The following is a 111,986-nucleotide window of genomic DNA, read 5'->3' as shown; positions in this document are numbered from 1 at the left end:
GCTCGATCTCCTCGACCCGCCAGAAGTCCAGCGAGTCCCCCACCCGCAGCCGTGCCGCGTCCCGGCGCCCCCGACGCAGACCGACCCCGCCGAACAGCCGGTCCAGCCGACCCCGCACCGCCCAGGCGAGCGGGAAGGAGTACCAGCCGTTCTCTTCGCCGATCCCCTCGATCACCCGCCACAGGGCGTCCCGGGAGGCGTCCACGGTCAGCTCCCGCCGGTCCGTGTACAGGCTGCCGCCTGCCCAGTCGGGGTCCGTCGGCAGTGGATCGCTCGGCGCGCCCGGAACCGACGCGGACGACCACCGGGTCGCCACCTCGGCGTCCTGGACCCGCCGTAGCGCCAGCCGGACGGCCTCGTCGAAGCCGACGGGGTGCCCGGGCGGATCGGGCACATACCGCTCGATGTCGTGTTCGTGGCATACCACTTCGTGGCGCAGCGACTCGGTCAGCGGCCGCGCGATCCCCGGAGGCACGGGGGTCACCAGCCCGACCCAGAGGCTGGAGAGGCCGGGGGTGAGGACGGGGACGGGGACGATCACGCGACGCGGCAGCCCGGCGACCGAGGCGTACCTGGTCATCATGTCCCGGTAGGTCAGGATGTCCGGCCCCCCGATGTCGAAGGCCCGGTTCACCTCGCCCGGCATGCGCGCGCTGCCGACCAGCGCCCGCAGCACGTCCCGTACGGCCACCGGCTGGATCCGGGTGCGCACCCAGCTCGGCGTCACCATCACGGGCAGCCGTTCGGTGAGGTGACGCAGCATCTCGAAGGACGCCGAGCCCGAGCCGATGACCACCGCGGCCCGCAGTACGGTCGTCGCGACGCCCGAGTCCAGCAGGACGCGGCCCACCTCGGCGCGGGAGCGCAGATGCGGCGACAACTCCCGCTCGGGCACGCCCGCCGGCGTGAGACCGCCGAGATAGACGATGCGCCGCACTCCGGCGGTCCGGGCCTGTTCGCCGAAGACGCGTGCCGCCGCCCGGTCGGTCTCCTCGAAGTCGCCGCCCGTGCCCAGCGCGTGCACCAGGTAGTAGGCGACGTCGATGTCCCGCAGAGCGTCCGCGACCGACACGGCATCGGTGACGTCACCGCGCACCACCTCCACGTCGCCCGCCCACGGATGGTCGCGCAGTTTCCCGGGGGAGCGGGCCAGACAGCGCACCCGGTGCCCCGCGGCGAGCAGTTCCGGAACGAGCCGGCCGCCGATGTACCCCGTGGCTCCTGTCACCAGACAGCGCAGCCCCGGTCCGGAGCTCGGTCCGGAGGCCGATCCGGAGTCGTCCGTGCTCATCAGGCCTCGTTCCCTCGGTTTCGCTTGCTCCCGCGATCTCTTCCACTGATCCCCCACTGATCCCCGATTCCCCCACTGATCTCTTCCACGGGACGGAGCGGATCGGATGCGGCTGTTCGAGGTGGATTCGACGGAGGTTCACCCTCCGGTTACCGAAGGCGGCACGCGGCGGCACATGACCGGGCCGTTCGCGGGCAGGAGGAACATACGAACGTTGGTACTCGAAGAGCCGAAAGGCGAGCTGGAGGTGGCTTCCGCTATGGGCGCGAAGGTGTTGGAGCGGTTTCCTGCGGGTGCTCCGCGCGGATCGTGGCCGGCGGAGGAGTACGCGGCGGCGCGCCGAGCCGAGGGTAAACCGGCCCAGGTGGTCATGGACCTGAAGTCGGACGCGTTCCTCGTGGTGGTCCCGGCGCACGACGAGGACTAGAACCGGACGAGAACCGGACCGGGACCCGTCCGGCGGAACAGGTGCGCGCCTACGGTCGCTCAACGATCGCTCGGCGGTCGCTCAGTGTCCCGCCCATCTCCCGGGCCCGGCGTACGAACACGTCGTACAGGTCCTGCGCCGCCTGTGACACCGACTCGGCCTTCCGGCGTTGCAGCATCAGCAGTACCCGGGTGGTGTCGTCCGCGATCGGCCGGTAGGTGATCGTGCCGAGCCGCTCCAGCGGATCCCCGACCACACTGAAGTCCGGCAGTACCGTCGCCCCGAGGCCCTCGGCGACCATCAGTTTCCCCATCTCGGCGCCGTCGGTGGAGTACGAGAAGGACGGGGCGCGGCCGTCCAGGAGCCGGTGGACGAAGCGGTGCATGACATAGCCCGAGCGCATCGCGATCAGAGGCTCGGCGAGCAGGTCGTCCACCGTCACCGTGGGCCGGGACGCGAGCGGGCTGTCGGGGCGCACGCACACCACCGGCCGCCCGTGGAGCAGCTGGGTCGACTCGAAGCCGGCGGGCACGTCGTCGCCGTCGAGGTGATTGACCAGACCGAGGTCGAAACCGCCCTCGGACAGCGCCCGGTGGATCTCCGTCTGCTGCGCGCCGACCACCTCGACCTGCGTGACCGGATGCACCGCACGGAAGTCGCGGACCGCCGGGACGAGCAACGGCACGGTCGCCGCGTTCACCGTGCCGACCCGAACCATCCGGCTGATGCGATGCTGCTCGCCCGCCGCCACCCGCAGCCGGTCCACCGCCTCCAGCACATGGCCGATGTACGGCAGCAGCTCCCGGCCCTCCGCGCTCATCGTCGCCCCGGACCGTTTGCGTTCCAGGAGATCGACTCCCAGCTCCCGCTCCAGGTTTCTGACGGTCTCGCTCAACGCGGGCTGCGACAGCCGCAGTTCCTCCGCGGCCCGGCGCAGTGAACCGAGCCGTGTGACCGCCGCGATGTATTCCAACTGTTCGGTGCGCACAGCAGCAGAATGCGGGGGATCCAACGGCCTGTTCAAGGGTTTCCCTGTCACACGTTCGTGAAATTCAATGGTCCGCGATACGAGACCGGTCGGGTTTACCTTGACGGCCGTCTGAGCCGACTGCCACCATCGAGGACATGAAGATGCGACTGGACCTCACGCGGCGACGCCACGTCGACCTCGCGCGCGTTTCCAGCGCCTCCTGTTGCCTCGCGGGCTGACAGCCGCCCTTTTCCGCGCCCGCACTGTCGCCCTGACCGGGACAGGGACCGGCCGCGTTCTCCCCTGACCGTCTGAATCCAGCGACCACCGCCAGTTTTCCCCTGGCCTGTCGCGCCCTTTCGATTCGACGTTCCCGAAATACCCCCGAGTTCCGCAACAGGAGTTCCGCATGCCCACAGCGCCCGTGAAATTCGCCTATTGGGTTCCCAACGTCAGCGGCGGCCTGGTCACCAGCAAGATCGAGCAGCGCACCGACTGGGGATACGACTACAACCGCGAACTCGCCGTCCTCGCCGAGAACAACGGCTTCGACTACGCGCTCAGCCAGGTCCGCTACATGGCCGGCTACGGGGCCGAGTTCCAGCACGAGTCGACCAGCTTCAGCCTCGCCCTCCTCCTCGCCACCCAGCGCCTGAAGGTCATCGCCGCCGTCCACCCCGGCCTGTGGCACCCCGGTGTCCTCGCCAAGCTCGGTGCCACCGCCGACCACCTGTCGAACGGCCGCTTCGCCGTCAACGTCGTCTCCGGCTGGTTCAAGGGCGAGTTCACCGCCCTCGGCGAGCCCTGGCTGGAACACGACGAGCTCCCCCAGTCCTCGGCTTCGCTCGAACCGGGGGGACCCCCATCCGCCGCTCCGAGGAGTTCATCCGCGCCCTGCGCCAGATCTGGACCGAGGACCACACCGAACTCGCCGGTGACTTCTACCGGTTGCGTGACTTCTCCCTCAAGCCCAAGCCGCTCAACTCCGCCGAGCGTCCGCACCCCGAGATCTTCCAGGGCGGCAACTCCAGCGCCGCCCGCGGCATGGCGGGCCGGGTCTCCGACTGGTACTTCTCCAACGGCAAGGACTTCGACGGGGTGAGTGAGCAGATCGCGGACGTTCGCCGGTCCGCCGCCGAAGTCGGCCGCCGGGCACCGAAGTTCGGCCTCAACGGCTTCCTCATCGCCCGCGACACCGAGGCGGAGGCCCGCGACATCCTCCGCGAGATCGTCGCCCAGGCCGACACCGAGGCCGTCGAGGGCTTCGGCGCTGCCGTGAAGCAGGCCGGCCAGGCCACCGCCGACGGCAAGGGCATGTGGCAGGACTCCAGCTTCGAGGACCTCGTCCAGTACAACGACGGCTTCCGTACGGGGCTGATCGGCACCCCGGAGCAGATCGCCGAACGCATCGTCGCCTACAAGAAGCTCGGCGTCGACCTCCTGCTCCTCGGCTTCCTGCACTACCACGAGGAGGTCGAGTACTTCGGCAAGCGGGTGCTGCCGCTCGTGCGCGAGCTGGAGGCCCAACTCCCGGGCGCCGAGGCGGACGAGTCGGAGTCCGTCCCCGCCCAGGCCTGACCACCACCGCGCCTCCCGCACCGCTCTGCGAAAGAGGTCACCGCACCATGAGCACCCTCACGCCCACCGACTCGCAACACAGCCTCGCCCCACAGACCTGGCGCAACGTCCGCACCCACACCCTCCACGACCACGTCGCCCACAAGCGGCCCGAGGTCGGCCGCCGGGTCCTCGAAGGCGAACTGCCAGAACCCACCCGGTACTTCTGACCACTTCCCAGGGGAGCCTCCGTTCCGCGAAGGCGCCCCTCCTGCCCGAAGGAAGCCCCATGGCCACCATCCTGTCCGTCTCCGGCAGCCCCTCCGCCTCCTCCCGCACCGGCAAGCTGCTGCGCCACCTCGACACCCGCCTCGCCGGGCAGGGCCACGAGGTGATCCCGCTGGACGTCCGCACCATCCCAGCCGAGGCGCTGCTCGGCGCCGACTTCCGGCACCCCGCGATCGTCGAGGCCACCGAGCTCTTCGAACGCGCCGACGGCGTCGTCATCGGCACCCCCGTCTACAAGGCGGCCTACTCCGGTGTCCTCAAGGCGCTCCTCGACCTGCTCCCGCAGTACGCCCTGACCGGCAAGACCGTCCTGCCGCTGGCCACCGGCGGCACCACCGCCCATGTCCTGGCCATCGACTACGCCTTGCGCCCGGTGCTCAGCTCCATGGGCGCGGCGCACATCGTGCAGGGCTGGTTCACCCTCGACAAGGACATCACCGCCCACGAGGACGGCTCCCTCACCGTCGCCCCGGCCGCGATCGAGGCTCTCACCCAGGTGCTCGACCAGTTCTCGACGGCCCTGGGCCCCGTCCCGCTGCTGGCCGCGGCGGGCTGACACCGTGACCGCGAAAGTCATCGCCGACGACGTCGAGGCCCTGACGGTGGCCAGTGCCCTCGCCGACGAGTTCCGCGCCGGCGCCTCCGAACGCGACGCCGAACGCCGTTTGCCGCGCGAGGAGTTGGACCGCCTGTCCGCGTCCGGGCTGCTCGCGGTCACCGTGCCCGCCGAGCACGGGGGAGCGGATGTACGGCAGGAGACCCTGGCCGAGATCTTCCGGCTGCTCGCCTCGGCGGACGCGAGCCTCGCCCAGATCCCGCAGAGCCACTTCGTGTACGTCAATGTGATCCACCGTCAGGGCACCCCGGAGCAGCGGGAGTTCTTCTTCGGCGAGGTGCTCGCCGGGCGCCGCTTCGGCAACGCCCAGTCGGAGGCGGGCACGAGACACGTCCAGGACATCCGCACCCGCCTGGAACCCGGCCCCGACGGCTCGTACACGCTCACCGGCGTCAAGCACTACTCCACCGGTGCGCTCTTCGCCGACTGGATCCCGGTGCTGGCCCGCACCGAGGACGACAACCTGCACGTCGCGTACGTCCCCCGGGAGGCCCCCGGGCTCACCGTGGTCGACGACTGGGACGGTCTGGGCCAGCGGACCACCGCCAGCGGCACCGTCCGCCTGGCGGGTGTGAGGGTTCCCGGCGACCGTGTGCTCCCGCACCACCTCACCTTCCACGGGCCCCAACTCCACGGCGCGGTCGCGCAGTTGCTGCACACGGCCATCGACGCGGGTATCGCCGGGGGAGCGCTGGCCGAGGCCGCCGAGTTCGTCCGCACGAAGAGCCGCCCCTGGTTCGAGAGCGGAGCCGAGACCGCCGCCGAGGATCCCCTGCTGATCCAGCGGTTCGGTGAACTCGCCATCCAGGTGCGGGCGTCGGAGGCGCTGCTGCGTGAAGCCGCCCGCGCGGTGGACCTGGCCCGCGCGGACCTGACCGACGACACGGCGGCCGAGGCGTCCATCGCGGTCGCCGCCGCGAAGGCGCACGCCGCGCAGACCGCCGTGGAGGTCGCGAGCGCCCTGTTCGAGGTGTCCGGCACCCGCTCCGCACTCAACTCCCTGAATCTGCACCGGCACTGGCGCGACGCCCGCACTCACACCCTGCACGACCCGGCCCGCTGGAAGGTCCAGCACATCGGCAGATACGTCCTCAACGGCACGCGGCCGCCCCGCCACGGCCTCCTCTAGCTGACCTTCCCCGAAACGGAGACCCCCGTGTCCCTCACCTTCCACTGGTTCCTCCCCACCAACGGCGACAGCCGGCATGTCGTCGGCGGCGGCCACGGCACGCCGGCCACCGCGTTCGGACGGGACCGGCCGCCGACGGTCGCCTACCTGAGCCAGATCGCCCGCGCCGCCGAGGACCTGGGTTTCGTGGGCGCGCTCACCCCCACGGGCGCCTGGTGCGAGGACGCGTGGCTGACCACCGCGATGGTCGCCCAGCAGAGCGAGCGCCTGAAGTTCCTGGTCGCCTTCCGGCCCGGTTTCGTCTCGCCGACGCTCGCCGCGCAGATGGCGTCCACCTTCCAGCGGCAGAGTGGCGGACGGCTCCTGCTGAACGTCGTCACCGGCGGCGAGAGCCATGAGCAGCGCGCGTACGGCGACTTCCTGGACAAGGACGACCGGTATCGCCGTACCGGTGAATTCCTGGAGATCGTACGGGGACTGTGGGAGGGCAAGACCGTCGATCTGCGCGGCGAGCACCTCCAGGTCGAGGACGCGAAGCTGGCCCGGGTGCCCGACCCGGTCCCCGAGGTGTACTTCGGGGGTTCCTCACCCATCGCCGGGGAGATCGCGGCCCAGCACGTCGACGTGTATCTCACCTGGGGCGAACCGCCCGCCCAGGTCGCCCAGAAGATCGCCTGGATCCGTGGACTGGCGGCGAAAGCGGGCCGCACCATCCGCTTCGGCATCCGGCTGCACGTCATCACCCGCGACACCTCCGAGCAGGCCTGGGCGGAGGCGGAGCGGCTGCTGGCGGGCTTCGACGCCCAGACCGTGAAGTCCGTGCAGGCGGGACTGGCGCGCAGCGAGTCCGAGGGACAGCAGCGGATGCTCGCGCTGCACGGGGGCGGCAACCGGGACGGGCTGGAGATCCACCCCAACCTGTGGGCCGGGATCGGGCTGGTGCGCGGCGGCGCGGGGACGGCGCTGGTCGGCAGCCACGAGGAGGTCGCCGAGCGGATCAAGGAGTATCACGCGCTGGGGATCGACGAGTTCGTCTTCTCCGGCTACCCGCATCTGGAGGAGGCGTACTGGTTCGGGGAAGGGGTGCTGCCGAGGCTGGCCGCGGAGGGGTTGTGGCGTCATCCGCACGGTGACCAGGCTGTGCCGTCGACGCAGGTGCCGTTCGCCGGCTGAGGGGGGTGGTTTCTCCCGTCCGGCGAGTGCGGGTTGGTTGTGGCTGGTCGCACGAGTTGCGGTTCCCCGCGCCCCCAAGGAGGTTCAGCCGGCCAGGGCTCGCAGGTGAGCCTGCCTCGACTCCGGTGTCTGGCCCTGGACCAACAGGAACAGGGACTCTCTGGCCAGGCGCTGGGCCTTGTGGGTCAAGGCCATTGCTCTGCCGCCGCCGGCCACCATCGCCGCCGTGGTGGCCGCGCGCATCAACTCGTAGGCCTCGGTACGCAGGGCCAGGCGTTCCGCCCGGTGGTCCTCCGGGGCGGGGTGGTCGGCCAGGGTGTAGGCGCGGTCGCGGACGTCGGCGAGACGGGCGCGCAGCGGAGCGGACGTGGTGTCGTCCAGCAGGGCGAGTGCCGTCTCGGCGATGCCGAAGACCGCCGGGGAGGCGTTGACGGTCTTCGCGCGGTCCGTCGCCGCCCATCGCGCGTACGGTTTCCGCAGGGCCACCGCCTCCTCGGGGAGCCGGAAGCCGTCCAGCTCCAGGGACACCGTGCGGGCCGCGGTGAGCGCCGCGAGGCGCAGCGGCTCCGACGCGCTCAGGCCCGGTTGCTCGCGGGCCTCGGTGAAGGCGAAGAGGGCCTCGTCGGTGTCCGTGACCCCGGCGAGCAGCATCACGTCGTTGAGGCCCCAGCCCGTGTACCAGGGGACAGTGCCGTCGAAGCGCCAGGCACCCTTCTCCCGGGTGACCCGGACCGGGGTCCTGGGGTACGCCCGCAGGTGGGCGTAGGCCACCCCGGACAGCAGCTCGCCGCGGGCCAGCGGGCCAAGGAGCCGCTCCCGCACGGGACCTTCGCTGTTGGCCAGGGTCATCACAGGAGTGTGGTGCTGGGTCTGCACGAACCAGGTCGAGCAGCACGCCCCGGCCAGGATCTCCGCCGTCTCCCGGGCCACGGACGCCGGCGCCGCCGTACCGCCGTACTCCCGGGGCGCGCTCACGCCGAGGAGACCCGACCGTTTGATCTCCTCGATGTGACTCGCGGGCACACCCTCCTGGTCGACGCGCTCGGCGTGGGGTGTCAGGAGGTCGTCCGCGAGGTTGCGGGCGCGGGTGACGAGCGGGTGCGGTGCGGTCATGGAGAGGATTCTTCCGGTCCGGCGGAAAAGATTCTTCCGGTGTCGCGGCACACGGTGTCGATCCAGGAGTGTGCAGTTCGTGTAGGAGGTGAGAGAACGACACGACGCCAAGGAGGACGTCATGCAGTACTACCTGCTCAGCGTGATCACACCGACCGGGGGCACGCCGCCCGGGCCCGAGGCCATGGCGGAGATCGTCCGCAACCTCGACACCTTCCACGCGGAGCTGCGCGAGGCCGGGGCATGGGTCTTCGCCGGCGGACTGCACGGCCCCGAGACGGCCACCGTGCTGCGCCCCCAGGACGGCGACGTACTGATCACCGACGGGCCGTATGCGGAGGGCAAGGAGTACCTGGGCGGCATCTGCCTGATCAAGGCCCCCGACCTGGACGCGGCCCTGGAATGGGGCAAGAAGGCGACCTGGGCCACCACCCTGCCCATCGAGGTGCGCCCGTTCATGCACCAGGCGGACGGCTGATGCCACACCCCGCCGACGCCGATGTCGACGTGGAGGCCGTGTTCCGCGCGGAGTACGGCCGCGCCGTCTCCGTCCTCGTCCGCTTCCTCGGCGACATCGACCTCGCCGAGGAAGCGGTCCAGGAGGCTTTCACCACGGCCGTGCGGCGCTGGCCGGAGACCGGGGTGCCGCCGAGCCCGGCCGGCTGGATCATCACCACCGCCCGCAACCGGGCCATCGACCGGCTGCGCCGGGAGGCGCGGCGCGACGAGCGCCACGCCGAGGCGGCCCTGCTGCACGCCGGTGACCCGCCGTCCGAGGAGGGCCCCGTGCGCGACGACCGGCTCCGTCTGATCTTCACCTGTTGCCATCCCGCGCTCGCGCCGCAGGTGCGGGTCGCCCTCACGCTGCGCCTGCTCGGCGGGCTCACCACCGGACAGATCGCCCGCGCCTTCCTGGTGCCCGAGCCGACCATGGCCCAGCGCCTCGTCCGGGCCAAGGCGAAGATCCGCGACGCCCGGATCCCGTACCGCGTGCCGCGCGACGCCGACCTCCCGGACCGCCTCAAGGGTGTCCTGGCCGTGATCTACCTGATCTTCAACGAGGGGTACGGCGGCTCGGCCGAGCTGTGCGCGGAGGCCGTCCGCCTCGGCCGCCTGCTGACCGACCTCATGCCGGACGAGCCCGAGGCCACCGGGCTGCTCGCGCTGATGCTGCTCGTCGAGTCCCGGCGGTCCGCCTGGCAGGACGCGCACGGCGAGCTCGTGCCGCTGCCCGAGCAGGACCGCGGCCTGTGGGACCGCGAACTGATCGCCGAGGGGCAGTCACTCGTCCGCCGCTGCCTGCGCCGCAACCAGCCCGGGCCCTACCAGATCCAAGCCGCCGTACAGGCCGTCCACAGCGACGCCCCGAGCCCCGACGCCACCGACTGGGAACAGATCCTTCAGCTCTACGACCAGCTCATGTCCCTCGCGCCCAGCCCGGTGGTGGCTCTGAACCGGGCGGTCGCCGTCGCCGAGACCGCCGGCCCGGGACCGGCCCTCGACCTCGTGGACACGCTGGACCTCGACGGCTACCACGTCTTCCACGCGGTCCGCGCCGAACTGCTGCGCCGCCTGGGCCGTGCCACGCAGGCCGCGCGAGCGTACGAGTCGGCCGCCCGGCTGACCGCCGACCCGGCGGAACGCGCCTACCTGGAACACCGGCGACGCGAACTCGGCCGGTCGCGACCCGAGGCGCACGGAAGGTAGTGCCCAGGCGCAGGAATGTATGCGGGCGTGTGAAAGGTTGGCATATACATCCGACTGTCGAGAGCCCTGTCGCCGACCGACAGGCCCGCGCACCCCGAGCGAGGCACCGTGAACGACCGCACCCCCGAGCAGCCCGCCGACACCGTGGCCCGGCTGCGCGCCACCTTCCGCACCGGCCGCACCAAGCCCGTCGCCTGGCGTACCGACCAGCTGAGCCGCCTGCGCGCGATGCTCACGGAGAACGGCGCCGACCTCGCCGCGGCCCTCCACGCCGACCTGGGCAAGAGCGCCACCGAGGCGTACCGCACCGAGATCGACTTCACCGTCCGCGAGATCGACCACACCCTCGACCACCTCACCGACTGGCTGCGCCCCGAGTCCGCCCCGGTCCCGGCGTACCTCGGTGACGACGCCAGTGCCTGGACGCGGTACGACCCCCTGGGTGTCGTCCTCGTCATCGCGCCCTGGAACTACCCGGTCCAGCTCCTGCTCGCCCCCGTGGTCGGCGCCCTCGCCGCGGGCAACGCCGTGGTCGCCAAGCCGAGCGAGCTGGCGCCCGCCACCTCCGCCGCGCTGGCCCGGCTGCTGCCGGCCTACCTGGACACCGACGCTGTCGCCGTCGTCGAGGGCGGCATCCCCGAGACCACGGCCCTGCTGGCCGAGCGCTTCGACCACATCTTCTACACCGGCAACGGCACCGTCGGCCGTGTCGTGATGCGCGCCGCCGCCGAGCACCTCACGCCGGTCGCCCTCGAACTGGGCGGCAAGTCCCCGGCGTTCGTCGACCGCGACACGGATCTCGACGTCGTCGCCGACCGGCTGGCCCGCGGGAAGTTCCTCAACGCCGGGCAGACCTGCGTCGCCCCCGACTACGTCCTGACCGACCCGGAGACCGCCGCCGCCCTGGAGCCGGCTCTGGTCCGCGCCGTCGAGTCCCTGTACGGGGCCGACCCGGCGGCCTCCGGCGAGTACGGCCGTATCGTCAACGAACGTCACTTCGACCGGCTGACCGGACTCCTCGACTCGGGCCGGGTCGTGGTGGGCGGCGACAGCGACCGTACGGTCAAGTACATCGCGCCCACCGTTCTCGCCGACGTCGACCCCGAGGCGCCCGTCATGCGGGAGGAGATCTTCGGCCCGATCCTGCCGATCGTCACGGTCCCCGGCCTGTCCGAGGCGATCGACTTCATCAACGACCGCGACAAGCCGCTCGCCCTGTACGTCTTCACGGAGGCCGAACAGACGCGGCGCAGGATCGCCGACGAGACCTCCTCGGGCGGCCTCGGCTACGGCCTTCCGCTGGCTCATCTCACCGTCTCCGACCTGCCGTTCGGCGGAGTGGGGGAGAGCGGCATGGGCAGCTACCACGGCCGCTACTCGATCGACACGTTCAGCCACCGCAAGGCGGTACTGGAGAAGCCGCTGAGCTGAGCCACCGGGCCACACGGACCGGCGGTGGCCGCCAGCCTCGCGCAGCGTCTCCCGCAAGCGGGCCCGCACGGACGGGGACAGCGACGCCACATAGCCGGGAGCCGGTCCCTGGCCCGCCAGGAACGGCTCCCACAGGTCGGCGAAGCCCGCGAAACGGGTCGTGACATCGATCGGGGCGACGCTCGTCCCGGTCAGCCCTGCCCCGGTCCACAGGACGCGCAGCGGGTCCGGAGCGCACAGGGGAAGCGGGCGCCCTCGTCCAGGGACCCCGCCGACGGATCCACCTCGATCGCGGCATCCCAGAAGCGGCGCAGGAACCCCATGCCGTCTGCGTAGCCCCACACGTACCCGGCGACCAGTCCGCCCGGCCGCACCGCGCGCACCGCCTCGCTCAGCGCGGTACCCGGTTCGGGCAGGAAGTTCAGGACGAGCCCGGTGACGACCACGTCGAACGCGTCCTCCGGCACGGGCAGCGCCTGCGCGTCGGCCACGGCGAAGTGCGCCGGCGCGCGGACGCGGGCCGTGGCCGCGAACCCGGGGGACCGCTCCAGTCCCAGCAGCGTCCGGGGGCGGCAGCGGGCGGCCACCGTCGAGGTCAGCGCGCCCGGGCCGCAGCCGATGTCCAGCCATCGCAGACCGGCCTCGCAGCCGAGCCACCTCACGAACCCGTCCGCGACCAGCCGGCTCCAGCGGCCCATGTACCGCTCGTAGGCATCGCCGGCGGTCCACATGTCGACGTGTCGCCCGGTCACCCCACCACCTTCCTCGACCCGGCCCCCGGAGGCCACCGAGCCCCATGATGCGCGCGCCCCGGACGAGTTGACTGGTCTACACCCTTGACTGGTACAGACCAAAGGAGTTGAGTGTGCTGCCACCACCCCCCACCACGGCCGCGCCCACGCCGTGACCGGTCCGGCCGGCACGCGCGCACAAGGCCCGGCTCCGCCCTGCCCTTGTCCGGGTGCGGCCGTGCTCCACAAAGGAGTTGATCCTGTGTCGAGACGCCGTATCTCCGCCGTGGTCACCGCTCTCGTCCTCGGCGCCGCGGTGCCGGTCCTGCTGCCGGCCCCGCCCGCGTCCGCCGCCGCGTGCTCCAGCTATCCGAACTGGGTGGCGGGACGCTCGTACGCCACCGGCGACATCGTTCGCTACACCGACGGCAAGGCCTACATCGCCGAACACGACAACCCGGGCTACGACCCGACGATCAGCACCTGGTACTGGGAGCCCTACGCCTGCGACGGCTCCGGCACCCCCGTCGGCACCTTCGTGGTGAGCGAGGCCCAGTTCAACCAGATGTTCCCGGGCCGCAACTCCTTCTACACCTACAGCGGACTCACCTCCGCCCTCAGCGCCTACCCCGGATTCACCAACACCGGCAGCGACACGGTGCGGAAACAGGAGGCCGCCGCCTTCCTCGCCAACGTCAGCCACGAGACCGGCGGCCTGGTGTACGTGGTCGAGCAGAACACCGCCAACTACCCGCACTACTGCGACTGGAGCCAACCGTACGGCTGTCCGGCCGGTCAGTCCGCGTACTACGGACGCGGTCCCATCCAGCTCAGCTGGAACTTCAACTACAAGGCCGCGGGCGACGCGCTCGGCATCGACCTGCTGGGCAACCCCTGGCTGGTCCAGAACGACGCGGCCGTCGCCTGGAAGACGGGCCTTTGGTACTGGAACACCCAGTCCGGGCCCGGCACCATGACCCCGCACAACGCCATGGTGAACAGTGCCGGATTCGGTCAGACGATCCGCAGCATCAACGGCTCCCTGGAGTGCGACGGCAAGAACCCCGCGCAGGTGCAGAGCCGGGTGACCAAGTACCAGCAGTTCTCGCAGATCCTCGGGGTGTCGACAGGTGCCAACCTGTACTGCTGAGGCGTGGCCAAGGCGTTCGTAAACGCGTACGGAGGCGGGGCGGGCGTGTGCCAGAATCCGCCGATGACCTCCGAAGCGATCACCGCGGACGCCGCGGGCACCTGGCAGCTCGGTGACCTCACCGTCAACCGCGTCGGCTTCGGCGCGATGCGGTTGACGGGTAGCGCCGCCTTCCACCTGGGGGCACCGAGCGACCGGGAGCGGTCGATCTCCGTGCTGCGCAAGGCGGTCGAACTCGGTGTGAACCACATCGACACGGCCGCCTTCTACTTCTCCGCGCTGCGCTCGGCCAACGAGATCATCAACAGCGCGCTGTCGCCGTACGCCGACGACCTGGTCGTCGTCACCAAGGTCGGCCCGTTCCGGAACTACTCGGGGGAGTGGGCCACTTCGGCCCGGCCCGACGACCTGCGCGGCCATGTCGAGGAGAACCTGCGCCAGCTCGGACGCGACCACCTGGACGTCGTCAACCTCCGCCGTATGCGGCAGGACTCCATCGCCGAGCACTTCGGCGCCCTCGCCGAACTGCGTGAGGAGGGCCTGATCCGGCACCTGGGCATCTCCGACGTCGAGCCCCGCCACCTCGCCGAGGCGCAGGCCATCGCCCCCGTGGTGTGCGTGCAGAACCAGTTCGGACTCGACTCGTACGACCCCGCCGCCGACGAACTCCTGCGGATCTGCGGCCAACAGGGCATCGCCTTCGTGCCGTTCTACGCCATAGCCGGCGACCGCGGCCCTCAGGGGGCGGCCGCCACCACCCACGACGACGCGGTCCTCGCCGTCGCGCGGGCCCATGACGCGACACCCACCCAGGTCCGGCTCGCCTGGACCCTGCGACAGGGCCCGCACGTCCTGGCCATCCCCGGCACCGGCAACCCCGACCACCTCGTGGAGAACGTGGCCGCGGGCGCCCTCCGTCTCACCGACGAGGAGGCGGGCACGCTCGACGCGCTGCACCAGAAGGGCGATTGAGGCGGGCCGCCCCTGACACGCGTATGTTCCAAGTCAGCTCAACGGAAAGGGAACCCGAGGTATGTCCGTCATCCACCGCACCACCCTCAAGCCGACCAAGCTCGAGCTGCTGACCGCCTGGTTGCCCACCCGGCCCTGGTACGCCGGTGGACCGGGCGAGCCTGAGCTGTCCAAGGCGGGCGGCTTCCGACTGGACGATCCGCAGGGCGAGGTCGGCATCGAGTTCCTGGTGGCCACCGACACCTCCGGCGCCCACCCGACCGCGTACCTCGTGCCGCTCACCTACCGAGGCGCCCCGCTCCAGGGGGCCGAGCACGCCCTCGTCGGCACGATGGAGCACGGCGTGCTGGGGCCCCGCTGGGCCTACGACGGCTGCCACGACCCGGTGCTTGTCGCCCAGTTGCTCGCCCTGGTCGAGGGCGGCGCGCAGGCCCAGGCCCAGAGCGTCAGCGACACCCCCGACCTGGACGTCACCCGCTCCTACGCGCAGGACGGTCCGCTGCCTTCCACCGCCCTCAACGCTGTCGACGACGAAGCGGGCACCGAGCTGTCCCTCCCGCAGGGGGCCACGCTCCGTCTGCACCGGGTCCCGCGGCCCGCCTCGGACGGCGAGTTCTCCCTCCCGCCGGGCGCGATCGGCCATGTCGCCGGCTCGTGGCGCACACCGGACGACGCCAAGGTCCAGTCGCTGTTCGCCGTTCTGTACCCGGGCGCTTCGGCCTAGGACCGCCTACGCGTGGCTCAGGTCGGCCGCTGCGGCGGGAAGGGCACGGTGCTCTCCCGGCGCGGGCGGCCGACTCCGCGTGACAGACCGGCCGGCCGTCGTTGAAGAAGGGCCTGCGTCATCCGCGGGGCCGTCCCGGCAGGGCCGGGACGGCCCCGCCGGGACACCCCCTGGCTCCCTGCCCCGACCGACTGGCGCCCCCGAAGTTTTACGTATAACCTCACCCGTCAAATCACCCGCTCCGAAAGGTCCTGATGCGACGCGTCGCCCTGGTCACCCTCGTCGTCGACGACTACGACGAGGCGGTCCGCTTCTACACCGAGGCTCTCGGCTTCCACCTCGTCGAGGACACCCCGCGTCCGGACGGCTCCCGCTGGGTCGTCGTACGGCCGGGCCCTCACCAGGACGCCACCGATCTGCTGCTCGCCCGCGCCAAGGACGAGAGCCAGCGGGCCCGCGTCGGGGACCAGACCGGCGGGCGGGTCGGCTTCTTCCTGCACACCGACGACTTCGCCCGCGACCACGCCCGGATGCTCGCCGCGGGCGTGACCTTCCTGGAGCAGCCGCGTCACGAGCCCTACGGCTCGGTCGCCGTCTTCCAGGACCTGTACGGAAACCGCTGGGACCTCCTCCAGCCCACCAACTGAGCCCGACCCGAGAAAGAACACCACGCACATGACCGCGTCCCGCATCGACACCGACACCCTCCGCCGGCTGCCCAAGGCCGTGCTGCACGACCACTTCGACGGCGGGCTGCGCCCCGCGACCGTGGTGGAGCTCGCGGACGCGGTCGGTCACACCCTGCCGACCACCGACCCGGACGCCCTCGCCGCCTGGTACTTCGAGGCCGCCGACTCGGGTGACCTGGTGCGTTACATAGCCACCTTCGAGCACACCCTCGCCGTGCTGCAGACCCGGGAGGGCCTGCTGCGCACGGCCGAGGAGTACGTCCTCGATCTCGCCGCGGACGGCGTCGTCTACGGGGAGGTGCGCTACGCGCCCGAGCTGATGCTGAAGGGCGGGCTGGCCCTGTCCGAGGTCGTCGAGACCGTGCAGGAGGGCCTGGCGGCGGGCATGGCGAAGGCGGCTGCCGCGGGGACGCCGGTGCGGGTCGGCACCCTGCTGTGCGGGATGCGGATGTTCGACCGCACCAGGGAGACCGCCGACCTGGCCGTGGCCTTCCGGGACGCCGGTGTCGTCGGCTTCGACATCGCGGGCGCCGAGGACGGTTTCCCGCCCGCCGACCACCTCGCCGCGTTCGAGCACCTGCGCCGCGAGAACGTCCCGTTCACCATCCACGCCGGCGAGGCGCACGGTCTGCCCAGCATCCACCAGGCGCTCCAGGTGTGCGGCGCCCAGCGCATCGGGCACGGTGTCCGGATCACCGACGACATCGTGGACGGCAAGCTCGGCCGTCTCGCGGGCTGGGTGCGCGATCGTCGTATCGCCCTGGAGATGTGCCCGACGTCGAACCTCCAGACCGGCGCGGCCACCTCGATCGCCGAGCACCCGATCACCGAGCTGAAGGCCCTCGGCTTCCGGGTCACCCTCAACACGGACAACCGTCTGGTGTCGGGCACCACCATGACCCGGGAGATGTCCCTGCTGGTCGAGGAGGCGGGCTGGACGGTCGAGGACCTGCGCACGGTCACGGTGAACGCCCTGAAGAGCGCGTTCGTTCCGTTCGACGAGCGCACGGCCCTCATCGAGGACGTCGTCCTGCCGGGCTACGAAGCCGCGCTCTGAAGCAGCCCCCTGACGTAGGCGGCCTGTCCGGCGTGCTGGAGATCGTCGGACAGGACGCTGATCAGGCGTACGCCCAGGGTGACCGGCGGATCCCAGTGCTCGTCCACGACCTGCTCGAAGTCCTTGGCGGTGAGGGTGCGCAGATACCCGAGTGTCTGTTCGTGCACGGCGTCGTAGTACCCGGTCAGCAGCTCACCGGAGTCGACCCGCACCTTGGCGACCTTGGCGGGGCTGTGCCCGTAGCCGGTGTCGTGGGGCGGGAGGTCGAGGCCGAACCGTTTCTCCCAGCCCTGCGTCAGCCAGACCTGGTCGAGACCGGAGACACCGGCCACATGGTCGTCCTGGACCCGGGTGAGGTGCCAGACGAGCCAGGAGACGGAGTTCGCGTCGGGGGCCGGACGGGCGGCGAGGTCGTCGGGGTCGAGGCCCTCGACGGCGGCGTGGACCTCTTCCTGGATGCGGCTGTACGCGTCGATGAGGATGTCCTTGGCATGCATAGGGTCCACCATCGCGCATCTTCGTCCGTCATGCGCCCTCTGTCTCCAGAAGTGTCATCAGCGCCCGCGCGGCCGGACTTGCCGCCTGCGGAGGCGGCAGCAGCGCGACCGTCTCGTACGCCGCGTCGTCGGTGCCCTTGAGCGGGAGGGCGGTGAGGCCCTCCCGCTTGTGCCGGAAGTGCCGGGGCACGACGGCGATACCGAGGTTCTCGTCCACCAGGTCGAGGAGGCTGTGCACGTCGTTCACCTCCAGCGCGACCGTCCGCCGTACGCCCGCCGCGGCGAACGCGGCGTCGGTGATCCGACGCGGCCCCCAGTCCGGATGGAAGTCCACGAAGACCTCGGCGCCGATCTCCTCCGGGGTCACCGCCGCGCCGACGGTCGCGAGCGGATGGTCGGGATGGCACAGCACGGTCATCGGCTCACTGGTCAGGGCTACGGAACGCAGCTGGTCGGAGTCGGCCCGGGTGCGTACCGCGAAGGCCAGGTCGAGACGGCCGGCGGCGACCTCCTCGGCGAGCGCGCCCGCCCCCGCCTGCCGCAGCCGGATCTCCACGTCCGGGTGATGCCGCCGGAACGCGGCCAGCAACCGTGCCACGTGTACGCCCGCGATGCACTGCTCGGTGCCCAGTGCGAGGGTGCCGCGCAGGACGCCCTGCACGGCGGCGACGGCCTCGTGCGCGGACCGCACCTGTGCGAGGATCCGTTCGGCCTCGCTCAGCAGCGCCCGCCCGGCCTCGGTGAGCGTCACCCGGCGGGTCGTCCGCACGAACAGCGGGGTCTGGAGCTCCCGCTCCAGCGCCCGGATGGAGGCCGACAGGCCGGACTGGGACACCATCAGCCGTTCGGCGGCCCGGGTGAAGTGCTGGTCCTCGGCGACCGCGACGAAGTGCTGGAGATGGCGCAGTTCCATGATTGAGAAGCCTATCCGCTGAATTCCATCGGATTCTCCTGTTGGACCACTGTCCCACGTCACGACAGAGTGGGCATCGGTTCACAGGGAACCAGGTTCACCGTGCCAACCCCTCTGGAGTCGCGTTGTACACCGCACACCCCGACCGTTACGCGGACATGCCCTACCGGCGCACCGGACGCAGCGGCCTGAAGCTTCCCGCGCTGTCGCTCGGCCTGTGGCACAACTTCGGCCCGGACCGGTCCGTCGAGACACAGCGCGCCATCCTGCGCCGTGCCTTCGACCTCGGGGTCACCCACTTCGACCTGGCCAACAACTACGGCCCGCCGCCCGGCTCCGCCGAGTCCGCCTTCGGCGAGACGCTGAAGACAGACTTCGCCTCCTACCGCGACGAACTGGTCGTCTCGACCAAGGCGGGCCACCTGATGTGGTCCGGTCCGTACGGCGAGTGGGGTTCGCGCAAGTACCTGCTGTCCTCGCTGGACCAGAGCCTGAAGCGGATGGGCCTGGACTACGTCGACATCTTCTACTCGCACCGCCCCGACCCGGAGACTCCCCTGGAGGAGACGATGGGCGCGCTGCACTCGGCCGTCCAGCAGGGCAAGGCGCTGTACGTCGGCATCTCCAACTACTCGGCCGAGCAGACCCGTGAGGCGGCCCGCATCCTGGGCGAGCTGGGCACCCCGCTGCTCATCCACCAGCCGCGCTACTCGATGCTCGACCGCCGCCCCGAGGACCAGGGAGTCCTCGACGCGCTGGACGAGCTCCAGGTCGGCTCGATCGTCTTCTCCCCGCTGGAGCAGGGCCTGCTGACCGGCCGCTATCTCGACGGCATCCCCGAGGACTCGCGGGCGGCGAGCGACAGCCCGTTCCTGAACTCGGACGCGGTCACCGAGGACCTGGTAGGGCAGCTGCGCGAGCTGAACGGCATCGCCGAGTCCCGCGGCCAGACCCTGGCCCAGCTGGCGCTGGCCTGGGTGCTGCGGGGCGGCAGGGTGACCTCCGCCCTGGTCGGCGCGAGCAGCCCGAAGCAGGTCGAGGACAGCGTCGGCGCCATCCGCAACCTGGACTTCGACGCGGAGGAGCTGGCCCGGATCGACGCGATCTTGAAGCGGTGAGCCCCATGGTGTGCGGGGCGTGACCCCAGGGCGTGCGGGTCATGATCCGCACGCCCTCGGCAGCGGCCGTGCGCCGACCTCCGGGTCGGTACCCGGCCGCGGTCAGCCGAGCCGCTCTTCCAGCCGCACGGTCACCGTGTCCCCCGCCTCCTTGCCGATGGCCCGGCGCACCTCTGCCTTCACCGGCAGCATGTGCGTGCCGTCCCCGAGGGCCATGAACGAGCTCTGGAAGGGCTGCCCGTCGATGGTGCCGCGGACCTTGACGAGTCCCCGGGTGCCGAAGAACTCCACGGAAGCGGGCCAGCGGACACAGGTCCAGCTGCCTTTCTCCGCGTTCTTGCTCAGCTCGGCGGTGAATTCCGCGTCCACTCTTCCGGTCGTGGCCATGACGCCCTCCGCTGTCAGTGGTCTCCCCAAGGGAGACTCCCCGTTCAGAAGACCACCGGCAGCGCGAAAACTCATCGCGACGACGTCCCTCACACTCCCGCGGGCACCCGGTCCAGGAAACCGAACACGGCCTTGATCCGGCCGTCCGCGTCCAGGGTGATCACGTCGGAGCCGGCCACCGGCGCCGAGCCGTCGGTCTCGCTGACCAGCTCCCAGGAGAAGCGCGCGGTGTCGTGGTGCCCGTCCACCGCGCCGGTCAGCCGGAAGGCGAAGCCCGGGAACTGCGCATGGGCGCCCGCGATCACCGCCGCGATCTGCTCGTGGCCGCCCACATCGGCGAGCGGGTCGGTGTAACTGCCGTCCGCGGTCCAGGCGGCGGCGACCGCCTTGACCCGCGCCTCGGGCTCCCGGGCATTCCAGGCCTCGAAGTAGCGGGCGACGGCAATCTCGTGACGGTCGGTGTTCGCGGGCATGGGAGATCAGCCTCCATCGAGGACGTATCCACTGGTCGGAAGCCGGATCCGGGCTCTCGCCGATCCGGTACCGCAACCCTGCCCGGATCGGCGCCGCGGGTCGATTACCCCTCAGGTAATGACGGCCTTGGCGGGCACGCGTGACATTTCGGCCATGAAAGGCTGTGAATATGCCAGGAGACTGGCCGGAAAGTTGTGGTGACAGTGTTTCAGTAGTGAACATACTCAACAGCTAGGGCACTTCACATCCAGCGAAGAGCCGGTCACGCACAGCGCATGAGCCGCACCGAAGGCGAGGCCCGGCCAGCAGGCCGGCAGAGCGACGGGGGGAGTGGATCGTGCACGACGAGTTCTTGTGCCACGTCACGGGGTACGGCACCTGTGGCGGTCGGCGCATCGGCGTACCCCTGGGGACCTACCGCGCTCCCACCCTCGCTCTCGCCCTGTGGTGGCTGCGCGACCGCGCCTCCTGGATGGCCGACCGGCTCGACCCCCGGCCGGAGGCCGAGCACTTACCGACCGGTGCGCTCGTTCCCGTCGCCGACACGGTGGCCGACGTGCCCGCCGTACTGCGCGCCTGGTGCGCGAACCCGGCCCAACAGGAGCTGGTCGCCTACGAGTTGGCCGCCGGGCGACTGGTGCGGATCGCCGCCTTCGACGACACCACCGAGTATGAACTGCTGGCGGAGTCGGTGGACGCCCTGCGGATGCAGCGCACCGCCGCGACCCTCTTCGCGCCCGTCGCCTGAGCGGCGTCCGCCCGAACTCGTCCTGGAGACCGAGACCGGCTCCACGGTGATGAGTCCGGGCCATGACTACCACGTCGGGCGCGACCCGTTGAGCGAGATCGTCATCGACGACGTCCGGGTCTCCGGGCATTACGCCGTACTGCGGCCTCAGGGCGGCCACTGGACCCTCCAGGACGACAACAGCACCAACGGCACCTACGCCGACGGCCGCCGGGTGCAGGAGTGGGGAGTGGGCCCCGGCAGCGTCATCCGCTTCGGAAACCCGTCCGACGGCCCCCGCGTGGTCCTCGCCGCCCTTCCGGAGCCCGTCCCGCGGCGCTCGTGGGCCGGGTCCATGCCCGCACGCACCGGCACTTTCCGGCAGCCCACTTCCGTGCGACGACCTGGTCGTCTCCCGTCGGCATGCCGAACTGCGTGCCCTGCCGTACGGGACGTACGAGATCGTCGACCTCGGCTGCCACAACGGTCCAGTTCCCCGCGTCGACCAGGTGCCCGTACAGCTCGATCAACTCGCGGACGGCCAGGCGGTCTTCGAGTGTAGTGTCATGCCCTGCCCTTTCGTCGACAGGTCGCACGCCCCCATACCCGGCCTCACCGGTGCCAGCCGTTCGCGGCCGCGCCACGCCGTCGCACCGGGCGCGCCAGCAGCCCGCCGAGCAAGCCGGCGACCAGACCCCACAGCGAGGCCAGTCCGAGCGCCGACCACAGCTCGGGCCTGAGGAACAACTCCCCGCCCAGGTCGCCGCCGAGATCGCCGATGCCGAGCAGGGACAGGCCGTAGTGCGAGGAGATCCGGCCGACGAGGCAGATCATGAGCACCGTGAGCGTCAGGGCCACCGCCATGTGCAGGGCGTGCTGCCAGGCGCGTGTCCGGGCCGGTGACCTGGCCGCCATCACGAAGGCGGTGGCCAGCAGCAGAACCGCGTCGACGGCCACCAGCCACCACACCCGGCTGTCGTACTCGGCCATCGTGCCGAGGTTCAGCGACGCGGTGTCCCGGCCGCGCAGCACCTCGTCGAGCACATGCGGCATGGGCAGTTCGAACGGTCCCTCCACCCTGCCGTTCCAGGTGGCGCCCAGACCGATCGTGAGCGTGAGCCAGGCCAGGTTCGGCATGCCGAGCAGGATCAACGCGCAGGTGTCCGCCGCGTGGCCCCGGGTCGCCGCGACGACGAGTCCGATGAGGACACCCAGGACCACGCACGCGAGCAGCAGCACGACCATGGCGTGCGCGGCCGGGCGCACCGACTCCTGGAAGCGCAGCAGCCCCGGCGGCAGCGGAGCCCCACGCGACACCAGCAGCGCCAGCGCCAGCACACCGGCGAGCCACAGCAGGCCGAGGACGAGGGTCAGCGGCACGTCCGTGGTGAAGCCGACCTTCGGCGCCACGCCGAACAGATCCCCGAGGTCAGTCAGCGTGTCGTCCCCGAGGGAGAGCGCGAAGGTCTGGCGCGCCGCGTAGGCCAGAGCGAGGAGCGCCGCCAGCCACAGCGCGACGATCCGGGCCGCCCAGCCGGCCAGTTCGGTGGCTCGGGCGACCGCCCGGTGCCGCAGCGGACGCAGGAAGCCCGTGCCGAGCGCCAGGACACCCACGAGCGTGACCGACAGCGGAATCACCGTCAGTACCGCCCGGGTGTCGGCGAGGTCCCCGGCGTTTCCCGACAGCTCGATCGTGCCGCCCACGGCCGTCACGACGGTGGCCGCGACCACACGGGGGAACGCGTTGTCGGGGAGGTCCGCCGCGCCGGCCGCCCACAGTCCCAGCGCGGCGGTCGCGCCCATGACGATCACCGCGCCCACCACCGTGACCGCGGCCTGCGCCCAGCCGTGGCGGGCGGCGACTGCCTGGTCGGAAGGGAATGGCGGACTCGCGGGCGGACTCACGCTGCCACGCCAAGCAGCCGCCGCGTCCCGCGCCCGCCGGGAGGGCCGTCCGCGTCGGCTTGCGGGCGACGCCGAATCCGGGCACACAATGGGGCGTTGTGGAAATAAGCGGCGCAATGGATCGAAAGCCGCTGTGTCCCGCGTGGGGAAGAGGGGCTCGTTGTCGGGCCCTTCGAGCCGCCGACCACCGAACCCTCGACCGACGAGCCACCGCCGTCGGACACCTCGCCCCCCTCGTCCTGCGAGTCTCCCCGCTCCTCCGGCGCGACCGGTACGGTGACGGCGCGCCCCTCGTGCCGAGCACGACGATCAGCTCAGGCCGGCGTAAGGGGCGTCACGAGGATGGGGGGACTGCGTTGCCCGGCTCGGGGTACGAGCACTGGTGCAGCAGCGTCCGGCCAGTCCGGCATTCGAGAGAGAAACGCATGATCGAGCACCTGGACGGGGCAGTGATACCGACTGGTTTCGACGTACCCGTGGAACCGCTACGGCGGGCGGCGCACTACACCGGTGAACCGGGATGCATAGCCGAGGCACGGGCCTTCACCGCGGGCTTCCTGGAGCAGCTCAGGACCGAGTGGTGCGCTGACGTGGACCGTCGCACGGAGGGTGACCTGCTCCTGGTGGTCAGCGAGCTGGTCACCAACGCGGACCGGCACAGCAAAGGTCCGTACATCCTGGAACTGGAAGGCACGGACGCCTCGGTGGCGGTGGTGGTCTACGACAGCAGTGTCGCCCTGCCCCGGCGCTTCCCCAAGGATCCCCAACGCATCGGCCGGCACGGACTCGAGATCGTCCACGCGCTGGCCGCCGAGATCGCTGTCGAACGGGTGCCGGTCGGCAAGCGGGTACGCGTCGTCATGGGACTGAGGCTGACCGCTGAGGCCGAGCGGGGAATGACAGCTGACCGCTGACTGAGGCCACGGAGGCCCTCGGTCAGCGATCGCGGGTGCCGCCCCCTTGCTTCCGCGTGGGGGCGGCACCCGCGATCGATGAACGGTTCGGGTGGGTCAGGCGCAGCCCAGCTCGCCCAGCATGCCCTGGCGCAGTCGGCTGATGATCCGCTTGATCAGTCGGGACACATGCATCTGCGAGCAGCCGAGGCGCTCGCCGATCTCCGCCTGGGTGGCCTCCTCCACGAACCTCAGGTGGATGATCTGCCGGTCGCGTTCGCTCAGTTCGGCCATCAGCGGGGCGAGGGACTGGAAGTCCTCCACGAGCCGCAGCCCGTCCTCCTCGACACCGAGGAAGTCGGCGAGGACGGCCTCGCCGCCCTCGGGCCCGTCACCGGTGAGCGCGGCGTCCAGCGACGAGGAGTTGTAGCCGTTCGAGGCGATCTGGGCCTCGACCACCTCTTTCTCGGCGATGTTCATCAGCGTGGCGAGCTCGGGCACGGTCGGGTCGCGGTCCAGGCGGCTGGCGAGCTCCTCCCGGGCCTTGGCCAGCTCCACGCGCAGCTCCTGCAACCGCCTCGGCACGTGCACGGCCCAGGTGGTGTCACGGAAGAACCGCTTGATCTCGCCGACGATGTAGGGCAGCGCGAACGACGTGAACTCGACCTCGCGTGCCAGTTCGAAGCGGTCGATGGCCTTGATCAGGCCGATCATCCCGGTCTGGACGATGTCCTCCATGTCGTCGCCGCGGCCGCGGAACCGGCCTGCCGCGAACCGCACGAGGGACATGTTCATCTCGATCAGCGTGTTGCGCGCGTACTGGTATTCGTACGTGCCTTCCTCAAGCTCCGTCAGGCGCTTGAAGAACTGGCGGGAAAGCGCTCGCGCGTCGCGTGGCGCGACGGTCCGCGGGTTCTCGACTCCAGGCAGCGGCGTGTCACCCGTCGTCCTGGTCCCGGCGGTCTGCCTCACGACCTGTGCCTCCGGCCGGATCACGGCGGTGTCCATTACCTCTCCCACGAAAGTCACAGCTCGACCTCTGCCTCTTCGGCCTCGGTTGTCCCGGGTCCTGCTCCAAGTTGCGGCCTGCGGGTACCCCCATCACAGGGACGTATGCCCGTCGGCCGCGAAACAACGAACAGGTTCAGGTCCTTCGGTCTGTCGCCTACCCGGGCCGTGACGGCGCATGCCCATGGAGTGGCCGCAGGCGGAAAATCGGTGGCGAGCCGCGGCCGCGAGCGCGGATGCCTGTCGGCGTGACCGATCCCGTGGGAACACCTCGGAGATGAGGCGGGCGGGCCCGGAGGCCGAGGGGCCGGCCCGCCGCGCGCTCTCGCCGTCGAGTCTCTGACTGCCGGGGCCGCTGCGCCATCTGGCTGAAAAGGAGCGGTACCGGTTCCGCGGAGCGAGGGCCGAGGAGGGCGTCCCTCGGCTCTGCCGCACCGAGCCGTGATTCCACCCAGGGCGGAATGCCCGGCCCTGCGTGGTCCAGAAAACCTAGTCTGAAGACGTGAGCAACCAAGCGCCGAACCAAGCCCGCGTGATTCCCCTGCGCCCGCCTGCCGCGCGCCCGGGGAACGCCCGCCCCGCGTCCGAACGCCCCGCCGCGTCCCCGCCCCGCCAGGCGCCGCCGGCCCCCGCTCCCCTCGAACCCCGCGCGCCGAAGGAACCCCTGTGGCGCGACCTGGTCGGTGACGTCCTGCGCCGCGAACGCCTCGCCCAGGACCGCACCCTCAAGGACGTCGCCGACGCGGCCCGGATCTCCATGCCGTACCTCTCGGAGGTCGAGCGCGGCCGCAAGGAGGCCTCCTCGGAGGTCCTCGCGGCCGCCGCCCACGCTCTCGGCCTGGGGCTCGGCGACCTGCTGTCGCTGGCCCACGGAGAGCTCAGCCGACAGCGGCACACCGGTCGCAGGGCGTCGGGCACGCCGTACAACGGGCTCTGCCTGGCCGCCTGAGCGACTGCCGGCGCCTCAGACTCCGACGAGGCGCCGGCTCACCACCTCGTCGGCCAGCCCGTATGCCACGGCTTCCTGCGCTGTGAACACCTTGTCGCGGTCCATGTCCGCGCGCAGCGTCGCGATGTCGTGGTGCGTGTGGCGGGCCAGCACCTCCTCGACCTGGGCGCGGATCCGGACCATCTCCTTGGCCTGGAGGGCGAGATCGGACACCGTGCCCTGCCGTCCGCCGCTGGCCGGCTGCCCGAGCAGCACCCGCGCGTGCTCAAGGACGAACCGCCGCCCGGGATCCCCTCCGGCCAGCAGGACGGCCGCCGTGGAGGCCGCCTGTCCGACGCAGAACGTCGAGATCGGCGCCTGGACGTACGTCATCGTGTCGTAGATCGCCATCAGTGAAGTGAACGATCCGCCGGGCGAGTTGATGTAGATCGCGATCTCGCTCTCCGGCGCCGACGACTCCAGATGGAGGAGCTGCGCGATGACGACGTTCGACACGCCGTCGTCGATCTCGGTGCCGAGGAAGATGATCCGCTCCGACAGGAGCCTGCTGAACACGTCGTACGACCGCTCGCCCTGCGGGGTCCGCTCGACGACGTTCGGAATCGTGTAGCTCCCCATGGTCACAGCCCCATCCGTCGCTTCGAGGCGGCCGGGCGGACGTCCGCGAGGGACTCCACGACCCGGTCCACCATGCCGTACTCCCGGGCCTGTTCGGCCGTGAACCAGCGGTCGCGGTCGCCGTCCCGGGAGATGGTCTCCGGGCTCTGACCGGTGTGCTCCGCGGTGATCCGCTCGATGGTCCGCTTGGTGTGCTCCAGGTTCTCCGCCTGGATCTCGATGTCCGCGGTGGTGCCGCCGATGCCCGCCGACGGCTGGTGCATCATGATCCGCGCGTTGGGGAGCGCGTAGCGCTTGCCGGGGGCGCCGACGCTGAGCAGGAACTGGCCCATGCTCGCCGCGAAGCCCATGGCGAGCGTGGAGACGTCGTTCGGGATCAGCCGCATGGTGTCGTAGATGGCCAGGCCCGCGTGCACCGAGCCGCCCGGGCTGTTGACGTACAGGCTGATGTCGGTGCGCGGGTCCTCCGCGGACAGGATCAGCAGCTGGGTGCAGACCCGGTTCGCGGAGACCTCGTCGACCTGGGTGCCCAGCAGGACGATGCGCTGCCCGAGCAGTTGGGTGGCCAGGTGGTCGTCGAAGCGGGAGGGAGGGGTGTCGCCCTCCTCGGCCCGCGGAGCGAGCGTGGCGAGTGAAGTCATCGGTTCTCCTCGTGGTGGCGGGGATGCCGTCGACTCCACTCTTGACCTCGGACGGTGCCCGCATACGGATTCTCTGCCCGCGGCAGATTCGCTGCGGGCAGAGCGGACCGCCGAGGCCCTACCGCGTCAGCCGACGCCCTTCTCACGCAGCTGCCGGAAGAACGCCCGTACGTCGCCCACCAGCAGGTCCGGCTCCTCCATCGCCGCGAAGTGCCCGCCCCGGTCGAGCTCCGTCCAGCGCACGATGTTCTCCGTCCGCTCCGCCTTGTGGCGCAGGGGGATCTGAGGGTCGCCGGGGAAGGAGGCCACCGCGGTCGGCGCGGTCGAGGGCTCGGTCGGAGCGGCGATCCGTTCCCCCTGGGCGTGGGCGCGCTCGTAGTACACGCGGGCGGACGAACCCGCCGTGCCCGTCAGCCAGTACAGCATCACGTTCGTCAGCATCAGGTCCCGGTCGACGGCCTCCTCGGGCAGCTCCTCGGAGTCCGTCCACTCCTGGAACTTCTCGACGATCCAGGCGAGTTGGCCGACCGGCGAGTCCGTGAGCGCGTACGACAGGGTCTGCGGCCGGGTGGACTGCACGTGGAAGTAGCCCGTCCCGTCCCGGAACCACTCGGCCCACCGGCCCCACGAGGTGAGCGTGCGCTCCCGTTCCTCGGGGCTCAGCGCCCGCAGTTCCTCGGGTGTCGGCTCGGTGGCGGCCTGCGCGCCGGGCAGCAGGTTGAGGTGGATGCCGATGACCCGGTCGGGGTGGACCCGGCCCAGTTCCCGGGAGATGCCCGCGCCCCAGTCGCCGCCCTGGGCGCCGAACCGCTCGTAGCCGAGGCGCGTCATCAGCTCGACCCACGCGTCGGCGATCCGGCGCGCCTCCCAGCCTGTTTCCCGGGTGGGCCCGGAGAACCCGAAGCCGGGAATGCTCGGCAGCACGAGGTGGAAGGCGTCGGCGGGGTCACCGCCGTGCGCGGCCGGGTCCGTCAGCGGGCCGACGATGTCGAGGAACTCGACGATCGACCCCGGCCAGCCGTGCGTGATGACCAGCGGGGTGGCGTCGGGCTCGGGCGAGCGGATGTGCGCGAAGTGCACCTGCGCGCCGTCGATCTCGGTGGTGAACTGCGGCCACTCGTTCAGCCGCGCCTCGGCCGCCCGCCAGTCGTACTCGTGTCGCCAGTACCGCACCAGGTCGCGCAGGTAGCCAGACGGAACGCCGTACGCCCAGCCCACCCCGGGCAGCTCGTCCGGCCACCGGTTCCGGTCGAGGCGGTCGTGCAGGTCGTCCAGTTCGCTCTGCGGAATGTCGATGCGGAAGGGCCGTATGCCGCTGTGGGCGGGCGAGAACGTCATGGTCGCGATGCTAATTGCGAACGGTGTAGCAGCCACCTGGATTAATCGCCCGCGCGACCGATGAGTTCCGGGGCCAGGATCGGTCGACACAGGTGACCGTGTTCCACACGCCCAGGAGGACCCATGACCACCGACGGATTCACCACGTGTCTCTGGTTCGACGGCCAGGCCGAGGAAGCCGCCCACTACTACGTGTCGATCTTCAAGAACTCCAGCATCGAACGCGTCGGCCGCAACGTCGAGGGAGGAGCGGGCCCGGCCGGCTCCGTGTTGGCCGTGGAGTTCACGGCCAACGGCCAGAAGTTCGTCGCGCTGAACGGCGGCCCGCAGTTCAAGTTCAACGAGTCGGTCTCCTTCCAGATCTTCTGCGCCGATCAGGAGGAGATCGACTACTACTGGACCAAGCTCACCGAGGGCGGCGGCGAGCCCGGTCCCTGCGGCTGGCTCAAGGACAAGTACGGCCTGTCCTGGCAGGTCGTCCCCGAGCACCTGATCGACATGATCAGCGACCCGGACCAGGAGAAGGCGGCCCGTACGACCAAGGCCTTCATGGCGATGGGCAAGTTCGACATCGCCACCCTGGAGAAGGTCTACGCGGGCGAGTGAGGTCCCGGTGCGGGGGAGTGGCCGCGGTGCACGGGGGGCACCGTGGCCACATGTCGTCAGCCCGCCTCGGCCAGGACCTCCCCGATCACATGCCGTGAGTTCTCCGCCACCGGCGGATTGGTGTGCCAGTAGTACGGCAGCGCGATCGCCGCGATCGACAGTGCCCAGCCCCGACCGCGCGCCCACTCGGCCTCGTCCACGTCCACCGCCTCACGGAACAGGCCGCGGGCCGTGGCCGGCAGCAGGCACCACGCGGTGATCAGATCGACGGCCGGATCACCCACACCCACGGTGCCGAAATCGATCACGCCGGTCAGCCGCCCGCCCGTGACCAGGAGATTGCCGGCCATGAGGTCGCCATGCGCCCAGACGGGCGGCCCGGCGTACTCCGGGGCGCGCAGTGCCTCCTCCCACCGGGCCGTCACCGCCGCGGTGTCCACCCTGCCCTCCAACTGGGCCAGAGCCGCACGCATCTCCTCGTCCCGGGCCGCCAGCGGGGCACCCCGATAGCCGGGCGGCCCGCCGTCGGGATCGATCCGGCGCAGGGCACCGACGAACGCTGCGAGGTCCTTGGCGAGCAGCTCCGGCTCCGTCAGGGCGCCGACGACCGGGTTGCCGCCCTCCAGCCAGCGGTACACGGACCAGGGCCACGCGAACCCCGTGCCGGGGCCGCCCAGGGCGAGCGGTTCGGGCGTGGCGAAGGGCAGCCGCGGGCCGAGCCGGGGCAGCCAGCGCTGCTCGTGCCGCACGTCCTCGACCGCGCCGGGATGCCGGGGGAGCCGTACGACCAGGTCCGCACCGAGCCGGAACATGGCGTTCTCGGTCCCCGAGGACTCCAGGCGCTCGACGGGCAGCCCCGCCCACCGCGGAAACTGTTCGGCGATCAGCCGTCGGACGAGCGGGACATCGATGTCCGCCTCGCCCTCTCGCATCTTCATGGCACACACGCGGCTCATCCCAGCGGATCGACCGCCCCTGTGTCGAAGGGATTTGCCGCCGCGCTCACGGCTCGCCGGCCCGTTCTCCGATCGCCCGGGTGATCTCGCGGGCGATGCGGAGGATGCCGGGTGAACGAACCGGACACGGCCGGGGCGTGGACGTGGTGGGCGCCAGGCAGAAGTGCAGGTAGTCCTTGTCGAGATGAAGGGCGGTGCGGTCGCGGTCGGGCTGGGTGCAGTAGTCGGGGTGGTCGTGCTCGTACTCGGTGCACGGCAGGTACTGGACCCAGGTCTGGCGGGCACCGGCGGGGCTCACCGCCCGGCCCGCGTCGACGACGAGGTCGCCCGAGGCCGCGGCCTGATGCTCGTAGAGGGTGTTCACCCGGCGGACCCGGTCGGGGGTGAGCGGGTCTGGGCCCTGCGACACCCACACGATCCGGGGCCGCTTCGCCCCGCCGGCCGCCGCGATCTGTTTCGTGAGCCGCTCGGCGTCGGCCGCGTACCGCGCGAAGTACGCGGTGCGGGAATCCGCGTACGTGATGCCGTCCATGCACCAGGTGTAGCCCCACGCGTTGCCCCAGAACTGCAGGACCACGAAGTCCGGGTGCGACGCGCGGACCAGGGCGGCCGCCTTGTCCCGGTCCGGCACCAGGGAACGCGCCCCGGTGCCCTCCAGGTAGTCGCACAACGTGGTCCCCGAATAGGGCGCGCTGGTGTATCTCGCGCCCAGGTCCCTCCGTAACTCCTGGCCGAGGACCCGCTGGTTCTCCATCGCCAGCGAGTCGCCGAGGTACAGCACGGTGGGCGTGTGCGCGGGGGCGCGGGAGGTGGGGCGCGGGGTGACGGCCGGCCGTCGGTGCTCGGTGGCCGTCGACGGCAGGTCCGGGGAGGGCGGCGGTACCTCCGGGCCGGACGCCGGGTCCGTGCACGCGCCGAGCAGCAGCCCGGTGAGCAGTACCCCCACGATCCACGCCCCGCGCATGCGACCACTCCCGTCCCGGCCGGCGAAACGGCTCCCCAGGCAAGCACAGCCGGGTCCCGGGAGGAAGAGCGCGGCGAACCGACTCGTTCGGCGCGCGGCCCGGCGGGCGGATGACTAGCGTGAGAAACCGGACCATTCACCGATCGGGAGAGGGCCGTGGTCATGGCCGTACAACCTGAGGGAACCCCCTGTTGGGCCGATGCGATGTTCAGCGACGTCGAGGGAGCGAAGAGCTTCTACGGTGACGTCCTCGGCTGGACCTTCGGCGAGGCGTCGTCGGAGTTCGGCAACTACACCCAGGCGTACGTCGACGGAAAGGCGGTCGCCGCTGTCGTACCGCCGATGCCGGGCCAGGAAGGGCAGTCGCAGTGGTGCCTGTATCTCGCGTCCCCCGACGCGACGGCCACCGCCCGCAAGATCCGTGAGAACGGCGGCGAGGTCCTGATGGAGCCGATGCAGGTGGGCGACTTCGGCACCATGTGCCTGGCCCGCGACCCCAGTGGCGTCGTCTTCGGCGTATGGCAGGCGGGGACCCACGAGGGGTTCGAGGCGCCGCCCGAGCAGCCCGGCGCGTACTGCTGGGCCGAGGTCTTCACCCGGCAGCCCGAGAAGTCGGACGCGTTCTTCCCGGCCGTCTTCCCCTACACCGCGAAGCGGATGCAGGACGACGCGGTGGACTTCCACATGTTCGAGATCGAGGGCAACACGGTCCTCGGCCGTATGAAGATGACGGAGGATTTCCCGCCGGAGGTGCCGCCGTACGTCAACGTCTACTTCAGCGTCGACAACTGCGACGACGCCGTCGCCCGCGCCACCAAGCTCGGCGGTGTCCTCCGGTTCGGCCCGATGGACACCCCGTTCGGCCGCTTCGCCGCCCTCAGCGACCCGCAGGGCGCGAGCTTCTCGGTGATCGACGTCACGACGACGGCCGGGGAGATGCCAAAGATCGCGGACGTCTCCTGACGGACGTCCGGACGCCTCGCGCGGCCATGGCATGATCGGGCGCATGCATGAACGTGTGGTGGCCGCGTGTGACGGGGCTTCGAAGGGAAACCCCGGGCCGGCGGCCTGGGCCTGGGTGGTCGCCGACGAGTCGGAGAGCCCGACCCGGTGGGAGGCGGGGCCGCTCGGCAAGGCCACCAACAACGTGGCCGAACTGACCGCTCTGGAACGGCTGTTGGCGTCGACCGACCCGGATGTGCCGCTGGAGGTCCGGATGGACTCCCAGTACGCGATGAAGGCCGTCACCACCTGGCTGCCCGGCTGGAAGCGCAACGGCTGGAAGACGTCCGCCGGTAAACCGGTCGCCAACCAGGACCTGGTGGTCCGCATCGACGAACTGCTCGACGGACGCTCCGTCGAGTTCCGTTACGTGCCCGCCCACCAGGTCGACGGGGACCGGCTCAACGACTTCGCGGACCGCGCCGCGAGCCACGCCGCGATCGTGCAGGAACCCGCGGGCAGCGGCCTCGGTTCGCCTCAGCCGCCGGCCGCACCGGACAAGCCCGCGGCCCGCGCCCCGCGGGCACGATCGGGTGGAGCCAAGGCCGGAACCACGGCGTCCGGCGGGCGCGGTGGCTCCGCACGGACCATCAACGCGAAGTTCCCCGGCCGCTGCGTCTGTGGACGCCCGTACGCGGCCGGGGAACCCATCGCCAAGAACGATCAGGGCTGGGGCCATCCGGAGTGCCGTACGGCGGCCGCCGGATAGCGCTCGGCGGTTACACCACCACGCCGCGCCACTCCCCGGTCTCCCGGCCGCGCTCCTCGATGAACTTCTTGAAGCGTTCCAGGTCTCCCTTGGTCTGACGCTTCACGAACCCGAGCTTGTCACCGACCTTCTCGGTGACGCTGTCGGGATGGAAGTCCATCTGCAGCATCACCTTGGTGTGCTGCTCGTCGAGCCGGTGGAACGTCACCGCACCCGCCTGCCGGGCCTCGCCCGCGATCGTGGTCCAGGCGACCCGCTCGTCCGGGACCTGCTCCGTGATCTCCGCGTCGAACTCCCGGTGCACCCCGTTCACGCTGGTCACCCAGTGCGTGAGTGTGTCCGTACGCTGCTCGATGCGCTCCACCCCGTCCATGAACTCGGGGAACGACTCGAACTGGGTCCACTGGTTGTAGGCCGTGTGCACGGGGACACCGACCTCGATGGATTCCTCGACCTGCGACACAGGTCATCGCCTCCTTCGTCTCGTCGGATGGTCCAGCGCGGGTACCCGTGACCTGCGGTGCAAACCAACCGGAGATCGTCCGGCGGTGATCGTCCGCGAGCCCACGTCCCGATTCTTCTCCTGCTACCCTGCGTTGCCGATCGACCGCATTGGGTAATCGAGACGAGAAGTAGGGGTGCGCGTGAAGGTCGCCTGTGTCGGTGGCGGGCCCGCCGGGCTGTATCTGTCGATCCTGCTGAAGCGGCAGGATCCCTCCCACGACATCACGGTCCACGAACGCGACCCGGAGGGATCGACCTACGGCTGGGGCGTGACCTACTGGCGCGGACTGCTCGACAAACTGCACACGCACGACCCCGAGTCGGCCCGCGCCGTCGAGGAACACTCGGTGCGCTGGAACCACGGCGTCGCCCATGTCCGGGACACCGCCACGCGACACCCGGGCGACGAGGGCTTCGGCATCGGCCGGCACCGTCTGCTGGAGATCCTCGCCGGACGAGCCCGGTCCCTCGGCGTACGGCTGGAGTTCGAGCACGAGGTGACGGACCGGAACCTTCCCGAAGCCGATCTGGTGGTGGCGGCCGACGGTGTGCGCAGCGCGCTGCGCACCGGACACGCCGACCGCTTCGGCGAGGAGATCAGGGCCGGCCGCGACCAGTACATCTGGCTCGGCACCACCAAGGTCTTCGACGCCTTCACCTTCGCCTTCGTCGAGACCGACCACGGTTGGATCTGGTGCTACGGCTACGCCTTCAGCCCCGAGCGCAGCACCTGCGTGGTGGAGTGCGCCCCCGAGACCTGGGCCGGACTCGGGCTGGACCGGGCCGACGAGGCCGACGGACTCGCCCTCCTGGAGAAGCTCTTCGCCGACGTGCTCGACGGGCACGCCCTGATCGGCCGCTCCTCGGGCCAGGGGGGCGCCCAGTGGCTGAACTTCCGTACCCTCACCAACCGGACCTGGCACCACGACAACCTCGTCCTGCTCGGCGACGCGGCCCACACCACGCACTACTCCGTCGGCGCCGGAACCACCCTCGCCCTGGAGGACGCGATCGCCCTGGCCGGAGCGCTGCACGAGCACGCCGCCCTCCCGCAGGCCCTCGCCCACTACGAGCGGGAACGCAAGCAGGCCCTCCTCCCCATCCAGAGCGCGGCCCGCTACAGCGCCCAGTGGTACGAGAACCTGCCCCGCTACATCCGGCTGCCCCCGGACCAGATGTTCGCCCTGCTCGGCCAGCGCCACTCGCCCCTGCTGCCGTACGTCGCGCCGCAGCTGTACTACCGGATGGACAGGGTCGCCGGGCAGCTGGAGACGTTGCGCCGGTTCAAGCGCTGGCTGGGGCCGAAGGTGGCGCGGACCGTGCACGCGCGGGCACTGGCCTCCCGCAAGTGACTCTCCCGGTCTCGGATGGATCTCATCGGAACAGGCGGTCCAGGAAGGCGTTGTCGAAGACACGGTGCGGGTCGAGCCGGTCCAGCGTCCCGGCCGCCTGCCCCCACACCGCCTCGCCGAACGAGGCGGGCACCGACGTACCGATCACCTCGTCGTCGTCCCACACCCCCTCGTCGGTGTACGCCCAGCCCTTGGACCACTCGACCCGGGTGAGGGCGTGCCCGCCGTCGTACGTCCGCAACAGGAACCGTTCCAGTTCGCGCAGGAACGCCTCCGCGTGCGGTGTGCCCGGCAGGGTCAGCACGTCCAGCCAGAGGGCGGTGTCCCACTCGGGATGCTCCTCGCTGGGCCGCAGCGCCGACAGCAGCGGGGCCCGGGCTCCGTCCAGCTCCGTGTCGGCCGGATCGTCCAGACCGGTCACCCGGATCTCGACCGTGCCGTTGACCGGGAAACGCCCCTGGGCCGCGTACGCCGCGAGCCGCTCCCGGTAGAAGGAGGTGAACTCGGCGACGACACGCTGCACCTGACCCCTGGTCGTGAGCACCGCGTAGCCGTTCGCGGTCACCCGCAGCGTGGTGGGTCTGACGTAGAGCAGCGTGTTCTTGGACGGCCCCCAGATGTCGGCGGACAGCGTCGCCACGAGCCCCAGCGCGGCCGCGTCGTACTGCGCGTTGCCGAGCACCGGCGCCAGATACCAGGCCCCGTCCGAGACCATCCGCCCGGCCAGCTCCGCCACCGGCGTCGGAATGGTGTCGGAGAACGGGTAGTTGTACGGCGACGTCACCCGCCGTGAGGTCAACGGCCGTGTCGGTGCCACGCTCCACACCTTCAGCCACGGGAACTCGGTGAAGGCGAACCAGATCGCCTCGATGCGCCCGGCCTCCTCCAGGTAGCGGGCGAGGGTACGGCCGTCGCTGCCGGGCGCGGCGAACAGCTCGCCGGCCGGGATGTCCGTACGGCTCACGCACCGCAGGTTGGTGTTCGCGCCCACGCGCAGCACCACCTCGGTGACCAGGGCCCGGCCGAGGTGGGTGACCAGCGCCGCGCAGTCCGCCTCGTCGCGGCGGAAGGTACGCAGGACGTACGCGTCGCTGTCCGCGTCCCACACCACGGCGGTCAGCGACAGCACGAGATTGCTGAGCGAGCCGTACGTGTGCCCGGGCGGCCGCCGTTCGCCGTGGGCCGGTACGGCGGTGCCGTGCGCGTCGATCGCCAGCGCCCCGCCCAGGGTGAGGTCCCCGGGAGCGGGCGCGGCGGTGACCCCGAGGCCGTGCTCCTCCAGATAGGTGAGCAGTGCCTCCAGCGTGACACCGGTGCCGGCGCGTACGGAGGTCCCGGACTCCAGGGACAGGCCGGTGAGATGGGAGGCGGTGTCGACCAGGAGGACGGGCGCGTCCGACGCCGTCCCCTCCGTGATCGTCAGCGGGGACCAGCCGTGCGAGGAACCCCGGGGGCGTACCGTCCAGCCGTGCCGCCAGGCCCAGTTGACGACGGCGACCGCCTGGCCCGGGCCGGTCGGCGCACAGGCCCACAGTCCGTCGGCGGTGATCTCGCCGACCCAGTTCCGGTACGCCGAGTGGTACAGGGCGACCCCGGCCGGGAAGTCCGGCAGCTCCTGGGCGGCCTGTGCCGGGTCCGCCGCCACCAGCACGGGTACGGCGGCCAGGGCGGCGGCGGACCGCAGGAAACCGCGGCGGGTCCAGGGCACGCTCATTGAACGATCAGTCACGGACTCACGCTAGGTGTCCGTTGACGCGTGCATGCCCCATGTCCAGGTGATTCACTCGTGTGGGTGAAAGGCTCAGGTGTCACCGGTCGGAGCGACCCGTTCCGTGGGCCTTCCTGACGGATGACAGACTGGCGCCATGGACGAGCGCACATTCGGTAGGTCGCAACAGCACGCATCCGTCGTCGGCCTCGGCACCTGGCAACTCGGCGCCGACTGGGGAGACGTCGACGACAAGGAAGCCGTGGCGGTGCTGGAGGCGGCGGCCGAGTCGGGGGTGACCTTCTTCGACACGGCCGACGTGTACGGCGACGGACGCAGTGAGCAGTCCATCGCCGCCTTCCTGGGCGGACGCCCCGACCTGCATGTGCTGGTCGCGACGAAGATGGGCCGCCGTGCCGACCAGATCCCGGAGAACTACGTCCTCGACAACTTCCGTGCCTGGAACGACCGTTCACGCCGCAACCTCGGCGTCGACCGTATCGACCTGGTGCAGCTGCACTGCCCGCCGACGTCCGTCTACTCCACCGACGAGGTCTTCGACGCCCTCGACACCCTGGTCGAGGAGGAGCGCGTCGCCGCGTACGGCGTCAGCGTGGAGACCTGTGCGGACGCTCTGACCGCCATCGCGCGGCCGGGTGTGGCGAGCGTGCAGATCATCCTGAACCCGTTCCGCGTGAAGCCCCTGCGCCAGGTGCTTCCCGCGGCCCGGCAGGCCGGCGTCGGCGTCATCGCCAGGGTCCCGCTGGCCTCGGGCCTGCTGTCGGGCAAGTACACCAAGGACACGGTGTTCCCCGAGAACGACCACCGCGCCTACAACCGGCACGGCGAGGCCTTCGACGTGGGGGAGACCTTCGCCGGCGTGGACTACGCGACGGGCGTCGAGGCCGCCGCAGAGTTCGCCGCGCTCGCCCCGGAGGGATACACCCCGGCCCAGCTGGCGCTGCGCTGGATCATCCAGCAGCCGGGTGTCACCAGCGTGATCCCCGGCGCCCGCTCGCCCGAGCAGGCCCGCGCCAACGCGAGGGCCGCCAAGCTGCCCGAGCTGTCCGAGGCGACGCTCACCGCGATCGGCGACCTCTACGACCGGAGGATCAAGGAGCAGGTGGAAGCCCGCTGGTAGGACGCCTGGACGGCCCCGGCGGTCCAGGGCTCAGGGCTCCAGCAGCAGCTGCCTCTCCTGCTCCTGGTCGCCCGAGGCCGACCCCTGGTCGCGCGTGGGGAAGACCTGGGCCAGTGTGCTGCTCGCCTTCTCCACGGCCTGCGGTGTGCCCTGCACGGTGACGGTCACCGGCGCGGACAGGTGATCGGCGGTGCCCGGTGCGACCGGGGCCGACCCGTCGGCCGTATCGCTGTCGAACGTGGCCGTGTGGACCGTGGCGTTCTTGTCGGCGGGCAGTTCCCGCGCGGAGCCGAAGGCGGGCTCCAGGGCCCGCACGACCGCCCGTGCGTCGGCGGTGCTGCCGCCGCTGAGTGTGACAGTGAGCTCGGTGTCGGACATGGTCAACGGGACTCCTCGGATGGTCGGCGTCGGACGGGCGGAGGCGTGCCGGCCTGAGCCGCCACGCCATCCGTCCCGCGGTCCGTGTAACCGTCCGTTGATCGCTGAAACAGTCGCCCGGCCGGCCGAGGCCCACCGCTCAGAAGCGGCCGCCGGTCAGGCGGGTGACCGGCCCCTGGGTGTGGCGCTCGGTGCGGCGGCCCGCCGCGAAGGACACGGCGCCCAGTGCGGTCAGACCGGCGCCGAGGCCCGCTGCGACGAGCTTGCGGTGGCTGAGCACCGTCCATGCCGTCTTCGCGCCCGCGGCCACCTGGCCCGAGGCCGAGACGATCGCCTGGCGCCCCACCTCCACGCTCTTGGCCGCGGTGTGCGCGGCCGTGCTGGTCGCGTCTGCCGCCCGCTGTGCGCCCGCCTTCGCGGCCGAGGCCGCCTCGTCGGTCTTGGATGCGGCTGTCCGCGCGGTCCGTGTCGCCGGGGCCGTCGCCTGGTCCGTGCTCTGCCGGGCCTTGGCGGCGGTGATGGCGGCGGTCTTCTTGGTCGTTTCCTTGTCCGATTCCGTCATGGGAACCGGTTTGCCGTTCGCCTCCGTCGCAAACACGTTCCGTCACACAGCCTTTCTGCGGCCCTCACGATCGGTCAAGAAGGTGTAACAGGTCAAGAAGGCGTAAAAGAGGGAACCCGGTGCACAAGAACGAAGCGAGGTTCGATCGAGCGGGGAGGAAAGTTGTCGGCCAGCGGGAAAGAAGTGGGCACCACCAACACGGGACGCGACGAGACGGAGGAGGAGAGAGCCGACCGCAAGTGGGGAGAGCTCATCCAGGAGGTCAGGGTCGCCCAGACGGGCGTGCAGATCCTGTTCGGCTTCCTGCTGACCGTCGTGTTCACACCGAAGTACGCGAGCCTGGCCGACCCGGACAAGGCCATCTACATCGTGACGGTCGTGCTGGGCGCCTGCGCCACCGGCGCGCTGATCGGTCCCGTGTCCCTGCACCGTCTGGTGTCCGGTCGGCGGGTCAAGCCGCAGTCGGTGGAGTGGGCTTCACGGTTGACCTTCGTCGGCCTGGTGCTGCTGCTCGCCACCATGACGTCGGCGCTGCTGCTGGTCCTTCGGGTGGCCACGCACGACGACTACGTGCCGTGGCTGGTCACCGGAGTGGTCGCCTGGTACCTGCTGTGCTGGTTCTTCGTGCCGTTGCTGGTCCGGCAGCGCCATACGACGAAGTGACTCCGAGTGCGTCGAGCCGACGGGCGTGCGGGCGGCCGGCCGGGCAGCAGTCGGTCCGGGTGGCCAGGAAGGGTCCGCCGCCTGGCCACCGATCACCACGGACGCCCCTCCGGCACGAGCAGGACGGCCATTGACCCGCGCCGCGCGTCAGCCGCCCGCGAGGACGTCCTGGAGGAAGTCGTCGATCCGGACCTGCTCCCGGCCGGGCGTCACGACCTCCCGGGTCTCCCGCAGGAAGGCCGCGATCGCCGGAGCCCACGCGAACACCACGGCGCGCTGGCGGCCGCCGTCGGGGCGGGTGTCGCCGAGGAACTCGACGCGCAGTTCCTCCCACATGCCGGTCGACGCCGGCCGCATCCGCACGTCCCCCACCCCGACCGGCTGCCGCAGGCCCTCGGTGAGCATCTCCCGGTCCAGCCGCCACCGCGCGAGCACCCGGCCGTCATGGCTGAACAGCGCGGTGACGGCGAACGGGTCCGCCGCGTCGTAGCTGAGGTGGGCGAGCACCGGGCAGCGCTCGGCGGCACCCGCCTGAAGCTGCACGACAAGCGTCTTGTGGACGAACGAGTTCACGGGAGGGCCTCCGGGGAGAACAGTCGTAGAGCCCTCTAGTACCCCCATCGCGCGCAAGATGCTCAGCCTTCCGGGTGATTCCCGCGAGCTCCGCGCAGCGAGGTGATGCAGGAGGCGATGGCCTGCTGGAGTTCCTCCAGCTGCTGGACCATGTCGTCCTCGTAGAACTCCTGGGCGTCGTCGAAGGTGAGCTCCTCGAACACCTTGGTCGCCCGCTGCAGGCTGCTGTAGAACTTCGTCCGCCGTTCCTGGACGCGCAGCTCGGGATCGGACTCCACCGCCTCGAAGACGAGCGACTTCATCGTGTCGTAGGCCTCCGTGGCCCACTCGCCGGTGTCCTCGTCCTCCTCCAGTTCGTCGAGGAGGGACAGGTGTCGTTCGGCCTCCTGGCGGACGTCGACGGGCGCGTCGATGGTCTGCCCCGCGGGGGTCTTGACCTGGCCCGACTCGGCGATCTGGCGGACGTATCCGATCCGGTCGGCGGACCTGCTCTCGGTGGCGACGGCCTTCTTCAGGTCGTCGGTGCGGACCACGTCCCGGGCCAACTCTGCCTGCAGCTCGGGGTCTTCGCGGACCCGGTCCAGCAGGGCCTGGCGGGCCGCCCGGGCGGTGGAGGGGTCGGCGAGGATCGCGGCGCGCAGCGCGGTCGGGTTCTCGGCGACCTCCAGCGCCTTGGTCGGCCGGATGCCCTCGGCCTCGGCCGCCTCCGTGATGGCGGTGCCCCGCTCGGAGGTGGCGCTGTTGCGGGAGACGTAGTAACCGAGCCACACGTCGGCGTCCGGCAGCTCCACCTCCTGGCCAGGCGTCAGCGCCTCGAACTGCGGGACGAGACCGTCGTCGGCGGCCCGGTCCCACGCCTTGTAGTAGCGCATGACACGCTCCGGCGAGCAGCCGGCCAGTTCGGCGAACTCCTTCGCCGACACCTTCGGCGTCTCGTCCGCGCCCTGGCCGCCGGGCCGCACGCTGCGCGCCACCATCAGGCCGAAGGCCCATCCTCCGGTGCGCGCGTAGACGCCGAACTCGCGCGCGTCCCGCGCCACGAGGTCGGACAGGGGCACGGGGGGCGCCTCGGACGGGACGATCGACAGTGTCACGGGTGACTCTCCTGGGCAGGCTGGTCGAACTGCGCTGGTGCGGTTCCTGGTGCGGTTCGGAAGCCTATTGCACCCAGCGGTGGCGCCCGGGCGGCCCCCGTGCCGTCAGTCCAGCGCGTCGTGCAGCGCGGGCAGCAGCGTCTTCGCCGACCAGTCCAGGTACTCGGGCTGGGACTCGCCGCCGATCTGCACCAGGGCGATCTCGGTGAACCCCGCCTCGGCGTACGGCCGTACCGCCTCGACGAAGTCCTCCGGGTCGTCGCCGCACGGGATCGAGCGGGCGACATCGTCGGGCGTGACGAACTGGGTGGCCGAGTCGAACGAATCCGGGTGCGGCAGCTCGGAGTTGACCTTCCAGCCGTTGCCGAACCAGCGGAACTGGGAGTGGGCGCGCTTGACGGCCGCGTCCCGGTCGGTGTCGTAGCACACCGGCAGCTGGCCCACCCGCGGCTTGCCCTGGCCGCCGTGCCGGTCGAAGGCGTCCAGGAGGCCCGCCTTGGGCTCGGTGGCGATCACCAGGTCGGCCAGCCGGCCCGCGAGGGAGCAGGACTGCTCGCCGGAGACGGCGATACCGATCGGCGGCGGCTGGTCCGGCAGGTCCCACAGGCGGGCCGACTCGACGTCGAAGTGTGTACCGCGACGGTTCACATGGCGGCCCTCGAAGAGCTCGCGGATGATCTCCACCGCCTCTTCGAGCATCTCGTGCCGTACGTCGACGGCCGGCCAACCGCCGCCCACCACGTGCTCGTTGAGGTTCTCCCCGGAGCCGAGCCCCAGCCGGAACCGGCCCTCGGACAGCAGCTGCATCGTCGCCGCCTTCTGCGCCACCACAGCCGGGTGGTAGCGGAAGCTCGGACACGTCACGTACGTCATCAGCGGAATGCGGGAGGTCGCCTGGGCGGCGGCTCCCAGCACACTCCACGCGTACGGCGAGTGACCCTGCGTACGCAGCCACGGGAAGTAGTGGTCCGAGGTCACCGAGAAGTCGAAACCCGCGTTCTCGGCCCCGACCACGTGGTCGACCAGGTCACGGGGGCCGGCTTGTTCAGTCATCATCGTGTATCCGATTTGCACCATAACGGCTGAGTCCCCGGTCAGCGGTGGGGGAAACGGACCGATCGCGGTCCCTTCGATCACGGCGCCGATCGGGAGAGGACGCCCGGCTGGGCGGAGCCGCGCGGCTCAGTCCGAGGTCTGCCGGAACGTTTTCAGGAAGGTGTCCAGGGCCTCCCGGTTCGCGGAGTCGTTCCAGTCCGCGGCCGGCGTGGTCCAGCGCAGCGAGAAACCCCGGCCCTCCCCGATGAGGAAGCCGCGGCCGAACGTGCGCGACCGGGTGCCGTGGGAGTCGTCGGCGAGCCACTCCATGTCGGCGGCCTCACGCCCCTGGTACGTCGTCGCGCGGATCTCACCGATCCGCTGGAAGCCGATGTCCGCCCGCTTCAGACCGGGTTCGACGTCGTCGCGCCAGACGGCGACGGGGTCCGCGCCCACGCGTTCGCTGTAGGTGACGGCGAGCGTGCGCGGGTCGTCGTCCTTTCCGAAGGTCACGCGAGACGAGAGGTCGCCCGTGCGCGAGGTGTTCAGCGCCTTCCAGCCGGCCGGGAGAGCCACGGAGAAGCCCTCCGGTGACTTGTACACACGGAATCCGGCGGGGAGCGCGTCGCCGGAAGGGGACGGTGTCGGCGTGGGTGTCGGTGTGGCGGAGGGCTTCGCGGTGGTGGGTGCCGGAGTGGGGGGTGTCGGCGTCGGCGTCCCGGGCGGGGAGGAGGCCTGTCCGTCGGTGACCGGGGTCGAGGCGCTCGGCCGGGATGCCGCACCGCTGGAGCTGGAGCTGGAGCCGGAGTCGGTACCCGGCAGTTGACGGGTCGCCGCGAGGACCGCGACGGACACCGTGACGACGGCCAGGGCGGTCCCGGCGACCATGGTCCGTCGGCTCCACACCGGGCCCGTCTGGTACAGGCCGCGCAGACGGGGCTTGGGCAGCGCCCGCAGAGCGTCCTCCGGCTCCTCGTTCAGGACCCGGGTGAGAGCCTCGCGAACCACCGGGCGGGTCAGCCGTTCCCGGGAGTTCTTGCGCAGCAGCCCCTGCACGGTCTGGGCGAGCGGCCCGGCGTGCACGGGACTGCGCAGCGGAAGCCGGTCCACCCCGCGCAAAGTGGCCTCCGGCCGGTCCCGGTCGCGGAACGGCGGCCGGCCCTCGACCATCGTGTACAGCATCGCCCCGAGCGCCCAGAGGTCGGCGGCCGGCCCGATGCGTTCGTCGCGGGCCTGCTCGGGCGAGGCGTACGACGGTGCGGTGACCCGGGGTGCCAGGGTCGCGCCGGTCAGGCCGAAGCCGGTGAGGACGACGGAGCCCTGGTTTCCCACGAACACCTGGCCGGGACTGAGCTCGCCGTGCGTGATGCCCTCGCCGTGCGCGGTCTCCAGCACGTCGAGCACCTCCAGGCCGATGCGCGCCGCCCGGACGTAACTGAACGTGCCCTGCTGGGCGAGGAGTTCCGTCAGGGGCAGGCCGTCGATCCATTCGGTGACGATCCACAGGACGCCGTGCTCCTCGACGGCGTCGAGCACCTCCGCGACCCGGCCCGGACACACCCGTCCCATGGTCTCGGCCATCCGGATGACACGGGCGGTGGCCCGGCGCGAACTCTCCCCGTCCAGGTCGGCCGGCAGCCCGATCTGGGTGAGGAGACGGGGTCGCCCGGCCCCGAGGTCCTCGCCGTACCAGCAGGTACGGTTGGTTTCGCGGTGGAGGATCTCCAGGAGCCGGTACCTTCCGGCGACCAACTCCTGTGTGGACACGTGCGCCTTGACCATGTCATCCCTCGCTGAACCCCTGGCTCTCACCTTTCCCAGAGGTACGCGGACCAGGACGGGGTGCGTTCAATGAATTCGCAACTGATGAGCACTGCTTCCCTTTTGTTCGACAGCTGTTCGACAGTTGTTCCACAGGCCGGTGGAACTGAGCGGGCCCTGCGCGGGTTGACGCGCTCCCGGCTCGGACCGGGTCGGCGGCGCCCCGCTCTCAGAGATCGCGTCGCACCAGGAAGTCCAGCAGGGACCGCAGATCGCCCCCGGCCGCCGGTTCCAGTGGCACTTCGGCCAGCAGCGCCTCCACGGCGGTGATGTGCCGCCGGGCCTCGGCCAGCGCGGCCGACCTGCCGCCCGCCTCCTCGATCAGCGCGGCGGCTCGCGCGGGCTCCGCGTCGGACTCCAGGAGTGCGGCCAGCCGGCCGGCCACGGGGGAGGGGGAGTCGAGTGCGGACAGGACGGGGAACGTCTTCTTCCGTTCCCGCAGGTCGCCGTGCACGGGCTTGCCGGTGACGGCCGGGTCGCCCCAGATGCCCAGCACGTCGTCGACGATCTGGAACGCGACCCCGAGATGCCGTCCGGCCCGGTCGAGCGCGGCGACCACGCTGGGCGGCGCGCCGCCGAGCAGGGCGCCCAGCGCGGCCGCGCAGCCCAGCAACGCACCGGTCTTGTGCTCGGCCGTCGTGCGGTACTCGACCGGCCGCACCCGGCGCGGCCCCACCCACGGGCGCGCGGCGAGCAGGAGGTCGTCGGCCTGGCCGCGCACCAGGTCGCCCAGCGCCACGGACAGCAGGCGCAGGGCCTCGGGGCCCGCCGATGAGCCGGCGAGGGTCTCGACGGCCAGCGCGAACAGCGCGTCGCCCGCGAGGACCGCCGGGCCCGTGCCGTACGCCTTCCACACGGTGGGGCGGCGTCGCCGGGCCGCGTCACCGTCCATGATGTCGTCGTGCAACAGCGAGAAGGTGTGCACCAGTTCCACCGCGACCGCCGCGGGCACCCCGGCCCGTCCGGGCGCGCCGGCGGCCTCGGCTCCGAGTACGGCCAGCGCCTGGCGCACCCCCTTGCCGCCGGTCGCCGTGGTGGGCGCGCCTCCGACCTCGCACCAGCCGAACGCGTATCCGGCCATCTCGCCCACCCACGGATGCAGGCGCCCGACCGCCTCCTGGAGCGCGGGCAGCACCAATCCGCGGCAACGGTCCAGGACTTCGGGGGCGGCGACCGCCGACGTCAACGCCGTCACCGTACGGCCTCCGTCCGCGTGTCGAACGCTTCCCGCGGCTGCCGCCGTGACGCCTGCGGCGAGTGCTCCGGTGCGTCCGCCCGGATGCCGAACTCCTCCTGGGCCCGCGCCACCATCTCCCTGGCGTGCCGCAGCCCGAGCCGGTCCAGGGTGCGGGCCAGATCGGCCAGTTCGGCGGCGGTCTCGGCGCGGTCGTCGCCCAGTCGGGCCCGGGACTTGGCCAGCCCGAGCCGCGCCAGGGCGGTGCCGCGCGGCTCGCTCATGTCACGGAACTCCGCGAGCGCCTGCTCGTAGCAGTCCCGCGCCTTCGCGTAACGCCCGGCGCGGTACAGGACGTTGCCGCGCATCTTGTGGTTGTACGCCAGCGCGCTGGACAGCTTCATCGCACGGCAGGTCTCCTCCGCCTCGGACAGCAGGACCAGCGCGCGCTCCGTGTCCCCGTCGCGCACGGAGACCACGTCGGCGAGCCCGCGCAGGGCCCAGGCGTGCCCACGCCGGTCGTCGGCGTCGGAGGCTATCTGGGCCGCCTCCTCGAACAGGGCGTACGCCGTGTCGTAGGAGCCGGTGTTGCGGTGGATCTGCGCTATACCCTCCAGCGCCCACACGGTGTGCCGCGCCTCGCCCCGCCGCCGGGCCTCGGCCAGCAGCTGCTCGTGCAGCCGGCCCACCGCCTCGTAGTCGCCCTGGATGCGTCCGGTCTCGGCGAGTCCCGCCAGCGAGTAGCCGCGGACGACGATGTCGCCGCCGCGTTCGCCGAGTTCGGCCGCCAACTCCAGCAGGCGCCGGGCCAGGGGGAACGCGCCGCGCTGCCGGGCCAGGGTGCCGCCGCTCCACAGCGCCCAGGCCATCGCCGCGATGTCCCCGGCCTCCCGGGCCGCGCGATAGCTCGCCTTCCACGCCCGGTCGGCCTCCCCGATCCGGCCCAGCCGGCGGTGTGCCTCGGCGACCGCGAGCCCGGATCGTGCGGCCTCCCCGTGCCGGCCCGCCTGTTCGGCGGCCCGCAACTGCTCGGTGCCGGCGGCCAGTACGTCGGTCAGCGAGGAGTTCACGGACAGGGTGGTGAGGGCGCCCTGGTACTCCGGGGCGAATGCCTTGTCGTACATGCCTGCCTCTCGGTCGATATACACGGCATGTCTACACGTGGTGTATACATCATGTGTATAGCGCGTCGGAAACCTGCCCCGGCCCACTGGGCCGGGGCGTCATCTGTTGGCGGTCAAGACGTCGGGACAGCCGTCGAGGTTGCCCGTGAGGCGTAGATCACGTCAGTGCTGCTGAGCCTTCTGAGGTGTCGCCTCGCTCGGCCGTACGACGGCGTAGCCCTCGCCCTGCAGCATCAACTGCACCGCCTCGCCGGAACCGCCGCGCAGCATCGACCCTATGGACTGCGAACGGTGCAACGAGGTCGCCAGGCCCGCCGTCCAGCCGACGATCGCGTCCGTGTCGACGTACACCGGGTACTGCGCGGAGACCGGGATGACCAGCGGATTGCCCTCACACGCCAGGCCCAGTCGGCCCTGCCCGGTGAAGACACTGTTGAACAGGCCGCCGCCGGCGATGCCGGCGCCCTTCACGGTCGCGATCCGGTACGCCAACGTGGCGTCGAAGCACAGGACGTTGCGGCCGTTGACGGTGAACTCGTCGCCCGGCTCGACGTCCACGACGAAGCAGTTCTGCGCCTCGTGCGCGAACCAGGCCTCGCCCTGCCCGCGTACGGCCATCAGCGGCAGGCCCTCACCGGTGACCGCGCGCTTGAGCATGCCGCCCACGCCCTGGCCCTTGCGTTCGAACTGGAGGTTGCCGCGGTAGGCGATCATCGCGCCCTGGCGGGCGAGCATCTCGCCGTTCACCGTGTAGCGGACGCACTTGGAGTTCTCGACCGTCATGCCCGCCTGTGTGGCCGGCTGGACCATGTGCTCGCTGGAAAAGAGATCGCTCTTCATGGGGGCATGGTGGCCCGGAGGGATCCCCTCCGCCAAGGTCGTGGCACCAGGCGCCGAAGAGCCGGGTGAGTGAGTCCGCGAACCGGTATGAAGTCGGCGATTCCCGCTGGGAGTTCACCCGGTCCGAACGGCCCGGGCGCAGATCTCGGACGTCGGATCCTGTTTCTTTTATTGACGGTGGAAAAGAAGACCCCTAGGTTCCCGAGCATGCTCCCGACACCCCGGGCCGAGAGGTTTCCGGTCAACACGCCTGCTGCCTCACAGATCTTCACCACCGTGCTGTCCCAAGGGCCCCTCACCCGCCTGGAGGTGGCCCGGCGTGCCGGGCTGTCCCCGGCCGCCGTCACCAAGGCGGTTCGGCCCCTGATCGAGGCGGGCTACCTGGTGGAGGACGCGGACGCGCAGGCCCAGCCCGCGCTGGGGCGGCCGGCGAACCTTGTGCGGGTCGACGGCGGACGGGCCCTGTTCGTCGGGGTCAAGGTGACCGGCGACGAGATCATCGGCGTGCTCACCGACCTGTGCTGCCGGATCCGCGTCGCTCGCCACGCGCCGCTGACCAGCCGTGACCTCACGGCGGCGCTGGCGGCCGTCGCGGACGTGGTCCAGGAACTGCGCACCGAGGCGGACGAGTCGGGGGCGCCCGTGCTCGGCGTCGGCATCGCGGTCTCCGGCGACGTGGACCGGGGCGAAGGGACCGTCCGCTACTCGCCGTTCCTGGAGTGGCGTGACGTGCCCCTCGCCGAACTCGCCGCCACGATCACGGGGTTGCCGGTCACCGTCGACAACGACGTGCGCGCCCTGACCGTCGCCGAGCAGTGGTTCGGCGCCGGGGCCGGGCTGTCCGACTTCGCCGTGGTGACCGTCGGCGCGGGTATCGGCTGCGGTCTCGTCGTGCACGGCCGGGTGGTCGCCGGCGCCCACGGGGTGGCCGGCGAGATCGGCCATGTGACCGTCGACCCGTCCGGACCGCCCTGCCACTGCGGCAACCGGGGCTGCGTCGAGGCGATCGCGGGCGACGCCGCGATCCTCCGGCGGATCCGCGAGGCCACCGGCCTCGAGGTCCCCGACACCGCCGAGGCGGTGCGCCTCGCCCACCTCGGGGTCGCCGCGGCACGGGAGGCGTACGCGCGTGCGGGCGAGGCCATCGGCCGCGGCATCGCCACCGTCGCCAACCTGCTCGGTCCCGAACGCGTGATCATCTCCGGAGAGGGCCTGGCCGCCTACGACCTGTTCGCCGAGCAGATCCGCGACGCCCTGGCCGCGGCCGCCTTCGGCTCCGCCGCCCAGTGCGACGTCCAGACCCGCCCGCTGACCTTCGAGGAATGGGCGCGCGGGGCCGCGGCCACAGCCATCCAGTCCTTCATCCGAGCCGACATCTAGCCATCCCCTACCGGCAGTTCCCCCCTACCGGCAGTTCCCCCCCAACAGGCAGTTCCCCTGCTGAGCCGACCCGGGAGGTACGACCCATGCGGTCATCCTCGTACGCCGTCCTGCCCGCACGCGCCCTGAGAGCCGCGGTGGTCCTGGCCCTCGCCGCCGGAGCCGTCACCGTCGCCCCAGCGGCCCACGCCGAGACCACCGCGCCCGCCCCGGCGGCCAAGCCCTATATGGGCTGGTCGAGTTGGAGCATGCAGTCGTCCAAGTACCCGGGCCTCAACCCGGACGGCGACTACAGCTACCTGACCGAGGCGAACGTCCTCAAACAGACCGACGCCATGGCCGCCAAGCTGAAGAAGTACGGCTACGAGTACGTCAACATCGACGCCGGCTGGTGGCGCGACAACAGCTGGAAGCCACAGTTCGACCAGTACGCACGGCAGAAGGCCGACCCCGACCGCTTCCCCAGCGGCATGAAGGCCGTCGCCGACCGCATCCACGCCAAGGGCCTCAAGGCCGGGATCTATCTGCCCGCCGGCCTGGAGAAGGAGGCGTACGGCGACGGCAAGGTCCCCGTCTGGAACGCTCAGGGCTGCACGACCGCCGACATCGTCTACGGCGACCTGCGCACCACCAACGGCTGGGACAGCTCCTACAAGCTCGACTTCTCCCGCCCCTGCACCCAGAAGTACATCGACTCGCAGGCACAACTCATCGCCGACTGGGGCTACGACTTCTTCAAACTCGACGGTGTCGGACCCGGCTCCGGCAAGAGCGGCGACCAGTACGACAACGTTGCCGACGTGGCCGCCTGGAACCAGGCCATCGCCGCCACCGGCCGCCCGATCCACTTCGAACTGTCCTGGTCCCTCGACATCGGACACGCCGCCGACTGGAAGAAGTACTCCAACGGCTGGCGCGTCGACACCGACGTCGAGTGCTACTGCAACACCCTCGTCAGCTGGGAGAACTCCGTCGACGACCGCTGGGACGACACTCCCGGCTGGACTCGGCACGCGGGCCCCGGCGGCTGGAACGACCTCGACTCCCTGGACGTCGGCAACGGCGAGATGGACGGCCTCACCAAGGCCGAACGGCAGAGCTACGCCACCCTGTGGGCCATCGCCAAGTCCCCGCTCTACACCGGCGACGACCTCACCCGCCTCGACTCCTACGGTCTGTCCCTGCTGACCAACCGCGAGGTCATCGCCCTCAACCAGGGTGCCGCCCCGCCCGCCCGACCGGTGACCGCCTCCGACCCCCAGCAGGTGTGGGCCGCGAAGAACCCGAACGGCACCTACACCGTCGCCCTGTTCAACCTCGCCGACGCGCCCGCCGCCGTCACCGCCGACTGGTCCACCCTCGGCTTCACCGGCAAGGCCGCCGTCCGCGACCTGTGGAACCACGAGAACCTCGGCACCCACAAGAACAAGATCACCGAGGCCCTGCCCGCCCACGGCTCCCGCCTGTTCACCGTCACCCCGCCCGGCGGCCGCCTCGACTGGAAGGGCTACGAGGCCGAGGCCCCGGCGAACACCCTCGGCGGCAACGCCTCCGTCGGCGACTGCGCCACCTGCTCCGGCGGCAAGAAGGTCGGCAACCTCTACCTCGGCGGCAAGATCCGCTTCAACGACGTCGTCGTCGGCAAGGCGGGCACGTACTGGGTCAAGGTCGCCTACATCAGCGGTGACGCCCGCTCCGTCGACGTGTCCGCGGGCAGCGGCGGCACCACCCGCCACAAGCTCCCGTCCACCGGCGACTGGGGAACCGTCGGGACCGTCAGTGTGCCCGTCACGTTGAAGGCCGGCACCAACACGATCACCTTCGACAGCGGCACGAGCTACGCCCCGGACATCGACCGGATCGACGTCCCCCGACTTTCCTGACCGACTCTCCGGGAGCCCGCATGGACACCGACCCCGCACCGCTGCCCAGACGAAACCTTCTCGCCCTCGCCGCGACGACCGCGGCCCTCGCCGGCCTGCCCGCGTTCACCGCCACCGCCGCGCCCGGACGGCCCGCCACCGCACCGGCGTTCACGAGCGACCCGCGCCACCGTCTGTGGTGGCAGGCCCCCGCCGACGACCGGTCGATGATCGAACAGGGCCTGCCGGTCGGCAACGGCCGTCTCGGCGCCCTCGCGAGCAACGACCCCGGCCGTGAGGTCCTGCTGATCACCGACGCCACGATGTGGACCGGCGGCCTCAACGACTCCCTCGACGCCGACGGCCAGTTCCCCTACGGCCGTGAGGACTTCGGCTCCCTCACCCTGCTCGGCCGGCTCACCGTCGACATCCCCGACCACGACCTGTCCGCCGTCTCCGGCTACCGGCGCACCCTCGACCTCGACCGGGGCGTGGTGACGACGTCGTACGTCCGCTCCCAAGTGACCTACCGGCGGGAGATCTTCGCCAGCCGTCCGGACGACGTGATCGTGCTGCACTTCACGCAGAGCGGGGGAGGCCGCTACACCGGCACCGTCACGCTGGAGGGCACGCACGGTGAGGGCGCCGGCGTGTCCTTCGGCGCCGCGTTCCCGAACGGGCTGAAGTACGGCGCCGCCGTCACCGCGTACGGCAGCGGCGGCCGCGTCACCGTCAGCGGCTCGCACATCTCCTTCTCCGGCTGCAAGGACCTCACCGTGGTGGTGAGCGGCGGCACCAATTACGCGCCGGACGCGGCCAAGGGCTACCGCGCCCCGTCGCTCGATCCGCGCAAGCTCGCCCGCACGAAGGTCCGCGACGCCGCCGCCCACTCGGCGGGCACCCTGCTGCGCACGCATGTCGCCGACTACCGTGCGCTGTTCGGGCAGTTCGGGCTCTCGCTCGGCACGTCGTCCGAGGGGCAGCGCTCCCTCGACACCTGGGAGCGGATCCAGGCGCGGGCCCGCGACGGGGAACCCGACCCCGAACTCGAAGCGGCCTATGTGCAGTTCGGCCGCTATCTGATGATCTCCGCGTCGCGCGGCAGCCTCCCGATGGGACTGCAGGGGCTGTGGCTCGACGGCAACGACCCGGACTGGATGGGCGACTACCACACCGACATCAACATCCAGATGAACTACTGGATGGCCGACCGGCTGGGCCTGTCGCAGTGCTTCGACGCCTTCACCGACTACTGCGTCGATCAGCTCCCGTCCTGGACCGACCTCACCCACCGGCTGTTCCAGGACTCCCGCAACCGCTACCGCAACTCCACGGGGAAGGTCGCCGGCTGGACCGTCGCCTTCTCCACCAACCCCTATGGCGGACTCGGCTGGTGGTGGCACCCGGCGGGCAACGCCTGGCTGTGCGCCAGCCTCTGGGAGCACTACGAGTTCACGCACTCCCGCACCCACCTGGAGAAGATCTACCCCCTCCTCAAGGGCGCCTGCCAGTTCTGGGAGGCGCGGCTGCTCACCACCACCCTCGACAACGGGAGGGAGGTGCTGATCGCGGACCATGACTGGTCGCCGGAGCATGGGCCGCAGGACGCCAAGGGCAATACCTACGCCCAGGAACTGCTGTGGACCCTCTTCGGCAACTACTGTGTCGCCTCCGCCGAGTTGAAGAAGGACAGCGGATACGCCGAGACGATCTCCGGTTTGCGCAAGCGTCTGTATCTGCCCGAGGTGAGCCCGAAGACCGGCTGGCTGGAGGAGTGGATGTCGCCCGACAACCTCGGCGAGACCACCCACCGTCACCTGTCCCCGCTCATCAACCTGTTCCCCGGCGACCGCATCCGCCCCGACGGCTCCACCCCGGCCGACATCGTGGCCGGCGCCACCGCCCTGCTCACCGCGCGCGGTATGAACAGCTTCGGCTGGGCCAACGCCTGGCGCAGCCTGTGCTGGGCTCGCCTCAAGAACGCCGAGAACGCCTACCAGCTGATCGTCAACAACCTCCGCCCGTCGACCGACGGCGGCAACGGCACCGCCCCCAACCTTTTCGACATCTACGAAGTGAGCCAGGGCAACGGCATCTTCCAGATCGAGGCCAACTTCGGTACACCTGCCGCCGTGACCGAGATGCTCCTGAACTCCCGCCCGGGCCACCTGGAACTGCTGCCCGCCCTTCCGGACGCCTGGGCCGCCTCCGGCTCCCTCGCCGGAGCGGGCGCCCGGGGCGGCTTCGTCGTCGACCTGCGCTGGCAGGACGGCAGGCCGACCTGGGCACGGATCCGCAGCGTGGGTGGCCGGACCACGACGGTGGCGTACGGCGGTAGGGTCCGGACCGTGAGTCTGCAGCCCGGAGAGTCCGTCACACTGAAGGACCTCACACGATGACGGCCCGGTTCCCCGCGAGCCTGGGCCTGGTGGCCGGGATGCTGCTGTTCGCCTGCGCCTGCCAGTCCACGTCCACGCGGACCGGAGCGATCGACGCCCCGGCCGGCGTGATCACCTGGGGCTCGAGCGCCGATCGCGTCGGGGACGCCACCGCCGACCGCGGCTACCGGCTCGTCGTGCACACCAGCGTCGCGGGCCAGGGCGCCCGGATCCGGCTCTCCAACGCCTTCGGGGACCGGCCCGTGACCTTCGACAGCGTCTACGCCGGCCTGCGCAAGAAGGGCGCCGAACTGGTCCGCGGCAGCAACCGCCGGCTGACCTTCGACGGGGCGCGCTCGGTCACCGTCCCCGCCGGGGAGACCGTACTCAGCGATCCGCTGCCCGGCAGCCTGCCGGCCGCGAGCGACCTGGCGGTCAGCATCCACACGCCCGACGCGGCCGGCCCGGTGACCGGCCACTGGATGGCCATGCAGACGTCCTACGCCGGCTCGGGCGACCACACCGCCGAGGAGAGCGGCGCCTCCTGGGCGGAGACCACCGGCTCCTGGTTCTACCTCGACGCGGTCTCCGTGCGGGCGAGCCCCGGCACCGGAGCCGTCGTGGCCCTCGGCGACTCCATCACGGACGGCTGGCAGTCGACCGCCGACATGAACCGCCGCTGGCCCGACTACCTCGCCCGCCGCCTGCAACGGGCGGACACCGGCATCAAAGGCGTCGCCAACGAGGGCATCGCGGGCAACAAGGTCGTCGCCGACGGCGCCGGTCAGAGCGCGCTGAACCGACTGGACCGCGACGTGCTCTCCCAGCCCGGCGTACGGACCGTGTTCCTCTTCGAGGGCGTCAACGACATCAAGGCCCACACCGGAGTCACCGCCGAGGACCTGATCGGTGGCTACCAGGAGCTCGTCGAGCGCGCGCACGCGGCCGGCAAGTGCGTCGTCGGAGCCACCGTCGGGCCCTTCAAGGGCTGGTCCGAATGGGACCAGGACGCCGAAGCCGTACGCCAGGAGGTCAACACCTTCATCAGGACCAGTGGCGAGTTCGACGCGGTCACCGACTTCGACCGCATCCTGCGCAGTCCCTACGACCCCGCACGGATGCTGCCCGTCTTCGACGGCGGCGACCATATTCACCCCAACGACAAGGGAATGCAGGCGATGGCCGACGCCGTCGACCTGAAGAGCCTCGACTGCGCCGGCCCGGGCCCGGGCACCGAGCCGTGACTCGAAAACGGGTCGGTGCCCCGGCCCCGTAACGGCAGGAAGCCGTGGCCCAGTGGCTCAGGACCGTCCGTGCCCGGATCCGCTCGGCTCCGGACTGACCAGCCCCTGCCGATGGGCGACCGCCACCGCCTCCGTGCGGCTCGCCGCGCCCAGCTTGGCGAGGATGTTGGAGACGTGGACGCTCGCTGTCTTGGCGCTGATGAACAGGTCCTCGCCGATCTGCCGGTTGCTGCGGCCGAGGGTGAGGAGTCGCAGTACGTCCTGTTCGCGGGCCGTGAGGATCGTGGTGCGGGCGTCGGCGGCCGGAGTCCGAGCCAGACGTCCGCGACGGATCAGGGCGTCCACCTGCTGCAGCAGAGGTGTGGCGCCCAGCCGGACGGCCGTCGCCCGGGCCTCGCGGGCCGCGACGCCCGCCTCCTCGCGCCGCTCGCCCGTCAACAGGGCCTCGGCGAACCGCACTTGGCAGCGCGCCCGCTCGTACACGTCACCGAAGTCGAACGCGGCGACCGCCCTGCCCCAGGCAGCCGCGTCGGGCCCGGACACCGCCCGCGCCCACTCCGCCTCGGCCCGGGCCAGCCACGCCTGCCCCTCCGGCCCCTGCGGTGTGCCGTTCTCGCCGTGCACGGATGAGAGCCGGGCGAGGTCGCGCAGTTCGGTCGCGGTGTCCGTCCAGCGGCGTGTCTCGGCCTCGTCGCCGGTCAAGCGCAGCGTGGCGGCCCGGTCGGCGACCGCGGACAGGGCGAGGGCGGCCAGCCGGACCGTGACGTCCGGCGGAGTGCCCGCGTCGTCGGTGAGGGCCGCCACCGAGGAGCGCATCCGCTCCACGGCGGCCTCCGGCTCACCCCGTTGTGCCGCCGCGTCGGTCAGCACGATGGCCGCGACCAGCGTGCCCATCCAGTCGAACGGACCCTCCAGGAGCGTGCGGGCCCGGTCGGCGGCCGTCAGATCACCGCGCGCCAGCGCCGCGTACAGCGCGGGCCCGACCGTGAACCCGCCGGCTGCCACAAGCACGTCGGCGTCCGCGGTCGCCGCCCGCACGCACTCCTCCCAGCGGCCCAGCGTGTACAACACCAGCAGCCGGAGGTAACGCATCTCCAACGGATACGGCGAGGACAGCAGGCCCGCGCGGCGGGCCCGGTCCAGCCCCTCGGTGAGCCACGGCAGGCACTCGTCGAGGTCACCGGACTCGAAGCAGCCGACGGCCAGATTGAACAGAGCGCGCAGTTCCACCGGCGCGTTGCCCGAGCCGCGCGCGAGATCGCGGGCCCCCCGCAGCCGCTCCCGGCCCTCCGGCGTCCGGCGGCCACCGCCTTCCAGGCTTGCCAGCGAGATCAGCAGATCGGCCCGTGCGTCGGTCACGTCCAGCCGTTCCGCGACGCTCAGAGCCTGCCGGGCGATCCGCAGCGCCGTGTCGTACTCCCCGACCTGGCGTGCCGCCAGCACATGGGTGGCCGCCGCCCACACCCAGGTCCGCGACGGGGGCTCGGCCGGGATCATGGCGAGCGCCTCGCTGCTGTACGCGAACGCCGCCGTCAGGCTGTCGACGCCGATCAGGTTCCCGGCGAGCGTGTACCGGACCCGGGCGGCCAGCTCGGAGTCCGCGTCCTGGCCGATGTCCGCGAGCGCGGCGCGGGTGAGGGAGACCGCCCGGTGCGCCTGGCCGGCGTGCGCGGCCGCCGCCGAGGCGCGCAGGGTGAGCGTCACCCGGTCGGTGCCCTCGCCCGTGGGCCGCGCGGACGGCTCCACAGCCGACCACAGGTCCAGGGCGGCTTCGAGGTGCCGCAGTTCCTCGGCGGGCGCGCCGAGCGACTGGGCGTGTCCGGCCGCCTCCAACGAGGCCGCCAGCGCCTGGGTCAGGTCATGGCTCGCCCGGAAGTGGTGGGCCCGCTCCGCCGCGCTCTCGGCAGGACGGCCCCGCCCGGTGAGCAGCCGGGCGAACGCGCCGTGCAGCCGGGCCCGTTCACCGGGGAGCAGATCGGCGTAGACCGCCTCGCGGGCCAGGGCGTGCCGGAAGGCGTACGTGTCGCTGTGGCCGGAGACCAGCAGCTGCCGCCCGATGGCCTCCCGGAGAGCCGACTCCAGCTCGTCCTCGGGGAGCCCGACCGCGTCCCGCAGCAGGTCGTGCTCGACCTTGCGCCCGGCCACCGCGGCCGTGCGCAGCACCTGCTGGGCGGTGTCGGAGAGCTGCTCGAAGCGGATCAGCAGGACGTCCGCGAGGCCGCTGGGAACGCCCCCGGCCTCGGTGTCGGTGGCCGCGAGCAGCTCCTCCGCGTAGAAGGCGTTGCCCTCGGCGCGCTCGACGATCCGCCGGACCGTGGCATCCGGCAGCGGACCGGCCCGCAACGCGCGCACCAGACGGGCCACTTCGGGATCGGTCATGGGCCGCAGCTCCAGCCGGTCCACGGCGGGCAGCCGCACCAGCTCGGCCAGCAGCGGACGCAGCGGGTGACGGCGGTGCAGGTCGTCCGCCCGGTAGGAGGCGAACAGCGCCAGCCGGTGGGTGGGCGCACCGCCCGCCGACCGCTGGAGGATGCCCCGGCTGAGCAGGAACCGCAGCAGGTCCCGGGAGGACTGGTCCGCCCAGTGCAGGTCCTCCAGGACGAGCAGCAGCGGGGCGATGTCCGAGAGGCCGGCCAGCAGTCCCGCGATGCCCTCGAACAGTCGCAGCCGGTCGCCGGTGTCCCGAGCCGTGTCCGTGCCGCCGCCCAGCAGCCGGTCCACCACCGGATGCGCGGCGAGGACGTCCGTGAACCGTTCGTCGGCCGCGAGCAGCCCCAGGACCTCAGTGAACGGCAGATACGGCAGACCCACGTCACCGAGGTCGACGCAGTGCCCGGTGAGCACCGTCGTCCCGGCCCGGGCGGCCACAGCGGCGACCTCGTCCAGCATCCGGGTCTTGCCGACGCCCGCGTCCCCGGCGATCAGCACCGCCCGGGCCTCACCGCCCCGGGCGCGCTCCAGCACACCGGCGAGGCGGGCGAGTTCGTCCTCCCGGCCGATGAGCGGTGCGGTACTTGAGATCGTCGGCACGGATCCATCCTGGCAGGCGGCACTGACAGAGCTGCTGTGGGCGGCGGCGACCGCGCGGAGCGGCGAGGGCGCGGGGCCGGGGGCTCACTGCCGCAACGTCCGGGCCCAGTCGGCCGGCACCCGTCCCGCGGGGCCCGGCGTGGGCTGGTCCGCCGGATGGCTTGCCGGCGGCGCGAGTTCCGGCCCCGACTCGTACAGCTCGTTGGTCGCGTAGTTCCAGTACCAGCCCTCGCCGGGCTCGAAGCTCTGCACCAGGGGATGCCCGGTGCTCTTGTAGTGGCCGGTCGCGTGCTGGGCGGGGGACGAGTCGCAGCAGCCGATGTGCCCACACTGCGCGCAGCGCCGGAGATGGAACCACCAGCCGCCGGCCGCGTCGCACTCCACGCATCCGGCGCCGCTCGGCGCGACGTCCGGGGCGATTCCGTCGATTCCGTTGTCGCTGGTCATACGGGCTCCTCGGAGGGTGTGTCGGGGTCCGCGGCGGTGAGCGGAAGCAGGACCTGGAAGCGGGTGTCGCCGGGTTCGGACTCGACCTGGAGGGAGCCGTGGTGCTTGTTGACGATGATCCGCCAGGAGATGTCCAGGCCCAGCCCGGTGCCGTCGCCCACCGGCTTGGTGGTGAAGAACGGGTCGAAGATGCGGCCGCGGATCTCCTTGGGCACACCGGGCCCGGTGTCGCGGAACTCCACCAGCAGCCGGTCGTTGTCCAGCGCCGTCCGCACGGTCAACGTCCCTTCTCCGCCAGCGCTGTTGATGGCGTGGACCGCGTTGTCGATCAGGTTGGTCCACACCTGGTTGAGCTCCGCCGGGTACGCCGGCACCTTCGGGACCGTACGGTCGTACTCCTTGACCAGCTTGATCCGCGGGCCGATCTTGCCCGACAGCATCAGCAGGGTGCTGTCGAGGAGTTCGTGCACGTCGGCGACCTGGTAGGGGGCCCGGTCCAGCTGCGAGTACTGCTTGGCGGCGTCGACGAGATGGGAGATGCGGTTGGTGGAGTCGTTGATCTCGTCCATCAACAGCTCGGTCTCCACGGTGTAGTTGAGCCAGCCGATCGCGTTCGGCAGGATCTCCTCGTCGACGGCGGCCGCTACCCGGTCCAGCCAGTCCGCGTCGAGACCGGCCTGTACGAAGGTGGGCGCGATCCGCCAGCCGTCCGCGATGCCGTGGTCGTCGAGCCAGTCCGTGAGGGTGTCCTCCCGGTCGGAGGCCTCCAGCGGGCTCAACGTGGGGGCCTTGGCGACGCGTTCGGCGGTGCGTTCCTGGATGTCGATGAGGTTCGACATGACCTCGGGGGAGTAGGAGCCCTGGGCGATGACGGCGAGCTTGTGCCGCATCTTGCCCACGCGTTCGCGCAGGGTCGCGGTCGCCCGTACGGCCGCCGCGGCGGGGTTGTTGAGCTCGTGCGTGAGTCCCGCGGACAACGAGCCCAGTGCCAGCAGCCGTTCGCGCTGTCCGATGGCCCGTTGGGTGCTCTTCGTCCCGAAGAACAGTCCCTCCAGCAGATGCACCGCCATCGGGAACCACTCCTGCATGAAGTCCGCGAACGCGTCCGCGGGCAGCACGAAGAACCGCGTCGGCTCGGTGACCCGCATCGAGTTGTTGTACACCTGCTGCACCCGGTCACCCAGGTACGCCTGCATGGACCCCGCGTAGACCCCGCGCTGGGAGGTCCGGGTGACCTCCACGTCGTCCGCGCCGACCCGCCGGGAGAGCACGACGGTGCCCTCGATCATCACGTAGAAGCAGGTGGCGGGCTCGCCCTCGGTGTAGACCGGGCCGGGCTCGAACCTCTCCACCCGCCCTTCGCTGCACAGCTGCCCGAGCTGCTCGGGGGACAGCTTCTCGAACAGGAACAGCGACCCGACCTCCTGCGGGCTGCATGGCATCGGCTGCCCGCTCACGACTGCTCCAGATACCGGTGGACGAGCATCACGGCCATGGCTCCCTCTCCGACGGCGGACGCGACCCGCTTCGCGGACTCGGCTCGGGCGTCGCCCGCGACGAACACGCCCGGAATGTTGGTCTCCAGGTGATACGGGGGCCGGTCCAGCTCCCAGTCGGCCGGTGGCCGCCCGTCGGGGGTCAGATCGGGACCGGCCAGGATGAACCCGTGCTCGTCGCGAAGCACCGCGCCGTCCAGCCAGTCGGTCAGTGGGGCCGCGCCGATGAACACGAACATCCACTGCGCGTCGACGAGTTCGGTCCGCCCGCTCTCCACGTCGCGCAGCGTGAGCTGCTCCAGGTGCTCGGAGCCGTGCGCGGCCTCCACGACCGTCCCGCAGCGCACCGAGATGTTCGGCGACTCCTCGATCTGCTGGATCAGGTAGTACGACATCGACGCCGACAGCGACGCCCCGCGCACCAGCAGGATCACCGACTTCGCGCCCCGCGCCAGGTACATCGCGGCCTGTCCGGCGGAGTTGGCGCCGCCCACGATGTACACGTCCTGGCCCTGGCAGGAGGCCGCCTCGGTCAGTGCCGAGCCGTAGAACACCCCGCAACCGGTCAGGTCGGAGGTGCCCGGCGCCCGCAGCTGCCGGTACGACACACCGGTCGCCAGGATCACGCTGTGCGCGGCGATGGCGGAGCCGTCCGAGAACCGTACGACCCGCGCGGCGCCGTTGATCTCCAGTCCCGTCACCTGGCGCGCGGTGAGGATCTCGGCACCGAACTTCGACGCCTGCCGCCGGGCCCGGTCGGTGAGCTGCGCCCCCGACACGCCGTCCGGGAAGCCGAGGTAGTTCTCGATGCGGGAGCTCTGCCCGGCCTGCCCGCCGGTCGCCGACCGTTCCACGAGCACCGTCCGCAGCCCTTCCGAGGCCCCGTACACGGCGGCGCCGAGCCCGGCCGGGCCGCCGCCGATGACGACCAGGTCGTAGAAGTCCGCCTCGGGTGTCGTCGCCAGACCGACCCGCGCGGCCAGCTCGGGTGCCTCCGGCTCGACCAGCGGCGTGCCGTCGGGGGTGATCACCAGCGGTAGCCGCTGCGCGTCCTGTCCGGCCGCCGCCAGCAGCCGCCGCCCCTCCGGCTCGTCCGCCGAGTACCAGCGGTAGGGCACCTGGTTGCGCGCGAGGAACTCCCGCACGGCCGACGAACGCGCCGACCAGCGGTGTCCGACCACCTTGGTGGCGGGCACCGGCCGGAAGTCGCTGGACCGCCACGCCTCCAGGAGGTCGTCCACAACCGGGTACAGCTTCTCCTCGGGCGGGTCCCAGGGCTTGAGCAGGTAGTGGTCGAGGTCGACGACGTTGATGGCGTCGATCGCCGCGTTCGTGTCCGCGTACGCGGTCAGCAGCACCCGCCGAGCCCCCGGATACACGTCCAGGGCCTGCTCAAGGAACTCGATGCCGTTCATCTGCGGCATCCGGTAGTCCGCCAGGATCACCGCCACCAGATCACCGCGCAGCTTCAGCTCGCGCAGCGCCTCCAGCGCCGACTCGCCGGACTCCGCGCGCACGATCCGGTACGACTCGCCGTAGCGTCGCCGCAGGTCGCGGGCGACGGCTCGGGAGACCCCCGGATCGTCGTCCACGGTCAAGATGACGGTCCGCGCTGTGTCCGCGGCCTGTGCCATACGCCTCCCACCCCGAGGTCGGACCGACGGCGCGGCGGTCCACGTGACCTTCGGTCACCGCGCCGACTCCATGCCATCGTATGTTCGATCGTCCCGGTGTGCTCCGGGACACCGGGACCGGTGCGCGCCGGGCACAGGGCCGGGCGCGGGGAGTCAACGGGGGATTCAGCCGTGTCGCGCGCCGAGCACGCAGAACTCGTTGCCCTCGGGGTCCAGGAGCGTCACCCACGACTGCTCGCCCTGCCCGACATCCGCGTGCCGCGCGCCGAGAGCGATCAGACGGGCCACCTCGGCCTCCTGGTCCTCGGGCCGGAAGTCGAGGTGAAGACGGTTCTTGACGGTCTTGCTCTCCGGCACCGGCACGAACAGCAGTCCCGGCACGCGGTCCTTCTCCGGTCGGATCTCGTACTCGTCGGGGTACTCGCCCACGATCACCCACCCGAGCGCCTCGGCCCACCACCGACCCAACGCCGTCGGATCGGCCGAGTCCACGATGACCTGCTCCCATTCCAGTGCCATGTCGTCAGCGTAGTGAAGAGTGGGTAGCCGGTCACATGGAATACGACGCAGGGAGGCCGACAGCATGACGTGCCCGATCACGGCAGGGGTCGACGGAACCGAGGAGAGCCTGGCCGCGCTGGCCTGGGCGGCCAGGGAGGCGGTCCGCCGCAAGCTGGCGTTGCGGGTGGTGCACGCGTGGCGGTACCAGACGCACGAGGCGCTCGAGGCGATCGAGGCGGCGGACCCCGAGGTGCAGGTCGGGTGGGCCCGGGAGGCGGTGGGCGAGGCCGCCCGGACCGTCACCGAACGGTACCCGGAGCTGGAGGTGTCCACCGACGTGCTGGAGGGCGACAGCGTGGACTCGCTGGTCGCCGCCGCGGCGGAGGCCGAGATGCTGGTCCTCGGCTCACGCGGGCACAGCCGGGTCGTCGGCTTCCTGGTCGGCTCGGTCGGCCAGCAGGTGATCGTGGAGTCGGCGCGGCCGGTCGTCCTGGTGCGTGCCGGGGACGAGGCCGCGAGCGAGGCGGCGGGCCGCGAGATCGTGGTGGGCCAGCAGGGCGAGCCGGAGGACGGCGCCGAAGCGCTGCGGTTCGCGTTCGAGACCGCCGCCGCGCGCGGTGCCACGGTGCGCGCGGTACGGGCCTGGACCCTGCCGCCGCTCTTCGCCTACAGCCCGGGCTCGCTCAAGCTCCTCGACGAGGCCGGCGGCATGGAGCCGTACGAGAGGAAGGCCCTCACGGCGGCGCTGCAGCCATGGCGGGAACGCTTCCCCGACGTTCCGGTGACCGAGCACGTGGAGATGGGCAGCGCCGGGCAGGTGCTGCTGTCGATGGCCACCGGGGCCCAGCTGATGGTCGTCGGGCGCCGCGCCCACCGTACGGCCGTGGGCGCCCGGATCGGATCGGTGGCCCATGGCGTGCTGCACCACGCGGGCTGCCCGGTGGCCGTGGTGCCGCAGGCCTGAGTCAGTCCGCGGCGGGGCTGGGCTGGAGAGTCTCCCGGGCCTTGGGGAGGATGTTCTTGATGTAGTCCGCCACGGCCGTGTCCAGCCCGAGGTCGTGCTGCGCGCGCTCGGACAGGTACCAGCGGTGTTCCAGCAGCTCGTGATAGATCTCGGCCGCGTCCATCGCGCCGCGCATTTCGAGCGGCACGGCCCGCACGGTGGGGCGGAAGACGTCCCGCACCCAGCGGTGGGCGAGCACCTCCGGACGGGCCGCGAGGGGGTCGCCCGGGGCGTAGTCGTCCTGGGTGGCCATCCAGCTCTCCAGATCGGTCAGGAGCCGGCGGGCCTGGTTCTCCTCGGCGTCCAGGCCGGTCAGCCGCAGCAGCTGGCGCTGATGGTGGCCCGCGTCCACGACCTTGGGCACGAACGTGACCGAGTCGCCGTTCGAGGAGTGCTCGATCTGCATCTCGGCCACGTCGAACCCGAGGTCGTTCAGACGGCGGATCCGGCGCTCGATGAAGTGGTACTTGCCGGCCGGATAGACGGACCTGCGGGTCAGCTCCTCCCACAGGCTGCCGTAGCGGGCGCAGATCTCCATGCCGAACTCGATCGGGTCCACGGACGGGTGCAGGGCCCCGGACGCCTCCAGGTCGAGCAGTTCGCCGCTGATGTTCACCCGGGCGAGGTCCAGGTCGTAGTCGCGCTGGCCACTGCTGAGCTGCGGGTGCAGATCGCCGGTCTCCGCGTCGACCAGGTAGGCGGCGTACGCGCCCGCGTCCCGCCTGAACAGCGTGTTGGACAGCGAGCAGTCGCCCCAGGCGAACCCGGCGAGGTGCAGCCGCACCAGAAGCACGGCCAGGGCGTCCATCAGGCGGTGCATGGTCGCGGGCCGCATGGTGGTCTCGAACATCGACCGGTACGGCATGGAGCCGCCCAGATGCCGGGTGACCAGCACCGACTCCAGCGGTACGTCGTCGGAGGCGGTGCGTCCGGTGACCACGGCCAGCGGGTCCACGGCGGGGATGCCGAGCCGGTCCAGGTCGCGCAGCAGCTCGTACTCGCGCAGCGCCGGACGTTCGGCGAGCTCCTTGACCGCGATCACCTCGTCGCCGGCGCGGGCGTAGCGCACGACGTGGCGGGAGATACCGCGCGGCAGCGGTACGAGGTACTCCTCGGGCCACTCCTCCAGGGGGAGGTGCCAGGGCAGTTCGAGCAGGAGCGCGGGATGCTCCGGGTTGGTCGCGCTGATCTGCAGGGCCATGGGTCGACTGTCCTTGCTTCGCCGGTGATCTCACCTCACCTTAGAGCGCGAGCTCCCGGGCCTGCAGTGCCGCTTCACGGACCGGACCGCGGTGCACGGGACCGTGCCCGGGCAGCACCACGTCGGCCTCCAGCGCCGCGAGCACGTCCAGCGACGCCACGGCCCGGGGCCGATCGTGGTGGAACATGGCGGGCAGCATTTGCGGGCCCTTCGCCCGGGACGTCGGGTGGCCGCTCACCAGGGCGTCGCCGGAGATCAGCACACCCCGGTCCGGGAGGTGGAAGGCGGCGTGCCCGTTCGTGTGGCCGGGCGTGTGCACGGGGACGGGCCGGCCGGGCAGGTCGAGCGCGCCCGGCGCCGGGAACGACTGGGGGGAGGCGACCGGGACATGGGCGGTGCCGCCCGAACGGATCGCGTGCACGGCCCACGGCAGGACACCGGGCCGCCAGCCGTTCCTCACCACCGTCCCGACGCTGACCTGGTGCAGGAACTCCCGCCGCGCGTGCGGTACTTCGGCCTCGTGCAGATACACGGGCATGCCGTAGCCGCCGCGCAGGTACTCGGCGGAGCCCAGGTGGTCGTTGTGGGCGTGGGTGATCAGCACGGCCTCGACGGCCTCCGGTGAACTGCCCAACTCCGCGAGAGACGCGAGGAGTTGCTCCCGGTCACCGGGGTAGCCGGTGTCGACCAGCGTCACGGCGTCCCCCTCGGTGAGGATCACCCAGTTGGTGTTGCTGCCGTGCACCAGATAGGCGCCGTCGGCTACTTGCTGCACATCTGCGCGCATCATCGTCCCGCGTGTGAGGTCCCTGCTCGACTCGGACAGCAAAGCAGACCAGGAGGCAGGCGGAGTCGGCGGGTCCGGTCGTATGCCGAACGGGAGCAGCGCGAACGGGAGGAGGGCGAACAGGAAGGGCGCGAACGGGAGATGGGCGAAGGGGACAGGAATCCTCGGGAGCGAGGCCGCCCCCGGCACCGTCCGCCGGAGGCAGCCCCCGCGCGCGGCTCGAGCGGCCGCCTCTCCGCCCGGCGCGCGCCGTCCCGCGCCGTCCCGCGCGTCAGTGGACGTCGTGCGGGCGGAACTGGACGCTGATGCGCGGTCCCGCGGCGCGCGTGGTCTTCGGTATGGAGTGCTCCCAGGTCCGCTGGCAGGAGCCGCCCATCACGATCAGGTCGCCGTGTCCCAGTGGCCGGCGGACCGTGTCGCCGCCCCGCATCGGCCGCAGCAGCAGGTCACGGGGCGTGCCCACGGAGAGGATCGCGACCATGGTGTCCTGGTGCGCGCCGCGTCCGATCCGGTCGCCGTGCCAGGCGACGCTGTCCCGCCCGTCGCGGTAGTAGCACAGCCCGGCCGTGGTGAAGGGCTCACCCAGTTCCTCGGCGTAGTGCGCGGACAGTGCCTCGCGGGCCTGCGTCAGCAGGGGGTGCGGCAGCGTGTCGTCCGCGCCGTAGAACGCCAGCAGGCGCGGTACGTCGACGACGTGGTCGTACATCTTCCGGCGCTCCGCGCGCCACGGCACCTCGGCGGCCAGTTGCTCGAACAGGACGTCGGAGCCGCTCAGCCATCCGGGGAGTACGTCGATCCAGGCACCCGCGCCGAGCCCGGTCCGGCGGATCCCGTCGAGGGGGCCGAGGCACAGCCGGTCGCCCTGGTCGAAGAGGGAGGCCTGGAGATGCGTGGTCATGAAACCAGCGTACTCCTTATTCGAAAATCTGTTCCCACGACGTTTCCGGTACTCCGGGTCGGCGTTCGACAGGGACGCCGGGATGTTCGGATGTTCGACAGGAATGCTTTCGATACATTGATGTATCGGATACATTCCCGTATCGAACGGGACGGAGGGCCGGACATGGCGGTGCGGGAGACGACCGGACGCGTGACCAAACGCCGTGTCCGCACCCGGGCCAACCTCCTGGACGCGGCCTTCGCGGTCTTCGCCGCCAAGGGGTTCGGGCGGGTCTCCATCGAGGAGGTCTGCGAGGCGGCCGGGTACAGCCGGGGTGCCTTCTACTCCAACTTCGACAGCCTGGACGAGCTGTTCTTCGCCCTCTACCGGCAGCGGGCCGACCTGATCGCCGAGCAGGTGGCACGGGCGCTGGCGCTCGACGGGCCCGAACTCGACGTGGCCGCCTCGGTGGACCGGGTCCTGGAGGTGCTCCTGCTCGACGTGGACTGGCTGCTGGTGAAGACCGACTTCCTCGTCCACGCCGCCCGCGATCCGGCCGTCGCCCAGACCCTGCTGGAACACCGGGAACGGCTGCGGCTGGCGATCGAGGAACGGCTCGCCCGGGCCACCGGACCCACCGCCCTGCCCGCCGCGCTCGGCGACGTCGACGGCGCGGCCCGCGCGGTCGTCGCCGCGTACGACGGAGTCACCACCCAACTGCTGTTGGACAAGGACGTCGAGCGCGCCCGCGTCTGGCTGGGACAGTTGCTCACCGCGCTGTTGACCGACGACAGCGGAACACCCGCATGACACCCCCCGAAGACACCCCCGAAGCCCCGCAGGACACCCCATGAGAAAGGCAACGGTCGCCATGGATGCGGACGTCATCGTCGTCGGAGCCGGACTCGCGGGCCTGGTCGCGGCACACGAGCTGACCAGCCGGGGCCGCCGGGTCGCGCTGGTCGACCAGGAGAACGCCGCCAACCTCGGCGGGCAGGCCTTCTGGTCCTTCGGCGGGCTGTTCCTCGTCGGCTCCCCGGAACAGCGGCGCCTGGGCGTCAAGGACTCCTTCGACCTCGCCTGGAACGACTGGCAGGGCAGCGCGCGGTTCGACCGCCTCGACGACGAGGACTCCTGGGCGGTGCGCTGGGCGCGCGCCTACGTCGAGTTCGCGGCGGGGGAGAAACGGTCCTGGCTCCAGGGACACGGCATCTCGTTCCTGCCCACCGTCGGCTGGGCCGAGCGCGGCGACCTGACGGCCCACGGACACGGCAACTCCGTACCCCGCTTCCATGTCGCCTGGGGCACCGGAACGGGTGTCGTGGAACCCTTCGTCGACCACGCCAAGCAGGCCGCGCGCGACGGGCTGCTCACCTTCTATCACCGCCACCAGGTCGACGAACTGGTCATCGAGCAGGGCGCGGCGAACGGGGTGCGCGGCACCGTGCTGGCCGAGGACCACTCGCCCAGGGGCGTCGCCTCCAGCCGAGAGCGCGTCGGCGACTTCGAACTCACCGCGCAGGCCGTCGTCGTCACCACCGGCGGCATCGGCGCCAACCACGACATCGTCCGCCGCTACTGGCCCGAGCGCCTCGGCACCCCGCCCGCCGAGATGGTCACCGGCGTACCCGCCTACGTCGACGGCCGGATGCTCGACATCAGTGCCGGCGCGGGCGTACGGCTGGTCAACCGCGACCGCATGTGGCACTACACCGAGGGCCTGCGGAACTGGGACCCGATCTGGCCCGGTCACGGCATCCGCATCCTGCCCGGCCCGTCCTCGATGTGGTTCGACGCCCTCGGCCGCCGATTGCCCGCCCCCTGCCTGCCCGGCTACGACACCCTCAGCACCCTCGAGTACCTGCGCACCACCGAGGACATCGCCGGATACGACCACTCCTGGTTCATCCTCACCCAGAAGATCATCGAGAAGGAGTTCGCCCTGTCGGGCTCCGAGCAGAACCCCGACATCACCGCCAAGGACCGCGCCGGCTTCCTGAAGGAGCGCGTGCTCGGCAAGGGCGCGCCGGGGCCGGTCGACGCCTTCCTGCGCAAGGGCGCGGACTTCGTGACCGCCCCCAACCTGGAGCAACTCGTCGAGAAGATGAACGATCTGACGGACAAGGCGCTCCTCGACGCGACCGGGATCCGACGCCAGATCGAGGCCCGCGACCTGCAGATCGCCAACGCCTACAGCAAGGACGCCCAGGTGCAGGGCATCCGCAACGCCCGCCGCTACATCGGCGACCGGCTCGGCCGGGTCGCCACCCCGCACCGCATCCTCGACCCGGCGGCCGGCCCCCTGATCGGCGTCAGGCTGCACACTCTCACCCGCAAGACCCTCGGCGGCATCCAGACCGACCTCGACTCCCGCGCCCTGGGCACCGACGGAAAGCCCCTGGACGGTCTGTACGCGGCGGGCGAGGTCGCCGGCTTCGGCGGCGGGGGCGTCCACGGCTACAACGCGTTGGAGGGCACCTTCCTCGGCGGCTGCCTCTTCTCGGGGCGGGCGGCGGGGCGGGCGGCCGCCCAGCAGACCGCCTGACCGCGCACGGCCCGTCTCCTCACACCGTCAGGAGACGGGCCAGCACCGCCGCGTGGCTCTGTTCGGGGGCCTTGGCGGCGGTCAGCAGCGTGACGGCACCCCGGCCGGTCAACTCACGTACGTGATCGAGGAGTTCGGCCGCCTCGGGAGCGACCAGCTCCGCCTCGTAGCGCTCGCTGAACTCCTCGTAGGACCCCTCGTCGGAGTGGTACCAGCGGCGCAGCTCGGTCGACGGGGTGAGGGCCTTCGGCCACTCGTCGACGCGCGCCGCGTCCTTCGACAGGCCGCGCGGCCACAGCCGGTCGACCAGGACACGTACCCCGTCGTCCGGCTCGGGCGGTTCGTAGACGCGACGGACACGGACGCTCACGGGCGGGCCTTTCTCGGGCGGCGGGCGGTTTTCGGCAGCGTATCGCCGTGTTCCGGTCCGGATGGGTGGGCGCGACGGGACTTGACCCGATCAAGGTCGAGACGGGGAGAGGCGGCCCCTACTCTGAGGCCGTCGGCACCCCCCACCCGTAGGAGCCCGCGTGAGACCGCCTGTCAGACGCCCCGCCGTCCTCCGCCGAGAGGCCGTGCTCGCCACCGTCCCCGTCGCCCTCGCGGCACTGGTCGTGGCCGCCGGACCCGCTTCGGCGAGCACCTTCGGCGCGCCCGGCGTCGGCGACCCCTACTTCCCGCTGGCCGGCAACGGCGGCTACCACGTCGCCCACTACGACCTGACGCTCCGTTACGACCCGGGCAGCCGGCACCTCGACGGCAAAGCGGTGCTCACCGCTCGCGCCACCCAACGGCTCAGCCGCTTCGACCTCGACCTCAACGGGCTGAAGGTCACCGGCCTCACGGTCGACCACGCCAAGGCGGAGTACCGGCGCTACGGCCAGGAACTCATCGTCACTCCGCGCCACACCCTGCGCAAGGGCGAGCGGTTCCAGGTCAAGGTCACCTACGCCGGCGAACCGGCGCCGGTCACCGACCCGGACGGCTCGCTCGACGGCTGGATCCCCACCGACGACGGCGCCTTCGTCGTCGGTGAACCGCAGGGCGCCATGACCTGGTTCCCGGGCAACAACCACCCCAAGGACAAGTCGTCGTACGACTTCACGATCACCGTCCCCAAGGACCGCACCGCCGTCGCCAACGGCGTCCTGCTCGGACAGAGCACCAAGAACGGCAGAACCACCTTCCGTTGGCGCCAGAAGGAACCCATGGCCGCCTACCTCGCCACCGCGACCGTAGGAAAGTTCCAGGTCAAGCAGTACACGACCCGCGACGGCATCAAGGTCTACGACGCCGTGGACCCGCGGGAGGCCGCCGCCGCGAAGCCCGTGCTGAACAAGCTGCCCTCGGTGCTGGAGTGGGAGAGCAAGCTGTTCGGGCCGTACCCCTACCGGGCCGCCGGTTCCATCGTCGACCACGCCCCGAACGTCGGCTACGCCCTGGAGACCCAGACCCGGCCGGTGTACGACAGAGCCCCCGACCTGAGCACCCTCGTCCACGAGAGCGCCCACCAGTGGTTCGGCGACTCCGTCTCCCTCACCTCCTGGAAGGAGATCTGGCTCAACGAGGGTTTCGCGACCTACGCGGAGTGGCTGTACAGCGAGCAGCACGGCGGCCAGAGCGCACAGGACAGCTTCGACGAGCTCTACGAGCTTCCGGCGAGCGACGACCTGTGGGCCTTCCCGCCCGCCGATCCGGGCAGCGGCGCCAACATCTTCGGCGCCCCCGTCTACGCCCGCGGCGCCATGACCCTGCAGGTCCTGCGCACGGCCGTCGGCGACCGGACGTTCTTCCGGATCCTGCGCGCCTGGGCCACGGAACACCGCTACGGACACGGCACGACCGCCCAGTTCGAGCACCTCGCGGAACGACTGTCGGGCAAGAGCCTGGACGCGCTGTTCCACACCTGGCTGTACACGGCCGGGAAGCCGAACAAGCCGTAGCGTGAACGGGATTGCGATCCTGACGAGTTCCTCACAAGTGTCGGCCAAGGTCGAACCATGATCAGACGCAGTCCTTCAGCGGCGCTGCTGGCCGCGTCCCTGCTGCTCACCGGATGCGGCGGGGGCGCGGCGGCGGTTCAGGACCACCGGCCGGGCACCGCCCCGGCGTCGAGCACGCCGCAGGCCCCCGGCCGGTCCTCGCCGCTCCCGTCGTCGCCCGAGACCTCCGTCGAGGCCGCCCCGCGGCAGGTGCCCGGGCTGGGGCCGAAGACGCTGTCCGAGGTCCCCTCCAACGCACGCCAGGCCGTCGTAGTGACCGGACGGGGCGTCAACTCCCCGATGTCCACGGTCGTCCTGTACGAGCGCACCGCGGCCGGCTGGCAGGCCGGCGAGAGCCGGCCCGCGCACAACGCGCTCAAGGGCTGGACCGACCACCACCAGGCCGGTGACCTGCGCTCACCCATCGGCGTCTTCACCCTCACCGACGCCGGCGGCCGGCTCCGCGACCCGGGTACCCGGCTGCCGTACGACCAGGGGAGCGGCTTCACCGCGACCGGCACGGGCTTCGAGGGCGAGCCGCTCGCCGGGTCCTTCGACTACGTGATCGCCATCAACTACAACCGGAAGCCCGGCACGACCCCGCTGGACTGGACCCGGCCCCTCGGCGCGGGCCGCGGCGGCGGCATCTGGTTGCATGTCGACCACGGCGGCCCCACCCACGGCTGCGTGAGCATCGCCGAACAGCACATGAAGGAACTGCTGCGGGCGCTCGATCCCGACCGCCACCCCGTCGTCGTCATGGGCGACGCCGACTCCCTGGCCCGCTGAGTCCGCCGAGGTCTCCCGAACCGCTTAGGATCCGCCGCGTGTGCGCACATGTGCTGGTCGCCGAGGACGACGAGATGCAGGCCGAACTCATCCGCCGGTCCCTGCTGGCGGAGGGACACACCGCCACCGTGGTCCACGACGGCCGGGCCGCCCTCGAAGCGGCCCGCCGGCTCCGGCCGGACCTCGTCGTCCTGGACCTGATGCTGCCGGTGATCGACGGCTTCGGGGTGTGCCGGGTGCTGCGCCGGGACGACGACATCCCGGTCCTGATGCTCACCGCCCGCACCGCCGAGGACGACGTCCTGCTGGGCCTGGAACTCGGCGCGGACGACTACATGACCAAGCCGTACAGTCCGCGCGAACTGATGGCCCGCATCCGCACGGTCCTGCGGCGCAGCGGGCGCGCGCCCGCCGAGCGGCGGGACGAGCCAGCCGTACGGGCCGGGGCGGTCACGGTCGATCCGGTACGGCACGAGGTGCGCTGCGAGGACGTCCCCGTGGAGTGCACGCCGGCCGAGTTCGAGATCCTGCTGGCGATGGCGGGCGAACCGGAACGGGTGTTCTCCCGGCGGCAGTTGCTGGAGGTCACCCGGGGGACCGACCGGGCCTCCACCGAACGGGCCGTCGACGTCCACGTCATGAACCTGCGCCGGAAGATAGAGGCGGACCCACGCCGGCCCGCCCGGCTGTTGACCGTCTTCGGGGTCGGCTACAAGCTCAGCGGCGGCCGCGGATGAGCGGCTGGATACCGCTGCGCAAGCGCCTGCTGGTGCGGCTGCTCATCGCCTCCGGCCTCATCGCGGTGTGCTCCGTCGCGGCGACGGCCTGGCTGGCGGTGGAGACCACCACCCGCGCCCTGCGGGAGGAGCAGGGGCAGGTCCTCGCCGACGACATGGACGTCCTCGCCCGGCTCAGCGGGTACGCCGCGACCCACCCCGACTGGCGGGGCGTCGGGACGACCGTACGGGAGCTGTCCGCCCGGACGGGGCGGCGCATCGCCCTGACCACCGCCGACCGCACCCCCATCGCCGACTCCGCACCACGCGGTACCGCACTGCCGGTGAGCGCCGCCGCCACCGTCGACCCGCTGCGCACCGACACGTTCAGCGAGCGCGGCGCCCAGCTCAGCGGCACCGACCCCCGCGTGGTGGGCCCCTACCGGCTCACGACGGTCGAGCGCACCAAGGTCGACGCCCTGGCCCGGGCACGGCAGCGCTGCTTCGCTCGCTACGGCATCGACCTCAGCCTCAGCCACGCGCCGAGCGGCCGCGCCGTCCTCACCGTGACGGACGGCACCACCGAACCCGGCTACGTGCCGGACGCGTGCGCCGACGGTCTGTTCAACACGCCGACCCCCACCGAGGAGAAGGCGCTGACGGCACTTCAGAAGGGCGCCCGCGGCTGCCTGACCCGGGCCGGCCTGGACTCCGGGGCCCCGCTGTCCCTCGAGGGGAGCGACACCGGCCCGACCCTGCGGGCCCCGACCTACGCGCCCGCGTTCGCCAAGGTGGGGTCCAAGGTCGCGCGCGCGGCCCAGGCCTGCCTCGACGACGCCCGTCGCGTGCAGTTGGACCCGTACGTCGCTCCCGCGGCCCAGCTGTTCCTGGGCGGCGACGGAGACACTCCCGCCGTACGGTTCGACATGTCCCCGGACAACAAGGCCAAGATCGTCGGCGCCGCAGGGCTCGTCCTCGCCGTCACCGTGGCCGTGACGGCGGTGGTCGCCACCCGGCTCGTCCGGCCGTTGCGGGCGCTGACCGAGGCGGCCCAGCAGTCGCCGGAACGGTATGTGCGGGTCCCGGTCACCACCCGGGACGAGACCGGCATCCTGGCCGCCGCCTTCAACGAGCTGACCGAGCGCCGCGAACGTCTGGAGGCCCAACGCAAGGCGATGGTCAGCGACATCGCCCACGAACTGCGCAGCCCGCTCACCAACATCCGCGGCTGGCTGGAGGTGACCCGCGACGGCGTCGTCGACCCGGACCCGGCCCTGCTGGCCGCCCTGCACGACGAGGCCCTCGTCCTGCAGCGGGTCATCGACGATCTGCGCGACCTCGCCGACGCCGACGCCGACGCGTTGCGCCTGCACCCGGAGCCGGTGCGCTGCGACGAACTCCTCGACCAGGTGGCGGCGGCCCACCGCGTCGCGGCCGACGCGGCCGGCGTCTTGCTGCGCACCACCGTGGACGGCACGCCGTGGCTGGACGCCGACGCGGTGCGGATGCGGCAGGCGCTGGGCAACCTGGTCTCCAACGCGCTGCGGCACACGCCCGTCGGCGGCACCGTCACCCTGGCCGCGCGCCGCGCCGACGGCGACGTCCTGCTGGAAGTCACCGACACCGGCACCGGAATCGAGGCCGACGACCTGCCGCACGTCTTCGACCGGTTCTGGCGCGCGGAGAAGTCCCGCAGCCGCCGCACCGGCGGCAGCGGTCTCGGCCTGCCCATCGTCCGCCACCTGGTCGCCGCGCACGGCGGCAGCGTCGAGGCGGCGAGCGAGCCCGGTTCCGGGAGCGTCTTCACCCTGCGGCTGCCGGACGGTTCACCGCGGTAGCGGTCCGTCCGCCGGTCACGGGGCCCGCGGCCCGGTCTCGCCGACCTGTTCAGCACGGATGTGCCGAAGTGGCGGCTGACGCGAGGGCCCGGTGTCGTACGACACCGGGCCCCTTCGTGCGCCTGACCTCACCGCGTCATCCGGAGCGCCTGCGGGCCGCCGTACGCCGCTTGAGCGCACGGCGTTCGTTCTCGCTGGTTCCGCCCCAGACGCCGATCGTCTGTCCGGTGTCCAGCGCCCACTGCAGGCACTGTTCCTGTACCGGGCAGCCTCGGCAGACCGCCTTCGCCTGCTCCTCCTGCACCAGCGCAGGGCCCGTGGTGCCGATCGGGAAGAAGAGATCGGGGTCCTCGTGGCTGCACGCGGCGTGTTCGCGCCAGTTCTCCATGAAAAGTCACCTGCGATCGAAGTCGAACGTGCCCTCGGGGATGCATTACTCGTTTGCGGGTCACCTGTCGATGCGTTGGGAAACAACCGAGTCCTGTGCGACCTCGTGAAGATATGGCGGGGGTTCACTGCTCGCGGATGCCCCAGGGGGAGCCGTACGCGGTGAGAAGGTCGAGGAAGGGGCGGGCAGGGAGGGCCTCCGGGCCGAGGACGCCGGTGCCGGTCCAGGTGCCCGTGGCGAGCAGTTCGAGGGCGACGACCGGATTGACGGCGGTCTGCCACACCACCGCCTGACAGCCGTACTCCGCCATGGACCACTGGTTGTCGACCACGTGGTACAGGTACACCTCGCGTGGCGCCCCGTCCTTGACGCCCCGCACCCAGGTGCCCGCACAGGTCTTGCCGTGCATCCGCTCGCCCAGCGTCGCCGGGTCCGGCAGACAGGCGGCGACGACGTCCCGGGGCGAGACCGCGACCGGCCCGGCGGGGCCCGGCACCGTCACCGGGTCGGTGCGGTCCAGACCCAGCAGGCGCAGTGTCCGCAGCGTCCGGATGAACTCCTCGCCCAGCCCGTACTTGAAGGTCACCCGGCGGGCGTCCACCCAGCGCGGCACCAGCAGCACCTCCTCGTGCTCCACGTTCACGCACTCGACCGGACCGATGCCATCGGGGAAGTCGAACACCTCGGGCTCGCTGAACGGCTCGGTGGTGAACCAGCCTCGGTCGGCCTCGTAGACGACCGGAGGGTTCAGGCACTCCTCGATCGTGGTCCAGATGCTGAAGGACGGGGCGAACTCGTAGCCGTCGACGGTGAGGTTCGCGCCGTCGCGGACACCGATCTCCTCGATCTCGTCGAAGAGTTCGTCGGCCGCGTACCGGGCGAAGACGTCCGACAGACCCGGCTCCACGCCCATCCCGACCAGAGCCAGCGCGCCCGCGACCTCCCACTCCGGCGCCCGCGTGAACTGCTCGTCGCCGAGCTTGACCCCGCACTCCTCGTAAGGGCGCTCGGGGTGCGGCCGGGACAGCGACATCGCCATGTCGACATAGGTCGCGTCGGCGGTACGCGCCGCCCGGAACAGCGGCATCACGAACCGTGGGTCGGTCGCGTTGACGAGGACGTCACAGCTGTGGCGCACCAACAGCGCCGCCACGGCGGCCTCGTCGCCGGCGTCCACGCGCTCGGCCAGGAACCGGGTTCCGTCGTCCCCGAGCGCCGCTACGGCCGTCTCCGCCCGCGTCGGGTCGTGGTCGGCGACCACCATCGCCTCGAAGAACGGCCGCCGGGCAGCGATCCGGGTGATGGCGGTGCCCACACCGCCGGCGCCTACGAGCAGTACACGCATGACAAGAACTCCCTGCCGGTTCGAATGTCGCTGATGTGTCGTCGATGCATCGCTGATGTGCCGGGCCCTGGCGTGGATACGCGCAGATACAACGCCGTACGCTCACACAAGGTCAATGCCGTTGGCATAAGGGTTGGCATAAGAGAGGGAGGCCGGCCGTGGCGCCGAAACCCGTGGTCCCCGAGGAGAGACGGCGCCGGCGCCGGCCCACCAGGAGCGGCACCGTGCTGTCGGAGCGACTGATCGTCGAGACCGCGCTGCGCATGCTGCGCGAGCACGGCAGCGCCGGACTCACCGCGCGCCGCCTCGGCCTGGCCCTGGACGCCGACCCGTCCACGCTCTACCGGTACTTCCGCGGCATGGACGACCTGACGCTGGCGATCGGTGACGCGCTCATCGGCCAGGCCCTCGAGGGCTGGGAGCCGACGGGGGAGTGGCGGTCGGACCTGCGGACCGTCGGGTCGCGCATCCACGCCGCGTACCTGGCGCACCCGCAGGCCGCCCTGCTGACCACGAACCGGGTCACCGGCCGGGCGAACGAACTCGCCGCCGACGAGGCCGTCCTGGACGTCCTCAGAACCGCGGGCTTCCCACTGCCGGACACCGTGCGCGTGTACCACGCCTTCATCGACCAGACCCTCGCCTTCGCCGCCCTGGACGCGGCCTCGCTGACCCTGCCGAGTGCCTTCCAGCACGCCGACGAGGAGATGTGGCGCTCGACGTACGCCCGCCTGCCTCGCGCCACCCACCCCCGCATCGCCGAAGCGGCCCCTCTCCTGGCCACCCGCATGGTGACCAGCGCGTATCCGACGGCCCTGGAGATGCTCCTGGAGAGCGCGGAGGCCAGACTGACGGCGCTGAAGACCCGGCCGCGGCCGGGCGAAGAGGGTCCAGCGCCGCACGCCCAGCATCCCGGCCGGAGATCGTGAATCGCCGACGGCACGCCGTTTTGCGGTGAAGGCGGGGGCTGACAAGGCTGACAGCTGACAAGGGGAGGGGGCGCACAGGATCGCGGCCGGCCGCGCACCTTCGCGGTTCAGGGCGGTGGCTGGCAGCCCGGGCGCGTTGTCGGCCATCAGCCATCAGTCAAGGGCGAAACAGCCAACAGCCAACAGGCCGTCAGGTCGCAGGCCGGTGACCGCTAGCCGCGCAGCGCCTCCGCCGCGGTCGTCGCCACCGCCCTCGCGACCGCGGCCAGTGCCGGTGAGTCGAGCTTCCACTGCTGCCAGTACAGCGGTACGTCGACCACGCGCTCCGGCGCCAGGGGGACGAGGCGGCCCGAGCGCAGCAGGGGCCGTGCCTGTGCCTCGGGCACCAGGCCCCAGCCGAGACCGGCCACCACGGCCTCGACGAAGCCCTCGGAGGCGGGGACGTGGTGCCGTACCTGACTCGCGCCGTGCCGGTCGCCGCGCAGCCCGCGCACGAACGCGTCCTGGAGGTCGTCGTCGCGGTCGAAGACCAGCACCGGCGCCGACGCGAGCGCGTCCGCCGGCGGTCCGCCGAGATGCTGTGCGGCGAAGTCCGGGTTCGCGGCGGCCACGTAGCGCATCCGGCCCAGCGCCCGCACCGAACAACCCGCCACGGGATCGGGTGACGAGGTGACGGCGGCCATCACCAGACCCTCCCGCAGCAGTTCCGACGTGCGGGTCTCGTCCTCGCGGCGCAGTTCGAAACAGAGCCGCGGTTCCTGGGGGACCCGCGTGAGCGCCTGCAAGAACCAGGTCGCCAGGGAGTCCGCGTTCACCGCGATCGTGACCCGGGTGGGCCCCGAGGCACCGCTCATGCCGAGCTCGGCGGACGCGTCCCGCTCCAGCCGGGCCAACTGCCGGGCGAACCGCACGACCACCTCGCCGGACTCGGTCGGCCGCACCGGCTTCGTGCGCACCAGCAACACCCGCCCCGTGCGCTGCTCCAGGGCCTTCACCCGCTGGCTCACCGCCGAGGGGGTCACATGCAGGGCGGCGGCCGCCGCGTCGAACGTGCCCTCGTCCACCACCGCGAGAAGCGTCCGTACCTGGTCGACAGGCAGCTCGGTCATCATCATGACAGCTAATGGTACGTAAGAATCATTAGCTGTACACGCGGTGATCGCTTCCCTAGCGTCGACGCCATGACCGCTTCACTCACCGCCGCGGCCGCCGGCTTCGGCACCGGCCTCTCGCTGATCGTCGCCATCGGCGCCCAGAACGCCTTCGTGCTGCGTCAGGGGGTCCGTCGCCACGCTGTCCTCGCCGTCGTCGGCATCTGCGCCCTGTCCGACGCCTTCCTGATCGCCCTCGGCGTCGGAGGGGTCGGCGCGGTGGTGGTGGCCTGGCCGGGGGCGCTGACCGCGATCGGCTGGATCGGCGGCGCGTTCCTGCTCGGCTACGGCGCCCTGGCCGCGCATCGGGTGTTCCGGCCCGGCGGCACCCTGCGTACGGAGGGGGAGCCGGAGGGCTCGGTCCGGCGCGCGGTGCTCACCTGTCTGGCGATGACCTGGCTGAACCCGCACGTCTACCTCGACACGGTCTTCCTGCTCGGTTCGGTCGCCGCCGACCGTGGCCCGCTGCGCTGGACGTTCGGGTTCGGAGCCGCCCTGGCCAGCCTGTGCTGGTTCGCCGCGCTCGGCTTCGGATCCCGGCTGCTGGGCCGCTTCCTGGCCCGGCCGGCCGCCTGGCGGATCCTGGACGGACTGATCGCCGCGACGATGATCGCCCTCGGCGTCACGCTCGTCGCGGGGACGTGAAGCCCAGATGTCGAGGCACGTCGAGGCACGTCGAGCGGCGTGAAGTCCACAGCCGGCAGGGCCTGTTGTCCACGACCTGAGATATCGCATCCCGAACTCTCGGACGATGCTGCGATAGTGAACCCCGGACCCGATAGGTGTAACAAGCAACCAGGAAGCCCGTGGACACCAGCGAGAGCAGCAGCACCGAACCACAGACGGCCGCCGCGGACGAGGCGAAGCGGCCCCGGAGTGGCTGGCGTCGCTGGGGCATGGACACCCGCCCACTGCGCATACCCGCCTACCGCAGACTGTGGTCCTCGACGATCGTCACGGCCGTCGGCAGCCAGCTCACCGCCGTCGCCGTACCGAAGCAGGTCTACGACATCACCGGGTCCTCGGCCTGGGTGGGCGCCGCGAGCTTCGCCGGACTGCTGCCTCTGATCGTGTTCGCCCTGTGGGGCGGGGCGGTCGCCGACACCATGGACCGGCGCAAGCTGCTCCTGATCACCAACAGCGGTATCGCCGTCACCTCGGTCCTGTTCTGGCTCCAGGCCGTCTCCGGGCTCGACTCGGTGGCCGTCCTGATGGTGCTGCTCGCGGTGCAGCAGGCGTTCTGGGGACTGAACGCCCCGGCCCGCAACGCCTCCATCGCCCGCCTGGTGCCCGAGGACCAGCTGCCCGCCGCCAGTGCCCTCGGCTCCACCGTCATGCAGACCGGACAGGTCGTCGGACCGTTGCTCGCCGGTGTCCTGATCCCCGTCATCGGCCTGCCGGAGCTGTATCTCGTCGACGCCCTGGCGTTGTGCGTCACGGTGTGGGCGGTCTACCGGCTGCCTCCCCTGCCGCCGCTGGCGTCGGCCTCGGCGCGCCGGGCGGGAGTGCGGGAGATCGTGGCCGGGTTCCGCTACATCTCCGCCCACAAGGTGCTGTTGCTGTCCTTCCTCGCCGACATCGTCGCGATGGTCTTCGGCATGCCCCGGGCCCTGTTCCCCCAGCTCGCCTCCCAGACGTACGCCCCCTACGGCGAAGGACTCGCGCTCGGTCTCCTGTTCGCGGCGATCCCCATCGGCGCGGTGGTCGGCGGGCTGTTCTCCGGCACGTTCTCCCGGGCCCGTCGGCACGGCTGGATGGTCATCGGCGCGGTCGTGGTCTGGGGTGCGGCCATCACCGGCTTCGGCCTGAGCGACAGCCTGTGGCTCGCCGTGGTGTTCCTCGCCGTGGCCGGCGTCGCCGACATGGTCTCCATGGTCTTTCGCGGGGCGATCCTGCTGTCCGCCGCGACCGACGAGATGCGCGGCCGGATGCAGGGTGTCTTCACCGTCGTCGTCGCGGGCGGTCCGCGCCTGGCGGACGTCCTGCACGGTGCGGCGGGTTCGGCGTTCGGCGCACGCACGGCGGTCGCGGGCGGCGGTCTCCTGGTGGTCGTCGTCATGCTGAGCCTGGCCTTCGCGGTCCCGGCGCTCCGCCGCTACCGGATCTGAGACCGACGCCCTACAGGCCGCTCCGGCGCTTCAACGCGTACTGCTCCATCAGCTTGCCCCGGGTCGTCTCCAGCCGATGCGCCAGGATCTCGGCCACGGACCGCACCAGGATCATCCCGAGCTGCCGGTCCTCCTCGCACAGTCGGAGCACCGCCGCCGCGTCGAACTCGTACGCGCGCACCGTGCTGAAGGCCTCCCCGCCGAAGTCCCACCGGTACGGCGGGAACAGCCAGGACCAGCCGAGCAGGTCGCCCGCGCCGAGAGTGGCGACCGTCACGCGCTGCTGGGACGTCACCTGCTGGGTCAGCGAGACCGCGCCCGAGCGGATGACCCAGAAACGGTCGGCCGTGCCGCCCGCCTCGAAGATCCGCATGTCCTCGGGGAAGAAGACCTCCCGGGCCAGGGCCATCAGGCGCTCGCGCTGCGGCGGCGGAAGGGCGGTCAGTAGTTTGATCGCTTTGGTCATGGCACGGGGCTCCTCGCCGGCGACGGATTCCGGTTCTTCCCTACGCCCATTTCAGCGGCTCGCGGCGACCCGGGCACCTCGGCGGAGGCGAGAATCGAGCACGGCTTGTGCGGTGGCCGGGCCCCGGGGCATTAAAAAGCCCTGGCTGGACGGGGGAGACCAGCCAGGGCCGTTAATCGATGGGCAGGAGGACGGTACGTCGACTCCATGGCCACCTATTAATGAACCGTAAACCATCCAGGTGGTTACGCGAAGCCGAATGCGGGTCAGGTGACCGGTTTCACTCGACTCTCACTCGTCGCCCCGGGCAACCACCCTGATCGTCTCCAGTGCGGAGTCGGTCGCGTCGGGGAGGTACATGCCCGCGTCCAGTCCGGTACGCAGGTATCGCAGCACCGGCTCCGTCAGCCGCTCGCCGGGCAGCACGGCGGGGATCCCGGGCGGATACGGAGTGATCATCTCGGCCACGACCCTCCCCGCGGCCTCGTCGGTTGCCATGCGGGCCCGGGCTGAACGTCACTTCCCTTCTCTTCGGGGGACCTGCCGGGCGTCAGGATCTCGTCCAGCACCCTGAGCAGACTCTCGTAGACCACGGTCCGCACGGCCGCCTCGCGGGCCCCGTCCGGATCGGTCATGCGAAGGTCCTCACGGCGGGTCCGCCACGCCCGCTCCTCCTCCTCGGCGCAGGCCCGGGCGCGCTGGATGCGCCGCAACAGTTCGCCTGAATCCACCACATCGCTCATGGTGATCGCCTACCCAGCTTCCGTCGCCTGAATGGCCCTGGTCCTCCCGAGACCAGAGGTTTGGCACGCCAGGTACAGGTGAGCCGAAGTAGTGGGATCTGCGGGAACCCTCCCGGCGAGGGGACGAAACCGCTGGGGCGGGGGTCGCAGGAGCCGCCGTGGTCCCGCGGGCGCCGTCCCTGGGCGAGACGTCACCGGCGTGACCGGACCCGACCTCATACCTTCAGCGATCAGGGAGTGAAAGGGATGTGCGAGCAGCACAGGACCGAGTTCGTCCTCGAACCGTTCGCCGCCGAACGGCGGGGCCGTGCTGGACCCTGCAAACCGGCAGAGGCGCGCAGGGCCGTGGAGCGGGCCGTCGTCGAACGCTGCCGTGTCACCGACTGCCCGTGCGACGCGGACGCCCTCTCCGACGCCCTGCTCGTCGTCTCGGAACTCACCACCAACGCGATCCTGCACGGCGGCGGAATCACGGACTTCCACGTCGACGTGGCGGGGCCCGGCGTACGCGTGTCGGTGAGCGACCGCAGTGACCGGCTGCCGGTGGTCGCCCCGCCGACTGACCCGCAGGGGCGTTGGCGCGTCGGTGGCCACGGCTGGCCCATCATCTGTCGGCTGGCACACGACGTCCGGGTGACCGACCTGCCCTCCGGCGGGAAGTGCATCACCGCCGTGGTTCCCCTGTCCTGAACACCTTTCAGGGATCGGAGTTTGGCCCGAGGGGCGCAGGGCAGACGCACATTCGTGCTTCGGACCGGAGGCGCGCCAGCGGGAGCGGTGTAGCTGCTCCGGGGCCCTTCCTGGTCATCCGGACGTGGCGACGACCTTCCCGCGGCAATTCCCTGAACCGACCGCTTCAGGAGCGATTCCGCATGCTCATCGATACTTCGACCACCCGTCCCGGCACGCCCGCTCAGCCGACCTCCCCGAATCGGCGCCGTCACGACGACGCCCCTGACACGGCCGCCCTCTTCATGCGGATGGCCACTTTGGAGGACGGTCCCGAACGGGACGCCGTCCGCGACGAACTCGTCACCGCCTGGCTGCCCATGGCCCACCGGATCGCCGGCCGCTTCCGCGACCGCGGCGAGTCGGTCGAGGACCTGCGCCAGGTGGCCGCCCTCGGACTGGTGAAGGCGATCGACCGCTTCGAACCTGACCGCGGCGCCTTCGAGAGCTACGCCGTGCCCACCATCACCGGCGAGGTGAAGAGGCATTTCCGGGACCGGATGTGGGCGCTGCGCGTGCCCCGCCGCGTGCAGGAACTGCGCAACAAGGTACGAGTGGCGCGCCGCGAACTGACCCAGAACCCGGGCTCCGCCGAGCCCTCGAACTCCGAAGTCGCCGCCCACACCGGGTTGACCGAGGACGAGGTCGCCGCCGGGATGGAGGCCCTCGAAAGCTTCAGCACCCTGTCGCTGGACGCCGAACTCTCGGCCGGCGAGGACGGCTACAGCCTCTCGGACACCCTGGGTGCCTCGGACGACTCGTACGACACCGTCGTCGACCGCGAGTCAGCCAAGGAGGGCCTGCGCAGGCTGCCCGAGCGGGAGCGCGCCATCCTCTACATGCGCTTCTTCGAGGACATGACGCAAAGCCGCATCGCCGACCAGCTCGGCATCTCCCAGATGCACGTCTCCCGCCTCATCACCCGCAGTTGCGCCCGGGTGCGCGACGAGGCGCTGGGGCAGCGGGCCAACGGTCGCGGCTCCGGGGGGCGGGCCGTCTGAGTGGACGAGGAGCCAGACGGATGCTGATGCCCCATCCCGGATTCCTGCGTGCGATCGTCGACGAGTACGAGGCTCTGTCGGCAGAGGAGGCCGCCCGGGTGAGCGAACCGAGCCCGAGGGCGCGTGACCTCGCCTACGCGCTGTGCGTGTCCACCGGCACGCGTGACGTGAGAGTCGCGCTGAAGGCCGCGCGCCGTCTGCTCGCGGCCGTGCCGGAGCCCCAGCGGGCTCGATCGGCCGAATGACGGGAATCCGCTGACGGGAATTCGCGGGCGACGAAGTCGCCGTTCTGAGTGAGCCGGAGCGGCTGCGGGCCGAGGTGCGTGAGGTGCGCACCTCGGCCCGCGGTCGCCCGCTCACCGACCCGGGCCGCGGCATGCCCCAGGGGGCGGTACACGCGGCCCGAGGACGCGACGGTCGTGAGCCCGCGCGGACCCGGACCCGGAACACCACCTCGAACACCACCCCATGCGCCGGGTGTCCCCGCCCATGGCCGGGGCAACCGGCCTTCAGGAGGACCACATGAACACGAGTGCCACGGTGCGCACCGGTCGGATGGGCGCCCGCAGGATGGCGAAGGGCTCGGCGACGGAGAGCGCCGCGCGGGCGGGACTGACCGCGCGGGGCGTCATCTACCTGCTCGTCGGCGTCCTCGCACTGCAGATCGCCTTCGGTGACGGCGAGCAGCAGGCCGACCGCGGCGGCGCCCTCGCCGAGATCTCCGAGAAACCCTTGGGGGCCGTTCTGCTGTGGGCCCTCGGCGTCGGCCTGGTCGGCATGGCCCTGTGGCGACTGTCCGAAGTCGTCTTCGGGTCGCTCGGGCCGGACGGCCGCAAGGCCACGAAACGCCTGCTGTCAGCCGTGCGCTGCGTCTTCTACTCGTTCGTCGCCTACTCGGTGCTGTCCTTCGCCGCGGGCTCGGGCGGCGGCGGATCCAGCGACAAACAGTCCAAGGACGTCACCGCCCGGGCGCTCCAGGCACCCGCCGGGCAGTGGCTGGTGGGCGCGGCCGCCGTCGGGATCGTCGTCGCCGGTGTGTGGATCGCCGGCCGCGCGATACTGCGCAAGTACCACGACAAGCTGAAGCTCGGGGAGATGTCCCCGCGCACCCGCCGGCTGGTGGACGTGACGGGCGTGGGCGGCGGCGCGGCCCGCGGTGTGGTGTTCGCCGCCGCCGGCGGCTACGCCGTACGCGCCGCGGTCGACTACGAACCTGACAAGGCCAAGGGGCTGGACGACACCATCCGCTCGCTCGCCGGGACCCCGCTCGGACCATGGCTTCTGGTCTGCGTCGCAGCCGGTCTCGTGCTGTTCGGACTGTTCTCGTTCGCGATGGCACGCTGGCGCAGGGTCTGAAACCGCCCTACCCGGGGAACCCGCACAGGATGAACGAACCCGAGCTTCCGCCCGACGGCCGGCCCGTGGACGTCTACCTCGGCCTGCTGCGCATCCGCATGGACACCGAGGACTACGACCTGCTGCTCAGCGTGGTCGAACCGGTCCTCAGGGACATCGAGGAAGAACGCATGCCCGCGCTCGACTTCGCGCTCGACGAGGACCGGCCCGGCGGGCTGCCCCAGGAGGTCCGCGACGAGGCCGCCCTGGTCATCGCCACCGCGGTGACCGGCCGGCTGGACAACGAGGTCGTCGAGCTGGACATCGACGACACGGGACCGGTCCGGGTGGTCACCGACGCGGCCACCGCGTCCGATCCGGTGCGCCTGGGCGAGATCGCCGACTACATCCGCGAGCGCCAGCAGATGAACGACGAGCTGCGGGGCATCGCCGAAGCCAGCGACCTGCCCACGGACATCTGACGAACCCGGGGCCGGATCCCGGGTGCCCGAAGCATGTCCCGTCGTCACCGCCGTGGCTCGGCCACCGGAACGCCCAGTGGCCGGGCCAGACCGGCCAGCGTCTCGTCCAGACGCTGCAGATGCCGCAGCACCCGGTCGGTGATCCTGCCGTACCTCGGTGTGCCCGGCACGTCCGGCTCCAGCAGTGAGGCGATGCTCGGCCCGGTCTCGATCTCGACCGCCGCATGCTCGTCGGCGAGACGCGCGGCGATCGCCCCGATGTTGTGCGTGATGCGCCGCCCGGCCCGGCGCAGCCTCGGATCAGCCGCTATCGACGGATGCGTGGGCAGCAGCTCGGCCGTCGCGGCCAGCGAACGCGCGTGATACGCGCAGGTCTCCAGGAGCGCGACGACGTACCGGGCGGTGTCGCGCCGGGCCCGCAGCGGGGTGACGGGGTGGGTGAGCGGATGGGTGGCCGCCCGTAGATCGGCCAGCGCCTGGTCCAGCTCGCGCGCCTGGTCGAGCAGATCGACCGGAGGCCCGCCGCTGAGCTGGTCGACCGCCGTCTCGGTGACGTCCCCGAGCCGGTCCAGAACGGTGACCAGCAGGTCGTTCGTACGGCGGTCGGTGTGCACCGGCAGCACGAACGCCGCCGCCACGATCCCGCAGGCCGCGCCGAGCGCCGTCTCCTCCACGCGCAGCACGAGCACCGAGAAGGTGTAGGTGTGCAGGAGGGTGTACAGCAGCCCCAGCGCCGCGGTGACGAAGAAGGACATCAACGTGTACGACAGGGGCGCGGTGTAGAACATCGCGAAGATGAACACCAGCACCAGCGCGAACGCCGTCCAGGTGTGATGGCCGACCAGGCCCGCCAGCACGATGCCCGCCACCACGCCCAGCACGGTGCCCAGCAGCCGACGGTAGCCCTTGACCAGGATCTCGCCCGTGGACGCGGTGTTGATGAAGACGATCCAGCAGGTCAGCACCGCCCAGTACCAGCGCTGGCTGGAGAGGAACTCACCGCCGACGATGGCGAGCGAGGACCCCACCGCGACCTGGACGGCCGCCCGGGTGGTGGGCCGGCGCAGCCCGGTGGCCTCCTCGTCCTCGCGGACCTCGTCCTCGCCCGCGTCGATCGCCGCGTCCTCGGCGTCCAGCTCCTCCCGCGAGCGGGCCGTCGCAGGGGTGTCGTCCGACTCGTCCTGTGCTCCGCCCAGCGCGATCCGCAGCCCCAGCACCGCGCGGGCGGCCTCGCCGATGCCCCGGAACACGTCCTGGACGACCGTCGGGGCGGCCGGCAGGTTGTCCTCGTCGCGGTAGCCGAGCAGCCGGTTGCGGACATGGGACAGCGCGGTCCCGTTCTCGGACACCGGCCGCAGCACCAGCATCCGCAGTGCGTCCAGATCCCGGCGCAAGGTGGCGGTCGCCTCGTCGCGGGCCGGCAGGGGAGCGCCCGCCGGGACGGGGGCGCCCGGCAGGTGCATGGTCAGGGTGTCGGCCCGCTCGGCGCTGCGCGCGGTCAGCACCAGCAGGCCCAGCCGCTCCGCGGCGATCTCGGCGTCCGCGATCCGGCGTTGCAGCAGCCGGGCCGTGGCCTTGTCGGCGGTGCCGTCCTCCAGCCGACCCTGGATCATCATCGCCGACTCGTGCAGTCGGGCGGTGCCGCCGCGCACGTCCGCCAGGGCCTTCTCCAGCTCGTCGGGACCGGCGTCGAGCAGATCGATCTGCGCGGACACCAACTGGGCCAGCCGGGCCCGGAACGCCTCGCGCAGCCGCTCCAGGATGCCCGCGGGGGTCTCGGGAACGAGCACGAAACGCACCAGCGCGCTGCTCGCGAAGGCGATGGCGATGGCGCCGTACAGCTCCGGCAGGCCGGAGACGGAGGCGCCGACGAACAGGGACAGGAAGTAGACCTGGAAGCCGATCAGGCCGAGCGCCGTGCCGCGGTCGCCGAACCGGCGGCCGTAGACCGCGCAGAAGATGAGGACGACGAAGAAGGCGTCGCCGCCCACCACCCGGGAGCTGAGAACCGCGCCCAGCGTCACGGACGTCAGCGCGACGGGCAGCCCGAGCGCGAGGGTCACGGCCTGTGGCCCGCGCTGCTTCTCCCGGATGGCGAAGGTCGCGACCATGGCGGACATGGCCCCCGCCACCAGATGCGTGATGTCGGAGCCGAGCAGGCCGAGCACCGTGATCGTGAGGGCGATGGCGCCCACCGTTCTGAGGCCGGCGGCCAGTCGCAGCAGTCCGGGATCGGACGCCGCGACGCCGTCCCGTAGTCGTGCCCGGACCGACCGTCCCGCTGCCTTCACGCCGCCGTACTCATTCCCGTGTCACGTCATGATCTCCGGATCAGCATGTCATGACAGGGCGGATCGCCTGCCCCCGGCCTTGTCGCTCCCCTTACCGCCGACCGACCGGCGACTGACCGCCGACCGTCAGGAAACGATCGGCGGTCTGGAATCCTCCAGGTCATGCGGCCCGGAGCGTCACTGCTCCAGCCGTGCCGAGCCCTCGACATGGGCCCGCACCTGTTCCGGCTTCAGATACGAGTCGGTGTACTCGAAGTCCTTCAGCTTGGCGGGCTTGCGGGCCTGGAAGCCGGTGCGGACGAAATCGTCGCCGGCGATCGCGTTGAGCACCCAGTTCGTCATCACCCGGGTCTTGGCGACACCGGTGCGCAACGCCTGCCAGTGGTAGCCGCGCGCCACGGCCTGCGCGGGCATGCCGCGCAGCTCGATGCCGAGGGGCTTGGACACGGCGTCCTTGCCGCCGAGGTCGACGACCAGACCGAGGTCCTTGTGCACGTACGGGCGCAACGGCTGGTCGCGCAGGGCCGCGATGACGTTGTCGGCGACGTGCTTGCCCTGCCGCATCGCGTGCTGTGCGGTGGGCGGGCACATCGCGCCCTCCTCGCCCTTGGCCTCGTCGGGCACCGCGGCGGCGTCGCCGAGCGCGAACACCCCGTCGTGACCCGGCAGGTTCATGTCGGTGGTGACCGCGAGCCGCCCCCGCACGGTCTCCGCGCCGAGCGTGGCGATGAGGGGACTGGCGACCACCCCGGCGGTCCAGATGAGGGTGCGGGTGGGTATCACCCGCCCGTCGGTGAAGGTGACCTCCTCCGGGCCCGCCTTGGCGATGGAGACACCCAGCGAGATCTCGATGCCGCGCCTGCGCAGGATCTCCTGCGCGCTGCTGCCGAGCTTGTCGCCCAGTTCCGGCATCAGCTTCGGGGCGATGTCGATCAGATGCCACTTGATCAGCCCCGGGTCCAGGCGGGGGTAGCGCTTGACGGCGGCGTGCGTCAGACGCTGCAGGCAGGCCGCGGTCTCGGTGCCCGCGTAGCCGCCCCCGACCACCACGAACTGCAGCCGGGAGGCCCGCTCCGCCGGGTCCTGGCTGGCGTCGGCCAGGTCGAGCTGGGAGATGACGTGGTCGCGGACGTAGGCGGCCTCGGCGAGGGTCTTCATGCCGAAGGCGTGATCGGTGAGGCCGGGGATGTCGAAGGTGCGGGTGATGCTGCCGGGGGCCAGCACGATGTAGTCGTACGGCTCGTCGACAATCTTGTCGGTGATGGTGCGGATGACGCAGACCTTCGCCTCCAGGTCCACGCCGATCGCGCCGCCCGGAATGATCCGGGTGCGGTACTTCTTGCTGCGGCGCAGCGAGACGGCGATCGACTGCGGCGTCAGCACGCCGGAGGCGACCTGGGGGAGCAGCGGAAGGTAGAGCTGGTAGGCGAACGGTGTCACCAGCGTGACGTCGGCTTCGTCGGGGGAGAGTTTCCGTTCCAGACGGCGAACGCACTCCACGCCGGCGAAGCCTGCGCCAACCACCAGGATCCTGGGTCGTGTCACGGTGTTCATCCCTTTCTGCGGCTCCAGGCGGTCTGCCTCGAACGCCATTCGCCTGCCCGAGGATCGCTGCTTCGCACCTCATTGATCCCGCCGGGTGCCGACCGTCCCCGCCGACAACGGCAGACAGACGAACGCGTCGATCACCACCATGCCCGCCCGGCCGCCGAAGCGCACCGGGGCGGGACGGAAAGAAGAAGGGGGAATTTCGCGGACGCGACCTCAGGCGGCCAGGTGACAGAGCAGCAGACACACGTCGTCGTCGCGCTCGGAGTCGCTCAGCAGCGGCGTGAGAATCCGGTCCGCCGCGGTGTCCAGGTCCGCGTCCAGCTCCGCCGAGCTGAACGTCCCGAGCGCGTCCGCCAGGCGCTCGATGCCCGGGTCTATGCCCTGTGCGCGCCGCTCCACCAGGCCATCGGTGTACAACGCCAGCGTGGAGCCGGGCACCAGCGGCGCGGTGTGGTCGGCGATCTCCTGCCGCAGCGGGATGCCGAGCATCGCGCCGGGTTTGGCGTCCAGCGTGTGCACCTGCCCGTCGGGGGTACGCAGCACCGGCGGCGGATGGCCCGCCGCCGCCCAGGTCAGGGTGGGGTCGCCGGGCCGGAACCGGGCGATGACCGCGGTGGCGTACAGATCGGGCTGCAGGTGGTGCAGGAACACGTGCAGCCGGGTCAGCAACTGGCCGGGGCTGCCGCCGTCCACGGCATGGGCGCGCAGCGCGGTACGCAACTGGCTCATCATCACGGCCGCGTGCAGACCATGTCCGGTGACGTCGCCGATGACGGTGATCAGGCTGCCGTCGGGCTGCCGGAAGGCGTCGTACCAGTCGCCGCCGATGTTGAGCCCGTGCGTGGCCGGAAGGTAGCGGGCGGCCAGGCTGAGGCCCGGCGTGGTCGGCAGGTCCGTGAGCAGGGCGCGCTGCAGTGTCTCGGCGATGTCCCGGTTGTGCTCGAAGCGCCGGGCGTTCTCGATGGCGATGCTGGCCCGTCTGGTGAGCTCGATCAGCATCACGGCGTCGTCCGGGTCCCAGCTCTCGCCCGGCGGGGACAGGACCAGCACGCCCCACGGCGCGCGACGCGTCGACAGCGGGACGCACAGCAGGGGCCGGGCGGGGTCCAGCGCCGAGGGCGGCTGGTCGTCGACGCCGAGCAGTCCTCCCGGGTGGTCGGCGGCGTACTGGGGGCGCCCGGTGCGGGCGGCGCGCACGGCGGCCGCCGGGTGCGAGGTGGGCCGGTGCCGGTCGTCGTCGCCGTCGAACAGCCAGACGTCGACGCTGCGGGCGTACTCGGGCACCAGCAGGTCGGGCAGCCGGCGCACGATCTCGTCATGGTTGAGGGACGCCGTCAGCACCGCGCTGGCGTCCGCCAGGAACGTCAGCCGGCGCCGGGCGCTCTCCGCCTCGTTGCGCGCCTTGCGTTCGGCGGCGAAGGCCTCCCGCTGGGCGCGTCCCGCGGCGTCCAGTTCGGCGTGCAGGGCGAGCACGCCCTGGTTCGTCTGGTGCAGTTCCTCCCGGTGGAAGGCGACCAGGTCCTCCTGCTCGGTGAGTTTCTCCAGCACCAGCGCGGTGTCCTCGTCGGCGCCGAGCAGGGCCTCCGCCAGGACCGTGGGGTCGTCGGCGACCGTGGCGGCGTCGGCCGCGTCCATCGCGCCGGGGCAGTGGACCGTCATCCGCCACGGAGGCTGCGCGGCGGCGGCACCCGTGCCGTCGGCCGGGGTCACCAGCGCGTGCAGGAGCCCGTCCTCGGCGGGCGCGGCCGTGGCGTCCAGGGTGAGCCGCCAGGTGCCGCCCTTGGTGAGGCACTGCCGCAGTTGCGCGCTGAGCGCGCTGGTCAGGCGGGTGCGGTCGAGAGCGGACACCCCGTACGCGGCGGCCAGCCGGGCGGTGGCGATCCGGGCCCGGGCCGCCTCGACGGCGGTGCTGATCTGCAGACTGTGCGTCATGGAACCTCCGACGGGGCCGGAGCCAGCACCGCCACGGCGGTGTCGTCCCGCACCGGCCGGGCGGAACTGCTCGCGTCACGTAGTGTCACCGCGGCCACGACGGCGGGGTCGGCCGTCAGCAGGTCCGGGTCGGACGGGGGTGTCCAGCGGCTGGGCAGGCCGTCGCTGTGCAGGATCAGCAGCCGGTCGGCCGCCCAGGGCATACGGTCCTCACGCAGCGTGGCGTGCCGGTGGACGCCCACGATCCCGGGCCGTGACAGCAGCGAACGCCAGGTGCCGCCCTCGCGAAGCCGCGCCCCGATGTTGCCGAGGCCGGCGAACCGCAGCACCCCCGCGCGGGTGTCGACCTGGGCCACCGCGACGGCCGCCCCCCTGGTGCCGCGCAGCGCCGAGTCCAGGTGGACCAGCACCTCGGCGGGCGGGAGGTGGGCCGAGCCGTGCAGGGCCCGCGTCGCGGCCGTCGACGCTCGGGCCGCGTCGGGACCGTGTCCCAGTCCGTCGGCCAGCATCAGGGTCAGCCGGTCGCCCGACCGGGCCCACGCCCAGGCGTCGCCCGAGTACTCCGCCCCGGCGAAAGGGATGTTCACCGCGCCGACCCGCACCGCGGCGGCGGGCGCGTCCTCCTTCGCGCGGGTACCGACCCGGGCCAGCGCCACCGTGCCCCGTCCCGGCAGGCTGTACAGGCCGAAGTCGTCCGCTATACGGCGGCACGTGCCGAGCCCGGCGCCCAGGGAACGCGCCGTCGAGTAACCGTCGCGCAGGGCGGCTCGGACGTCGGCCATGCCCTGCCCGTGGTCGATCGCGGCGATCTGCACCATCGGGGCGCGGCTGCCGGGCAGCGGCGGGTCCACGACGTCGATGAGGACCTGCCCGCCCTCGGCGTGCTTGAGCAGGTTGGTCGCCAGCTCGGTCGCCACCAGGGCGGCGGCAGCCGTACGAGGCTCGTCGAGACCCGCCCGGACGGCCGCGTGCTCCGCGGCCACCCTCACGTCACGCACCCGGGTCGAGTCATGCACCGGGATGTCCCACACGCGCGGCATCAGTGCTCCTCACGCGGTCGCGGTACCGCCGCCCAGGAGACCACCGTGACCTTGGTGCCGACCCCCGGAGTGCTGTCGACGGCGAACTCGTGCACCAGCCGCCGCGCGCCGCCCAGCCCCATCCCCAGGCCGCCGCCGGAGGTGTAGCCGTCGCTCAGCGCCCGCTCCAGGTCCGGGATGCCCGGTCCCTCGTCGGAGAAGATCAGCCGCAGCCCGCGGCCCCGCCCGCTGGTGACGGGAGCGGTGTCCAGCTGTCCGCCCCCGCCGTGCACGAGGGTGTTGCGGGCCAGTTCACTGGCCGCGGTGACCACCTTGGTCTGCTCCACAAGACCGAAGCCCAGCAGGCCGGCCGCCTGCCGCACATGCTGTCGCACCCACACCAGATCCATGTCCGAACGGATCGGCAGGCAGGCCTCGACGCCCGCGGCGGTCTGCATCACCGGCTCTCCCGACGCAGGCCGCCGGAGCGGGTGTCCGGATCGAGCCCGGTGAGGAGGTTCATCGCGGCCTCGGTGGTGAGCGCGGTGCGCAGCCCCGGCAGCGTCAGCCCCAGCTCCACCAGCGTGATCGCGACCGCCGGCCGCATACCGGCCACGACGGTCCGCGCGGCCAGCAGCCGGGCGTTCGCCGCGATCTCGGCCAGCACTCGCCCGAGGAACGAGTCGACGATCTCCACCCCGGAGATGTCGATGACCACCCCGGTCACCCCGGTGCTGACGATGGTCTCGCCGATGTCCTGCTGCAACTGCTGTGCCGTGCTGTCGTACAGATCCCCCTGGAGAGTGACCAGGAGGATGTCACCGAGCCGCAGGACCGGCACATGCCCCGTGACGGGGCGGGAGAAGTCGTGGCTCACCGTGAACCCGCACCGCCGGGCGTCGCGTCGACGATGTCGGCACCCAGCTTGTGCAGGGTGTACGCCAGGGCGTCGGCCAGGCTCGCGCGGGTGATCACGTTGCCCAGGTCCAGGCCCAGATGGACCATGGTCTGCGCGATCGCCGGACGGATCCCGGAGACGACACATTCCGCGCCCATCAGCCGGGCGGCCGCGACCGTCTTCATCAGGTGCTGGGCCACCAGCGAGTCGACCGTGGGCACACCGGTGATGTCGAGGATCGCGAACCGGGCGTGCTGGTCGACGATGGCCTCCAGCAGCGTCTCCATGACCACTTGGCTGCGGGCACTGTCGAGGGTTCCGATCAGCGGCACGGCCACGATGCCGTCCCACAGTTTGATGACCGGCGTGGCCACCTCCATCAGCTGCAACTGCTGTCGCTCGATCAGGGCCTGCCCCTCGCTCAGCGCCGTCTCCAGCACCACCAGCCGCAGGGTGCCCATCAGCACGGTCAGCGCGGTGGTGCACTCCCGGACCCGGTCGGAGTCCTCCTCGGGGAGGTCGGCGAGCAGCAGGTTCTCGACCGGCGGACGCAGCGCGTTGACGTCGTTCGACACCTGCGCGGTGGTGAAACCGGCCCGGGAGCGGGCCGCGCCCATCCGCGACAACTGCTCGCGCACCACGGTGAATCCAGCAGCGTCGGGATCGTGCACCTGGTCCGTGTCGGCGACCTGCGCCAGCGCCTCGATGACGATCCTGCCCGCTTCCACCGCCTCGTCCCGGGAGACGGTGAACACCGTCCGGAAGAGGGGTTCGTCGGCCCACCGCTGGGCGATCTGCTCGGTGCGAAGACGCAGGAAGTCCCCCACCTCCCGCGACGGCGATCCGTGCTGTCCTACCGTTTCGTGCTCCGGCACCTGTATTGCTCCTCGGAGTGCTCGTCGTCGTGTTGTCGAACCGAACCCGCTGGAGGCGACGAGACGGCGTGGTGACCCTGCCGGGCGACCACTGTAACCATGCCCCCACCTCGTATGACACCTCGTCCCGGGACAAGCGGTCAGGTGGGTCGACAAGCGTGTCGACGGCCCGTGGACTGCCCTTCGGATCAGGTCTGTCGCCCGCTCTGCTCGACCCGCACGTCCTCGTCAGGCTGGTAGGCGTCGGCCCGGGAGAGCGCCTCGTCGAGGCTCTCGGACACCGGAACCGTGATGCTCACGCCGGTCAGGTCCAGGATCCGCCGTACCGCGGGCGTGGGGGAGATGATGTGCACGCTCCCCGGTATGCCGCGGGCCTCCTGGTACACCCGCAGGATGATGTTCATGCCGGACGAGTCCATGAACGGGACGGACGACAGGTCCAGTAGGAAATGCCGTCGGCCGTGGTGGAGTTGATTGGCCAGGTGATGCTGGAACTCCGTCGCGGTGTCTACGTCCAAGTAGCCCTCGACCGAGATCAGGGCGACGTCCTCCCGGGGCAGGGTGACCTCGACGGACAAGGGGTTCTGGGCATTGGACACGAGTACCTCCACAAATGCTTACGGCCAGGGCTGGTTACCCCTGTGTGCGGCTTCGATGCACACCGATTCCGGCGGTGTCCGGTGATCAAACTCTCATCGGTCCGGCGGGCGGCGGGAAGCCCCGTTCACAGGCCCCCGCCACGTTCCGCGATAGCCGCGTCTCATCGTCCGCCTTTCGAAGTCGGTCGTCGTACTTTCACCGCGCCCCGCGTTTACCCCCGAATCCACACCGTATGCGGGCGAGCTGTGCGGGCCCTTCGACGGACACCTCACCAGGGGCTTCGACGGGACACCACACGTGTGACACGGTGGTTGGTGCCCACCCGGTCCGGAATCGGGCCACCAAGCCCCGACGAGAGGGGGCAAGAAGACGATGGGTGCGTACATCTCACTGTGCCGCGACGGCACTTCGGCCCTGGTGACGGTCGACACGGACATCGACGCCCAGTCCCGCCCACAACTCGAGTCCGCAGCCGACGATCTGCCCGCCACCGTCCGCGACCTCACCCTGGACCTGGGCCACGTGGTCTTCGTGGACAGTTCGGTCCTGCACGTGATCCGCGACATGCAGCGGGCCGTCGACCGCAACGGCGGACGGCTGCGCGTGGCCGGCCTGACCGGCCAGCCCCGCAGATTGCTTCGGCACGCCGCGGACCTCTGGCCCGAGGCCCACTGGGACAGCTACCTGCAGGCCTGTTGAACCCCGCGGACCCCCCTTCCGGTCACGACCGTCAGCCGACCCGGATGCCGACGAGACAGGTGTCGTCGTCGGTGTCCGAGCGGCTGTAGGTGAGCAGTCGGTCCAACTGCTGGTCGAGTGTCCTCGGCACCACCGTGCGAGCGGTGGTCAGCAGATGGCGCAGCGACTCCTCCATGGAACGGTCCCGGCGCTCGATCAGACCGTCGGTGTACATCAACAGGGTGTCCCCGGCCTCCAGTTGGAGCTCGGTCTCCTCGTAGACCGCCTCCGGAACGGCACCGAGCAGCATGCCCTTGACGAGGGGCAGGGGCGCGGCTTCCGCCGCCCGCATGAGCACCGGCGGGAGATGGCCCGCTCGCGCCCAGCGCAGGGTGTGCCGGGAGGGGTCGTACAGTCCGCAGATCGCCGTGGCGGTGACGGCGCCGGTGAGATGGTGCGCCACGATGTTGAGCCACGACAGCAGTTGCCCCGGCCCGGCACCGGTGACGGCCAGACCGCGCAGCGCGTTGCGCAGCACGACCATGCTGGTGGCCGCCCCTATCCCGTGCCCCGCCACGTCACCGACGCACACCAGCACCATCCCGGACGGCAGCACCACGGCGTCGTACCAGTCGCCGCCCACGAGCTGCTCGGTCTCCGCGGGTCGGTACCGGACCGCCACCTGGAGATCGGGCACCTGCAACGGAGTCTGGGTGGGCGGCATGATGGCGTGCTGCAACTGCAGGGTCAACCGGTCCCGTTCGCTGGCCTGCTGCTCGCTGTGCGCGAGCTGGTCGCGGGTGGCCGCGAGCGCGACCTCCGTCCAGTGCTGCGCCGAGATGTCCTGGTAGGCCCCGCGGACGGCGAACAGCCTGCCCTCCGTGTCCAGCACCGGTTCGGCGACCACCCGGATGTGCCGGGTCACCCCGTCGGGCCGCTGCAGCCGGAACGCGGTGGACGCCGACCGCCGTCCGTGCAGCAGCGCCCGCAGGAACCTGCGGATGGCCGCGGTGTCGTCCGGGTGGGCGTGGGCCGCGAGCTCCTCCAGCGGTACGGGGGTGCTCGACGAGGAGAGCCCGTACAGGTCGAAGAGCTGGCCGTTCCAGGTGATCTCGCCGGTCAGCAGGATCTCCTCGAAGCCGCCGATCCGTCCGAGCCGTTGGGCGTGCTGCAACAGGCTCGCCAGCCGGGCGGTCTCGTCCTCGATACGCCACAGCAGCAGGACGGCGCTGCCGTGCCGGCTGACGCTGATGTCGGCGACCGCCGAGAGCGGGACCTGGTCGACGAGGGCGGTGAGGTTCATCCGGTGCGCGCGGAAGGCCTCGCCCGTCGCGTACACCCGCTCCACCCGCTGGAAGAGCTCGCTCTCCCCGGCCGCCATCGGGTAGGCCTCCAGCAGCAGCGCGCCGTTCACGACGGCACGCGGCCGGCCCGCCGGATCGAGGAACCGGCTGTTCGCATGCTGGATACGGAAGTCCACCAGGTGACCGGAGCTGTCGAGGTGCGGCACCAGGACCAGGGCGGGATCGTGCAGTCCGTCGGCCAGGTCCATCAGCTCCGCGGCGTCCGGCAGCACCCGGGGCTCCGGCGCGGAGCCGTGGATCACGGTGTACGTCTCCAGCGTGTGCGCGCACAACTCGGCGAGGGCCTCCACCTGACGCACTATCCGCTGCGGTTGTGGCGCCAGCGGCGTGGGCCAGGCGATCTCCAGGACGCCGTGCACGCGCCCGCCGGTCCCGGCGGGCAGCGCGGCCCGGCCGCCGTCCGGATGGTGGTGCCGGCCGATGCTGGGCAGACCGGTCTTGGCGAGGGAGGTGATCCAGTGCCCCGAGCGTTCGGTGAGGCCGCGCCGCGCCACCGTCGCCACGTCCGGGGGCACATAGCGCCAGCGCGCGGCCTCGGCCGGGGAGAACCCGGCGCTGCCCGCCAGGGTGAGGGAGCCGTCGGGGCCCGCCGCCCAGATCGCCACGGCCACCGCTCCTAACGGCTGCAGGGCCTGCTGCAGCAGGGAGTCCGCGACGGCCTGGGTGTCGTTCGCGGCCAGCGCACCGCTCTCGGCGGCCCGCAGCCGTACGGCGGGCGAGTCGCCCTCCGGTTCTGAGGTGGCGGCGAGGAAGGCGTCCGTCACCTCCGACATCCGGTCCCGGGCGGACTGGTTGATGACCTCGACCGCCAACTCCAGCGGCGTCACCTTCGCCTGCTCGGCCAGCTCCACGAGCTGACGGGAGGCCTGCGCGGGGCCGCACTGCAGACGTTCGACCAGGATGCCCTTGGCGAGCTCGATCAGAGCCCGCCCCTCGGCCTCCGCCTGGGCCGCCCGCACCTCGCTGCGCAGCCGCTCGACGGTAGCGGCCAGCCTGCCCACGGGGGAGGCCGAGGGGACGGCCCCCTCGGTGTCGGCGGGCCGGCCCTCGGGACGAGGCGGGGCAGGCGTGGCGGATCCGTGAGGTGCCTCCGCGTCGCCGTGCTCGTGCGGATGCTCGGAACTCGGTGGCCTCATGCGGACAGCCACCGGCGGACGCAGGCGATCAGGTCCCGGGTGTCGACGGGCTTGGTGACGTAGTCGCTGGCGCCCGAGGCGAGGGACTTCTCCCGGTCGCCGGGCATCGCCTTCGCGGTGACGGCGATGATGGGCAGCCCGATGTACTGCGGCATTCTGCGGATCTCGGCCGTGGCCGTGTACCCGTCCATCTCCGGCATCATCACGTCCATCAGAACGAGCGCGATGTCGGGGTTGTTCACCAGGGCCTCGATACCCTTGCGGCCGTTGTCCGCGTGCAGGACCCGGAAGCCGTGCAGTTCGAGGATCCCGCTGAGCGCGAACAGGTTGCGCGCGTCGTCGTCGACGACGAGCACGGTACGGCCGGCGAACGAGTCGTCGACCGCATGGGGCGTCAACTGCTGTGGTTCCTCGGGACGCACCAGGGACAGCACGTCCCCGGGTTCCTCGGCCGAGAGATGCAGCGCGATGCGCTCGCGCAACTCGTCCAGGCTGGACAGGAACTCCAGCGCCCCGCCCGCCGCGCGGGACTGCAGCGTCTCCTCCATGGCCAGGTCGGCACGGTGACCGTTGTGCACCAGCACCGGAACACTCGCCAGCGCGGAGTCCCCCTGGAGGGCCTCCAGGAACCGGGAGGCCTCACCGTCCGGCATGCCCATTTCGAGGACGACGCAGTGGCACGGCTCGTCCGCCAGGGCCCCCGCGGCCTCCTGGGCCCCGACGGCGGTGATGATGTCGACCGCCGCTCCCGGCCCGCTGCCGCCCCGGCCGTGCGCCACGTCCGCGACCACGCTTTCGGCGACGAGGGTCAGCAGCCCGCGAGAGCGCTCCTCCACCACGAGCAGACGGCGTCGGCGCTGCCCGGTCCCGGCCGGGAGACCGGCCACCGCCTGACGACCTCTCAGGGCGTCCCGGTCGACCCCGGTGTCCGGCGCCTTCTCCAGCGCCGGGCCATTGCTCAGCAACTCCTCGAAGTCGGGACGCGCCACCGGGAGGAACAGGGTGAACGTGCTGCCCTGACCGGGCGTGCTGTCCACCGTGACCGCGCCACCGAGGAGATGGGCGAGCTCCCGGGTGATCGACAGGCCGAGGCCGGTGCCTCCGTACTTGCGGCTCGTCGTGCCGTCCGCCTGCTGGAACGCACCGAAGATCGTCTCCAGCTGCTGCTCCGGGATGCCGATGCCGGTGTCCTTCACCCGGAAGGCCACGAGGGTGCCGCCCCGCAGCACGCCCTGGGGCACCCCGTCGTCGGCCGCGGGCTCGATGCGCAGCTCCACGCTGCCCTGTTCGGTGAACTTGACCGCGTTGGACAGCAGGTTGCGCAGTACCTGACGCAACCGGGACTCGTCGGTCAGCAGGTCCGCGGGCGCGCCGGGGGCCGTGGTCACCGTGAAGTCCAGGCTCTTCTGCGTCGTCATCGGCCGGAAGGTGGCCTCGACGTAGTCGATGAGCTGACGCAGGGAGACGACCTCCGGCGCCACGTCCATCTTTCCGGCCTCGACCTTCGACAGATCGAGGATGTCGTTGATCAGCTGGAGCAGGTCCGACCCCGCGGAGTGGATGATGCCCGCGTACTCGACCTGCTTCGGCGTGAGGTTGCGCGAGGGGTTCTGGGCCAGCAACTGGGCCAGGATCAGGAGACTGTTGAGCGGGGTGCGCAGCTCATGGCTCATGTTCGCCAGGAACTCCGACTTGTACTTCGAGGCCAGCGACAACTGCTGCGCACGGGCCTCCAGTTCCTGCCGGGCCTGCTCGATCTGCAGGTTCTTCGCCTCGATGTCCCGGTTCTGCGCCACCAGCAGGGAGGCCTTCTCCTCCAGCTCCGCGTTGGAGTGCTGCAGTTCCTCCTGCTGCTCCTGCAACTCCGCCGACCTGGCCTGGAGTTCGGCCGTGAGACGTTGCGACTCGCCCAGGAGCTCGTCGGTGCGGGCGTTGGCGACGATCGTGTTCAGGTTGACGCCGATGGTCTCCATCAGCTGTTCCAGGAAGTCCTGGTGGATCTGTGTGAAGGCGGTGACCGAGGCCAGCTCGATCACACCGAGGACCTGGCCCTCCACCACGATGGGAAGCAGGACGAGCGCGGTCGGCACCACCTGACCGAGCCCCGAGGAGATGGTCACGTAGTCGGGCGGCAGTTCGTCCACCGTGATCGTGCGGCGGCTGCGCGCGGCCTGACCGACCAGAGTGCGGCCGAAGGCGACCCGGGTGGGCTTGCTGTCGCCGTCGGGATAGCCGTAGGAGCCGACGAGCCGGAGTTCGGGGCCGTCGTCAGTGTCCTCGGCGAGGTAGAAGGCGCCGTACTGGGCCGACACCAGCGGTACCAGCTCGTCCATGATCAGTTCGGCGACGACGGGCAGGTCGCGGTGGCCCTGCATCAGGCTGGAGATCCGGGCGAGGTTCGTCTTGAGCCAGTCCTGCTCCTGGTTGGCCCGGGTGGTCTCGCGCAGCGAGCCGACCATGGAGTTGATGTTGTCCTTGAGTTCGGCGACCTCGCCGGACGCCTCCACCGTGATCGAGCGCGTCAGGTCGCCCTCGGCGACCGCGCTCGCCACCTCGGCGATCGCGCGTACCTGTCGGGTCAGGTTGCCCGCGAGTTCGTTCACGTTCTCCGTGAGGCGCTTCCAGGTGCCCGAGACGCCCTCCACCTCGGCCTGTCCGCCGAGGCGTCCCTCCGTTCCCACTTCGCGGGCGACGCGGGTGACCTCGTCGGCGAAGGCGGAGAGCTGGTCGACCATCGTGTTGATCGTCGTCTTGAGTTCGAGGATCTCGCCGCGGGCGTCGACGTCGATCTTCTTCGACAGGTCGCCCTTGGCCACCGCGGTCGTCACCAGCGCGATGTTGCGCACCTGACCGGTGAGGTTGTTCGCCATCGAGTTGACGTTGTCGGTCAGGTCCTTCCACGTGCCGGCCACGTTCGGTACGTGTGCCTGTCCGCCGAGCCGTCCCTCGGTGCCGACCTCGCGGGCGACGCGGGTGACCTCGTCGGCGAACGCGGACAGCGTGTCGACCATCGTGTTGATGACGTCCGCCAGGGCCGCGACCTCGCCCTTGGCCTCGACCGTGATCTTCTGCGACAGATCGCCCCGGGCCACGGCGGTCGCCACCTGGGCGATCGAACGGACCTGGCCGGTCAGGTTGGACGCCATCACGTTGACGTTGTCCGTGAGGTCCTTCCAGGTGCCCGAGACCCCTCGGACCTGCGCCTGTCCGCCGAGGTTTCCGGCGGTGCCGACCTCGCGGGCGACGCGGGTGACCTCGTCGGCGAAGGCGGAGAGCTGGTCGACCATCGTGTTGATGGTGTTCTTGAGTTCGAGGATCTCGCCGCGGGCGTCGACGGTGATCTTCTGGGAGAGGTCGCCCTTCGCCACCGCCGTGGCCACCTGGGCGACGTTGCGGACCTGCGCGGTGAGGTTGCCCCCCATGAAGTTCACCGAGTCGGTGAGGTCGCGCCAGGTGCCCTTGACGCCCTTGACGTCCGCCTGTCCGCCGAGGCGTCCCTCGGTTCCCACTTCGCGGGCGACGCGGGTGACCTCGTCGGCGAAGGCGGAGAGCTGGTCGACCATCGTGTTGATGGTGTTCTTGAGTTCGAGGATCTCGCCGCGGGCGTCGACGGTGATCTTCTGGGAGAGATCACCCTGGGCCACCGCCGTCGTCACCTGGGCGACATTGCGGACCTGCGCGGTGAGATTGCCCGCCATCAGGTTCACCGAGTCGGTGAGGTCCCGCCAGACGCCGGCGACCCCCGGCACCTGCGCCTGTCCGCCGAGGCGTCCCTCGCTGCCGACCTCGCGGGCGACGCGGGTGACCTCGTCGGCGAAGGCGGAGAGCTGGTCGACCATCGTGTTGACGGTCTCCTTCAGCTGGAGGATCTCGCCGCGCGCGGGGACGTCGATCTTCTGGGAGAGGTCGCCCTTCGCCACCGCCGTCGCCACCTGGGCGATGTCGCGCACCTGTGTCGTCAGGTTGCCCGCCATCGCGTTGACGGAGTCCGTGAGATCGGCCCAGGTTCCCGAGACACCCGGGACCTCCGCCTGTCCGCCGAGTGTCCCCTCGGTTCCCACTTCGCGGGCCACCCGAGTGACCTCGGAGGTGAACACGGACAACTGGTCGACCATGCCGTTGAACACGGTGGCGATGTCGCCCATGAGGCCCTCGCCGTCGTCCGGCAGGCGGGTACCGAAGTCCCCGTCCCGGACCGCCGTCAGCCCCGCGAGGAGCTGTCTCAGCTCGTGATCTCCCGGGACCGCATCAGCGACCTCGGTGGTGTTGGTGGTCATGCGCACCCTCGTTCCGCTCCCCAAGAGTCCCCGCGGCCGAGGACTCGGAACCAAGTCGGGCCGTTTCGGACGGCCCTCCGCAAGTCATACATGCGTTTCCGCAGTTCACGGATCCGCTCGATGAGAAAGACGACGCAGGCTAACCCAGGTGCCGAGCGGTGGACAAAAGTGTCGCGTCAACTTGTACCCACGGTACGGAAAGTCGGGCGAAGTGTGCATGCACGCGCGCGGTAGGGGTACTGGGGTCGATTTCCCTGTCGGGACCGGGCCGGAGTTCGGCAGTTCGGCGGTTGTGGCGCGATGCTCAGAATGCGAGCGCGGCTGGAGGGTAACTGCTGCTGTGAAGCGGGCGGGCGCGCCGTCCGCGTGCGGGCTCATGACCCGTCATCGGCACGGGGAGGAAGGAGCGGTGTGTCCACCGACATCATCTGGTCGTACTCAGCGGACAGCGGATATGCGCAGGGGCAGGAGCTCACGGGTTATCTCGTGGCGGCGACCGACGGCACGATCGGTCATGTGGACCGACAGGCCGACCACTTCGGGATGCGGCACCTGGTCGTGGACACCGGGGTGTGGGTCTTCGGCCGAAGCGTCCTGGTCCCGGTCGGCGTCGTGACGGGCGTCGACATCGAGGGCCGGAAGATATCCCTGTCCTGCACACGGGGCGAGGTGAAGGCGGCGCCCAGGTTCCGGACGGACAGCGAGACCATGGACGCGGCCTATCTGACGAGCGTCGGCGACTACTACCACCGGCTGCCGCCGCGCGAGACGACCACCACCTGACCCGGGACGACCGAAGGCCCTGCAGAGCACACACCGGCATCGATCGGGAGAAACCACCGATGCCCCGAGCGGGGGCCCGCGTCACGCGTGCCCCGCCGAAGCCCTCCTGGGGCCGTCGTCGCACCAGTCCGTGCGGTCGGCGGCCGCAGGGACTTCGACCGGCCGGACGGGCCCACACGGCCCGGCGGGCCCACCGGACGAACGGTGGGGCTCGCGCGGCGGCGGAGGTGGGCACGAGAAGGACGGAAAGGCTGATCGAGGTGACAGGAACGGCAGGGCTCTTCATCCTGGCCGATGACGTCGAGACCGTGGTCGAGAGCGTGACGGAGGCGCTTCCGGCAGTGACGAAGTCGTGAGGGCGGCGGACCGCACGCCGGCCGAGGCCCGGACGGAGCCCAGGGTGGAGACCGCGGCGGCGGCACGCGCGTACGCGCAGGCGGTGGTGCGCGAGGAGTGGGGCGCGCGATCCCGCACGGTGCGGGAGGAGGATGTCATCGACCTGCTGCTGGTCGTGTCGGAACTGGTCACGAACGCCATCCGGCACGGTGACGGACTGGCCGGGTTCGACGTCTCGCCCACGTCCGACGGGGTTCGGCTGGATGTCCACGACCACAGTGCGACGGTCCCCGATGTCGCCTACGGATCGGGCGCCCTGCCCGTCGGGCACCACGGCAACGGCTATGGCTGGCCCTTGATCATTCGTCTCGCCCGTGAGATCGGCGTCGAGAGGCGACCCGAGGGCGGCAAGACGGTCAGCGTGTTCGTGCCGTTGCGTGAGGTGACCGGCTGAGACCGGCTGAGAGGCGTCTCACCAGGGGAGGAAGACGTGGATCTCCTTGCCGCGGCCGCTGGTGATGACGCTGACCTGGTCGCACAGTGTGTGGATCAGGTGCCATCCGATGCCGCCCCCACCCGTGCTGGGGTGGAAGGGGCGGGGTGCCGGTGGCGTCGTGTTCGTGTCCTCCATGACCACATGGACGCCGTCGAACGTCCGGCGCATGGACAGCTCGAAAGGCCCTGGTGCGTACTGGACCGCGTTGGCGGCCAGCTCTGTGACCACCAGGAGAATGTCGTCCCAGTACTCCGGCGTGGCCGGCGGCGCGGTACGTGCCAGATCGGAGAGGAACTTTTCCGCTTCGAGGCGTGCGCCCGTCACATTGCGCAGCTCGCCGGAGAACCGGCTGCTGCGGCTTGGGATCTCCTTGGAAGCCAGTGTGTCGTCCCTAAACGGCTCGCTTGCCATCTCGCCTTCCCGGCCCGGCGTCTGCAGGGCTGTAGTCCTTCCCTTGCGCCCCCACCGTTTGCTAGTTCCCAGGCGGAGAGAGCCTACGCGCGCCATGCGCGATCAGACTGGCGAAGCCTGTCCGCCGTCGGGCCTGACCCCGCGAATCCGGGGCAGAGGGACGCAAACAGCTTGTAGGACACGACGAACGGAGGGTGACCCGTGCTCGCCATAGCAGCGGCAGTACTGTTCTTCATCGCGTTCCTGATCAACGCGGCAGAGATCTCGACCAACGACGTCTTCACGTCGACGAACGTCATGCTCCTCGGCCTCACCGTGCTGGCCCTGCACCTCGCCGGTGTGGGCACCTCCTGGGCGGCACGCGGCCGCAGGCGCTGAAAAAGTGGAACCAGGAATGTCGGAATCGTGCGTGGACTGGTTTTCCCGCAGGAAATCACGCTCCTGAACGTCAGGGCAACTCCCCGGTGTGCAAGGCGTGTTGAAGGGAACTCGGACAGTAATCCACACACCGGAGAGCGGGAGAATGTGATGACGAGTTACGGCAGTTCCTCGGCCGCCTCCTCCAGGTCACGCACCAATGGTCTGGCTGTCGCGAGCCTCATCTGCGGAATTATCGGACTGATCTTCTTCAACGTGGTTCTCGGCCCGGTGGCGATCGTGCTGGGCGCCGTGGGACTGCGTCAGGCGCCGGCCAAGGGCGGGGCGGGAATGGCCAAGGCCGGCATCGTTCTCGGCATTGTCGACCTGGTCGTCTTCGGAGTCCTGCTCGCGCTGGCCGCGTCGAACGGCAGCGCCACCTGGTACATCGGCGGCTGACCCCGGCTCCCTGCCGGGCCGAAGGGCGCATGCGCGGTACGGGCATGCGCCCTTCGGTATGCCCGTACCGCGGCAGGTCCGGCGACCGGGATGATCCTCAGCGGAACACGTCGTCCACGTCGTCCCAGGACGACAACTCGTCCGGCACCCGGGCGCGTCCGGCCCGCGAGCGCGCCTGGTACATCGCGTCGATCTCCAAGGCGTACGTCTGCGCGATGAGGTCCCGGCGCAGCTTCATCGACGGCGTCAGTAACCCGCTGGCCACGCCGAAGGGCTCCGGGAGCACCCGGAAGACCCGAATGGACTCCGGCCGCGACACCGCGCTGTTGGCCGCCGCCACCGCCCGCGTGATCTCCTCCCGCAGCGCGTTCTCCTCCCGGGCCTCCCGGCTCGGTATGTCGCTCTGCAGGGTCAGGGCGGCCCGCCAGTGCGCGAGGAAGTCCGGGTCCAGCGTGATCAGCGCCCCCACGCAGGGCAGGTTGTCGCCCACGACGACCGCCTGGTGGATCAGCGGGTGCATCCGCAGCCGGTGTTCCAGCGCGGCCGGGGCGACGCTCTTGCCGCTGCTGGTGATGATGACGTCCTTCTTGCGGCCGGTGATCGTCAGATAGCCCTCGGGATCCAGCCGCCCGAGATCCCCGGTGGCCAGCCAGCCGCCGTACAGCGCGGCGCGGGACGCCGGCGCGTCGCCCACGTAGCCCTGGAACAGCGACGGCCCGCGCACCAGGATCTCCCCGTCCTCCGCGACCCGGATGTCGGTGCCCGGCAGGGCCTGCCCGACGGTCCCGGACTTCTCCCGGCCCAGCGGCTGCATCGTGACCCCGCCACTGGTCTCGGTGAGGCCGTACCCGTCGTGGACGTAGATGCCGATGCCTTCGTAGAACATGGAGAGCTCGCGGTTCAGGGGAGAGCCGCCCGAGGTGGCACGCCGTACCCGGCCGCCGAGCGTGCCACGCAGCCTGCGGTACACCGTCCGCTCGTACAGGGCGTGCTGCAGCCGAAGGTCGAAGCCGGGGCCCGGCCCCTCGCCGAGCCGCTGCCGCTCGCACGCCGCGGCGAAGTCCCGGGCCGTCTCCGCCGCCCGCTCGAACAGCGCGCCGCGGCCCGACTGCTGGGCCGTGCGCAGGAAGTTCTTGTAGATCTTCTCGAAGACCGACGGCACGGCGTAGAAGTAGGTGGGGCGAAACGACTGCAGCGCCGTCGCCAGGGACTCCCCGCTCAGCTCGGGCTCGTGCCCCATCAGCAGGCCACCGCGCAGGCACACGCCCTGGATCATGAGGCCGTACACATGGGAGAACGGCAGGAAGGCCAGCACGGACCCCTGTTCCCCGGGAGGCGCGGTCGTGTGGCCCCAGCCCGCCACCAGGGTGTCGCAGACGCTCGCCAGACCGCGGTGGCTGAGCGCGCAGCCCAGGGGACGGCCCGACGTGCCGGAGGTGTAGGCGACGACCGCGGTGGAGTCCGGCAGCACGATGCGGCGCAGCGAGTCGACCGTGGCCAGCGGGATGAACTCGCCCCGCGCCGTCAGCTCCTCCAGCGCCCCCGCGTCCAGCTGCCAGACGTGCCGCAGCCGGGGCAGGGACGCGCACACCGAGCCCACCGTCATGACCGCCTGCTCGTCCTCGACGAGTACGGCGACGCAGTCCGCGTCCCGGAGGATCCACTCGACCTGGTCGCGCGAGGACGTCGGATAGATCGGGACGACCTCGGCGCCGACGGCCCACAACGCGTAGCAGACGACCGTCCACTCGTACCGGGTGCGCGCCATGATCGCGACGCGGTGGCCCGGCGAGATCCCGGACGCGATCAGCCCCTTGGCCAGGCCGACGACCTCGTCCCGCATTTCTACGGCGGTCACCTTGTCCCAACCGGAGGAGGCGGCGTCGGGCCGGCGCGCCAGCACCGGCCGGGTCGGGTCGGTGACCGCCGTGTCGAAAACGCTGTCGGCGAGCCCGCCGGTCGGCGGCGGGGCGGGCGAGAGTGGGGGGACGACGTCGCGCATGCTGGTCCTGACGTGTACGGGGTGTGACTCCGCCGATGAGCACGGTTATCTGCGGTGCTCGAATGTAGCCGAGGTGACAGCGCTGGGTGCCGGGATTGAACAACTGGCCAGGCGTCTGTGATCTCCGCGAGTCCTGGGCGTCATCCTCGTCCTGGCCGTCGTCACCGCCGCGTTCTTCCTGGCGTACGCCCTCGTGCCGCTGCCGCGGAAGCGTCGAAGGGTGTACGGGCGGGGCTCACGCCTGGGTCTGGCGCACGCATTCGGTGACCACGTCCCGCAGGCTGCCGGCCCGTTCCATCAGCTCGCGCTGCACCCGGTCGCCGGCGCGCCCGCGCAGCAGCTCGGCGCAGGTCTCGCGGGCCCGGTCCAGGTCCCCGCTGTCGGCGAGGGCATCCTCGACATGCTCCAGCAGGGCCCGGACCACCGTCTCCGCGGGCATCCGCCGCATGGTCGAGGGATGCAGCAGCTCGTCGGTGAGGCCGGAGCGCGCGGCACGCCAGGACGCCAGCCGCAGCAGGCTCACGCTGTGCCCGGCCGGGTCCACGCCCGCCCGCCACTCCCGTGCGGCGGTCTCGACGAGCCCGCGCGCGAGGGTGGCGACGAGTACCGCGGTGTCGGCCCGCAGACAGACGTCCGACACCCGGATCTCCACGGTCGGGTAGCTCCGGGAGAGCCGGGCGTCGAAGTAGATCATGCCCTCGTCGAGGATGACCCCGGTGGCCACCATTTCCGAGACCCTGCGGTGATAGCGCTCGGCCGACCGGAAGGGCTCGGTCGGACCGGCCGACGGCCATCGCTGCCACACCCGGCTCCGATAGCTGCTGTAGAGCGTGTCCGTGCCCTGCCAGAACGGGGAGTTGGCGCTCAGCGCGGACAGCACCGACAGCCAGGGCTGGATCCGGTCGATGACCGCGACGCCCTCCTCGTCGGACTCCACGGACACATGCACATGGCAGCCCATGACCATTTGTTCCTGGGTGGCGATCCCGTACTGCTCCGCCATCCACTGGTACCTGCGGCCCGTGGCCACGGAGGGACTGACGGGCAGCGGTGACGTGGCCAGCGCGGCGACGGCACAGCCGCTTCCCCCGGCGTGCCGGGCCGCCTCCTTGCGGCACCGGACGATCTCCGCGCGTAGTTCGTCCATGCCGGACTGCGGATGTGTCGCGAACTCGACCATCTGGTTGTGCAGTTCCTTCTCGAAGACGTCCTGCTCGGTGCCGTTCTGCGCGGCACTGGCGAGGACCGCGGCCGACAGTGCCTGCGGTTCGCCCGTCTCCGGGTCGACCAGGAGGAGTTCCTCCTCCACTCCGACGGTGCGCACGTGATGCACCCCTTCTCTGGTCTCTCGGCGGCGGCGACGACCAGCCTGGTCCGGTCGTACGACCCCGACTGCCCCTGCGGAGCCGTTCGAACACCTGCCGTCGCCGTACGGGCCTCACCAAGCGCGCGGTGTCAGCCAGACCGTCGCGAGGGGCGGCAGAGTCAGCCGGACGGCCCCGTCCTCGGGCTTGAGCGGCTCGGGGTGTGTGACATCGCCGCCGCCGTACCGTCCGGCATCGGTGTTGAGCACCTCGTACCAGGCGTCCACGTCGTCCGGGACGGTCAGTCGGTAGTCGTGGCGCACCACGGGGGAGAAGTGGGAGACCGCCAGCAGGGGGGAGCCCTCGGAGTCGAACCTCAGGAAGGCGAAGACGTTGTCCTCGGCGGCGTCACCCACGACCCACCGGAATCCGGCGGGGTCGGTGTCGCGCTGCCACAGCGCCGGGGTGTGGCGGTAGACGGTGTTGAGATCGCGGACCAGGTCACGGACGCCTCGGTGGTCGGGCTCCGCCCCGTACGCCGGGTCCAGCAGCCACCAGTCCGGGCCGTGCTCCTCGGACCACTCCGCGCCCTGCGCGAACTCCTGGCCCATGAAGAGGAGCTGCTTGCCGGGGTGCGCCCACATGAAGCCCAGGTAGGCGCGGTGGGTGGCGCGCCGCTGCCACCAGTCGCCCGGCACCTTCGACACGAGGGCCTGCTTGCCGTGGACGACCTCGTCGTGCGAGACGGGCAGGACGAAGTTCTCGCTGTAGGCGTACACCATCGAGAACGTCATCTCGTTGTGGTGGTACTTGCGGTGCACCGGCTCCTTGCCGATGTACTGCAGCGAGTCGTGCATCCAGCCCATGTTCCACTTCAGCCCGAATCCCAGCCCGCCGCTGTCGGTCGGCCGGGTCACCCCGCCCCACGCGGTGGACTCCTCGGCGATCGTCACCACCCCGGGTGCCCGCCGGTACACGGTCGCGTTCATCTCCTGGAGGAACGCCATGGCGTCCAGGTCCTCCCGGCCGCCGAACACATTGGGCGTCCACTGTCCCGAGTCGCGCGAGTAGTCGAGGTAGAGCATGGAGGCGACGGCGTCCACCCGCAGGCCGTCGATGTGGAACTCCTCGCACCAGTACACGGCGTTGGCGACCAGGAAGTTGCGCACCTCGACCCGGCCGAAGTCGAACTCGTAGGTCCCCCAGTCCGGATGCTCCGCCCGCCGGTCGTCTCCCGGCTCGTACAGCGGGTCCCCGTCGAACCGGGCCAGCGCCCAGTCGTCCTTGGGGAAGTGCGCCGGCACCCAGTCCATGATCACGCCGATTCCGGCCCGGTGCAGGGCGTCGACGAGGTACCTGAAGTCGTCCGGGGTGCCGAGCCGGGCGGTGGGGGCGTAGAAGCCGGTGACCTGGTAGCCCCAGGACCCGCCGAAGGGATGCTCGGCGACCGGCATCAGCTCCACATGCGTGAAGCCCAGGTCCTTCACGTACGCCGGTAGCTGCTCGGCGAGTTGACGGTACGTCAGGCCGGGGCGCCAGGACGGCAGATGGACCTCGTACACCGAGAACGGCGCCTCGTGCACGGGGACGTCCCCACGCCCGGCCAGCCACTCCCCGTCACCCCACTCGTACCGCGACGAGGTCACGATGGACGCCGTGTCGGGCGGCACCTCCGTGCGGCGGGCCATCGGGTCGGCCTTCAGGAACCGGCCGCCGTACCGGGAGGTGATCTCGAACTTGTACCGCGCGCCCTCGCCGATGCCCGGCAGGAACAGCTCCCACACACCGGACGCGCCGAGGGACCGCATCGGGAACGCCTGCCCGTCCCAGAACGTGAACTCGCTCGCGACCCGCACCCCTCGCGCGTTCGGCGCCCACACCGTGAACCGGGTCCCGGCGACGCCCTCGTGGGCCATCGGCTCGGCACCCAGCGCCTTCCACAGCTGCTCGTGCCGGCCCTCACGGATGAGGTGGAGGTCCCTCTCGCCGAGGGCGGGCAGGAAGCGGTACGGGTCGTGCACCTCCTGTTCCCCGTCCGCGTACTCCACCAGCAGCGTGTACGCGGGGATCGCGGCGAGCGGCAGGACGCCGGAGAAGAGTCCGTCGCCCTCCGAGGCCAGCCGGCCGCGCTCGCCGTCGATCACGACGCTCACCGAGCGGGCGAACGGGCGCAGCGCGCGGAAGACGATCCCGTCCGGGGCGGGGTGGGCGCCCAGCAGCGCGTGCGGGTCGTGATGGGCGCCCGACAGCAGACGCCCGCGCTCGGCGGGGTCCAGGGGCGGGGCCGTACCGCACCGGGCGGGTCCGGAGGGCTCGGGCAGCGAGGTGTCGTCGCGCAGGGCCACGGGTCAGTCTCCTCTCACGGCGAGACGCTCGATCGCCGCCATGGGTACCGGGAGCCAGTCCGGGCGGTGCCTGGCTTCGTAAAGGACTTCGTACACAGCTCGGTCGGTCTCGTAGGCACGCAGCAGTCCGTGTTTCTTGCGCGGATCCCATCCGGCGCGGGCGGCGTAGCCCCCGCAGAACGCCTCCCGGCAACGACGCGCCCACTGCGGACGCCACGGGCGGCGCTGGCGGGCCGCGTAGTCGAAGGAGCGCAGCATCCCGGCGATGTCCCGTACCGGGGACTGGACGCTGCGCCGCTCGGCGAGCGGGCGGGACGGCTCGCCCTCGAAGTCGATCACGAACCATTCGCGACCGGCCCGCAGTACCTGCCCCAGATGCAGATCGCCGTGGATGCGCTGGGCGGGCGGCCCGGGATCGCAGGCGACCAGCGCGCCGAAGGCGCCCCGCAGCCCGGGGACGAACGGCTTGAGGGCCGGGACACAGTGCGCGGCCGAGTCCAGCCGCTCGGTCATCGCCGCCGCCGTCCGGCGGCTCTCGTCGTGGACACCGGTCGGGAAGGCCGAGGCCAGCGCGAGGTGCACCTCCGCGGTGGCCTGCCCCAACTGGTGCGCCTGCACGGTGAAGTCGTCACCGGTGGCGAGCGCGCGCAGGGCCAGCGTCCAGCCGTCGGAGGCTTCCCGCAGGTACGGCTGGAGCACGCCCAGCGTCACCTCCTGCGGATGCGTGGTCCGGAACCAGGCCACCGGGGCGGGAACCCGGCGGCAGCCCTGTCCGGTGAGCGCGCCCGGCACCTCCAGGTCGGGGTTGATGCCGGGCTGGACGCGACGGAAGATCTTCAGGATGAACTCGTCGCCGTACACCAGCGAGGAGTTGGACTGCTCGGCGTCCAGCAGCCGCGGCGGCAGCCCGCCCGGCACCGGCACGGACGGGTCGCCCTCGAAGCGCAGCGGACCGGCCGATCCCGGGTGCCGCAGCCGTTCCAGGAGCAACTGCGCCGACCGGGGGTCGTGCAGGGCGTCGTAGACCGTCATGCCCGCGAACGGCCCCTGCTCCGCCCGGCCGATGAGTGCCCGGCCCAGGCGCGGCGACACGTGCTTGCGTATGCCGAGCAGCAGCTGGTAGCAGTCGCTGTCGTGGGCGCCGCCGGGTATCGGTACCGCCGAGCGAGCGGTCTGCACTAGCAGGTGCAGACAGCCCGGGAACAGTTCGGTCATCGACAGCAGACCGAGTTCCGTGACGGGCCGGTCCTTGCCCGCGAACCAGCGCTGCCGGGGCAGCCAGTCCCGCAGCAGGTCGCCGAGCGACAGCATCGGGTCGGCGACGACCGTACGTATGGGGCGGAGGAATGCGGTCTTCGGCATGGTGACGCGTCCTTTCGTCGGCACACGCTCAAAGTCGTCGGCCGATGCGGGATGCCACTCGGGAGAGCCGGAACCAGTAGAAGCCGTGGCCGCCGAGGGTGAGCAGATACGGCAGTTCACCGATGGCCGGGAAACGGACGCCGCCGAACAGTTCGACGGGGTGCCGGCCGGCGAACTCCCGCAGATCGAGCTCGGTCGGCTGCGCGAACCGGGCGAAGTTGTTCACACACAGGACCAGGTCGTCCCCGTTTCCCTCTGTCGAGGGGGCCTCCCGCAGGAAGGCCAGCACCGCCGGGTTGGAGGACGGGAGCTCGGTGAAGGAGCCGAGGCCGAAGGCGGGGTTCTGCTTGCGGATCTCGATCATGCGGCGGGTCCAGTGCAGCAGCGAGGACGGCGAGGCCATCGACGCCTCGACGTTGGTGACCTGGTGGCCGTAGACCGGGTCCATGATGGTCGGCAGGCAGAGTCGGCCGGGGTCGGCCGTGGAGAAGCCTGCGTTGCGGTCCGGGGTCCACTGCATCGGGGTCCGTACGGCGTCCCGGTCGCCGAGCCAGATGTTGTCGCCCATGCCGATCTCGTCGCCGTAGTAGAGGATCGGCGAGCCCGGCAGCGACAGCAGCAGGGCGGTGAACAGTTCGATCTGGTTGCGGTCGTTGTCGAGGAGGGGGGCCAGGCGCCGGCGGATGCCGATGTTGGCGCGCATGCGGGGATCCTTGGCGTATTCCGCCCACATGTAGTCGCGTTCCTCGTCGGTGACCATTTCCAGGGTCAGCTCGTCGTGGTTGCGCAGGAAGACGCCCCATTGGCAGTTCGACGGAATGGCCGGGGTCTTGGCGAGGATTTCCGAGACGGGATAGCGGGATTCCCGGCGGACCGCCATGAAGATGCGAGGCATGACCGGGAAGTGGAATGCCATGTGGCATTCGTCGCCGCCGGACCGGAAGTCGCCGAAATAGTCGACGACGTCCTCCGGCCACTGGTTCGCCTCCGCCAGCAGCACCGTGTCCGGATACATCGCGTCGATGTCGCTGCGGACCCGCCGGAGGAACTCGTGGGTGGCGGGCAGGTTCTCGCAGTCGGTGCCCTCCTCCGCGTAGAGGTAGGGCACGGCGTCGAGGCGGAAGCCGTCGATGCCCAGGTCCAGCCAGAACCGGAGGGCGGCCAGGATCTCCTCCTGGACCGCGGGGTTCTCGTAGTTGAGGTCCGGCTGGTGGGAGAAGAAGCGGTGGAAGAAGTACTGCTGCCGGACGGGGTCGAAGGTCCAGTTGGAGGCCTCGGTGTCGACGAAGATGATCCGGGCGTCCTGGTACTGCTTGTCGTCGTCGGCCCACATGTAGTAGTCGCCGTAGGGGCCGTCGGGGTTGTTGCGGGATTCCTGGAACCACGGGTGCTGGTCGCTGGTGTGGTTCATGACGAAGTCGATGATGACGCGCATGCCGCGCTGGTGGGCGGCGTCCACGAACTCCACGAAGTCGGCGAGGTCGCCGAACTCGGGCAGTACGGCGGTGTAGTCCGAGACGTCGTAACCGCCGTCCCTCAGGGGTGACTTGAAGAACGGCGGCAGCCACAGGCAGTCGACGCCCAGCCACTGCAGGTAGTCGAGTTTCGCGGTCAGGCCTTTGAGGTCGCCCACCCCGTCGCCGTTGCTGTCCTGGAAGGAGCGGACGAGGACCTCGTAGAAGACGGCACGCTTGAACCACTCGGGGTCCCGGTCCTTGGCGGGGGTGTCCTCGAAGGTGTCGTGGACGGGCTCGTTGACGGTCATGACGCGGGGGACCCTCCGATCTGTGGCGAGGTGGCCGTTCGCTGGACGTGGAACACATGCGCGGGCGCCCGACCGGGCGCCAGCCGCACGTAGTTGTTCCTGCGCCAGCGATAGGTCTCACCCGCCAGTTCGTCGTGCACGGACACGGACTCGTGCCATTCCAGGCCGAGTTGCGGCATGTCCAACGAGACCGTGGCCTCCTGGGCGCGGTGCGGATCGAGATTGACGACCACCAGAACCGTGTCCTGGCCCGTTCGCTTGCTGTAGGCGATCAGGGCGTCGTTGTCGGTGCGGTGGAAGTGGATGTTCCTGAGCCGGTGCAGCGCGGTGTGCCGGCGTCGGATGGTGTTGAGCCGGGTGATGAGGGGGGAGAGGCTGCGTCCCTCGTGTTCGGCCGTGTCCCAGTCGCGGGGTTTGAGCTGGTACTTCTCGGAGTCGAGGTATTCCTCGCTGCCGGGTTTGAGGGGGGTGTTCTCGCAGAGTTCGTAGCCGCTGTAGATGCCCCAGGTGGGGGAGAGGGTGGCGGCGAGGACGGCGCGGACCTCGAAGGCGGGCCGGCCGCCGTGCTGGAGGTACTCGTGCAGGATGTCGGGGGTGTTGGCGAAGAAGTTGGGCCGCATGTAGGAGGCCGCCTCGCCGGACAGTTCGCTCAGGTA

Annotated in this window: 103 protein-coding genes and 5 pseudogenes (1 of these 108 running past the window's edge); 50 read left to right on the top strand and 58 right to left on the bottom strand. The window is 71.1% G+C overall.

The genetic code is table 11. The features are described 5' to 3' along the window. Positions 1-1,291, bottom strand: partial view of an SDR family oxidoreductase gene (locus tag AB0H86_RS21775; protein ID WP_362440962.1) — the 5' portion only. 275 nt of this gene lie to the left of the window's left edge; only the first 1,291 of its 1,566 coding nucleotides appear in the window; its start codon is at positions 1,289-1,291; its stop codon lies off the left edge, out of view. Positions 1,292-1,397: 106 nt separating this feature from the next. Here AB0H86_RS21775 and AB0H86_RS21770 point away from each other — a divergent pair, with 106 nt between their 5' ends. Then, positions 1,398-1,718 (top strand): hypothetical protein, encoded by a 321-nt coding sequence (locus tag AB0H86_RS21770; protein WP_362441612.1) that lies wholly within the window; start codon positions 1,398-1,400, stop codon positions 1,716-1,718. Positions 1,719-1,767: 49 nt separating this feature from the next. Here AB0H86_RS21770 and AB0H86_RS21765 read toward each other — a convergent pair whose 3' ends face one another. Further along, a complete protein-coding gene (locus AB0H86_RS21765) occupies positions 1,768-2,706 on the bottom strand; it encodes a LysR family transcriptional regulator (RefSeq protein WP_362440959.1) in 939 nt (312 codons plus the stop codon). A 137-nt stretch (positions 2,707-2,843) separates the two neighbouring features. Between AB0H86_RS21765 and AB0H86_RS21760 the strand changes: the two genes are divergently transcribed. The 6 genes and pseudogenes from AB0H86_RS21760 (at position 2,844) to AB0H86_RS21735 (ending at position 7,451) form a co-directional block, all read left to right on the top strand. After that, entirely contained in the window at positions 2,844-2,927 is an 84-nt protein-coding gene (locus AB0H86_RS21760) for a putative leader peptide (protein ID WP_362441577.1), read from the top strand. A gap of 170 nt (positions 2,928-3,097) precedes the next feature. After that, a pseudogene (gene sfnG / locus AB0H86_RS21755) lies at positions 3,098-4,266 on the top strand (dimethylsulfone monooxygenase SfnG). A 47-nt stretch (positions 4,267-4,313) separates the two neighbouring features. Further along, positions 4,314-4,475: a hypothetical protein gene (locus AB0H86_RS21750; protein WP_362441609.1), complete on the top strand. Its 162-nt coding sequence runs from the start codon at positions 4,314-4,316 to the stop codon at positions 4,473-4,475. Positions 4,476-4,534: 59 nt separating this feature from the next. Further along, positions 4,535-5,089: an NADPH-dependent FMN reductase gene (gene ssuE, locus AB0H86_RS21745; RefSeq protein WP_362440956.1), complete on the top strand. Its 555-nt coding sequence runs from the start codon at positions 4,535-4,537 to the stop codon at positions 5,087-5,089. Positions 5,090-5,093: 4 nt separating this feature from the next. After that, positions 5,094-6,278 carry an SfnB family sulfur acquisition oxidoreductase gene (locus tag AB0H86_RS21740; RefSeq protein ID WP_362440953.1) on the top strand — a complete coding sequence of 395 codons (1,185 nt, stop codon included), beginning with the start codon at positions 5,094-5,096 and terminating at the stop codon, positions 6,276-6,278. A 27-nt stretch (positions 6,279-6,305) separates the two neighbouring features. Further along, complete coding sequence (locus AB0H86_RS21735) at positions 6,306-7,451, top strand: LLM class flavin-dependent oxidoreductase (protein WP_362440950.1); 1,146 nt, start codon at positions 6,306-6,308, stop codon at positions 7,449-7,451. A gap of 84 nt (positions 7,452-7,535) precedes the next feature. On the opposite strand, the gene AB0H86_RS21730 is transcribed toward AB0H86_RS21735, so the two are convergent. Beyond that, positions 7,536-8,564, bottom strand: a complete 1,029-nt coding sequence (locus AB0H86_RS21730) for an acyl-CoA dehydrogenase family protein (RefSeq protein ID WP_362440947.1) — start codon at positions 8,562-8,564, stop codon at positions 7,536-7,538. A gap of 121 nt (positions 8,565-8,685) precedes the next feature. Between AB0H86_RS21730 and AB0H86_RS21725 the strand changes: the two genes are divergently transcribed. The 3 genes from AB0H86_RS21725 (at position 8,686) to AB0H86_RS21715 (ending at position 11,702) form a co-directional block, all read left to right on the top strand. Then, positions 8,686-9,042, top strand: a complete 357-nt coding sequence (locus AB0H86_RS21725) for a YciI family protein (protein ID WP_362441574.1) — start codon at positions 8,686-8,688, stop codon at positions 9,040-9,042. Further along, positions 9,042-10,271 carry an RNA polymerase sigma factor gene (locus AB0H86_RS21720; RefSeq protein ID WP_362440944.1) on the top strand — a complete coding sequence of 410 codons (1,230 nt, stop codon included), beginning with the start codon at positions 9,042-9,044 and terminating at the stop codon, positions 10,269-10,271. Before AB0H86_RS21725 ends, AB0H86_RS21720 begins: the two co-directional genes overlap by 1 nt. A gap of 108 nt (positions 10,272-10,379) precedes the next feature. Then, the gene (locus AB0H86_RS21715) at positions 10,380-11,702 is read left to right on the top strand and encodes an aldehyde dehydrogenase family protein (protein ID WP_362440941.1); all 1,323 of its coding nucleotides are present in this window, start codon (positions 10,380-10,382) and stop codon (positions 11,700-11,702) included. A gap of 191 nt (positions 11,703-11,893) precedes the next feature. Here the strand turns inward: AB0H86_RS21715 and AB0H86_RS21710 are convergent, their stop codons facing one another. After that, on the bottom strand, positions 11,894-12,454 hold the full coding sequence (locus AB0H86_RS21710) for a class I SAM-dependent methyltransferase (protein WP_362440938.1): 561 nt from the start codon (positions 12,452-12,454) through the stop codon (positions 11,894-11,896). Between the two features lie 241 nt (positions 12,455-12,695). On the opposite strand from AB0H86_RS21710, the gene AB0H86_RS21705 reads away from it, so the two are divergent. The 5 genes from AB0H86_RS21705 to AB0H86_RS21685 all read left to right on the top strand — a co-directional run bounded on the left by AB0H86_RS21705 (position 12,696) and on the right by AB0H86_RS21685 (position 17,025). After that, complete coding sequence (locus tag AB0H86_RS21705) at positions 12,696-13,583, top strand: glycoside hydrolase family 19 protein (protein WP_362440935.1); 888 nt, start codon at positions 12,696-12,698, stop codon at positions 13,581-13,583. 63 nt (positions 13,584-13,646) lie between these two features. Further along, positions 13,647-14,555 (top strand): oxidoreductase, encoded by a 909-nt coding sequence (locus tag AB0H86_RS21700; RefSeq protein WP_362440932.1) that lies wholly within the window; start codon positions 13,647-13,649, stop codon positions 14,553-14,555. Positions 14,556-14,616: 61 nt separating this feature from the next. Further along, positions 14,617-15,279, top strand: coding sequence for a 1,4-alpha-glucan branching protein (locus tag AB0H86_RS21695; protein ID WP_362440929.1), 663 nt, complete (start codon positions 14,617-14,619; stop codon positions 15,277-15,279). 254 nt (positions 15,280-15,533) lie between these two features. Next, complete coding sequence (locus AB0H86_RS21690) at positions 15,534-15,926, top strand: VOC family protein (RefSeq protein WP_362440926.1); 393 nt, start codon at positions 15,534-15,536, stop codon at positions 15,924-15,926. A 28-nt stretch (positions 15,927-15,954) separates the two neighbouring features. Continuing rightward, positions 15,955-17,025, top strand: coding sequence for an adenosine deaminase (locus AB0H86_RS21685; protein ID WP_362440923.1), 1,071 nt, complete (start codon positions 15,955-15,957; stop codon positions 17,023-17,025). On the opposite strand, the gene AB0H86_RS21680 is transcribed toward AB0H86_RS21685, so the two are convergent. Next, on the bottom strand, positions 17,007-17,522 hold the full coding sequence (locus AB0H86_RS21680; protein WP_362440920.1) for a DUF664 domain-containing protein: 516 nt from the start codon (positions 17,520-17,522) through the stop codon (positions 17,007-17,009). The two genes, AB0H86_RS21685 and AB0H86_RS21680, sit on opposite strands and share 19 nt — an antisense overlap. Before the next feature lie 28 nt (positions 17,523-17,550). Then, a complete protein-coding gene (locus AB0H86_RS21675) occupies positions 17,551-18,435 on the bottom strand; it encodes a LysR substrate-binding domain-containing protein (RefSeq protein WP_362440916.1) in 885 nt (294 codons plus the stop codon). 125 nt (positions 18,436-18,560) lie between these two features. On the opposite strand from AB0H86_RS21675, the gene mgrA reads away from it, so the two are divergent. After that, positions 18,561-19,553, top strand: coding sequence for an L-glyceraldehyde 3-phosphate reductase (gene mgrA, locus AB0H86_RS21670; RefSeq protein ID WP_362440913.1), 993 nt, complete (start codon positions 18,561-18,563; stop codon positions 19,551-19,553). Positions 19,554-19,655: 102 nt separating this feature from the next. Here mgrA and AB0H86_RS21665 read toward each other — a convergent pair whose 3' ends face one another. Both AB0H86_RS21665 and AB0H86_RS21660 read right to left on the bottom strand, forming a co-directional pair. Continuing rightward, positions 19,656-19,940 carry a DUF1905 domain-containing protein gene (locus tag AB0H86_RS21665; RefSeq protein ID WP_362440910.1) on the bottom strand — a complete coding sequence of 95 codons (285 nt, stop codon included), beginning with the start codon at positions 19,938-19,940 and terminating at the stop codon, positions 19,656-19,658. Positions 19,941-20,029: 89 nt separating this feature from the next. Then, the gene (locus AB0H86_RS21660; protein WP_362440907.1) at positions 20,030-20,413 is read right to left on the bottom strand and encodes a nuclear transport factor 2 family protein; all 384 of its coding nucleotides are present in this window, start codon (positions 20,411-20,413) and stop codon (positions 20,030-20,032) included. Positions 20,414-20,751: 338 nt separating this feature from the next. On the opposite strand from AB0H86_RS21660, the gene AB0H86_RS21655 reads away from it, so the two are divergent. Beyond that, positions 20,752-21,162, top strand: a complete 411-nt coding sequence (locus tag AB0H86_RS21655) for a hypothetical protein (protein WP_362440904.1) — start codon at positions 20,752-20,754, stop codon at positions 21,160-21,162. A gap of 49 nt (positions 21,163-21,211) precedes the next feature. After that, positions 21,212-21,629, top strand: a pseudogene (locus AB0H86_RS21650) (FHA domain-containing protein); the annotation flags it as partial. A 124-nt stretch (positions 21,630-21,753) separates the two neighbouring features. Here AB0H86_RS21650 and AB0H86_RS21645 read toward each other — a convergent pair. After that, positions 21,754-23,046: a streptophobe family protein gene (locus AB0H86_RS21645; RefSeq protein ID WP_362440901.1), complete on the bottom strand. Its 1,293-nt coding sequence runs from the start codon at positions 23,044-23,046 to the stop codon at positions 21,754-21,756. A 425-nt stretch (positions 23,047-23,471) separates the two neighbouring features. Between AB0H86_RS21645 and AB0H86_RS21640 the strand changes: the two genes are divergently transcribed. Then, on the top strand, positions 23,472-23,960 hold the full coding sequence (locus AB0H86_RS21640; protein ID WP_362440898.1) for an ATP-binding protein: 489 nt from the start codon (positions 23,472-23,474) through the stop codon (positions 23,958-23,960). A gap of 96 nt (positions 23,961-24,056) precedes the next feature. Here the strand turns inward: AB0H86_RS21640 and AB0H86_RS21635 are convergent, their stop codons facing one another. Further along, a complete protein-coding gene (locus AB0H86_RS21635; RefSeq protein ID WP_362440895.1) occupies positions 24,057-24,947 on the bottom strand; it encodes an RNA polymerase sigma factor SigF in 891 nt (296 codons plus the stop codon). A 502-nt stretch (positions 24,948-25,449) separates the two neighbouring features. Between AB0H86_RS21635 and AB0H86_RS21630 the strand changes: the two genes are divergently transcribed. Next, a complete protein-coding gene (locus AB0H86_RS21630) occupies positions 25,450-25,896 on the top strand; it encodes a helix-turn-helix transcriptional regulator (RefSeq protein WP_362440892.1) in 447 nt (148 codons plus the stop codon). Positions 25,897-25,911: 15 nt separating this feature from the next. On the opposite strand, the gene AB0H86_RS21625 is transcribed toward AB0H86_RS21630, so the two are convergent. The 3 genes from AB0H86_RS21625 to AB0H86_RS21615 form a co-directional block, all read right to left on the bottom strand. Then, positions 25,912-26,514: an ATP-dependent Clp protease proteolytic subunit gene (locus AB0H86_RS21625; protein ID WP_362440889.1), complete on the bottom strand. Its 603-nt coding sequence runs from the start codon at positions 26,512-26,514 to the stop codon at positions 25,912-25,914. 2 nt (positions 26,515-26,516) lie between these two features. After that, a complete protein-coding gene (locus tag AB0H86_RS21620; RefSeq protein WP_362440886.1) occupies positions 26,517-27,155 on the bottom strand; it encodes an ATP-dependent Clp protease proteolytic subunit in 639 nt (212 codons plus the stop codon). A gap of 126 nt (positions 27,156-27,281) precedes the next feature. Beyond that, the gene (locus AB0H86_RS21615) at positions 27,282-28,493 is read right to left on the bottom strand and encodes an epoxide hydrolase family protein (protein ID WP_362440883.1); all 1,212 of its coding nucleotides are present in this window, start codon (positions 28,491-28,493) and stop codon (positions 27,282-27,284) included. A 123-nt stretch (positions 28,494-28,616) separates the two neighbouring features. Between AB0H86_RS21615 and AB0H86_RS21610 the strand changes: the two genes are divergently transcribed. Further along, entirely contained in the window at positions 28,617-29,099 is a 483-nt protein-coding gene (locus AB0H86_RS21610; protein ID WP_362440880.1) for a VOC family protein, read from the top strand. 56 nt (positions 29,100-29,155) lie between these two features. Here AB0H86_RS21610 and AB0H86_RS21605 read toward each other — a convergent pair whose 3' ends face one another. Both AB0H86_RS21605 and AB0H86_RS21600 read right to left on the bottom strand, forming a co-directional pair. Beyond that, entirely contained in the window at positions 29,156-30,031 is an 876-nt protein-coding gene (locus AB0H86_RS21605; protein ID WP_362441571.1) for an aminoglycoside phosphotransferase family protein, read from the bottom strand. A gap of 70 nt (positions 30,032-30,101) precedes the next feature. After that, positions 30,102-31,019 (bottom strand): SGNH/GDSL hydrolase family protein, encoded by a 918-nt coding sequence (locus tag AB0H86_RS21600; protein ID WP_362440876.1) that lies wholly within the window; start codon positions 31,017-31,019, stop codon positions 30,102-30,104. A 162-nt stretch (positions 31,020-31,181) separates the two neighbouring features. Here AB0H86_RS21600 and AB0H86_RS21595 point away from each other — a divergent pair, with 162 nt between their 5' ends. Next, positions 31,182-31,982: a VOC family protein gene (locus AB0H86_RS21595; RefSeq protein WP_362440873.1), complete on the top strand. Its 801-nt coding sequence runs from the start codon at positions 31,182-31,184 to the stop codon at positions 31,980-31,982. A 31-nt stretch (positions 31,983-32,013) separates the two neighbouring features. Continuing rightward, a complete protein-coding gene (locus tag AB0H86_RS21590) occupies positions 32,014-32,730 on the top strand; it encodes a ribonuclease H (protein WP_362440870.1) in 717 nt (238 codons plus the stop codon). A gap of 10 nt (positions 32,731-32,740) precedes the next feature. Here AB0H86_RS21590 and AB0H86_RS21585 read toward each other — a convergent pair whose 3' ends face one another. Then, positions 32,741-33,193 (bottom strand): SRPBCC family protein, encoded by a 453-nt coding sequence (locus AB0H86_RS21585; protein WP_362440867.1) that lies wholly within the window; start codon positions 33,191-33,193, stop codon positions 32,741-32,743. A 175-nt stretch (positions 33,194-33,368) separates the two neighbouring features. Here AB0H86_RS21585 and AB0H86_RS21580 point away from each other — a divergent pair, with 175 nt between their 5' ends. After that, entirely contained in the window at positions 33,369-34,586 is a 1,218-nt protein-coding gene (locus AB0H86_RS21580) for an FAD-dependent monooxygenase (RefSeq protein WP_362440864.1), read from the top strand. Positions 34,587-34,608: 22 nt separating this feature from the next. Here the strand turns inward: AB0H86_RS21580 and AB0H86_RS21575 are convergent, their stop codons facing one another. After that, positions 34,609-36,300: a cholesterol oxidase substrate-binding domain-containing protein gene (locus AB0H86_RS21575; RefSeq protein ID WP_362441568.1), complete on the bottom strand. Its 1,692-nt coding sequence runs from the start codon at positions 36,298-36,300 to the stop codon at positions 34,609-34,611. Between the two features lie 151 nt (positions 36,301-36,451). On the opposite strand from AB0H86_RS21575, the gene AB0H86_RS21570 reads away from it, so the two are divergent. Then, positions 36,452-37,435 carry an aldo/keto reductase gene (locus tag AB0H86_RS21570; protein WP_362440861.1) on the top strand — a complete coding sequence of 328 codons (984 nt, stop codon included), beginning with the start codon at positions 36,452-36,454 and terminating at the stop codon, positions 37,433-37,435. A 30-nt stretch (positions 37,436-37,465) separates the two neighbouring features. Here AB0H86_RS21570 and AB0H86_RS21565 read toward each other — a convergent pair whose 3' ends face one another. Beyond that, positions 37,466-37,813 carry a hypothetical protein gene (locus AB0H86_RS21565; RefSeq protein ID WP_362440858.1) on the bottom strand — a complete coding sequence of 116 codons (348 nt, stop codon included), beginning with the start codon at positions 37,811-37,813 and terminating at the stop codon, positions 37,466-37,468. Positions 37,814-37,952: 139 nt separating this feature from the next. Next, a complete protein-coding gene (locus AB0H86_RS21560) occupies positions 37,953-38,375 on the bottom strand; it encodes a hypothetical protein (RefSeq protein WP_362440855.1) in 423 nt (140 codons plus the stop codon). A 183-nt stretch (positions 38,376-38,558) separates the two neighbouring features. On the opposite strand from AB0H86_RS21560, the gene AB0H86_RS21555 reads away from it, so the two are divergent. After that, the gene (locus AB0H86_RS21555) at positions 38,559-39,038 is read left to right on the top strand and encodes a DUF6328 family protein (RefSeq protein WP_362440852.1); all 480 of its coding nucleotides are present in this window, start codon (positions 38,559-38,561) and stop codon (positions 39,036-39,038) included. Between the two features lie 147 nt (positions 39,039-39,185). Here the strand turns inward: AB0H86_RS21555 and AB0H86_RS21550 are convergent, their stop codons facing one another. From AB0H86_RS21550 to AB0H86_RS21520, 7 genes are all read right to left on the bottom strand, one after another. Then, the gene (locus AB0H86_RS21550) at positions 39,186-39,611 is read right to left on the bottom strand and encodes an SsgA family sporulation/cell division regulator (RefSeq protein ID WP_362440849.1); all 426 of its coding nucleotides are present in this window, start codon (positions 39,609-39,611) and stop codon (positions 39,186-39,188) included. A 62-nt stretch (positions 39,612-39,673) separates the two neighbouring features. After that, entirely contained in the window at positions 39,674-40,705 is a 1,032-nt protein-coding gene (locus tag AB0H86_RS21545) for a hypothetical protein (protein WP_362440846.1), read from the bottom strand. 105 nt (positions 40,706-40,810) lie between these two features. After that, positions 40,811-41,782: an LLM class F420-dependent oxidoreductase gene (locus AB0H86_RS21540; protein ID WP_362440843.1), complete on the bottom strand. Its 972-nt coding sequence runs from the start codon at positions 41,780-41,782 to the stop codon at positions 40,811-40,813. Between the two features lie 105 nt (positions 41,783-41,887). Next, positions 41,888-43,522 carry a serine/threonine-protein kinase gene (locus tag AB0H86_RS21535; RefSeq protein WP_362440840.1) on the bottom strand — a complete coding sequence of 545 codons (1,635 nt, stop codon included), beginning with the start codon at positions 43,520-43,522 and terminating at the stop codon, positions 41,888-41,890. A gap of 208 nt (positions 43,523-43,730) precedes the next feature. Further along, positions 43,731-44,756 carry a polyprenyl synthetase family protein gene (locus AB0H86_RS21530; protein ID WP_362440837.1) on the bottom strand — a complete coding sequence of 342 codons (1,026 nt, stop codon included), beginning with the start codon at positions 44,754-44,756 and terminating at the stop codon, positions 43,731-43,733. After that, complete coding sequence (locus AB0H86_RS21525; RefSeq protein WP_362440834.1) at positions 44,753-45,859, bottom strand: tetratricopeptide repeat protein; 1,107 nt, start codon at positions 45,857-45,859, stop codon at positions 44,753-44,755. The genes AB0H86_RS21530 and AB0H86_RS21525 overlap by 4 nt, the downstream gene beginning before the upstream one ends. Before the next feature lie 162 nt (positions 45,860-46,021). Beyond that, a complete protein-coding gene (locus tag AB0H86_RS21520) occupies positions 46,022-46,699 on the bottom strand; it encodes an AIM24 family protein (protein WP_362440831.1) in 678 nt (225 codons plus the stop codon). A 207-nt stretch (positions 46,700-46,906) separates the two neighbouring features. Here AB0H86_RS21520 and AB0H86_RS21515 point away from each other — a divergent pair, with 207 nt between their 5' ends. From AB0H86_RS21515 to AB0H86_RS21500, 4 genes are all read left to right on the top strand, one after another. Further along, entirely contained in the window at positions 46,907-48,079 is a 1,173-nt protein-coding gene (locus AB0H86_RS21515) for an ROK family transcriptional regulator (RefSeq protein ID WP_362440828.1), read from the top strand. An 86-nt stretch (positions 48,080-48,165) separates the two neighbouring features. Continuing rightward, positions 48,166-49,962, top strand: a complete 1,797-nt coding sequence (locus AB0H86_RS21510; RefSeq protein WP_362440825.1) for a carbohydrate-binding protein — start codon at positions 48,166-48,168, stop codon at positions 49,960-49,962. A gap of 20 nt (positions 49,963-49,982) precedes the next feature. Beyond that, entirely contained in the window at positions 49,983-52,340 is a 2,358-nt protein-coding gene (locus AB0H86_RS21505) for a glycoside hydrolase N-terminal domain-containing protein (RefSeq protein ID WP_362440822.1), read from the top strand. Then, positions 52,337-53,563 (top strand): SGNH/GDSL hydrolase family protein, encoded by a 1,227-nt coding sequence (locus AB0H86_RS21500; protein ID WP_362440819.1) that lies wholly within the window; start codon positions 52,337-52,339, stop codon positions 53,561-53,563. The genes AB0H86_RS21505 and AB0H86_RS21500 overlap by 4 nt, the downstream gene beginning before the upstream one ends. 57 nt (positions 53,564-53,620) lie before the next feature. Here the strand turns inward: AB0H86_RS21500 and AB0H86_RS21495 are convergent, their stop codons facing one another. The 5 genes from AB0H86_RS21495 to AB0H86_RS21475 all read right to left on the bottom strand — a co-directional run bounded on the left by AB0H86_RS21495 (position 53,621) and on the right by AB0H86_RS21475 (position 60,689). Continuing rightward, positions 53,621-56,593, bottom strand: a complete 2,973-nt coding sequence (locus tag AB0H86_RS21495) for an AAA family ATPase (RefSeq protein ID WP_362440817.1) — start codon at positions 56,591-56,593, stop codon at positions 53,621-53,623. Between the two features lie 84 nt (positions 56,594-56,677). Then, positions 56,678-57,040 (bottom strand): UBP-type zinc finger domain-containing protein, encoded by a 363-nt coding sequence (locus AB0H86_RS21490; protein WP_362440814.1) that lies wholly within the window; start codon positions 57,038-57,040, stop codon positions 56,678-56,680. Then, entirely contained in the window at positions 57,037-58,497 is a 1,461-nt protein-coding gene (locus AB0H86_RS21485) for an ATP-binding protein (protein WP_362440811.1), read from the bottom strand. Before AB0H86_RS21485 ends, AB0H86_RS21490 begins: the two co-directional genes overlap by 4 nt. Beyond that, positions 58,494-60,170, bottom strand: a complete 1,677-nt coding sequence (locus tag AB0H86_RS21480) for an FAD-dependent oxidoreductase (protein WP_362440808.1) — start codon at positions 60,168-60,170, stop codon at positions 58,494-58,496. The genes AB0H86_RS21485 and AB0H86_RS21480 overlap by 4 nt, the downstream gene beginning before the upstream one ends. Before the next feature lie 165 nt (positions 60,171-60,335). Next, positions 60,336-60,689: a VOC family protein gene (locus tag AB0H86_RS21475; RefSeq protein ID WP_362440805.1), complete on the bottom strand. Its 354-nt coding sequence runs from the start codon at positions 60,687-60,689 to the stop codon at positions 60,336-60,338. 64 nt (positions 60,690-60,753) lie between these two features. On the opposite strand from AB0H86_RS21475, the gene AB0H86_RS21470 reads away from it, so the two are divergent. Then, entirely contained in the window at positions 60,754-61,635 is an 882-nt protein-coding gene (locus AB0H86_RS21470; RefSeq protein ID WP_362440802.1) for a universal stress protein, read from the top strand. A gap of 1 nt (position 61,636) precedes the next feature. Here the strand turns inward: AB0H86_RS21470 and AB0H86_RS21465 are convergent, their stop codons facing one another. From AB0H86_RS21465 to AB0H86_RS21455, 3 genes are all read right to left on the bottom strand, one after another. Further along, positions 61,637-62,875, bottom strand: coding sequence for a DUF4032 domain-containing protein (locus AB0H86_RS21465; protein ID WP_362440799.1), 1,239 nt, complete (start codon positions 62,873-62,875; stop codon positions 61,637-61,639). A gap of 40 nt (positions 62,876-62,915) precedes the next feature. Further along, a complete protein-coding gene (locus tag AB0H86_RS21460) occupies positions 62,916-63,662 on the bottom strand; it encodes an MBL fold metallo-hydrolase (RefSeq protein WP_362441565.1) in 747 nt (248 codons plus the stop codon). Positions 63,663-63,933: 271 nt separating this feature from the next. Next, positions 63,934-64,560: an alpha-ketoglutarate-dependent dioxygenase AlkB gene (locus AB0H86_RS21455; RefSeq protein ID WP_362440797.1), complete on the bottom strand. Its 627-nt coding sequence runs from the start codon at positions 64,558-64,560 to the stop codon at positions 63,934-63,936. A 165-nt stretch (positions 64,561-64,725) separates the two neighbouring features. Between AB0H86_RS21455 and AB0H86_RS21450 the strand changes: the two genes are divergently transcribed. Together AB0H86_RS21450 and AB0H86_RS21445 are read left to right on the top strand one after the other, a co-directional pair. After that, positions 64,726-65,352, top strand: a complete 627-nt coding sequence (locus AB0H86_RS21450; protein WP_362441562.1) for a helix-turn-helix domain-containing protein — start codon at positions 64,726-64,728, stop codon at positions 65,350-65,352. A gap of 61 nt (positions 65,353-65,413) precedes the next feature. Then, the gene (locus AB0H86_RS21445) at positions 65,414-67,087 is read left to right on the top strand and encodes an FAD-binding dehydrogenase (RefSeq protein ID WP_362441559.1); all 1,674 of its coding nucleotides are present in this window, start codon (positions 65,414-65,416) and stop codon (positions 67,085-67,087) included. Positions 67,088-67,106: 19 nt separating this feature from the next. Here AB0H86_RS21445 and AB0H86_RS21440 read toward each other — a convergent pair whose 3' ends face one another. After that, complete coding sequence (locus AB0H86_RS21440; RefSeq protein ID WP_362440794.1) at positions 67,107-67,457, bottom strand: DUF488 family protein; 351 nt, start codon at positions 67,455-67,457, stop codon at positions 67,107-67,109. Positions 67,458-67,617: 160 nt separating this feature from the next. Between AB0H86_RS21440 and AB0H86_RS21435 the strand changes: the two genes are divergently transcribed. Genes AB0H86_RS21435 through AB0H86_RS21420 form a run of 4 tightly spaced genes read left to right on the top strand, consistent with a single transcriptional unit; the run spans position 67,618 to position 72,412 of the window. Next, positions 67,618-69,030: a M1 family metallopeptidase gene (locus AB0H86_RS21435; RefSeq protein WP_362440791.1), complete on the top strand. Its 1,413-nt coding sequence runs from the start codon at positions 67,618-67,620 to the stop codon at positions 69,028-69,030. Positions 69,031-69,087: 57 nt separating this feature from the next. Then, positions 69,088-69,858 (top strand): L,D-transpeptidase family protein, encoded by a 771-nt coding sequence (locus tag AB0H86_RS21430; protein WP_362440788.1) that lies wholly within the window; start codon positions 69,088-69,090, stop codon positions 69,856-69,858. Between the two features lie 38 nt (positions 69,859-69,896). Continuing rightward, a complete protein-coding gene (locus AB0H86_RS21425) occupies positions 69,897-70,595 on the top strand; it encodes a response regulator transcription factor (protein WP_362440785.1) in 699 nt (232 codons plus the stop codon). Next, positions 70,592-72,412 (top strand): HAMP domain-containing sensor histidine kinase, encoded by a 1,821-nt coding sequence (locus AB0H86_RS21420; RefSeq protein ID WP_362440782.1) that lies wholly within the window; start codon positions 70,592-70,594, stop codon positions 72,410-72,412. Before AB0H86_RS21425 ends, AB0H86_RS21420 begins: the two co-directional genes overlap by 4 nt. A gap of 136 nt (positions 72,413-72,548) precedes the next feature. Here the strand turns inward: AB0H86_RS21420 and AB0H86_RS21415 are convergent, their stop codons facing one another. Both AB0H86_RS21415 and AB0H86_RS21410 read right to left on the bottom strand, forming a co-directional pair. Beyond that, positions 72,549-72,800 (bottom strand): WhiB family transcriptional regulator, encoded by a 252-nt coding sequence (locus tag AB0H86_RS21415; protein WP_362440780.1) that lies wholly within the window; start codon positions 72,798-72,800, stop codon positions 72,549-72,551. A 124-nt stretch (positions 72,801-72,924) separates the two neighbouring features. Beyond that, positions 72,925-74,145 (bottom strand): saccharopine dehydrogenase C-terminal domain-containing protein, encoded by a 1,221-nt coding sequence (locus AB0H86_RS21410; protein ID WP_362440777.1) that lies wholly within the window; start codon positions 74,143-74,145, stop codon positions 72,925-72,927. 158 nt (positions 74,146-74,303) lie between these two features. On the opposite strand from AB0H86_RS21410, the gene AB0H86_RS21405 reads away from it, so the two are divergent. Next, positions 74,304-75,074 (top strand): TetR/AcrR family transcriptional regulator, encoded by a 771-nt coding sequence (locus AB0H86_RS21405; RefSeq protein WP_362440774.1) that lies wholly within the window; start codon positions 74,304-74,306, stop codon positions 75,072-75,074. Positions 75,075-75,286: 212 nt separating this feature from the next. Here the strand turns inward: AB0H86_RS21405 and AB0H86_RS21400 are convergent, their stop codons facing one another. Continuing rightward, positions 75,287-76,186: a LysR family transcriptional regulator ArgP gene (locus AB0H86_RS21400; protein WP_362441556.1), complete on the bottom strand. Its 900-nt coding sequence runs from the start codon at positions 76,184-76,186 to the stop codon at positions 75,287-75,289. A gap of 69 nt (positions 76,187-76,255) precedes the next feature. On the opposite strand from AB0H86_RS21400, the gene AB0H86_RS21395 reads away from it, so the two are divergent. Beyond that, positions 76,256-76,870: a LysE/ArgO family amino acid transporter gene (locus AB0H86_RS21395; protein WP_362440771.1), complete on the top strand. Its 615-nt coding sequence runs from the start codon at positions 76,256-76,258 to the stop codon at positions 76,868-76,870. 161 nt (positions 76,871-77,031) lie between these two features. After that, positions 77,032-78,333 (top strand): MFS transporter, encoded by a 1,302-nt coding sequence (locus AB0H86_RS21390; protein ID WP_362440768.1) that lies wholly within the window; start codon positions 77,032-77,034, stop codon positions 78,331-78,333. 10 nt (positions 78,334-78,343) lie between these two features. Here AB0H86_RS21390 and AB0H86_RS21385 read toward each other — a convergent pair whose 3' ends face one another. The 3 genes and pseudogenes from AB0H86_RS21385 to AB0H86_RS21375 form a co-directional block, all read right to left on the bottom strand. Then, positions 78,344-78,799, bottom strand: a complete 456-nt coding sequence (locus AB0H86_RS21385; protein WP_362440765.1) for a cyclic nucleotide-binding domain-containing protein — start codon at positions 78,797-78,799, stop codon at positions 78,344-78,346. Positions 78,800-79,090: 291 nt separating this feature from the next. Further along, a pseudogene (locus tag AB0H86_RS21380) lies at positions 79,091-79,282 on the bottom strand (ornithine decarboxylase); the annotation flags it as partial. A gap of 47 nt (positions 79,283-79,329) precedes the next feature. Continuing rightward, positions 79,330-79,542: pseudogene (locus AB0H86_RS21375) on the bottom strand (hypothetical protein); the annotation flags it as partial. Between the two features lie 246 nt (positions 79,543-79,788). On the opposite strand from AB0H86_RS21375, the gene AB0H86_RS21370 reads away from it, so the two are divergent. From AB0H86_RS21370 to AB0H86_RS21350, 5 genes are all read left to right on the top strand, one after another. Beyond that, positions 79,789-80,232 carry an ATP-binding protein gene (locus tag AB0H86_RS21370; RefSeq protein ID WP_362440763.1) on the top strand — a complete coding sequence of 148 codons (444 nt, stop codon included), beginning with the start codon at positions 79,789-79,791 and terminating at the stop codon, positions 80,230-80,232. A 182-nt stretch (positions 80,233-80,414) separates the two neighbouring features. Next, a complete protein-coding gene (locus AB0H86_RS21365; protein WP_362440760.1) occupies positions 80,415-81,272 on the top strand; it encodes a SigB/SigF/SigG family RNA polymerase sigma factor in 858 nt (285 codons plus the stop codon). Positions 81,273-81,292: 20 nt separating this feature from the next. After that, entirely contained in the window at positions 81,293-81,517 is a 225-nt protein-coding gene (locus AB0H86_RS21360) for a DUF5133 domain-containing protein (RefSeq protein WP_362440757.1), read from the top strand. A gap of 277 nt (positions 81,518-81,794) precedes the next feature. Next, positions 81,795-82,628 carry a DUF1206 domain-containing protein gene (locus AB0H86_RS21355; RefSeq protein ID WP_362440754.1) on the top strand — a complete coding sequence of 278 codons (834 nt, stop codon included), beginning with the start codon at positions 81,795-81,797 and terminating at the stop codon, positions 82,626-82,628. 29 nt (positions 82,629-82,657) lie between these two features. Beyond that, positions 82,658-83,089 carry a hypothetical protein gene (locus tag AB0H86_RS21350; RefSeq protein ID WP_362440751.1) on the top strand — a complete coding sequence of 144 codons (432 nt, stop codon included), beginning with the start codon at positions 82,658-82,660 and terminating at the stop codon, positions 83,087-83,089. A gap of 44 nt (positions 83,090-83,133) precedes the next feature. Here AB0H86_RS21350 and AB0H86_RS21345 read toward each other — a convergent pair whose 3' ends face one another. The 8 genes from AB0H86_RS21345 to AB0H86_RS21310 all read right to left on the bottom strand — a co-directional run bounded on the left by AB0H86_RS21345 (position 83,134) and on the right by AB0H86_RS21310 (position 92,254). Then, on the bottom strand, positions 83,134-85,380 hold the full coding sequence (locus tag AB0H86_RS21345) for an FUSC family protein (RefSeq protein WP_362440748.1): 2,247 nt from the start codon (positions 85,378-85,380) through the stop codon (positions 83,134-83,136). A 177-nt stretch (positions 85,381-85,557) separates the two neighbouring features. After that, the gene (locus tag AB0H86_RS21340; RefSeq protein ID WP_362440745.1) at positions 85,558-86,934 is read right to left on the bottom strand and encodes an NAD(P)/FAD-dependent oxidoreductase; all 1,377 of its coding nucleotides are present in this window, start codon (positions 86,932-86,934) and stop codon (positions 85,558-85,560) included. Positions 86,935-87,144: 210 nt separating this feature from the next. Beyond that, entirely contained in the window at positions 87,145-88,863 is a 1,719-nt protein-coding gene (locus AB0H86_RS21335; RefSeq protein ID WP_362440743.1) for a SpoIIE family protein phosphatase, read from the bottom strand. Continuing rightward, a complete protein-coding gene (locus AB0H86_RS21330; protein WP_362440740.1) occupies positions 88,860-89,903 on the bottom strand; it encodes an ATP-binding SpoIIE family protein phosphatase in 1,044 nt (347 codons plus the stop codon). Before AB0H86_RS21330 ends, AB0H86_RS21335 begins: the two co-directional genes overlap by 4 nt. Then, positions 89,903-90,340, bottom strand: a complete 438-nt coding sequence (locus AB0H86_RS21325) for an anti-sigma regulatory factor (RefSeq protein WP_362440737.1) — start codon at positions 90,338-90,340, stop codon at positions 89,903-89,905. Before AB0H86_RS21325 ends, AB0H86_RS21330 begins: the two co-directional genes overlap by 1 nt. After that, a complete protein-coding gene (locus AB0H86_RS21320; protein ID WP_362440734.1) occupies positions 90,340-90,759 on the bottom strand; it encodes an STAS domain-containing protein in 420 nt (139 codons plus the stop codon). The genes AB0H86_RS21325 and AB0H86_RS21320 overlap by 1 nt, the downstream gene beginning before the upstream one ends. Beyond that, a complete protein-coding gene (locus AB0H86_RS21315) occupies positions 90,756-91,655 on the bottom strand; it encodes an STAS domain-containing protein (protein ID WP_362440731.1) in 900 nt (299 codons plus the stop codon). The genes AB0H86_RS21320 and AB0H86_RS21315 overlap by 4 nt, the downstream gene beginning before the upstream one ends. A 188-nt stretch (positions 91,656-91,843) precedes the next feature. Beyond that, positions 91,844-92,254, bottom strand: coding sequence for an STAS domain-containing protein (locus AB0H86_RS21310; RefSeq protein ID WP_362440728.1), 411 nt, complete (start codon positions 92,252-92,254; stop codon positions 91,844-91,846). A gap of 373 nt (positions 92,255-92,627) precedes the next feature. Between AB0H86_RS21310 and AB0H86_RS21305 the strand changes: the two genes are divergently transcribed. Further along, positions 92,628-92,954, top strand: a complete 327-nt coding sequence (locus AB0H86_RS21305) for an STAS domain-containing protein (RefSeq protein ID WP_362440725.1) — start codon at positions 92,628-92,630, stop codon at positions 92,952-92,954. Between the two features lie 31 nt (positions 92,955-92,985). On the opposite strand, the gene AB0H86_RS21300 is transcribed toward AB0H86_RS21305, so the two are convergent. Next, entirely contained in the window at positions 92,986-95,433 is a 2,448-nt protein-coding gene (locus tag AB0H86_RS21300) for a SpoIIE family protein phosphatase (protein ID WP_362440723.1), read from the bottom strand. Next, complete coding sequence (locus tag AB0H86_RS21295; RefSeq protein ID WP_362440720.1) at positions 95,430-99,710, bottom strand: HAMP domain-containing protein; 4,281 nt, start codon at positions 99,708-99,710, stop codon at positions 95,430-95,432. The genes AB0H86_RS21300 and AB0H86_RS21295 overlap by 4 nt, the downstream gene beginning before the upstream one ends. A 411-nt stretch (positions 99,711-100,121) precedes the next feature. Between AB0H86_RS21295 and AB0H86_RS21290 the strand changes: the two genes are divergently transcribed. Continuing rightward, the gene (locus AB0H86_RS21290; RefSeq protein WP_362440717.1) at positions 100,122-100,493 is read left to right on the top strand and encodes a PRC-barrel domain containing protein; all 372 of its coding nucleotides are present in this window, start codon (positions 100,122-100,124) and stop codon (positions 100,491-100,493) included. A 400-nt stretch (positions 100,494-100,893) separates the two neighbouring features. Next, on the top strand, positions 100,894-101,283 hold the full coding sequence (locus tag AB0H86_RS21285; protein WP_362440714.1) for an ATP-binding protein: 390 nt from the start codon (positions 100,894-100,896) through the stop codon (positions 101,281-101,283). An 18-nt stretch (positions 101,284-101,301) separates the two neighbouring features. Here AB0H86_RS21285 and AB0H86_RS21280 read toward each other — a convergent pair whose 3' ends face one another. Continuing rightward, positions 101,302-101,736 carry an ATP-binding protein gene (locus AB0H86_RS21280; protein WP_362440712.1) on the bottom strand — a complete coding sequence of 145 codons (435 nt, stop codon included), beginning with the start codon at positions 101,734-101,736 and terminating at the stop codon, positions 101,302-101,304. 201 nt (positions 101,737-101,937) lie between these two features. Between AB0H86_RS21280 and AB0H86_RS21275 the strand changes: the two genes are divergently transcribed. Then, entirely contained in the window at positions 101,938-102,114 is a 177-nt protein-coding gene (locus tag AB0H86_RS21275; protein ID WP_107056526.1) for a hypothetical protein, read from the top strand. A gap of 150 nt (positions 102,115-102,264) precedes the next feature. Next, positions 102,265-102,552 (top strand): DUF4190 domain-containing protein, encoded by a 288-nt coding sequence (locus tag AB0H86_RS21270; RefSeq protein ID WP_362440709.1) that lies wholly within the window; start codon positions 102,265-102,267, stop codon positions 102,550-102,552. Positions 102,553-102,649: 97 nt separating this feature from the next. On the opposite strand, the gene AB0H86_RS21265 is transcribed toward AB0H86_RS21270, so the two are convergent. From AB0H86_RS21265 to AB0H86_RS21240, 6 genes and pseudogenes are all read right to left on the bottom strand, one after another. After that, entirely contained in the window at positions 102,650-104,554 is a 1,905-nt protein-coding gene (locus AB0H86_RS21265; protein WP_362440707.1) for an AMP-dependent synthetase/ligase, read from the bottom strand. A 235-nt stretch (positions 104,555-104,789) separates the two neighbouring features. Then, the gene (locus tag AB0H86_RS21260; protein WP_362440705.1) at positions 104,790-105,878 is read right to left on the bottom strand and encodes a glutamate--cysteine ligase; all 1,089 of its coding nucleotides are present in this window, start codon (positions 105,876-105,878) and stop codon (positions 104,790-104,792) included. Positions 105,879-105,992: 114 nt separating this feature from the next. Beyond that, positions 105,993-108,203: a 1,4-alpha-glucan branching enzyme gene (glgB, locus tag AB0H86_RS21255; protein ID WP_362440703.1), complete on the bottom strand. Its 2,211-nt coding sequence runs from the start codon at positions 108,201-108,203 to the stop codon at positions 105,993-105,995. Positions 108,204-108,206: 3 nt separating this feature from the next. After that, complete coding sequence (locus AB0H86_RS21250) at positions 108,207-109,565, bottom strand: maltokinase (protein WP_362440701.1); 1,359 nt, start codon at positions 109,563-109,565, stop codon at positions 108,207-108,209. 28 nt (positions 109,566-109,593) lie between these two features. Further along, positions 109,594-111,330, bottom strand: a complete 1,737-nt coding sequence (treS, locus tag AB0H86_RS21245; protein WP_362440698.1) for a maltose alpha-D-glucosyltransferase — start codon at positions 111,328-111,330, stop codon at positions 109,594-109,596. Next, positions 111,327-111,986 (bottom strand): annotated as a pseudogene (locus AB0H86_RS21240) (alpha-1,4-glucan--maltose-1-phosphate maltosyltransferase); the annotation flags it as partial. The gene treS and the pseudogene AB0H86_RS21240, both read right to left, overlap by 4 nt.

This window comes from Streptomyces sp. NPDC050997 (assembly GCF_040660135.1).
Lineage (GTDB): Bacteria > Actinomycetota > Actinomycetes > Streptomycetales > Streptomycetaceae > Streptomyces.
This window is presented reverse-complemented; position numbering and strand designations above follow the sequence as displayed.

Excerpts from the sequence above, each read along its gene's own strand:
- AB0H86_RS21770 (WP_362441612.1), top strand. The coding sequence starts at position 1,398 with ATGCGGCTGTTCGAGGTGGATTCGACGGAGGTTCACCCTCCGGTTACC.
- AB0H86_RS21760 (WP_362441577.1), top strand. The coding sequence starts at position 2,844 with ATGAAGATGCGACTGGACCTCACGCGGCGACGCCACGTCGACCTCGCG.
- AB0H86_RS21750 (WP_362441609.1), top strand. The coding sequence starts at position 4,314 with ATGAGCACCCTCACGCCCACCGACTCGCAACACAGCCTCGCCCCACAG.
- ssuE (WP_362440956.1), top strand. The coding sequence starts at position 4,535 with ATGGCCACCATCCTGTCCGTCTCCGGCAGCCCCTCCGCCTCCTCCCGC.
- AB0H86_RS21730 (WP_362440947.1), bottom strand. The coding sequence starts at position 8,564 with ATGACCGCACCGCACCCGCTCGTCACCCGCGCCCGCAACCTCGCGGAC.
- AB0H86_RS21725 (WP_362441574.1), top strand. The coding sequence starts at position 8,686 with ATGCAGTACTACCTGCTCAGCGTGATCACACCGACCGGGGGCACGCCG.
- AB0H86_RS21720 (WP_362440944.1), top strand. The coding sequence starts at position 9,042 with ATGCCACACCCCGCCGACGCCGATGTCGACGTGGAGGCCGTGTTCCGC.
- AB0H86_RS21700 (WP_362440932.1), top strand. The coding sequence starts at position 13,647 with ATGACCTCCGAAGCGATCACCGCGGACGCCGCGGGCACCTGGCAGCTC.
- AB0H86_RS21695 (WP_362440929.1), top strand. The coding sequence starts at position 14,617 with ATGTCCGTCATCCACCGCACCACCCTCAAGCCGACCAAGCTCGAGCTG.
- AB0H86_RS21690 (WP_362440926.1), top strand. The coding sequence starts at position 15,534 with ATGCGACGCGTCGCCCTGGTCACCCTCGTCGTCGACGACTACGACGAG.
- AB0H86_RS21685 (WP_362440923.1), top strand. The coding sequence starts at position 15,955 with ATGACCGCGTCCCGCATCGACACCGACACCCTCCGCCGGCTGCCCAAG.
- AB0H86_RS21680 (WP_362440920.1), bottom strand. The coding sequence starts at position 17,522 with ATGCATGCCAAGGACATCCTCATCGACGCGTACAGCCGCATCCAGGAA.
- AB0H86_RS21675 (WP_362440916.1), bottom strand. The coding sequence starts at position 18,435 with ATGGAACTGCGCCATCTCCAGCACTTCGTCGCGGTCGCCGAGGACCAG.
- AB0H86_RS21665 (WP_362440910.1), bottom strand. The coding sequence starts at position 19,940 with ATGGCCACGACCGGAAGAGTGGACGCGGAATTCACCGCCGAGCTGAGC.
- AB0H86_RS21660 (WP_362440907.1), bottom strand. The coding sequence starts at position 20,413 with ATGCCCGCGAACACCGACCGTCACGAGATTGCCGTCGCCCGCTACTTC.
- AB0H86_RS21640 (WP_362440898.1), top strand. The coding sequence starts at position 23,472 with ATGATCGAGCACCTGGACGGGGCAGTGATACCGACTGGTTTCGACGTA.
- AB0H86_RS21635 (WP_362440895.1), bottom strand. The coding sequence starts at position 24,947 with ATGGACACCGCCGTGATCCGGCCGGAGGCACAGGTCGTGAGGCAGACC.
- AB0H86_RS21625 (WP_362440889.1), bottom strand. The coding sequence starts at position 26,514 with ATGGGGAGCTACACGATTCCGAACGTCGTCGAGCGGACCCCGCAGGGC.
- AB0H86_RS21620 (WP_362440886.1), bottom strand. The coding sequence starts at position 27,155 with ATGACTTCACTCGCCACGCTCGCTCCGCGGGCCGAGGAGGGCGACACC.
- AB0H86_RS21615 (WP_362440883.1), bottom strand. The coding sequence starts at position 28,493 with ATGACGTTCTCGCCCGCCCACAGCGGCATACGGCCCTTCCGCATCGAC.
- AB0H86_RS21610 (WP_362440880.1), top strand. The coding sequence starts at position 28,617 with ATGACCACCGACGGATTCACCACGTGTCTCTGGTTCGACGGCCAGGCC.
- AB0H86_RS21605 (WP_362441571.1), bottom strand. The coding sequence starts at position 30,031 with ATGCGAGAGGGCGAGGCGGACATCGATGTCCCGCTCGTCCGACGGCTG.
- AB0H86_RS21600 (WP_362440876.1), bottom strand. The coding sequence starts at position 31,019 with ATGCGCGGGGCGTGGATCGTGGGGGTACTGCTCACCGGGCTGCTGCTC.
- AB0H86_RS21595 (WP_362440873.1), top strand. The coding sequence starts at position 31,182 with ATGGCCGTACAACCTGAGGGAACCCCCTGTTGGGCCGATGCGATGTTC.
- AB0H86_RS21590 (WP_362440870.1), top strand. The coding sequence starts at position 32,014 with ATGATCGGGCGCATGCATGAACGTGTGGTGGCCGCGTGTGACGGGGCT.
- AB0H86_RS21575 (WP_362441568.1), bottom strand. The coding sequence starts at position 36,300 with ATGAGCGTGCCCTGGACCCGCCGCGGTTTCCTGCGGTCCGCCGCCGCC.
- AB0H86_RS21570 (WP_362440861.1), top strand. The coding sequence starts at position 36,452 with ATGGACGAGCGCACATTCGGTAGGTCGCAACAGCACGCATCCGTCGTC.
- AB0H86_RS21565 (WP_362440858.1), bottom strand. The coding sequence starts at position 37,813 with ATGTCCGACACCGAGCTCACTGTCACACTCAGCGGCGGCAGCACCGCC.
- AB0H86_RS21560 (WP_362440855.1), bottom strand. The coding sequence starts at position 38,375 with ATGACGGAATCGGACAAGGAAACGACCAAGAAGACCGCCGCCATCACC.
- AB0H86_RS21540 (WP_362440843.1), bottom strand. The coding sequence starts at position 41,782 with ATGGTGCAAATCGGATACACGATGATGACTGAACAAGCCGGCCCCCGT.
- AB0H86_RS21535 (WP_362440840.1), bottom strand. The coding sequence starts at position 43,522 with ATGGTCAAGGCGCACGTGTCCACACAGGAGTTGGTCGCCGGAAGGTAC.
- AB0H86_RS21525 (WP_362440834.1), bottom strand. The coding sequence starts at position 45,859 with ATGTACGACAAGGCATTCGCCCCGGAGTACCAGGGCGCCCTCACCACC.
- AB0H86_RS21520 (WP_362440831.1), bottom strand. The coding sequence starts at position 46,699 with ATGAAGAGCGATCTCTTTTCCAGCGAGCACATGGTCCAGCCGGCCACA.
- AB0H86_RS21515 (WP_362440828.1), top strand. The coding sequence starts at position 46,907 with ATGCTCCCGACACCCCGGGCCGAGAGGTTTCCGGTCAACACGCCTGCT.
- AB0H86_RS21510 (WP_362440825.1), top strand. The coding sequence starts at position 48,166 with ATGCGGTCATCCTCGTACGCCGTCCTGCCCGCACGCGCCCTGAGAGCC.
- AB0H86_RS21505 (WP_362440822.1), top strand. The coding sequence starts at position 49,983 with ATGGACACCGACCCCGCACCGCTGCCCAGACGAAACCTTCTCGCCCTC.
- AB0H86_RS21500 (WP_362440819.1), top strand. The coding sequence starts at position 52,337 with ATGACGGCCCGGTTCCCCGCGAGCCTGGGCCTGGTGGCCGGGATGCTG.
- AB0H86_RS21490 (WP_362440814.1), bottom strand. The coding sequence starts at position 57,040 with ATGACCAGCGACAACGGAATCGACGGAATCGCCCCGGACGTCGCGCCG.
- AB0H86_RS21480 (WP_362440808.1), bottom strand. The coding sequence starts at position 60,170 with ATGGCACAGGCCGCGGACACAGCGCGGACCGTCATCTTGACCGTGGAC.
- AB0H86_RS21475 (WP_362440805.1), bottom strand. The coding sequence starts at position 60,689 with ATGGCACTGGAATGGGAGCAGGTCATCGTGGACTCGGCCGATCCGACG.
- AB0H86_RS21470 (WP_362440802.1), top strand. The coding sequence starts at position 60,754 with ATGACGTGCCCGATCACGGCAGGGGTCGACGGAACCGAGGAGAGCCTG.
- AB0H86_RS21465 (WP_362440799.1), bottom strand. The coding sequence starts at position 62,875 with ATGGCCCTGCAGATCAGCGCGACCAACCCGGAGCATCCCGCGCTCCTG.
- AB0H86_RS21460 (WP_362441565.1), bottom strand. The coding sequence starts at position 63,662 with ATGCGCGCAGATGTGCAGCAAGTAGCCGACGGCGCCTATCTGGTGCAC.
- AB0H86_RS21455 (WP_362440797.1), bottom strand. The coding sequence starts at position 64,560 with ATGACCACGCATCTCCAGGCCTCCCTCTTCGACCAGGGCGACCGGCTG.
- AB0H86_RS21450 (WP_362441562.1), top strand. The coding sequence starts at position 64,726 with ATGGCGGTGCGGGAGACGACCGGACGCGTGACCAAACGCCGTGTCCGC.
- AB0H86_RS21445 (WP_362441559.1), top strand. The coding sequence starts at position 65,414 with ATGGATGCGGACGTCATCGTCGTCGGAGCCGGACTCGCGGGCCTGGTC.
- AB0H86_RS21430 (WP_362440788.1), top strand. The coding sequence starts at position 69,088 with ATGATCAGACGCAGTCCTTCAGCGGCGCTGCTGGCCGCGTCCCTGCTG.
- AB0H86_RS21420 (WP_362440782.1), top strand. The coding sequence starts at position 70,592 with ATGAGCGGCTGGATACCGCTGCGCAAGCGCCTGCTGGTGCGGCTGCTC.
- AB0H86_RS21415 (WP_362440780.1), bottom strand. The coding sequence starts at position 72,800 with ATGGAGAACTGGCGCGAACACGCCGCGTGCAGCCACGAGGACCCCGAT.
- AB0H86_RS21410 (WP_362440777.1), bottom strand. The coding sequence starts at position 74,145 with ATGCGTGTACTGCTCGTAGGCGCCGGCGGTGTGGGCACCGCCATCACC.
- AB0H86_RS21400 (WP_362441556.1), bottom strand. The coding sequence starts at position 76,186 with ATGATGACCGAGCTGCCTGTCGACCAGGTACGGACGCTTCTCGCGGTG.
- AB0H86_RS21395 (WP_362440771.1), top strand. The coding sequence starts at position 76,256 with ATGACCGCTTCACTCACCGCCGCGGCCGCCGGCTTCGGCACCGGCCTC.
- AB0H86_RS21385 (WP_362440765.1), bottom strand. The coding sequence starts at position 78,799 with ATGACCAAAGCGATCAAACTACTGACCGCCCTTCCGCCGCCGCAGCGC.
- AB0H86_RS21370 (WP_362440763.1), top strand. The coding sequence starts at position 79,789 with ATGTGCGAGCAGCACAGGACCGAGTTCGTCCTCGAACCGTTCGCCGCC.
- AB0H86_RS21365 (WP_362440760.1), top strand. The coding sequence starts at position 80,415 with ATGCTCATCGATACTTCGACCACCCGTCCCGGCACGCCCGCTCAGCCG.
- AB0H86_RS21360 (WP_362440757.1), top strand. The coding sequence starts at position 81,293 with ATGCTGATGCCCCATCCCGGATTCCTGCGTGCGATCGTCGACGAGTAC.
- AB0H86_RS21355 (WP_362440754.1), top strand. The coding sequence starts at position 81,795 with ATGAACACGAGTGCCACGGTGCGCACCGGTCGGATGGGCGCCCGCAGG.
- AB0H86_RS21350 (WP_362440751.1), top strand. The coding sequence starts at position 82,658 with ATGAACGAACCCGAGCTTCCGCCCGACGGCCGGCCCGTGGACGTCTAC.
- AB0H86_RS21340 (WP_362440745.1), bottom strand. The coding sequence starts at position 86,934 with ATGAACACCGTGACACGACCCAGGATCCTGGTGGTTGGCGCAGGCTTC.
- AB0H86_RS21335 (WP_362440743.1), bottom strand. The coding sequence starts at position 88,863 with ATGACGCACAGTCTGCAGATCAGCACCGCCGTCGAGGCGGCCCGGGCC.
- AB0H86_RS21330 (WP_362440740.1), bottom strand. The coding sequence starts at position 89,903 with ATGCCGCGCGTGTGGGACATCCCGGTGCATGACTCGACCCGGGTGCGT.
- AB0H86_RS21325 (WP_362440737.1), bottom strand. The coding sequence starts at position 90,340 with ATGCAGACCGCCGCGGGCGTCGAGGCCTGCCTGCCGATCCGTTCGGAC.
- AB0H86_RS21305 (WP_362440725.1), top strand. The coding sequence starts at position 92,628 with ATGGGTGCGTACATCTCACTGTGCCGCGACGGCACTTCGGCCCTGGTG.
- AB0H86_RS21300 (WP_362440723.1), bottom strand. The coding sequence starts at position 95,433 with ATGAGGCCACCGAGTTCCGAGCATCCGCACGAGCACGGCGACGCGGAG.
- AB0H86_RS21295 (WP_362440720.1), bottom strand. The coding sequence starts at position 99,710 with ATGACCACCAACACCACCGAGGTCGCTGATGCGGTCCCGGGAGATCAC.
- AB0H86_RS21280 (WP_362440712.1), bottom strand. The coding sequence starts at position 101,736 with ATGGCAAGCGAGCCGTTTAGGGACGACACACTGGCTTCCAAGGAGATC.
- AB0H86_RS21270 (WP_362440709.1), top strand. The coding sequence starts at position 102,265 with ATGACGAGTTACGGCAGTTCCTCGGCCGCCTCCTCCAGGTCACGCACC.
- AB0H86_RS21265 (WP_362440707.1), bottom strand. The coding sequence starts at position 104,554 with ATGCGCGACGTCGTCCCCCCACTCTCGCCCGCCCCGCCGCCGACCGGC.
- AB0H86_RS21250 (WP_362440701.1), bottom strand. The coding sequence starts at position 109,565 with ATGCCGAAGACCGCATTCCTCCGCCCCATACGTACGGTCGTCGCCGAC.
- treS (WP_362440698.1), bottom strand. The coding sequence starts at position 111,330 with ATGACCGTCAACGAGCCCGTCCACGACACCTTCGAGGACACCCCCGCC.